The organism is Streptomyces sp. NPDC013187, from assembly GCF_042899705.1.
Classification (GTDB): Bacteria; Actinomycetota; Actinomycetes; order Streptomycetales; family Streptomycetaceae; genus Streptomyces; species Streptomyces hawaiiensis_A.
Map to the genome: position 1 here is coordinate 393,980 of NZ_JBIBAF010000002.1, position 110,674 is coordinate 504,653.

At 70.1% G+C, this 110,674-nt stretch carries 102 protein-coding genes, 4 tRNA genes and 3 pseudogenes (2 of these 109 cut by a window edge); 60 read left to right on the forward strand and 49 right to left on the reverse strand.

Annotated elements, in window-relative coordinates; all coding sequences use genetic code 11:
- The 10 genes from ACFY5B_RS04915 to ACFY5B_RS04960 form a co-directional block, all read left to right on the forward strand.
- Positions 1 to 1,336, forward strand: the 3' portion of a protein-coding gene (locus ACFY5B_RS04915; protein WP_389964579.1) for a biotin carboxylase N-terminal domain-containing protein. 581 nt of this gene lie to the left of the window's left edge; only the last 1,336 of its 1,917 coding nucleotides appear in the window; its start codon lies off the left edge, out of view; its stop codon occupies positions 1,334 to 1,336.
- Positions 1,333 to 2,283 carry a hydroxymethylglutaryl-CoA lyase gene (locus tag ACFY5B_RS04920; RefSeq protein ID WP_389964581.1) on the forward strand — a complete coding sequence of 317 codons (951 nt, stop codon included), beginning with the start codon at positions 1,333 to 1,335 and terminating at the stop codon, positions 2,281 to 2,283. The genes ACFY5B_RS04915 and ACFY5B_RS04920 overlap by 4 nt, the downstream gene beginning before the upstream one ends.
- A gap of 5 nt (positions 2,284 to 2,288) precedes the next feature.
- Positions 2,289 to 3,449, forward strand: a complete 1,161-nt coding sequence (locus tag ACFY5B_RS04925) for an acyl-CoA dehydrogenase family protein (protein ID WP_389964584.1) — start codon at positions 2,289 to 2,291, stop codon at positions 3,447 to 3,449.
- Positions 3,450 to 3,775: 326 nt separating this feature from the next.
- A complete protein-coding gene (locus ACFY5B_RS04930; RefSeq protein WP_389964587.1) occupies positions 3,776 to 4,819 on the forward strand; it encodes an ABC transporter substrate-binding protein in 1,044 nt (347 codons plus the stop codon).
- A 119-nt stretch (positions 4,820 to 4,938) separates the two neighbouring features.
- Complete coding sequence (locus ACFY5B_RS04935) at positions 4,939 to 5,793, forward strand: siderophore-interacting protein (protein WP_389964590.1); 855 nt, start codon at positions 4,939 to 4,941, stop codon at positions 5,791 to 5,793.
- 157 nt (positions 5,794 to 5,950) lie between these two features.
- Entirely contained in the window at positions 5,951 to 7,393 is a 1,443-nt protein-coding gene (desA, locus tag ACFY5B_RS04940) for a lysine decarboxylase DesA (protein ID WP_389964593.1), read from the forward strand.
- Positions 7,377 to 8,654, forward strand: coding sequence for a lysine N(6)-hydroxylase/L-ornithine N(5)-oxygenase family protein (locus ACFY5B_RS04945; RefSeq protein ID WP_389964596.1), 1,278 nt, complete (start codon positions 7,377 to 7,379; stop codon positions 8,652 to 8,654). The genes desA and ACFY5B_RS04945 overlap by 17 nt, the downstream gene beginning before the upstream one ends.
- Complete coding sequence (locus ACFY5B_RS04950) at positions 8,651 to 9,202, forward strand: GNAT family N-acetyltransferase (RefSeq protein WP_389964598.1); 552 nt, start codon at positions 8,651 to 8,653, stop codon at positions 9,200 to 9,202. Before ACFY5B_RS04945 ends, ACFY5B_RS04950 begins: the two co-directional genes overlap by 4 nt.
- Complete coding sequence (locus ACFY5B_RS04955; RefSeq protein ID WP_389964601.1) at positions 9,199 to 10,968, forward strand: IucA/IucC family protein; 1,770 nt, start codon at positions 9,199 to 9,201, stop codon at positions 10,966 to 10,968. The genes ACFY5B_RS04950 and ACFY5B_RS04955 overlap by 4 nt, the downstream gene beginning before the upstream one ends.
- 369 nt (positions 10,969 to 11,337) lie before the next feature.
- Complete coding sequence (locus ACFY5B_RS04960; RefSeq protein ID WP_389964604.1) at positions 11,338 to 12,219, forward strand: DUF4429 domain-containing protein; 882 nt, start codon at positions 11,338 to 11,340, stop codon at positions 12,217 to 12,219.
- A gap of 9 nt (positions 12,220 to 12,228) precedes the next feature.
- On the opposite strand, the gene ACFY5B_RS04965 is transcribed toward ACFY5B_RS04960, so the two are convergent.
- Positions 12,229 to 13,794, reverse strand: a complete 1,566-nt coding sequence (locus ACFY5B_RS04965; RefSeq protein ID WP_389964607.1) for a fibronectin type III domain-containing protein — start codon at positions 13,792 to 13,794, stop codon at positions 12,229 to 12,231.
- Positions 13,795 to 13,980: 186 nt separating this feature from the next.
- Between ACFY5B_RS04965 and ACFY5B_RS04970 the strand changes: the two genes are divergently transcribed.
- Positions 13,981 to 14,238 carry a hypothetical protein gene (locus ACFY5B_RS04970; protein ID WP_104779792.1) on the forward strand — a complete coding sequence of 86 codons (258 nt, stop codon included), beginning with the start codon at positions 13,981 to 13,983 and terminating at the stop codon, positions 14,236 to 14,238.
- A gap of 12 nt (positions 14,239 to 14,250) precedes the next feature.
- Positions 14,251 to 16,068: a glutamine--fructose-6-phosphate transaminase (isomerizing) gene (glmS, locus tag ACFY5B_RS04975; protein WP_389964609.1), complete on the forward strand. Its 1,818-nt coding sequence runs from the start codon at positions 14,251 to 14,253 to the stop codon at positions 16,066 to 16,068.
- Positions 16,069 to 16,246: 178 nt separating this feature from the next.
- Here glmS and ACFY5B_RS04980 read toward each other — a convergent pair whose 3' ends face one another.
- Both ACFY5B_RS04980 and ACFY5B_RS04985 read right to left on the reverse strand, forming a co-directional pair.
- Positions 16,247 to 16,807 carry a GPR1/FUN34/YaaH family transporter gene (locus ACFY5B_RS04980; protein ID WP_389964611.1) on the reverse strand — a complete coding sequence of 187 codons (561 nt, stop codon included), beginning with the start codon at positions 16,805 to 16,807 and terminating at the stop codon, positions 16,247 to 16,249.
- Between the two features lie 155 nt (positions 16,808 to 16,962).
- The gene (locus ACFY5B_RS04985) at positions 16,963 to 17,490 is read right to left on the reverse strand and encodes a universal stress protein (protein WP_104779789.1); all 528 of its coding nucleotides are present in this window, start codon (positions 17,488 to 17,490) and stop codon (positions 16,963 to 16,965) included.
- A 307-nt stretch (positions 17,491 to 17,797) separates the two neighbouring features.
- On the opposite strand from ACFY5B_RS04985, the gene ACFY5B_RS04990 reads away from it, so the two are divergent.
- The 5 genes from ACFY5B_RS04990 (at position 17,798) to ACFY5B_RS05010 (ending at position 21,937) form a co-directional block, all read left to right on the forward strand.
- Positions 17,798 to 18,130, forward strand: coding sequence for a hypothetical protein (locus ACFY5B_RS04990; RefSeq protein WP_389964614.1), 333 nt, complete (start codon positions 17,798 to 17,800; stop codon positions 18,128 to 18,130).
- Between the two features lie 377 nt (positions 18,131 to 18,507).
- Positions 18,508 to 19,752 carry a helix-turn-helix domain-containing protein gene (locus ACFY5B_RS04995; protein ID WP_389964617.1) on the forward strand — a complete coding sequence of 415 codons (1,245 nt, stop codon included), beginning with the start codon at positions 18,508 to 18,510 and terminating at the stop codon, positions 19,750 to 19,752.
- 104 nt (positions 19,753 to 19,856) lie between these two features.
- The gene (gene orn / locus ACFY5B_RS05000; RefSeq protein ID WP_389964620.1) at positions 19,857 to 20,459 is read left to right on the forward strand and encodes an oligoribonuclease; all 603 of its coding nucleotides are present in this window, start codon (positions 19,857 to 19,859) and stop codon (positions 20,457 to 20,459) included.
- A gap of 117 nt (positions 20,460 to 20,576) precedes the next feature.
- Positions 20,577 to 20,649 (forward strand) — tRNA-His (locus ACFY5B_RS05005).
- A 97-nt stretch (positions 20,650 to 20,746) separates the two neighbouring features.
- Complete coding sequence (locus ACFY5B_RS05010) at positions 20,747 to 21,937, forward strand: MFS transporter (RefSeq protein ID WP_389964623.1); 1,191 nt, start codon at positions 20,747 to 20,749, stop codon at positions 21,935 to 21,937.
- Positions 21,938 to 22,149: 212 nt separating this feature from the next.
- On the opposite strand, the gene ACFY5B_RS05015 is transcribed toward ACFY5B_RS05010, so the two are convergent.
- Both ACFY5B_RS05015 and ACFY5B_RS05020 read right to left on the reverse strand, forming a co-directional pair.
- Positions 22,150 to 23,049 (reverse strand): serine/threonine protein kinase, encoded by a 900-nt coding sequence (locus tag ACFY5B_RS05015; RefSeq protein ID WP_389964626.1) that lies wholly within the window; start codon positions 23,047 to 23,049, stop codon positions 22,150 to 22,152.
- Positions 23,046 to 24,101 carry a LacI family DNA-binding transcriptional regulator gene (locus tag ACFY5B_RS05020; protein ID WP_389964629.1) on the reverse strand — a complete coding sequence of 352 codons (1,056 nt, stop codon included), beginning with the start codon at positions 24,099 to 24,101 and terminating at the stop codon, positions 23,046 to 23,048. Before ACFY5B_RS05020 ends, ACFY5B_RS05015 begins: the two co-directional genes overlap by 4 nt.
- A gap of 409 nt (positions 24,102 to 24,510) precedes the next feature.
- Between ACFY5B_RS05020 and ACFY5B_RS05025 the strand changes: the two genes are divergently transcribed.
- The 4 genes from ACFY5B_RS05025 to ACFY5B_RS05040 all read left to right on the forward strand — a co-directional run bounded on the left by ACFY5B_RS05025 (position 24,511) and on the right by ACFY5B_RS05040 (position 29,296).
- Positions 24,511 to 25,833, forward strand: a complete 1,323-nt coding sequence (locus ACFY5B_RS05025; RefSeq protein WP_389964631.1) for an ABC transporter substrate-binding protein — start codon at positions 24,511 to 24,513, stop codon at positions 25,831 to 25,833.
- Between the two features lie 5 nt (positions 25,834 to 25,838).
- Positions 25,839 to 26,846 carry a carbohydrate ABC transporter permease gene (locus ACFY5B_RS05030; RefSeq protein WP_389964634.1) on the forward strand — a complete coding sequence of 336 codons (1,008 nt, stop codon included), beginning with the start codon at positions 25,839 to 25,841 and terminating at the stop codon, positions 26,844 to 26,846.
- Positions 26,847 to 26,858: 12 nt separating this feature from the next.
- A complete protein-coding gene (locus tag ACFY5B_RS05035) occupies positions 26,859 to 27,767 on the forward strand; it encodes a carbohydrate ABC transporter permease (RefSeq protein ID WP_389964637.1) in 909 nt (302 codons plus the stop codon).
- 92 nt (positions 27,768 to 27,859) lie between these two features.
- Positions 27,860 to 29,296: a GH1 family beta-glucosidase gene (locus ACFY5B_RS05040; protein WP_389964640.1), complete on the forward strand. Its 1,437-nt coding sequence runs from the start codon at positions 27,860 to 27,862 to the stop codon at positions 29,294 to 29,296.
- A gap of 106 nt (positions 29,297 to 29,402) precedes the next feature.
- Here the strand turns inward: ACFY5B_RS05040 and ACFY5B_RS05045 are convergent, their stop codons facing one another.
- The 5 genes from ACFY5B_RS05045 to ACFY5B_RS05065 all read right to left on the reverse strand — a co-directional run bounded on the left by ACFY5B_RS05045 (position 29,403) and on the right by ACFY5B_RS05065 (position 34,895).
- Positions 29,403 to 30,290 carry a carbohydrate ABC transporter permease gene (locus ACFY5B_RS05045; protein ID WP_389964643.1) on the reverse strand — a complete coding sequence of 296 codons (888 nt, stop codon included), beginning with the start codon at positions 30,288 to 30,290 and terminating at the stop codon, positions 29,403 to 29,405.
- Complete coding sequence (locus tag ACFY5B_RS05050) at positions 30,287 to 31,270, reverse strand: carbohydrate ABC transporter permease (protein WP_389964646.1); 984 nt, start codon at positions 31,268 to 31,270, stop codon at positions 30,287 to 30,289. Before ACFY5B_RS05050 ends, ACFY5B_RS05045 begins: the two co-directional genes overlap by 4 nt.
- Before the next feature lie 32 nt (positions 31,271 to 31,302).
- On the reverse strand, positions 31,303 to 32,616 hold the full coding sequence (locus ACFY5B_RS05055) for an ABC transporter substrate-binding protein (protein WP_389964649.1): 1,314 nt from the start codon (positions 32,614 to 32,616) through the stop codon (positions 31,303 to 31,305).
- Between the two features lie 186 nt (positions 32,617 to 32,802).
- Positions 32,803 to 34,200 (reverse strand): sensor histidine kinase, encoded by a 1,398-nt coding sequence (locus tag ACFY5B_RS05060; RefSeq protein WP_389964652.1) that lies wholly within the window; start codon positions 34,198 to 34,200, stop codon positions 32,803 to 32,805.
- Positions 34,197 to 34,895 carry a response regulator transcription factor gene (locus ACFY5B_RS05065; protein WP_104779775.1) on the reverse strand — a complete coding sequence of 233 codons (699 nt, stop codon included), beginning with the start codon at positions 34,893 to 34,895 and terminating at the stop codon, positions 34,197 to 34,199. Before ACFY5B_RS05065 ends, ACFY5B_RS05060 begins: the two co-directional genes overlap by 4 nt.
- A gap of 131 nt (positions 34,896 to 35,026) precedes the next feature.
- On the opposite strand from ACFY5B_RS05065, the gene ACFY5B_RS05070 reads away from it, so the two are divergent.
- Positions 35,027 to 35,563 (forward strand): hypothetical protein, encoded by a 537-nt coding sequence (locus tag ACFY5B_RS05070; protein WP_389964655.1) that lies wholly within the window; start codon positions 35,027 to 35,029, stop codon positions 35,561 to 35,563.
- Between the two features lie 102 nt (positions 35,564 to 35,665).
- Here ACFY5B_RS05070 and ACFY5B_RS05075 read toward each other — a convergent pair whose 3' ends face one another.
- Complete coding sequence (locus ACFY5B_RS05075; protein WP_389964658.1) at positions 35,666 to 36,535, reverse strand: spermidine synthase; 870 nt, start codon at positions 36,533 to 36,535, stop codon at positions 35,666 to 35,668.
- Between the two features lie 144 nt (positions 36,536 to 36,679).
- Positions 36,680 to 37,075, reverse strand: a complete 396-nt coding sequence (locus ACFY5B_RS05080; protein WP_389964661.1) for a hypothetical protein — start codon at positions 37,073 to 37,075, stop codon at positions 36,680 to 36,682.
- Between the two features lie 296 nt (positions 37,076 to 37,371).
- On the opposite strand from ACFY5B_RS05080, the pseudogene ACFY5B_RS05085 reads away from it, so the two are divergent.
- A pseudogene (locus tag ACFY5B_RS05085) lies at positions 37,372 to 38,823 on the forward strand (hypothetical protein).
- A gap of 188 nt (positions 38,824 to 39,011) precedes the next feature.
- On the opposite strand, the gene ACFY5B_RS05090 reads toward ACFY5B_RS05085, so the two are convergent.
- Positions 39,012 to 39,605: a histidine phosphatase family protein gene (locus ACFY5B_RS05090; protein WP_344453962.1), complete on the reverse strand. Its 594-nt coding sequence runs from the start codon at positions 39,603 to 39,605 to the stop codon at positions 39,012 to 39,014.
- Positions 39,606 to 39,792: 187 nt separating this feature from the next.
- Here ACFY5B_RS05090 and ACFY5B_RS05095 point away from each other — a divergent pair, with 187 nt between their 5' ends.
- The 7 genes from ACFY5B_RS05095 to ACFY5B_RS05125 all read left to right on the forward strand — a co-directional run bounded on the left by ACFY5B_RS05095 (position 39,793) and on the right by ACFY5B_RS05125 (position 46,346).
- Positions 39,793 to 40,794, forward strand: a complete 1,002-nt coding sequence (locus ACFY5B_RS05095) for a phosphatase PAP2 family protein (RefSeq protein WP_389964664.1) — start codon at positions 39,793 to 39,795, stop codon at positions 40,792 to 40,794.
- The gene (locus tag ACFY5B_RS05100) at positions 40,745 to 42,007 is read left to right on the forward strand and encodes a hypothetical protein (protein WP_389964667.1); all 1,263 of its coding nucleotides are present in this window, start codon (positions 40,745 to 40,747) and stop codon (positions 42,005 to 42,007) included. The genes ACFY5B_RS05095 and ACFY5B_RS05100 overlap by 50 nt, the downstream gene beginning before the upstream one ends.
- A complete protein-coding gene (locus ACFY5B_RS05105) occupies positions 41,998 to 43,590 on the forward strand; it encodes a hypothetical protein (RefSeq protein WP_389964670.1) in 1,593 nt (530 codons plus the stop codon). Before ACFY5B_RS05100 ends, ACFY5B_RS05105 begins: the two co-directional genes overlap by 10 nt.
- Positions 43,587 to 44,921: an AAA domain-containing protein gene (locus tag ACFY5B_RS05110; protein ID WP_389964673.1), complete on the forward strand. Its 1,335-nt coding sequence runs from the start codon at positions 43,587 to 43,589 to the stop codon at positions 44,919 to 44,921. Before ACFY5B_RS05105 ends, ACFY5B_RS05110 begins: the two co-directional genes overlap by 4 nt.
- Before the next feature lie 156 nt (positions 44,922 to 45,077).
- Positions 45,078 to 45,446, forward strand: coding sequence for a hypothetical protein (locus ACFY5B_RS05115; protein ID WP_389964676.1), 369 nt, complete (start codon positions 45,078 to 45,080; stop codon positions 45,444 to 45,446).
- Between the two features lie 134 nt (positions 45,447 to 45,580).
- Positions 45,581 to 46,279 carry a bifunctional DNA primase/polymerase gene (locus ACFY5B_RS05120; RefSeq protein WP_389964679.1) on the forward strand — a complete coding sequence of 233 codons (699 nt, stop codon included), beginning with the start codon at positions 45,581 to 45,583 and terminating at the stop codon, positions 46,277 to 46,279.
- Positions 46,270 to 46,346: transfer RNA gene (locus tag ACFY5B_RS05125), tRNA-Lys, on the forward strand. The genes ACFY5B_RS05120 and ACFY5B_RS05125 overlap by 10 nt, the downstream gene beginning before the upstream one ends.
- A gap of 55 nt (positions 46,347 to 46,401) precedes the next feature.
- Here ACFY5B_RS05125 and ACFY5B_RS05130 read toward each other — a convergent pair.
- The gene (locus ACFY5B_RS05130) at positions 46,402 to 47,697 is read right to left on the reverse strand and encodes a M6 family metalloprotease domain-containing protein (protein WP_389964682.1); all 1,296 of its coding nucleotides are present in this window, start codon (positions 47,695 to 47,697) and stop codon (positions 46,402 to 46,404) included.
- A gap of 277 nt (positions 47,698 to 47,974) precedes the next feature.
- Here ACFY5B_RS05130 and ACFY5B_RS05135 point away from each other — a divergent pair, with 277 nt between their 5' ends.
- Positions 47,975 to 49,840: a putative bifunctional diguanylate cyclase/phosphodiesterase gene (locus ACFY5B_RS05135; RefSeq protein WP_389964684.1), complete on the forward strand. Its 1,866-nt coding sequence runs from the start codon at positions 47,975 to 47,977 to the stop codon at positions 49,838 to 49,840.
- Here ACFY5B_RS05135 and ACFY5B_RS05140 read toward each other — a convergent pair.
- Both ACFY5B_RS05140 and ACFY5B_RS05145 read right to left on the reverse strand, forming a co-directional pair.
- Complete coding sequence (locus ACFY5B_RS05140) at positions 49,810 to 50,928, reverse strand: LLM class flavin-dependent oxidoreductase (protein WP_389964687.1); 1,119 nt, start codon at positions 50,926 to 50,928, stop codon at positions 49,810 to 49,812. The genes ACFY5B_RS05135 and ACFY5B_RS05140 overlap by 31 nt on opposite strands.
- 123 nt (positions 50,929 to 51,051) lie before the next feature.
- A complete protein-coding gene (locus ACFY5B_RS05145; RefSeq protein ID WP_389964690.1) occupies positions 51,052 to 51,321 on the reverse strand; it encodes a hypothetical protein in 270 nt (89 codons plus the stop codon).
- Between the two features lie 261 nt (positions 51,322 to 51,582).
- Here ACFY5B_RS05145 and ACFY5B_RS05150 point away from each other — a divergent pair, with 261 nt between their 5' ends.
- A complete protein-coding gene (locus ACFY5B_RS05150) occupies positions 51,583 to 51,804 on the forward strand; it encodes a hypothetical protein (protein WP_389964693.1) in 222 nt (73 codons plus the stop codon).
- A gap of 63 nt (positions 51,805 to 51,867) precedes the next feature.
- Here the strand turns inward: ACFY5B_RS05150 and ACFY5B_RS05155 are convergent, their stop codons facing one another.
- Positions 51,868 to 52,599, reverse strand: coding sequence for an aspartate/glutamate racemase family protein (locus ACFY5B_RS05155; protein WP_389964696.1), 732 nt, complete (start codon positions 52,597 to 52,599; stop codon positions 51,868 to 51,870).
- Positions 52,596 to 53,411, reverse strand: coding sequence for an aspartate/glutamate racemase family protein (locus ACFY5B_RS05160; protein ID WP_389964699.1), 816 nt, complete (start codon positions 53,409 to 53,411; stop codon positions 52,596 to 52,598). Before ACFY5B_RS05160 ends, ACFY5B_RS05155 begins: the two co-directional genes overlap by 4 nt.
- A gap of 197 nt (positions 53,412 to 53,608) precedes the next feature.
- On the opposite strand from ACFY5B_RS05160, the gene ACFY5B_RS05165 reads away from it, so the two are divergent.
- Both ACFY5B_RS05165 and ACFY5B_RS05170 read left to right on the forward strand, forming a co-directional pair.
- On the forward strand, positions 53,609 to 54,556 hold the full coding sequence (locus ACFY5B_RS05165; RefSeq protein ID WP_389964702.1) for a D-2-hydroxyacid dehydrogenase: 948 nt from the start codon (positions 53,609 to 53,611) through the stop codon (positions 54,554 to 54,556).
- Positions 54,557 to 54,573: 17 nt separating this feature from the next.
- A complete protein-coding gene (locus tag ACFY5B_RS05170) occupies positions 54,574 to 55,989 on the forward strand; it encodes an amidase (RefSeq protein ID WP_389964704.1) in 1,416 nt (471 codons plus the stop codon).
- Here the strand turns inward: ACFY5B_RS05170 and ACFY5B_RS05175 are convergent.
- Positions 55,970 to 56,464 carry a DUF3830 family protein gene (locus ACFY5B_RS05175; RefSeq protein ID WP_359627871.1) on the reverse strand — a complete coding sequence of 165 codons (495 nt, stop codon included), beginning with the start codon at positions 56,462 to 56,464 and terminating at the stop codon, positions 55,970 to 55,972. The two genes, ACFY5B_RS05170 and ACFY5B_RS05175, sit on opposite strands and share 20 nt — an antisense overlap.
- Before the next feature lie 108 nt (positions 56,465 to 56,572).
- Between ACFY5B_RS05175 and ehuB the strand changes: the two genes are divergently transcribed.
- From ehuB to ACFY5B_RS05205, 6 genes are all read left to right on the forward strand, one after another.
- Positions 56,573 to 57,502: an ectoine/hydroxyectoine ABC transporter substrate-binding protein EhuB gene (gene ehuB / locus ACFY5B_RS05180; RefSeq protein ID WP_389964707.1), complete on the forward strand. Its 930-nt coding sequence runs from the start codon at positions 56,573 to 56,575 to the stop codon at positions 57,500 to 57,502.
- Positions 57,499 to 58,215, forward strand: a complete 717-nt coding sequence (gene ehuC / locus ACFY5B_RS05185; RefSeq protein WP_389964710.1) for an ectoine/hydroxyectoine ABC transporter permease subunit EhuC — start codon at positions 57,499 to 57,501, stop codon at positions 58,213 to 58,215. Before ehuB ends, ehuC begins: the two co-directional genes overlap by 4 nt.
- Positions 58,212 to 58,862: an ectoine/hydroxyectoine ABC transporter permease subunit EhuD gene (gene ehuD, locus ACFY5B_RS05190; RefSeq protein ID WP_389964713.1), complete on the forward strand. Its 651-nt coding sequence runs from the start codon at positions 58,212 to 58,214 to the stop codon at positions 58,860 to 58,862. Before ehuC ends, ehuD begins: the two co-directional genes overlap by 4 nt.
- Positions 58,852 to 59,649 carry an ectoine/hydroxyectoine ABC transporter ATP-binding protein EhuA gene (gene ehuA / locus ACFY5B_RS05195; protein ID WP_389964716.1) on the forward strand — a complete coding sequence of 266 codons (798 nt, stop codon included), beginning with the start codon at positions 58,852 to 58,854 and terminating at the stop codon, positions 59,647 to 59,649. The genes ehuD and ehuA overlap by 11 nt, the downstream gene beginning before the upstream one ends.
- 208 nt (positions 59,650 to 59,857) lie before the next feature.
- The gene (locus tag ACFY5B_RS05200; protein WP_389964719.1) at positions 59,858 to 60,616 is read left to right on the forward strand and encodes an IclR family transcriptional regulator; all 759 of its coding nucleotides are present in this window, start codon (positions 59,858 to 59,860) and stop codon (positions 60,614 to 60,616) included.
- 95 nt (positions 60,617 to 60,711) lie between these two features.
- Positions 60,712 to 60,785: transfer RNA gene (locus ACFY5B_RS05205), tRNA-Lys, on the forward strand.
- On the opposite strand, the pseudogene ACFY5B_RS05210 reads toward ACFY5B_RS05205, so the two are convergent.
- Positions 60,751 to 60,990, reverse strand: a pseudogene (locus ACFY5B_RS05210) (acyl-CoA synthetase); the annotation flags it as partial. The gene ACFY5B_RS05205 and the pseudogene ACFY5B_RS05210 sit on opposite strands and share 35 nt — an antisense overlap.
- Before the next feature lie 190 nt (positions 60,991 to 61,180).
- Between ACFY5B_RS05210 and ACFY5B_RS05215 the strand changes: the two are divergent.
- Positions 61,181 to 61,264: pseudogene (locus ACFY5B_RS05215) on the forward strand (helix-turn-helix domain-containing protein); the annotation flags it as partial.
- 104 nt (positions 61,265 to 61,368) lie between these two features.
- Here the strand turns inward: ACFY5B_RS05215 and ACFY5B_RS05220 are convergent.
- From ACFY5B_RS05220 to ACFY5B_RS05235, 4 genes are all read right to left on the reverse strand, one after another.
- Positions 61,369 to 61,833, reverse strand: coding sequence for a DUF3592 domain-containing protein (locus ACFY5B_RS05220; protein ID WP_389964724.1), 465 nt, complete (start codon positions 61,831 to 61,833; stop codon positions 61,369 to 61,371).
- A 106-nt stretch (positions 61,834 to 61,939) separates the two neighbouring features.
- Entirely contained in the window at positions 61,940 to 62,545 is a 606-nt protein-coding gene (locus tag ACFY5B_RS05225; protein WP_389964727.1) for a lytic polysaccharide monooxygenase, read from the reverse strand.
- Positions 62,546 to 62,646: 101 nt separating this feature from the next.
- Entirely contained in the window at positions 62,647 to 63,768 is a 1,122-nt protein-coding gene (locus ACFY5B_RS05230) for an SPFH domain-containing protein (protein WP_389964730.1), read from the reverse strand.
- Positions 63,769 to 63,888: 120 nt separating this feature from the next.
- Entirely contained in the window at positions 63,889 to 65,202 is a 1,314-nt protein-coding gene (locus tag ACFY5B_RS05235) for a peptidoglycan-binding protein (RefSeq protein ID WP_389964733.1), read from the reverse strand.
- A 197-nt stretch (positions 65,203 to 65,399) separates the two neighbouring features.
- Between ACFY5B_RS05235 and ACFY5B_RS05240 the strand changes: the two genes are divergently transcribed.
- From ACFY5B_RS05240 to ACFY5B_RS05255, 4 genes are all read left to right on the forward strand, one after another.
- A tRNA-Lys gene (locus ACFY5B_RS05240) sits at positions 65,400 to 65,473 on the forward strand.
- Positions 65,474 to 65,652: 179 nt separating this feature from the next.
- The gene (locus tag ACFY5B_RS05245) at positions 65,653 to 66,366 is read left to right on the forward strand and encodes a FadR/GntR family transcriptional regulator (RefSeq protein ID WP_389964736.1); all 714 of its coding nucleotides are present in this window, start codon (positions 65,653 to 65,655) and stop codon (positions 66,364 to 66,366) included.
- A gap of 324 nt (positions 66,367 to 66,690) precedes the next feature.
- On the forward strand, positions 66,691 to 68,691 hold the full coding sequence (locus tag ACFY5B_RS05250) for a glycosyltransferase family 2 protein (protein WP_389964739.1): 2,001 nt from the start codon (positions 66,691 to 66,693) through the stop codon (positions 68,689 to 68,691).
- The gene (locus ACFY5B_RS05255; protein WP_389964742.1) at positions 68,688 to 70,628 is read left to right on the forward strand and encodes a galactose oxidase-like domain-containing protein; all 1,941 of its coding nucleotides are present in this window, start codon (positions 68,688 to 68,690) and stop codon (positions 70,626 to 70,628) included. Before ACFY5B_RS05250 ends, ACFY5B_RS05255 begins: the two co-directional genes overlap by 4 nt.
- Positions 70,629 to 70,714: 86 nt before the next feature.
- Here ACFY5B_RS05255 and ACFY5B_RS05260 read toward each other — a convergent pair whose 3' ends face one another.
- The 6 genes from ACFY5B_RS05260 to ACFY5B_RS05285 form a co-directional block, all read right to left on the reverse strand.
- Complete coding sequence (locus ACFY5B_RS05260; RefSeq protein WP_389964745.1) at positions 70,715 to 71,752, reverse strand: glycoside hydrolase family 6 protein; 1,038 nt, start codon at positions 71,750 to 71,752, stop codon at positions 70,715 to 70,717.
- A 281-nt stretch (positions 71,753 to 72,033) separates the two neighbouring features.
- A complete protein-coding gene (locus ACFY5B_RS05265) occupies positions 72,034 to 72,711 on the reverse strand; it encodes a class F sortase (RefSeq protein WP_389964748.1) in 678 nt (225 codons plus the stop codon).
- A gap of 6 nt (positions 72,712 to 72,717) precedes the next feature.
- Complete coding sequence (locus ACFY5B_RS05270; RefSeq protein ID WP_389964751.1) at positions 72,718 to 73,494, reverse strand: hypothetical protein; 777 nt, start codon at positions 73,492 to 73,494, stop codon at positions 72,718 to 72,720.
- A gap of 121 nt (positions 73,495 to 73,615) precedes the next feature.
- On the reverse strand, positions 73,616 to 74,395 hold the full coding sequence (locus tag ACFY5B_RS05275) for an HAD-IIA family hydrolase (protein ID WP_344454027.1): 780 nt from the start codon (positions 74,393 to 74,395) through the stop codon (positions 73,616 to 73,618).
- A 219-nt stretch (positions 74,396 to 74,614) separates the two neighbouring features.
- A complete protein-coding gene (locus ACFY5B_RS05280; protein WP_389964754.1) occupies positions 74,615 to 75,433 on the reverse strand; it encodes a hypothetical protein in 819 nt (272 codons plus the stop codon).
- A 282-nt stretch (positions 75,434 to 75,715) separates the two neighbouring features.
- Positions 75,716 to 77,038, reverse strand: coding sequence for an ROK family protein (locus ACFY5B_RS05285; RefSeq protein ID WP_389965150.1), 1,323 nt, complete (start codon positions 77,036 to 77,038; stop codon positions 75,716 to 75,718).
- A 95-nt stretch (positions 77,039 to 77,133) separates the two neighbouring features.
- On the opposite strand from ACFY5B_RS05285, the gene ACFY5B_RS05290 reads away from it, so the two are divergent.
- The 3 genes from ACFY5B_RS05290 to ACFY5B_RS05300 all read left to right on the forward strand — a co-directional run bounded on the left by ACFY5B_RS05290 (position 77,134) and on the right by ACFY5B_RS05300 (position 79,701).
- Positions 77,134 to 78,225: a Gfo/Idh/MocA family oxidoreductase gene (locus ACFY5B_RS05290; RefSeq protein WP_389964756.1), complete on the forward strand. Its 1,092-nt coding sequence runs from the start codon at positions 77,134 to 77,136 to the stop codon at positions 78,223 to 78,225.
- Positions 78,222 to 78,743, forward strand: coding sequence for a heme-degrading domain-containing protein (locus tag ACFY5B_RS05295; RefSeq protein WP_389964759.1), 522 nt, complete (start codon positions 78,222 to 78,224; stop codon positions 78,741 to 78,743). The genes ACFY5B_RS05290 and ACFY5B_RS05295 overlap by 4 nt, the downstream gene beginning before the upstream one ends.
- 91 nt (positions 78,744 to 78,834) lie before the next feature.
- Entirely contained in the window at positions 78,835 to 79,701 is an 867-nt protein-coding gene (locus tag ACFY5B_RS05300) for an LLM class F420-dependent oxidoreductase (RefSeq protein ID WP_389964762.1), read from the forward strand.
- Positions 79,702 to 79,780: 79 nt separating this feature from the next.
- On the opposite strand, the gene ACFY5B_RS05305 is transcribed toward ACFY5B_RS05300, so the two are convergent.
- The 3 genes from ACFY5B_RS05305 to ACFY5B_RS05315 form a co-directional block, all read right to left on the reverse strand.
- The gene (locus ACFY5B_RS05305) at positions 79,781 to 80,638 is read right to left on the reverse strand and encodes a fumarylacetoacetate hydrolase family protein (RefSeq protein WP_389964765.1); all 858 of its coding nucleotides are present in this window, start codon (positions 80,636 to 80,638) and stop codon (positions 79,781 to 79,783) included.
- Positions 80,639 to 80,782: 144 nt separating this feature from the next.
- On the reverse strand, positions 80,783 to 81,493 hold the full coding sequence (locus ACFY5B_RS05310; protein ID WP_389964768.1) for a YidC/Oxa1 family membrane protein insertase: 711 nt from the start codon (positions 81,491 to 81,493) through the stop codon (positions 80,783 to 80,785).
- A 70-nt stretch (positions 81,494 to 81,563) separates the two neighbouring features.
- Complete coding sequence (locus ACFY5B_RS05315; RefSeq protein ID WP_389964770.1) at positions 81,564 to 81,893, reverse strand: DUF6412 domain-containing protein; 330 nt, start codon at positions 81,891 to 81,893, stop codon at positions 81,564 to 81,566.
- Positions 81,894 to 82,116: 223 nt separating this feature from the next.
- Here ACFY5B_RS05315 and ACFY5B_RS05320 point away from each other — a divergent pair, with 223 nt between their 5' ends.
- The gene (locus ACFY5B_RS05320; protein ID WP_389964773.1) at positions 82,117 to 83,592 is read left to right on the forward strand and encodes a beta-1,6-galactanase; all 1,476 of its coding nucleotides are present in this window, start codon (positions 82,117 to 82,119) and stop codon (positions 83,590 to 83,592) included.
- A gap of 159 nt (positions 83,593 to 83,751) precedes the next feature.
- Positions 83,752 to 84,768, forward strand: coding sequence for an SEC-C metal-binding domain-containing protein (locus tag ACFY5B_RS05325; RefSeq protein WP_389964776.1), 1,017 nt, complete (start codon positions 83,752 to 83,754; stop codon positions 84,766 to 84,768).
- Between the two features lie 35 nt (positions 84,769 to 84,803).
- On the opposite strand, the gene ACFY5B_RS05330 is transcribed toward ACFY5B_RS05325, so the two are convergent.
- Both ACFY5B_RS05330 and ACFY5B_RS05335 read right to left on the reverse strand, forming a co-directional pair.
- Complete coding sequence (locus ACFY5B_RS05330) at positions 84,804 to 85,163, reverse strand: DUF6193 family natural product biosynthesis protein (RefSeq protein WP_389964779.1); 360 nt, start codon at positions 85,161 to 85,163, stop codon at positions 84,804 to 84,806.
- A 71-nt stretch (positions 85,164 to 85,234) separates the two neighbouring features.
- Positions 85,235 to 85,612, reverse strand: coding sequence for a VOC family protein (locus tag ACFY5B_RS05335; RefSeq protein WP_389964782.1), 378 nt, complete (start codon positions 85,610 to 85,612; stop codon positions 85,235 to 85,237).
- Between the two features lie 490 nt (positions 85,613 to 86,102).
- Between ACFY5B_RS05335 and ACFY5B_RS05340 the strand changes: the two genes are divergently transcribed.
- Both ACFY5B_RS05340 and ACFY5B_RS05345 read left to right on the forward strand, forming a co-directional pair.
- Positions 86,103 to 86,900: an HNH endonuclease gene (locus tag ACFY5B_RS05340; protein WP_389964785.1), complete on the forward strand. Its 798-nt coding sequence runs from the start codon at positions 86,103 to 86,105 to the stop codon at positions 86,898 to 86,900.
- Between the two features lie 20 nt (positions 86,901 to 86,920).
- A complete protein-coding gene (locus ACFY5B_RS05345; protein ID WP_389965153.1) occupies positions 86,921 to 87,775 on the forward strand; it encodes an NgoMIV family type II restriction endonuclease in 855 nt (284 codons plus the stop codon).
- Positions 87,776 to 87,801: 26 nt separating this feature from the next.
- Here ACFY5B_RS05345 and ACFY5B_RS05350 read toward each other — a convergent pair whose 3' ends face one another.
- On the reverse strand, positions 87,802 to 89,058 hold the full coding sequence (locus ACFY5B_RS05350; RefSeq protein ID WP_389964788.1) for a DNA cytosine methyltransferase: 1,257 nt from the start codon (positions 89,056 to 89,058) through the stop codon (positions 87,802 to 87,804).
- Between the two features lie 88 nt (positions 89,059 to 89,146).
- On the opposite strand from ACFY5B_RS05350, the gene ACFY5B_RS05355 reads away from it, so the two are divergent.
- Positions 89,147 to 89,611 carry a very short patch repair endonuclease gene (locus ACFY5B_RS05355; protein WP_389964789.1) on the forward strand — a complete coding sequence of 155 codons (465 nt, stop codon included), beginning with the start codon at positions 89,147 to 89,149 and terminating at the stop codon, positions 89,609 to 89,611.
- 142 nt (positions 89,612 to 89,753) lie between these two features.
- Here the strand turns inward: ACFY5B_RS05355 and ACFY5B_RS05360 are convergent, their stop codons facing one another.
- Positions 89,754 to 90,386, reverse strand: a complete 633-nt coding sequence (locus ACFY5B_RS05360) for an ATP-binding protein (protein ID WP_389964792.1) — start codon at positions 90,384 to 90,386, stop codon at positions 89,754 to 89,756.
- Positions 90,387 to 90,604: 218 nt separating this feature from the next.
- On the opposite strand from ACFY5B_RS05360, the gene ACFY5B_RS05365 reads away from it, so the two are divergent.
- The 3 genes from ACFY5B_RS05365 to ACFY5B_RS05375 all read left to right on the forward strand — a co-directional run bounded on the left by ACFY5B_RS05365 (position 90,605) and on the right by ACFY5B_RS05375 (position 92,840).
- Complete coding sequence (locus ACFY5B_RS05365; RefSeq protein WP_389964795.1) at positions 90,605 to 91,450, forward strand: helix-turn-helix domain-containing protein; 846 nt, start codon at positions 90,605 to 90,607, stop codon at positions 91,448 to 91,450.
- On the forward strand, positions 91,451 to 91,672 hold the full coding sequence (locus tag ACFY5B_RS05370; protein WP_389964798.1) for a DUF397 domain-containing protein: 222 nt from the start codon (positions 91,451 to 91,453) through the stop codon (positions 91,670 to 91,672).
- Between the two features lie 316 nt (positions 91,673 to 91,988).
- Positions 91,989 to 92,840 (forward strand): hypothetical protein, encoded by an 852-nt coding sequence (locus ACFY5B_RS05375; protein ID WP_389964801.1) that lies wholly within the window; start codon positions 91,989 to 91,991, stop codon positions 92,838 to 92,840.
- Here the strand turns inward: ACFY5B_RS05375 and ACFY5B_RS05380 are convergent.
- The 4 genes from ACFY5B_RS05380 to ACFY5B_RS05395 form a co-directional block, all read right to left on the reverse strand.
- Positions 92,828 to 93,685, reverse strand: a complete 858-nt coding sequence (locus ACFY5B_RS05380) for an aldo/keto reductase (protein ID WP_389964803.1) — start codon at positions 93,683 to 93,685, stop codon at positions 92,828 to 92,830. The two genes, ACFY5B_RS05375 and ACFY5B_RS05380, sit on opposite strands and share 13 nt — an antisense overlap.
- Positions 93,619 to 94,815, reverse strand: a complete 1,197-nt coding sequence (locus ACFY5B_RS05385) for a JmjC domain-containing protein (RefSeq protein WP_389964806.1) — start codon at positions 94,813 to 94,815, stop codon at positions 93,619 to 93,621. The genes ACFY5B_RS05380 and ACFY5B_RS05385 overlap by 67 nt, the downstream gene beginning before the upstream one ends.
- Positions 94,816 to 94,900: 85 nt before the next feature.
- A complete protein-coding gene (locus tag ACFY5B_RS05390; protein ID WP_389964809.1) occupies positions 94,901 to 95,068 on the reverse strand; it encodes a hypothetical protein in 168 nt (55 codons plus the stop codon).
- A 300-nt stretch (positions 95,069 to 95,368) separates the two neighbouring features.
- Positions 95,369 to 95,860, reverse strand: a complete 492-nt coding sequence (locus ACFY5B_RS05395) for an ATP-binding protein (RefSeq protein ID WP_389964812.1) — start codon at positions 95,858 to 95,860, stop codon at positions 95,369 to 95,371.
- A 252-nt stretch (positions 95,861 to 96,112) separates the two neighbouring features.
- On the opposite strand from ACFY5B_RS05395, the gene ACFY5B_RS05400 reads away from it, so the two are divergent.
- Positions 96,113 to 97,456, forward strand: coding sequence for a transcriptional regulator (locus ACFY5B_RS05400; RefSeq protein WP_389964815.1), 1,344 nt, complete (start codon positions 96,113 to 96,115; stop codon positions 97,454 to 97,456).
- A gap of 71 nt (positions 97,457 to 97,527) precedes the next feature.
- Positions 97,528 to 98,700 carry a serine hydrolase domain-containing protein gene (locus ACFY5B_RS05405; RefSeq protein ID WP_389964818.1) on the forward strand — a complete coding sequence of 391 codons (1,173 nt, stop codon included), beginning with the start codon at positions 97,528 to 97,530 and terminating at the stop codon, positions 98,698 to 98,700.
- A 336-nt stretch (positions 98,701 to 99,036) separates the two neighbouring features.
- On the opposite strand, the gene ACFY5B_RS05410 is transcribed toward ACFY5B_RS05405, so the two are convergent.
- The 7 genes from ACFY5B_RS05410 to ACFY5B_RS05440 all read right to left on the reverse strand — a co-directional run bounded on the left by ACFY5B_RS05410 (position 99,037) and on the right by ACFY5B_RS05440 (position 106,741).
- Positions 99,037 to 99,405 carry a hypothetical protein gene (locus ACFY5B_RS05410; protein WP_389964821.1) on the reverse strand — a complete coding sequence of 123 codons (369 nt, stop codon included), beginning with the start codon at positions 99,403 to 99,405 and terminating at the stop codon, positions 99,037 to 99,039.
- Between the two features lie 64 nt (positions 99,406 to 99,469).
- A complete protein-coding gene (locus tag ACFY5B_RS05415; protein WP_389964824.1) occupies positions 99,470 to 102,220 on the reverse strand; it encodes a beta-galactosidase in 2,751 nt (916 codons plus the stop codon).
- Positions 102,217 to 103,134, reverse strand: a complete 918-nt coding sequence (locus ACFY5B_RS05420) for a carbohydrate ABC transporter permease (protein WP_389964826.1) — start codon at positions 103,132 to 103,134, stop codon at positions 102,217 to 102,219. Before ACFY5B_RS05420 ends, ACFY5B_RS05415 begins: the two co-directional genes overlap by 4 nt.
- A complete protein-coding gene (locus ACFY5B_RS05425; protein ID WP_389964829.1) occupies positions 103,134 to 104,111 on the reverse strand; it encodes a carbohydrate ABC transporter permease in 978 nt (325 codons plus the stop codon). Before ACFY5B_RS05425 ends, ACFY5B_RS05420 begins: the two co-directional genes overlap by 1 nt.
- A 6-nt stretch (positions 104,112 to 104,117) precedes the next feature.
- Complete coding sequence (locus ACFY5B_RS05430) at positions 104,118 to 105,404, reverse strand: extracellular solute-binding protein (protein WP_389964832.1); 1,287 nt, start codon at positions 105,402 to 105,404, stop codon at positions 104,118 to 104,120.
- A gap of 337 nt (positions 105,405 to 105,741) precedes the next feature.
- Positions 105,742 to 106,203 carry a DUF2267 domain-containing protein gene (locus tag ACFY5B_RS05435; protein WP_389964835.1) on the reverse strand — a complete coding sequence of 154 codons (462 nt, stop codon included), beginning with the start codon at positions 106,201 to 106,203 and terminating at the stop codon, positions 105,742 to 105,744.
- A 112-nt stretch (positions 106,204 to 106,315) separates the two neighbouring features.
- The gene (locus ACFY5B_RS05440) at positions 106,316 to 106,741 is read right to left on the reverse strand and encodes an Hsp20/alpha crystallin family protein (RefSeq protein WP_344454081.1); all 426 of its coding nucleotides are present in this window, start codon (positions 106,739 to 106,741) and stop codon (positions 106,316 to 106,318) included.
- A 172-nt stretch (positions 106,742 to 106,913) separates the two neighbouring features.
- Between ACFY5B_RS05440 and ACFY5B_RS05445 the strand changes: the two genes are divergently transcribed.
- Positions 106,914 to 107,216 (forward strand): hypothetical protein, encoded by a 303-nt coding sequence (locus ACFY5B_RS05445; RefSeq protein WP_389964839.1) that lies wholly within the window; start codon positions 106,914 to 106,916, stop codon positions 107,214 to 107,216.
- A gap of 339 nt (positions 107,217 to 107,555) precedes the next feature.
- Complete coding sequence (locus ACFY5B_RS05450) at positions 107,556 to 109,055, forward strand: alginate lyase family protein (RefSeq protein WP_389965156.1); 1,500 nt, start codon at positions 107,556 to 107,558, stop codon at positions 109,053 to 109,055.
- A gap of 135 nt (positions 109,056 to 109,190) precedes the next feature.
- Here ACFY5B_RS05450 and ACFY5B_RS05455 read toward each other — a convergent pair whose 3' ends face one another.
- On the reverse strand, positions 109,191 to 110,674 hold the 3' portion of the coding sequence (locus ACFY5B_RS05455; protein WP_389964842.1) for an MFS transporter. It continues 37 nt past the right edge of the window; 1,484 of the gene's 1,521 nt are visible here — the last part of the coding sequence; the start codon falls outside the window, past its right edge; the stop codon is at positions 109,191 to 109,193.

Sequence of the window (110,674 nt, forward strand, 5' to 3'; positions counted from 1 at the left end):
CGAGCGCTGGATCGACCGCCCCCGCCACATCGAGATCCAGGTCCTGGCCGACGGCCACGGGAACGTGGTCCACCTCGGCGAGCGCGAGTGCTCCCTCCAGCGCCGCCACCAGAAGATCATCGAGGAGGCGCCGAGCGTGCTCCTCGACGAGGAGACGCGCGCCGCGATGGGTGAGGCGGCGGTCCAGGCGGCCCGCTCCTGCGGTTACCGGGGCGCGGGCACGGTGGAGTTCATCGTCCCCGGCAACGACCCCTCGTCGTACTACTTCATGGAGATGAACACCCGCCTCCAGGTGGAGCACCCGGTCACGGAGCTGATCACGGGCCTCGACCTGGTCGAGTGGCAGCTGCGCGTGGCGGCCGGCGAGCCCCTCGGCTTCACCCAGACGGACGTACGGCTGACCGGTCACGCCGTGGAGGCCCGCATCTGCGCCGAGGACCCGGCCCGCGGCTTCCTCCCCTCCGGCGGCACGGTGCTGAGGCTGCGCGAGCCGCAGGGCGACGGCGTCCGCACCGACTCGGGCCTCACCGAGGGCACGGAGGTCGGCAGCCTCTACGACCCGATGCTCTCCAAGGTCATCGCCTACGGCCCCGACCGTGCGACGGCCCTGCGCAAGCTCCGGGCGGCCCTGGCGGAGACGGTCACGCTCGGCGTGCAGACGAACGCCGGGTTCCTGCGCCGTCTGCTCGCCCACCCGTCGGTCGTCTCCGGCGACATGGACACGGGCCTGGTCGAGCGCGAGGTCGAGGGACTGGTCCCCACGGACGTACCGGAGGAGGTGTACGAGGCGGCGGCGGCCGTACGCCTGGAGGCCCTGAAGCCGGAGCAGGGCGGCTGGACGGACCCGTTCTCGGTGCCGAGCGGCTGGCGCCTGGGCGGTGAACCGAAGCCGGCCGCCTTCCACCTGCGGGTGCAGGAAGCCCTGGAGCACACCCCGCGCGGCACCGCCACCGTCACCGACGACCGGGTCGTCGTGACACTCGACGGCGTCCGCCACACTTTCCACCGCGCCGCCGACTGGCTCGGCCGCGACGGCGACGCCTGGCACGTGCGCGACCACGACCCGGTCGCCGCGTCCCTCACCCGCGCCGCCCACGGGGGCGCCGACTCGCTGACCGCGCCGATGCCCGGCACGGTGACGGTGGTGAAGGTCGCGGTCGGTGACGAGGTGAGCGCCGGTCAGAGCCTGCTGGTGGTGGAGGCGATGAAGATGGAGCACGTCATCTCCGCGCCGCACGCCGGAAAGGTCACCGAACTGGACGTGGCACCCGGCACCACGGTCGCCATGGACCAGGTGCTGGCGGTCATCGCACCGCACGAGGAGGCGGCGGAATGACAGTCCCAGGACTTCCGATGGTCGTCCCGAGCAGGGACCTGCCCACCCGGGTCCGCATCCACGAGGTCGGCGCCCGGGACGGCCTGCAGAACGAGAAGGCGACGGTCCCCACGGAGGTCAAGGCGCGGTTCATCCACCGCCTGGCCGACGCCGGCCTGACGACGATCGAGGCGACGAGCTTCGTCCATCCGAAATGGGTCCCCCAGCTGGCGGACGCGGAGCGGCTGTTCCCGCTGGTCGCCGACCTGCCCGTCGCGCTCCCGGTCCTCGTCCCGAACGAGCGCGGCCTGGACCGCGCACTGGCGCTGGGCGCCCGCCGGGTGGCCGTCTTCGCCAGCGCCACGGAGTCCTTCGCCAAGGCCAACCTCAACCGCACGGTGGACGAGGCGCTGGCGATGTTCGAGCCGGTGGTGGCCCGCGCGAAGGCCGATTCGGTCCACGTCCGCGGCTACCTCTCCATGTGCTTCGGCGACCCCTGGGAGGGCGGGGTCCCGGTCCCCCAGGTGGTGCGGGTCTGCCGCGCCCTGCTGGACATGGGCTGCGACGAGCTGAGCCTGGGCGACACGATCGGCGTGGCGACCCCCGGTCACGTCGTCGCGCTCCTCGCGGCCCTGGACGAGGCGGGCGTCGCCCCGTCCGCCCTCGGCGTCCACTTCCACGACACCTACGGCCAGGCCCTCGCCAACACCCTGGCGGCGCTCCAGCAGGGCGTCACGACGATCGACGCCTCCGCGGGCGGCCTGGGCGGCTGCCCGTACGCCAAGTCCGCGACCGGCAACCTCGCCACCGAAGACCTCGTGTGGATGCTGCGGGGCCTCGGCATCGACACCGGTATCGACCTCGGCCGCCTCGTCGCCACGAGCGCGTGGATGGCCGCCCACCTGGGCCGACCCAGCCCGTCCCGCACCGTCCGAGCCCTGTCCCACGAGGACACCGAGGAGCACTGATCACCATGGACTACCGTCTCTCCCCCGAGCTGGAGGAACTCCGCCGTACGGTCGAGGAGTTCGCGCACGAGGTGGTGGCGCCGAAGATCGGCGACTTCTACGAGCGGCACGAGTTCCCGTACGAGATCGTCCGCGAGATGGGCCGCATGGGCCTGTTCGGCCTGCCGTTCCCCGAGGAGTACGGCGGCATGGGCGGTGACTACCTGGCCCTCGGCGTGGCCCTGGAGGAACTGGCGCGGGTCGACTCCTCGATCGCCATCACCCTGGAGGCCGGCGTCTCGCTGGGCGCGATGCCGCTCCACCTCTACGGCACCGAGGCGCAGAAGCGGGAGTGGCTCCCCCGCCTGTGCTCGGGCGAAGTCCTGGGAGCGTTCGGCCTGACGGAGCCGGACGGCGGCAGCGACGCGGGCGCGACCCGCACGACGGCCCGCCTCGACTCCGCCACGAACGAGTGGGTGATCAACGGCACGAAGTGCTTCATCACCAACTCGGGCACGGACATCACGGGCCTGGTGACGGTCACGGCGGTCACGGGCCGCAAGCCCGACGGCAGGCCGCAGATCTCCTCGATCATCGTCCCCTCGGGCACCCCCGGCTTCACGGTCGCGGCCCCGTACTCCAAGGTCGGCTGGAACGCCTCGGACACCCGGGAGTTGTCCTTCACGGACGTCCGGGTCCCGGCGGAGAACCTCCTGGGCGAGGAGGGCCGCGGCTACGCCCAGTTCCTGCGCATCCTCGACGAGGGCAGGATCGCGATCGCGGCCCTGGCGACGGGCCTGGCACAGGGCTGCGTGGACGAGTCGGTCAAGTACGCCAAGGAACGCCACGCCTTCGGCAAGCCGATCGCCGCCAACCAGGCCATCCAGTTCAAGATCGCGGACATGGAGATGAAGGCCCACACGGCCCGCCTTGCCTGGCGCGACGCGGCGGCCCGCCTGGTGTCCGGCGCCTCCTTCAAGAAGGAGGCTGCCCTGGCGAAACTCCACTCGTCCACGGTCGCGGTCGACAACGCCCGAGAGGCCACCCAGATCCACGGCGGCTACGGCTTCATGAACGAATACCCGGTCGCCCGCATGTGGCGCGACTCCAAGATCCTCGAAATCGGCGAGGGCACGAGCGAGGTCCAGCGCATGCTGATCGCGCGGGAGTTGGGGCTGGTGGGCTGATACAGCACCGCCTACCGCTGAAGCCCCGCCGGCTGCACGCCGGTGGGGCTTTACAGCGCGGTCAAGCCATCTGACCTGACCGAGAAGACAGCTCTGGCCCGAGCCGTGACCGGCCGTTTCACGTCGCAGGAGACGCACCGGGCGGAACCGCGGCCCCCTGGTGACTCGGATCACTGCGCGCCTTCGCATCCTCGCCCCCACCCCCGGGCACACACCTCCCGACCCCTGGACAAGATCTCAGGTTAGGCTAACCTAAGGTCGATCTCAGCCACGGGGTTGTCGGCCATGCCCGCAGTGGCTCCGTACGCACGAAAGCAGACCCAGTCATGTCGAACGCCAGAACCGCCCGTTTCTCCCGCCGCGGCCTGCTCGCCGCCGGTGGTGCTCTCGGGCTCGGCGCCCTCGTGACCGCGTGTGGCAGTGAGGACTCCAAGGACGGCGACCAGGACGCGAAGGGCGCCGCCAAGTCCGGCCCCTGGTCCTTCAAGGACGACCGCGGCAAGACCGTGAGCCTTGACCACGTCCCCACGAAGATCGTCGCGTTCACCGGCGTCGCCGCCGCCCTGTACGACTACGGCATCGACGTCAAGGGCGTCTTCGGCCCGACCAAGACCAAGGACGGCAAGGCCGATGTCCAGGCCGGCGACATGGACGTCAGCAAGCTGACCGTCTTCGGCAACCAGTTCGACCAGTTCAACGTCGAGCAGTACGCGGCCTTCCAGCCCGAGGTGCTCATCACCACCACCTTCGACGACGCCGGCACCCTCTGGTACGTCCCGGAGGCGTCCAAGGACAAGATCGCCAAGCTCGCCCCGAGCGTGGCCGTCTCGGTCTTCGACCGGCAGATGCCGAAGCCGCTGCAGCGCATGGCCGAACTCGCCGAGTCGCTCGGCGCCGACCTGAAGTCCGCGAAGGTCGTCGAGGCGAAGAAGCGTTTCGAGGCCGCCTCCGAGCGACTGCGCAAGGCCGCCAAGTCCCGCCCCGAGATCAAGGTGCTGGCCGGCTCCGCCTCGGACGCCATCTTCTACGTCTCGGGCTCCAACTTCTCCATCGACCTGGAGTACTTCAAGGCCCTCGGCGTGAACCTCGTCGAGCCCCCGAAGAAGGCCATGGAGGCCAACGGCGGCTGGTTCGAGAACCTCAGCTGGGAGAACGTCGACAAGTACCCGGCCGACATCATCATGATGGACGACCGCGCCTCGACCATCCAGCCGGCCGACATCACCGAGGCGACCTGGAAGAAGCTCCCCGCGGTCAAGGCCGGCCAGGTCATCGCGCGTTCGCCCGAGCCGATCCTGTCGTACGACAAGTGCACGCCTCTGGTCGAGAACCTCGCCAAGGCGATCGAGAGTGCGAAGAAGGTCGCCTGACGCCTTCCGCGGGAGGCGCGTGAGCAGTAGTGGCGCGTGCGGGCCCGTTGTGACCGCGCGCGCCCTTCCCGCGCCCCTCAGGCCTCCACCCCCTGCCTGAAGACTCATCAGGAGCCCCCATGACCACCGCCGTAGCCGCCCCGTTCCGCTTCTTCTCCCTCCAGGTCCTGCGGACGAGACGGCTCGGGCCCTCCCTGGTCCGTGTCACCTTCGGGGGCCCCGATCTGCACGCCTTCCACTCCGACGGGCGTGACCAGTCCCTGTCGCTGTTCCTGCCGCACCCCGGGCAGCCCGAGCCGGTCGTCCCGCTCGAACTCGGGGACGGCTGGTGGCAGGGCTGGCGTGAACTCCCGGACGACGTACGGGCCGTGATGCGCTCCTACACCCTGCGCGACCTGCGCCGGGACCCGGACGAGATCGACATCGACTTCGCCCTGCACGGCATCGGGCCGGACGCCTCCGTCCAGGCCGGCCCGGCCTCCCGCTGGGCCGCCCGCGCCTGCGCCGGGGACCGGGTCCTGCTGCTCGGCCCGGCCATCGCCGACAACCGGGCGATCCGCTTCCGGCCGCCCGAGGACACCGACCTCGTCGTCGTCTGGGGCGACGAGACCGCCGTGCCGGCCGCCTCGGCCATCGTCGAGTCGCTGCCGGCCGGTACCCGTGCCCGGGTCTGGCTGGAGGTCCCGCACGCCGGCGACATCCAGGACCTGGCGACCGAGGCCGACGCCGAGATCACCTGGCTGGTCAGGGAGGAGGGGAGCGCCAAGGGGTCCCCCATGGCGCTCGACGCCCTCCGCGACGGTCGACTGCCGTCGGCCGAGCGGCCGTACGTCTGGATCGCCGGCGAGTCCGGGTGCGTGAAGGAGTTGCGCCGGCACTTCGTGCGCGAGCTCGGGATCGACCGCCGCAGGGTGACGTTCGTCGGCTACTGGCGCCGTGGTGTGAGCGAGGAGCAGCTGCGGGCGGAGGCGTAGCCGCAGCTCACCGGCACTGAAGTGACACGAGTGACCACGGTCACGGCAGGGCCCGCCGTCAGCTCGATCAAGTTAGGTTAGGCTTACCTAAGTTCTGGACGCCGGAGACCAGCCCATCCCGTCCCACACCGGACTGTCCCCACCGGAGGACCCCCACATGCGCTCGCACCTGCTCAACGACACCACCGCGGAGCAGTACCGCCGCTCCGTGACCGAAGGAGTCGAGCGGGTGGCCGCCAAACTCGCCGCCACCGACCGGCCGTTCACCGGCATCAGCGTCGACGCCCTCTCCCCCCGCATCGACGAGATCGACCTCGACCAGCCGCTGCACGACACCACCGCGGTGCTCGACGAACTGGAGGACGTCTACCTCCGGGACGCGATCTACTTCCACCACCCCCGCTACCTGGCACACCTCAACTGCCCGGTCGTCATCCCGGCCGTGCTCGGCGAGGCCGTCCTGTCCGCCGTGAACTCCTCCCTGGACACCTGGGACCAGTCGGCCGGCGGCACGCTCATCGAGCGGAAACTGATCGACTGGACGACCGAGCGGATCGGTCTCGGCCCGGCCGCCGACGGCGTGTTCACCTCCGGCGGTACCCAGTCCAACCTCCAGGCGCTGCTGCTGGCCCGCGAGGAGGCCAAGACCGACAGCCTCGCCAAACTGCGCATCTTCGCCTCCGAGGTCAGCCACTTCAGCGTGAAGAAGTCCGCGAAGCTGCTCGGCCTCGGCCAGGACGCCGTGGTCTCCATACCCGTCGACCACGACAAGCGCATGCAGACCGTCGCCCTGGCCCGCGAGCTGGAGCGCTGCACGGAGGCCGGCCTCGTCCCCATGGCCGTCGTCGCCACCGCCGGCACCACCGACTTCGGCTCCATCGACCCGCTGCCCGAGGTCGCCGAGCTGTGCGAGCAGTTCGGCACCTGGATGCACGTCGACGCCGCCTACGGCTGCGGCCTGCTGGCCTCCCTGAAGCACCGGGACCGCATCAGCGGCATCGAGCGCGCCGACTCGGTCACCGTCGACTACCACAAGTCCTTCTTCCAGCCGGTGAGTTCCTCGGCCGTGCTGGTGCGGGACGCCGCCACGCTGCGCCACGCCACCTACCACGCCGAGTACCTCAACCCGCGGCGCATGGTGGAGGAGCGCATCCCCAACCAGGTGGACAAGTCCCTGCAGACCACCCGTCGCTTCGACGCCCTGAAGCTGTGGATGACCCTGCGGACCATGGGCGCCGACGGCATCGGGCAGCTCTTCGACGAGGTGTGCGACCTGGCCCGGGAGGGCTGGAAGCTGATCGCCGCCGACCCGCGCTTCGACGTCGTCGTCGAGCCGAGCCTGTCGACGCTGGTCTTCCGCTACATCCCGGCGGCCGTCACCGACCCCGCCGAGATCGACCGCGCCAACCTCTACGCCCGCAAGGCCCTGTTCGCCTCCGGTGACGCCATCGTCGCGGGCACCAAGGTCGGCGGCCGTCACTACCTGAAGTTCACCCTGCTCAACCCCGAGACGCAGGCGTCCGACATCGCCGCCGTCCTCGATCTGATCGCCGGCCACGCCGAGCAGTACCTGGGAGAGTCCCTTGACCGCGCGTCCTGAAAACCCGACCAGAACCCATGACTTCGTGGGGATCGGGCTCGGCCCGTTCAACCTCGGCCTGGCCTGCCTCACCGAACCCATCGACGCGCTCGACGGTGTCTTCCTGGAGTCGAAGCCCGACTTCGAGTGGCACGCGGGCATGTTCCTGGACGGCGCCCACCTCCAGACCCCGTTCATGTCGGACCTGGTCACCCTCGCCGACCCCACGTCCCCGTACTCCTTCCTGAACTACCTGAAGGAGAAGGGCCGGCTCTACTCGTTCTACATCCGCGAGAACTTCTACCCGCTGCGCGTCGAGTACGACGACTACTGCCGCTGGGCCGCGAACAAACTGAGCAGCATCCGCTTCGGGACGACGGTGGCGGAGGTGACGTACGAGGACGAGCTCTACGTCGTGCGGACCACCGCCGGAGACATCTACCGGGCCCGTCACCTCGTCCTCGGCACCGGCACCCCGCCCCACATACCCGAGGCCTGCCGGGGCCTGGCCGGCGACTTCATCCACAACTCCCGCTACCTGGACAACAAGGCGGAGCTGCAGAAGAAGGACTCGATCACCCTGGTCGGCTCAGGCCAGTCGGCCGCCGAGATCTACCAGGACCTGCTCAGCGAGATCGACGTCCACGGCTACCGGCTGAACTGGGTCACCCGCTCCCCGCGCTTCTTCCCGCTGGAGTACACCAAGCTCACGCTGGAGATGACGTCCCCGGAGTACGTCGACTACTTCCGCGAGCTGCCCGAGGCGACCCGCTACCGCCTCACGGCCGAGCAGAAGGGCCTGTTCAAGGGCATCGACGGCGACCTCATCAACGAGATCTTCGACCTGCTCTACCAGAAGAACCTCGGCGGCCCGGTCCCCACCCGGCTGCTCACCAACTCCGCGCTGACCAGCGCCCGGTACGAGAGCGGCACCTACACCCTGGGCTTCCGCCAGGAGGAGCAGGGCAAGGACTTCGAGCTGGAGTCACAGGGCCTGGTCCTGGCCACCGGCTACAAGTACGCCGAGCCGGAGTTCCTGGCCCCCGTAAAGGACCGGCTGGTCTACGACTCGCAGGGCAACTTCGACGTCGCCCGCAACTACGCGATCGACGTCACCGGCCGGGGGATCTTCCTGCAGAACGCCGGGGTCCACACGCACAGCATCACCAGCCCCGACCTGGGGATGGGCCCGTACCGGAACGCGTACATCATCCGCGAGCTGCTCGGCAGCGAGTACTACCCGGTGGAGAAGACGATCGCGTTCCAGGAGTTCGCCGTATGAGCGCCGCCACCGGCATCGGAACGCTCACCGTCCGTCCGCTCGACCCGCTGAAGGACGCCGAGCTGCTGCACTCCTGGGTCACCCACCCCAAGGCGGCCTACTGGATGATGCAGGACGCCGCGCTCGAGGACGTCGAGCGCGAGTACATGCGGATCGCGGCGCACGAGCACCACGACGCCTACCTCGGACTGCACGAGGGCCGGCCCGCGTTCCTGATGGAGAAGTACGACCCCCGGTACGTCGAGCTGGTCGGGCTGTACGACCCGGAGCCCGGAGACGTCGGCATGCACTTCCTGGTCGCGCCGACCGACCGGCCGATCCACGGCTTCACCAGGGCCGTCATCACGACCGTGATGGACGAGCTGTTCGCCGACCCGCGCACCCGCAGGGTCGTGGTGGAGCCCGACGTGAGCAACAAGGCAGTCCACGCGCTCAACGAGGCCGTCGGCTTCGTGGCCGAGCGTGAGATCGACAAGCCGGAGAAGCGCGCGCTGCTGAGCTTCTGCACGCGCGCACAGTTCCTGGCCGCCCGAGGAGTAGCCGTATGACCCTGTCCGACGCCGTAGCGCATCTGTCCCCCCACCGCTGGGCGCGGGCCAACCGCCTCCTGATCCGCAAAGCGCTCGCCGAGTTCGCACACGAGCGGCTGATCAACCCCGAGCAGGACGGGGAGAGTTACGTCGTCCGCAGTGACGACGGCCTGACGAGCTACCGCTTCTCCGCGACCCGCCGCGCCCTGGACCACTGGCAGGTCGACGCCGACTCGATCACCCGCCACCGGGACGGCACCGAGGTCCCGCTCGCCGCACTGGACTTCTTCATCGAACTGCAGAAGTCCCTGGGCCTGAGCGACGACATCCTGCCGGTCTACCTGGAGGAGATCTCCTCCACGCTCTCCGGCACCTGCTACAAGCTCACCAAGCCGGACGTCACGGCGGCCGAGCTCGCCCGCGGTGACTTCCAGGCCATCGAGACCGGCATGACCGAGGGCCACCCCTGCTTCGTCGCCAACAACGGCCGGCTCGGCTTCGGCATCCACGAGTACCTGTCGTACGCGCCGGAGACGGCGAGCCCGGTCCGGCTGGTGTGGCTGGCCGCCCACCGCTCACGGGCGGCCTTCACGGCCGGGGTCGGCATCGAGTACGAGTCGTTCCTGCGCGAGGAACTCGGCGCGGAGACGGTCGAGCGCTTCCACGGCGTCCTGCGCGACCAGGACCTGGACCCCGACGACTACCTGCTGATCCCGGTCCACCCCTGGCAGTGGTGGAACAAGCTCAGCGTCACCTTCGCCGCCGAGGTGGCCCGCCGGCACCTGGTGTGCCTGGGAGAGGGCGACGACGAGTACCTGGCCCAGCAGTCCATCCGGACCTTCTTCAACCGGACCAGCCCCGAGAAGCACTACGTCAAAACCGCCCTGTCGGTCATCAACATGGGCTTCATGCGCGGCCTGTCGGCGGCGTACATGGAGGCCACCCCGGCCATCAACGACTGGCTGGCCCAGCTCATCGAGGGCGACCCGGTACTGCGGTCCACGGGCCTGTCGATCATCCGGGAGCGGGCGGCGGTCGGCTACCGGCACCTGGAGTACGAGCAGGCCACCGACCGCTACTCGCCCTACCGCAAGATGCTCGCCGCGCTGTGGCGGGAGAGCCCGGTGCCGTCCCTGAAGGACGGCGAGTCCCTGGCCACCATGGCGTCCCTGGTGCACGTCGACCACGAGGGCGCGTCCGTCGCGGGCGCGCTGATCGAGCAGTCGGGCCTCGCCCCGAAGGAGTGGCTGCGCCGCTACCTCCAGGCCTACTTCACACCCCTCCTGCACAGCTTCTACGCCTACGACCTGGTGTTCATGCCGCACGGCGAGAACGTCATCCTGGTGCTGAAGGACGGGGTCGTGCAGCGCGCGATCTACAAGGACATCGCCGAGGAGATCGCGGTCATGGACCCGGACGCGGTGCTCCCGCCGACGGTCGAGCGGCTCCGTGTGGAGGTTCCGGAGGACAAGAAACTCCTGTCGATCTTCACGGACGTCTTCGACTGCTTCTTCCGCTTCCTCGCGGCGAACCTCGCCTCGGAGGGGATCCTGGCGGAGGACGACTTCTGGCGCACGGTCGCGGAGGTCACCCGCGCCTACCAGGAGTCGACGCCCGGACTCGCCGACAAGTTCGAGCAGTACGACATGTTCGCCCCCGAGTTCGCCCTCTCCTGCCTCAACCGCCTCCAGCTCCGCAACAACGAGCAGATGGTCGACCTCTCGGACCCGTCCGGCGCCCTCCAGCTGGTCGGCAACCTGAAGAACCCGATCGCGGAGTTCTGACCAGCCCCCATACGGACGAGCACCCCGGAGTACGGTCCTCCGGGGTGCTCGTCGTCGTGCTGCACAACGCCGCTGCCGCTATGCCGACCGACTGCCACGGGGTGGGTCCACGGATCGAGGCCCTGGCACGGCGTTGCCGGGTGGCGAGGTCGGCGTCCGCAGCCGCCGACTCGGGAGATCCCCACGGTTCCTCCAGCGCGGCCCGAAGGGCGCTGACGGCATCCGCACCGATGCGCCCGGCGAGCGCGGCTTCGTCCAAGGTCACCACGCCCGCGGCGACGAGCTCATGGACCCGCTGGTGCGCAGTCGGCGAGCTGACGCCCAGGCGCCGGGCCCACCTCTTGTGAGTCGGGTGGAACAATCCATCCCATGGCGGAAATCATCCAGAAGGACGGCACGTGGGCCTTCGACGGGGACGCGCTGCGGCTGACTCCCGGACGGGACAAGAACGTCAGTGTGTTACGCAGGGAGTTGGGTGAACTGATCGTCCCCTCAAGGGCGTTGGCCGGCATCGCCCTGGAGCAGGGCAAGAAGTCGGGGCGGCTCAGGCTGCGGCTGCGCGACGGCGCCGATCCGCTGCTGCACGCCACGGGCGGCCGGCTCACCGAGCCCCACGACCCGTACCAGCTGATCGTGGAGTCCGACCGCTACGGCGTCGCCGAGTACTTCGTGGACGAGGTTCGCAACGCACTGCTCCTCGACCAGGTCCCCGCCGGGCCGGTCGACACGTATCTGCTGCCGGGCCCCTCCGTCCCGCTGTCGGTCTCCGCCGGGGACGGCACCGCCGGTTTCGACGGCGAGCGCATACGCCTGGAGTGGAACTGGAAGACGGAGGACGCCAAGGCCGCCGCCGGCGCCCGTACGCTCGCGCTCACCGACATCACGGGCGTGGAGTGGCATCCCGCGGCCGGTCTGGAGAACGGGCACCTGCGTTTCACCGTGCGGCACGCGCCCACCAAGACCCCGCCCAAGTACGACCCCAACGCCGTGGAGCTGTGGGGCTTCAAGAAGGACCCGCTGATGGCGTTGGTCGCGGCGGCGGTCCAGGCCAGGCTTCCGCACCCGGCCCGGGCCGCCGCGGACCCGGTGGACGCGCGTCCGGAGCCGCCTTCTGCTCCGGACGCGTCCGCCGAGGCCGACCACGACGCCCTGCTGCGCCGCCTGCGCGAGCTCGGCGAGCTGCACCGCACGGGCGTGCTGACGGACGAGGAGTTCACCCTGGCCAAGCAGGCGATCCTCAAGCGGATGTAGCGCCCGCGGCTACTTCGCCCGGCGCGCAACCGTGAAGTGGTCGACCTGGTCACCGCTCTCGGCGATGCCGCGCACCGTCAGCGTGGCCAGGCGCCCCTTCGGTGCGGGGGTGACGTCCACGCGCAGGAAGGAGTAGTCGAGGTAGCGCACCCGGGACCAGGCGACGGTCTCGTTCTGCTTGCCGCCCTTGACGTTGACGAACGAGGCCACGGAGTCCACGTCGTGCTCGTTGCCCTCGTACGACAGCGGGGCGCTGAACGCGTAGAGGCTGCGTCCGGCCGCACCGGCCGTCACGTAGACCACGCCGTCGGTCTCGGGATAGGCCGTGCCGCCGATCGGGAGCTTCTTGGCGACCTTGTCGCCCTTGATCACGTCGGTGCGCTCGTACTGGTGGTTGTGGCCGTTGATGACCAGGTCCACGGTGTACTTCTCGAAGAGCGGCACCCACTCCTGCCGGACCCCGCCCTCGGACGCGTGGGAGGTGGAGGTGCAGTAGGCGCAGTGGTGGAAGAACACGACGATGAAGTCGACGTCGTGGGAGGCCCGGTACTTCTTGAGCTGGGCCTCCAGCCACGTGGTCTGGGTGCCTCCGGAGATGCCGAGGTTGGCGGGGATCTCGAAGGAGATGTCGTTGGCGTCGAGGGAGATGACCGCGGTGTTGCCGTGGACGAAGGAGTAGACGCCCGGCAGGTTCTTCTTGTCGGGGCCGTTGTCCGGCAGCGTCCAGCGGGCCTCCTCGCCGCCGTAGCCGTTGGGCGAGTACCAGGCCTCCATGTCGTGGTTGCCGTAGGCGGGCATCCACGGGACGGACTTGGCGACGGATTCGGTCTGGGCGAGGAACTGGTCCCAGATCCGGGAGTCGAAGCCGGTGTCGGAGGTCTGGCCGGAGCCGGACGGGTCGGCGTAGGCGATGTCGCCGGCGTGCAGGTGGAAGGCCGGGTTCTGGCCGAGCAGCAGGCTGTTGTTGGCCAGGCCGTGGTAGCTGACGCCCTCGTCGCCGAAGGCCGTGAAGGTGAACGGCGCCTTGTGCGCGGGGGCGGTGGTGAAGGTGCCGAGGGTGCCCAGCAGGTGCGGTGCCGCCGGGTCGAAGCCCTGGTGGCCGACGCCGTAGTAGTAGGTACGGCCCGGCTTCAGACGGCTCAGCTTGGCGTGGACGTAGTACTGGGTGTGGTTGCCGCTCGCGCCGACTCCGGCGGGCGTGAAGAGGGTGCGGACCTCGGCGTCGATCTTGCGGGAGAGGTCCGTGGGGTGGGCGCCGATCCGGATGAAGGGCTTCTTGACGGCGACCGGGACCTGCCAGGAGACGGTCATCTCCGTGCGCGGGTCGGTGCCGTAGGCGAGGTGACGGCCGAAGGGGGCGACGAGAGCGCCGTCGACGGACGCGGTCGCCGGGGCTGTGCGGGCGGTCGGTACGGCGGCCTGTGCGGTGGCACCGGGCACGAACGCGCCACCCGCGACGGCGCCGAGCGTGACGGCGCCGCCTCTGATCATCGTGCGCCGGGAGAATTTGGCGTGCAGGTACTCGTGCTGCTCGGCCATGCTCATGTGCTCGGCGAGCCGCTCGGGTACGCCCATACGAGGAGTGTCCATGGCGTCCAAAAATCGACGCCTCGGGCAACGGGATCCCTGACGTCCGGTGGACGGATCACGAACAGGCACTCATGACACGTTCAACGTTCCCCCAAAGGCTCCCCACAGAGGTCTGCCCGAAATCGGGCAGAATTCTTGCGAAAGCGTCGCCGGTGCCCCAAGATCTAGCGAGTGCACGACGAACTGGTTGATCATCTGACGCGGTCCACCGCCCTCGGCCGGGGCGAGGCACTGCGCGTGATCCAGGACGTGCTCGCCTACTTCGACGAGACGACCGAGGAATACGTCCGTCGCCGCCACCGCGAGCTCCAGGCCCAGGGCCTGGTCAACGCGGAGATCTTCGAACGGATCGAGGCGGACCTCAAATACCGCGCGGTGGCCCCGCCGGAGCTCTCGCTCCGGCAGCTGCGGCGCATCGTCTACGGCTAGGAATACGTATACATGTGCGGAATCGTCGGTTACATCGGGAAGCGTGACGTCGCGCCCCTCCTCCTGGAGGGCCTCCAGCGCCTTGAGTACCGCGGCTACGACTCCGCGGGCATCGTCGTCACCTCCCCGAAGACGTCCGGCCTGAAGATGGTCAAGGCCAAGGGCCGCGTCCGCGACCTGGAGGCGAAGGTCCCGGCCCGCTTCAAGGGCACGACCGGCATCGCCCACACCCGGTGGGCCACCCACGGCGCCCCGTCCGACGTCAACGCCCACCCGCACCTGGACGCCGAGGGCAAGGTCGCCGTCGTCCACAACGGCATCATCGACAACGCCTCCGACCTGCGCCGCAAGCTGGAGGCGGACGGCGTCGAGTTCCTCTCCGAGACCGACACCGAGGTCCTGGTCCACCTCATCGCCCGCTCGCAGGCGACCAAGCTGGAGGACAAGGTCCGCGAGACCCTCCGGCTCATCGAGGGCACGTACGGCATCGCCGTCATGCACGCCGACTTCCCCGACCGGATCGTCGTCGCCCGCAACGGCTCCCCGGTCGTCCTCGGCATCGGCGAGAAGGAGATGTTCGTCGCCTCGGACATCGCCGCGCTGGTCTCGCACACCCGCCAGATCGTCACCCTCGACGACGGCGAGATGGCCACCCTCAAGGCCGACGACTTCCGCACCTACACCACCGAGGGCACCCGCACCACGGCGGAGCCCACCACCGTGGAGTGGGAGGCCGCCTCCTACGACATGGGCGGCCACGACACGTACATGCACAAGGAGATCCACGAGCAGGCCGACGCCGTGGACCGCGTGCTGCGCGGCCGCATCGACGACCGCTTCTCCACCGTGCACCTGGGCGGCCTCAACCTGGACGCCCGCGAGGCCCGACGCATCCGCCGCGTGAAGATCCTCGGCTGCGGCACCTCGTACCACGCGGGCATGATCGGCGCCCAGATGATCGAGCAGCTGGCCCGCATCCCCGCCGACGCCGAGCCGGCCTCGGAGTTCCGCTACCGCAACGCGGTCGTCGACCCCGACACCCTCTACGTCGCCGTCTCCCAGTCCGGCGAGACCTACGACGTGCTGGCCGCCGTGCAGGAGCTCAAGCGCAAGGGCGCGCGCGTCCTGGGCGTGGTGAACGTGGTCGGCTCGGCCATCGCCCGTGAGGCGGACGGCGGCATCTACGTGCACGCCGGCCCCGAGGTCTGCGTCGTCTCCACCAAGTGCTTCACCAACACCACGGTGGCCTTCGCCCTCCTCGCCCTCCACCTCGGCCGCACCCGTGACCTGTCGGTCCGGGACGGCAAGCGGATCATCGAGGGCCTGCGCAAGCTGCCCGCGCAGATCGCCGAGATCATGGAGCGCGAGGAGGACGTCAAGAAGCTGGCCCTGCAGTTCGCCGACGCCCGCTCGATGCTCTTCATCGGCCGTGTCCGGGGCTACCCCGTGGCCCGCGAGGCCTCCCTGAAGCTCAAGGAGATCTCCTACATCCACGCCGAGGCCTACCCCGCCTCGGAGCTCAAGCACGGCCCGCTGGCCCTGATCGAGCCGGCCCTGCCGACGGTCGCGATCGTCCCCGACGACGACCTCCTGGAGAAGAACCGCGCCGCCATGGAGGAGATCAAGGCCCGCAGCGGCAAGATCCTCGCCGTGGCCCACCAGCCCCAGGAGAAGGCCGACGAGACGATCGTCGTCCCCAAGAACGAGGACGAGCTGGACCCGATCCTCATGGGCATCCCGCTCCAGCTCCTGGCGTACCACACCGCTTTGGTTCTCGGCCGTGACATCGACAAGCCGCGCAACCTCGCCAAGTCGGTGACGGTTGAGTAAGTGACCCTCTTTTAGGGGGCGCGGGGCTGTATCGATGTGCGGCTCCGCCGCGTGGGCGCGAGCAACCACAACGCACCCGCACAGGCCGACGAACGAAAACGGACCCCCACGTGCTGCCACCATGCACGGGGGGCCCGTTTCATCGCCGGGAAGCCGCCCAACTCCCCGGCCGGCGCAGCTAACCGGTGGCCGTCACGCCCCGGCCCGCAGCGCGTCGCGGAAGAACAGTCGGCCAGTGTGCCAGCGCCGCCGTCGCCGCATACCAGGCCACCGCCCCCGCGGCCACGGCGAACCACCCGCCCACCTTGGTGAGCCCGTCGCTGCCGGCGAACTCGGCGACCGCCATGAGCAACAGGGCGACGAAGAACAGCCCGTACACGCCCTGACCGAGCTGATCCCCGCCCGCGAGCGTCAGGGACAGCGCGACAAGTGCGAACAACAGCAGGAACAGCCCTGCCCCGTTGCCGGAGGCACTGTCGGACACGGCCCACGTGAACCACAGCGCCCCGAGCAACGAGAACGCCGTACCACCGGCGGCGTCACCCTCCCGCAGGGCCACGAGCCCCGCGACGAAGAGCGCAATGCCGCCCACGTACTGGGCGATTGACGCGGCGTCAGCGGCTGACACGCCGTCGATCACAGCGGTATGCCCCAGCCCGAAGGCCAGCAGAGTGATCCCCAGGGCGAGTCGACCGGCCACGGTCGTGATTCCGCTTCCCGCGGAGACGTCTTTGTCCACGGCGGGCTCCCTTCGTGCATGTGCAGTTGTGCGGTGTTCCGTATATGCCCTTCACAAAGGCACAAACACCTCTGCGCGCGAGTGGATTCGCGCGTTGCACAAAGGGAGTCACACAGAGGAGTCACACAGCGGAGTCACACAGAGGGAGTTGAAGCTCAGGGAATGACGATGACGGGCCGCTGCGCCCGCTTGGCGAGCCGCCCGGCGACGGAGCCGAAGATGCGCCCCACAAGACCGTGGGTGGAGCCGACGACGATCGCGTCGGCCTCGTACTCCCGGCCGACCTCTTCGAGTTCGTGGCAGATGTCACCGCCGCGCTCGACCAGGATCCAGGGCACCTCGGCGAGGTAGTCCGCACAGGCCAGCTCGAGTCCGAGCACCTCGGTGCGGTGGTCCGGCACGTCCACGAACACCGGCGGCTCGCAACCGGCCCACACCGTGGTCGGCAGCCGGTTGGCGACATGGACGATGATCAGGCCCGACCCGGAACGATGGGCCATGCCGATGGCGTAGGCCAGGGCGCGCTCGCTGGACGTGGAGCCGTCGAAGCCGACGACGACCCCGTGCTTGAAGGCGGGATCGCAGGAATGGCGTGGCTCTTTCGCCGCCAGGGGCTCGGCCGCCGTGGGATCGGCGACGGGCCGCTTGCGGTCCGCTGGTTCGAAGAATTCGTGACCGGCCATGGCTGTCTCGGCGTTGTGATCCTTGTATGGGAGGGACAACAGTGTGCGGCGGAGCTGTGTCCGGGAATGGTCTTCCCAACCCCATACCCCCAAGGGTACGGCGCCACGCCTCCTTAGCCCAGATCCCGCTCACGGTGCGTGCGGGTTCCAGGGAGCATGCACGAGGCACCGCCCGTAACGCAATGGTTGCTGCGCTGTACAGGCGGTTTGCACGGGATTCGCTGACCCGTGGAGGCGATCCGGGCAGCCAGTGACCGACGCCCCGGCCGCGCGTTGAACCCCGTGAGTCACGCCACAGGGAGCACGCATGTCCGCACCACGCCCCGCCGCCGAGGCGGACCGCGCGACCCCGCCGCCGCGGGACACCGCGACGGATGTGGTTCGCTGGGCTGCCTTCAGTTGCCTGCTCGTCCCGCTGGTACTCCTCGGCTACGGCACCTCTCTCGCCGGCGCCGCCGGCACGGCCCTCGGGCTCGCGGCCGTCACGGGCGCCTGCCGGGTCCTGCTGCGCCAGTCCGAGCGGGGCGCGGCCCGGCTCGCGGCCGAGGACCGGGCACCCCACCGGGGCCGGCGGCACCGCACCGGAACGGGGTCGCACCGTGGCGGACGGCACACCGGGGGAGAGACACCGGTCAGCTGACCGGTTTCCGCGCACACACACGGCGCTTTTCAGCCAACTTCTCGTACCTGCGCATCACCCCGCCCAACCGCCCCCCAACCCCCGTTCGACCTGCATGGAAAGGGCCTCAGGGGGTCCGCGCACCCTACGTGGATTGGCCACTGCGACGAGGCGCACTTCCCTGCACGCCCCACGAGTGCAACGCTTCGTGATCGAATGCTTCACGCCAAGTTGCCAAGTCGACAATGTGCCGAGTGGTGAACCGGCCACTTCGGCACGACGGCACACAGTAGATTCGATCTTGACTGTCTACGGCGGGGGACTCGTGCAGGACCGAGGGGAAACGTGCAGGAGCGACACAACCGAGGAGCCGCGACCACCGAGGGGGGCTTAGCAGTATGAGCCACGACTCCACTGCCGCGCCGGAAGCCGCGGCCCGGAAGCTTTCCGGGCGACGCCGCAAGGAGATCGTCGCGGTGCTGCTGTTCAGCGGCGGCCCCATCTTCGAGAGTTCCATACCACTGTCGGTGTTCGGGGTTGACCGCCAGGACGCCGGCGTACCGCGCTACCGACTACTGGTGTGCGGAGGCGAGGAAGGCCCGCTGCGGACCACAGGGGGCCTCGAACTCACCGCACCACACGGCCTGGAAGCGATCTCACGCGCGGGCACGGTCGTCGTACCGGCCTGGCGTTCGATCACCTCACCGCCACCGGAGGAGGCGCTCGACGCGCTGCGCCGCGCCCACGAGGAGGGCGCCCGCATCGTCGGGCTGTGCACCGGCGCCTTCGTGCTCGCGGCGGCCGGCCTGCTGGACGGCCGGCCGGCGACGACACACTGGATGTACGCACCGACGCTGGCCAAGCGCTATCCGTCGGTGCACGTGGACCCGCGTGAGCTGTTCGTCGACGACGGCGACGTGCTGACGTCGGCGGGCACCGCGGCGGGCATCGACCTGTGCCTGCACATCGTGCGCACGGACCACGGGAACGAGGCGGCCGGGGCCCTGGCCAGGCGGCTCGTCGTGCCGCCGCGCCGCAGTGGCGGGCAGGAGCGCTACCTCGACAGGTCTTTACCCGAGGAGATCGGCGCCGACCCGCTCGCCGAGGTCGTCGCCTGGGCGCTGGAGCACCTCCACGAGCAGTTCGACGTGGAGACACTGGCGGCACGCGCATACATGAGCCGTCGTACGTTCGACCGCCGCTTCCGCTCGCTGACCGGGAGCGCTCCGCTGCAGTGGCTGATCACACAGCGGGTCCTGCAGGCGCAGCGCCTGCTGGAGACGTCGGACTACTCGGTGGACGAGGTGGCGGGACGCTGCGGCTTCCGGTCGCCGGTCGCCCTGCGCGGGCACTTCCGCCGCCAGCTGGGTTCGTCCCCGGCCGCGTACCGGGCGGCGTACCGCGCCCGGCGCCCGCAGGGCGAGCGGCCCCAGGAGACCGAGAGCGCCCCGGGCGGCCCCGGGTCCGGCATGCCGGGCCAGCCGAACCACGCGGGGCACCCGGGCCAGCCCGGCCAGGCGCCGAACCCGCTCCACCCGGAGCACCCGGTGCCGCTGCAGTCCCGCCGTACGGCGGCGGCGAGCGCGGTCGGCCAGTCGCCGGCCCTGTCGGGGAGCCTGCCCGGGCAGCGCAGCGCGCCGTGAACCGATGGCCGCAGGGCCCGCGAGGAGCACGCCTCCCCGCGGGCCCTGCGGCTTTCGCGGTACGGGCGGCTCAGGCGAGAGCGGCGGGCCGTAAGGTTAGACACATGAACGATCGCATGGTGTGGATCGACTGCGAGATGACCGGCCTCTCGCTGTCGGACGACGCGCTCATCGAGGTGGCCGCCCTCGTGACCGACTCCGAGCTGAACGTGCTCGGGGAAGGCGTGGACATCGTCATCCGGCCGCCGGACCAGGCGCTGGAGACGATGCCGGACGTGGTGCGTCAGATGCACACCGCCTCCGGGCTGCTCGAGGAGCTCGCCGCCGGGACCACCCTGAAGGACGCCGAGGACCAGGTCCTGACGTACGTGAGGGAGTTCGTGAAGGAGCCGGGCAAGGCGCCGCTGTGCGGGAACTCCGTCGGCACGGACCGCGGTTTCCTGCTGCGCGACATGCCGACGCTGGAGAACTACCTCCACTACCGGATCGTCGACGTGTCGTCGGTCAAGGAGCTGGCGCGTCGCTGGTACCCGCGGGCGTACTTCAACAGCCCGCAGAAGAACGGCAACCACCGTGCGCTCGCCGACATCCGCGAGTCGATCGCGGAGCTGCGGTACTACCGCGAGGCCGTGTTCGTCCCGCAGCCCGGGCCCGACTCGGACACCGCGAAGAAGATCGCGGCGAAGCACGTCCTGCCCGCTCAGTAGGCGGGGCGGGGACCCGTCGGGGGCGGCGCGGCGAAAGCCGGGCGCGAGCACCCCTTCGGACCCTGTACACTTTTTCTCGGCCGGTCAGGGAAGTCACTGACCTCCAAGCCGGTCATGGTGGGTGTAGCTCAGCTGGTAGAGCACCTGGTTGTGGTCCAGGATGCCGCGGGTTCAAGTCCCGTCACTCACCCTGAGTAATCAGCCGGTGGCTTCGCGAAGAAGCCACCGGCTGAAGCTTTTTGCGCGCCTCTCCGGGGCGGCGCGGCAGGCTGGCTACCGTCGGCGGCATGGACGGTCGACGCCCGGGATGGCGCGCGTGTGTGCTCAGCGGGGCGGTGTTCGCGGTCTGTATGGCCGGCACCACGCTGCCGACTCCCCTCTATCCCCTCTACCAGGACAAGTTCGGCTTCTCCGAGCTGACGGTCACGGTGGTGTACGCCCTGTACGCCTTCGCGGTGATCGCCGTGCTGCTGCTGGTCGGCAACGCCTCGGACGCCGTGGGCAGGCGCCCGGTGCTGCTGTGCGGCCTGGGGTTCGCGGCGTTGAGCGCCGTCTGCTTCCTGAGTGCCGGCGGTCTCGGCTGGCTCTACGCGGGGCGGCTGCTGTCGGGGCTGTCCGCCGGCCTGTTCACCGGGGCCGCCACGGCGTACGTGATGGAGCTGGCACCCGGGGGCGGTGCCTCCCGGGCCACGTTCGTGGCGACCGCGGCCAACATGGGCGGGCTGGGCTGCGGTCCCCTGCTCTCCGGGCTTCTCGCCGAGTACGCACCCTGGCCGCTGTACCTGCCGTTCGTCACCCACCTCGCCATGGTGGCCGCCTCGGCCGCCGCGCTGTGGTGGCTCGCGGAGACGGTACGGGATCGGCAGCCGCTGCGCGCCGTACGCCCGCAGCGGCCCGCGCTGCCCCCGCAGGTGCGGGCGGTGTTCGGCCCCGCCGCCACCGCCTCCTTCGTCGGATTCGCCCTGTTCGGGGTGTTCACCTCGGTCAGCCCGGCCTTCCTCGTGGAGTCCCTGGACGTGGACGACCACGCCGTGAGCGGGCTGATCGTCGCGCTGGCCTTCTTCTCGTCGACGGCCGGGCAACTGGCGGTCGGCCGGGTCGGCGTACGGCGCTCCCTGCCGCTGGGGTGCGCCGGGCTCCTCGGCGGGCTGGCGCTGCTCGCCGGTGCGTTGCGGTGGGACCAGATGACCCTGCTGATCGCGAGCGCGCTCATCGGCGGGATCGGCCAGGGCCTGGCGTTCCGCGGTGCCCTGGCCGACGTGGCCGAGGCCTCTCCCGCCCACCGGCGCGCGGCGGTGATCTCGACCCTGTTCGTGGTGGCCTACGCGGGCATCTCCCTCCCGGTGATCGGCGTCGGCCTGCTCACCGGTCCGATCGGCCTCGAGGGGGCGGGGCTGGTGTTCATCGCGTGCATGGCGGTGCTGGTCGTGACCGCGGCGGTGTACCTCGTACGTCGGTCGGCACCGGCCCGGGCGTGAGCACGTGCGATCGCGAGGGCCCATGGGTGAGCTGGTGGAACGGGTCGACGAGCAGGACCGGTCGTCGGGGTGGTCGACCGGGACGGGGCGATCCGCCACGGCCGGCTGCACCGGGTCGCGACGACGGTCTGCCGGGACGCTCGGGGTGCACGAGGCCGTCGTCCCGGAGCGCCTCGCCCCCGGCCCGTCCGGGATCGCCTGGCACGGCTGGTTCAGTGAGGCGCGGTTCCGGGAGGTGATCCGGGAGCGGCTGTTCGGGTCCGACGGTCTGGATGCCCTGCGGCGCCGGCCCGGCCTCGGCTCACCGACCGCCACGCCGCCACCAACTCCGCCACGCCGGTGAACCGTTCACGCGGGTCGGCCCGAACGGCCCGTGTGGCGACCGCCAGTTGCTCGGGCGTGCCGCGCCAGGCGCGTTCCTCGTCGCCCGCGTCCAGCAGGAGGCGGATGGCGCGGCCCAGGGCGTGGACCGTCGTGCGGGTGTCGATGCGGGAGCCGCGCCGCCATTCCTCCGGGGCCATGAAACGCCGCGAGCCCGGCAGCCGGTCGGCCCGCAGGGTGAACGGGCCCGGGCGGTACTCGTCGAGGTCGATCAGCCGTAATGCGCCGGTCTCGAAGTCGTGGAGAAACGCCCCGTCGTAGAGGTCCACGGCGACGAAGCCCGCGTCCTCCACCGCCAGGTGGGCGTCCAAGAGGCGGTCGACGGCGTGCAGGACCGCCGCGACGGGCTGGGCCCGGAAGCGGGCCAGGGGATGGTCCGGGTGGGCGCGGCCGCCGTGGTGGCGGAGGGTGGGGTGGTAGAGGACCTCGCCGGAGTGCCAGGGCATCACCACGGCGGGGCCCCCGGAGCCGACCCGGAAGCGGTGCAGCTGGGGGACGATCGCCGGGTGGCGTACCGCGCGGTGGAAGACCCGGGCCCGGTCGAGTGAGTGCCGGGCCGCGGCCGTCGTCGCCTCCTTCACGAACCAGCGCTCGCCGTCCGCCAGCCGGACCCCGTACGACACGCAGCCCGAGTCCTGGTCGCGGAAGGCGCGGAACACCTCCCCCACCGTCCGCAGGTACGGCTCGGTGCGGGCGACCTCGGTGACATCCAGGAGCGGATGGCCGGTCACGACGACGACCGGGACACCAGCTCCGTGGCCAGGACCATCTGCCGGCGCTCCAGGCCCCGGGACGCGAGCGGGCGGCGGTCGGCGACCTCGGTGAGCAGGAGGTCTATCATCCGGCGGCCCATCTCCTCGATGGGCTGGCGGACGCTGGTCAGGGGCGGCTCCATGTGGCGGGCGATGGCGGAGTCGTCGTAGCCGACGAGCGCCACGTCCTCCGGGATGCGGCGGCCCGCGTCGCGCAGCGCCCGGCGGGCGCCGGCCGCGGTGACGTCGGAGGCGGCGAAGACCGCGTCGATGTCGGGGTGGCGCTCCAGCAGCACCGCCATGGCCCGGTGCCCGCCCTCCTCCGTGAAGTCCCCCGCCTCGATCAGCCCCTCGACCACCCCGAGGCCGGCGTCGCTCATGGCCTCGCGGTAGCCGTCGACACGGCGCTGGGCACCGTAGACGTCGAGACGGCCGGTGATGTGGGCCACCCTGCTGCGGCCCCGGGACAACAGGTGCTCGACGGCCTGGCGGGCACCGCCGTAGTTGTCCGAGTCGACCGAGGGCAGGGTCTCCGCGGCCGAGCGCGGGCCGCTGATCACCGCCGGGATCTCCAGCTGGGCGAGCAGGTCGGGCAGGGGATCGTCGGCGTGCACCGAGACCAGCAGGACGCCGTCGACGCGGTGGGCCGCCAGGTACTGGGCGAGCCGGGCGCGTTCGCGGTCGCTGCCCGCGAAGATCAGCAGCAGCTGCATCTCCGTGTCGGACAGCGCCGCCCCGACGCCCTTCAGCATGTCCGAGAAGTACGGCTCCGCGAAGAACCGGGTCTCCGGCTCGGGTACGACCAGCGCGATCGCGTCCGTACGGTTGGCGGCCAGGGCGCGTGCCGCGGTGTTGGGGACGTAACCGAGCTCCGCGACCGCCGCCTCGACGGCGGCGCGGGTCGCGTCGCTGACCCGGGGTGAGCCGTTGATCACCCGCGAGACGGTGCCGCGACCGACACCGGCGCGCGCCGCCACCTCTTCGAGGGTGGGCCGGCCACCACTTCGGCCCCGCGCTCCGTGGGTTGCCATGGGCTCCGCCTTCCCGTTCACACCCGCACTCTGCGACTGGCCTGGAATTTAACAGGCCCGTCCGCCGTGACGACCTTCGCCGAGGGCTCGCCGCCCCGGCCTTCCGTTTCGGCCGGACGAGCCGGTGCGACCGGTGGTCCGACTGGCTCGATTCAACCGGCCCGGGACCCAACCGGGGCGGGTCCGGGTCCAGTTAACAGCCAGATAACTGAACGCATCTCTCCCTGTCCGGTCCCTTGACACCCCCGCCGCTACCGGGGACTCTTCAACACATCACTGGTGGGAGCGCTCCCACGGTACCTGACACATACACAACCCGCACGTTCCCCGCCCGAGCCTTAAGCGCGCAAAACGGTCCGACAGAGCAGTTGGCCGGGGGGTCGACACGTCAGGGCAACAGGAGGACGACATGCGAGCACGCATCCGAACCGCCCGCAAGGCGATGGTCGTCGCGGCCGTCGCGTCGCTGGGCGCCGGGCTGCTGGCCGGCTGTGCCGACGACGGCGGAAACGACGGCTCCTCGTCGGGCGGCAGCGGCGGCAGCGGCGGCAAGACCAAGATCACCCTGGGACTCTTCGGCACCTTCGGGTTCGAGGAGGCCGGCCTCTACAAGGAGTACGAGAAGCTCCACCCGGACATCGACATCCAGCAGACGGTCGTCGAGCGGAACGAGAACTACTACCCGACGCTGGTCAACCACCTGACCACCAACAGCGGCCTCCAGGACATCCAGGGCGTCGAGGTCGGCAACATCGCCGAGATCGTCAAGACGCAGTCCGCGAAGCTGCTGGACCTCTCCAAGTACGGCAAGAAGAGCGACTACCTGGAGTGGAAGTGGCAGCAGGGCACCACCGAGGACGGTCAGACCGTCGGCCTGGGCACGGACGTCGGCCCGATGGCCATCTGCTACCGCAAGGACCTCTTCGAGAAGGCCGGTCTGCCCACCGACCGCGAGGAGGTCGCCAAGCTGTGGGCCGGTGACTGGAAGAAGCTGGTCGAGGTCGGCGAGGACTACAAGAAGAAGGCGCCGAAGGGCACCACCTTCCTGGACTCCCCCGGCGGTCTGCTCCAGGCGATCCTCAGCAGTGAGAAGGACCGCTTCTACGACTCCTCCGGCAAGGTCATCTACAAGTCGAACCCGGCCGTGAAGGCCGCCTTCGACCTCACCGCCAAGGCGGCCGAGGACGGACTGATCGGCAACCAGACACAGTTCCAGCCCGCCTGGGACACCACGATCGCCAACAGCAAGTTCGCCGCGATGTCCTGCCCGCCGTGGATGCTCGGCTACATCAAGGGCAAGTCGAAGCCGGAGGCCAAGGGCAAGTGGGACGTGGCCGCGTCGCCGAAGTCCGGTAACTGGGGCGGTTCCTTCCTGGCGGTTCCCAAGTCCGGCAAGAACGCCGAGGAGGCCGCGAAGCTCGCCGCCTGGCTGACCGCGCCCGAGCAGCAGGCCAAGCTGTTCGCCGTGCAGGGAAGCTTCCCGAGCACCCCGGCCGCCTACGAGTCGGAAGCCGTGAAGAACGCCAAGAACGACATGACCGGTGACGCGCCGATCGGCACCATCTTCGCCGCGGCGGCCAAGAGCAGCCCGGTGCAGACCATCGGTCCGAAGGACCAGATCATCCAGCAGGGCCTGACGGACAACGGCGTCATCCTCGTCACCCAGGGCAAGTCGCCCAAGGAGGCGTGGGACACGGCCGTCAAGACCATCGACAACAACCTGGACCAGTGACCGGAATGGCGACCAGGCACGACACCGCCGCGCCCCCCGTGAAGGAGGGGGGCGCGGCCCCGGGCCGCCCGCCGGCCGACGTCGAGGCGGCGAACAAGAAGCGCGCCCGGCTCTCCCGCCGCTGGCAGCGCGACATGCGGTGGAGCCCGTACGCGTTCGTCTCGCCGTTCTTCCTGCTCTTCCTCGCGTTCGGCTTGTTCCCGCTGCTGTACACCGGCTGGGCCTCGCTGCACCAGGTGGAGCTGACGGCGCCCACGGACATGTCCTGGGTGGGCCTGCGCAACTACACCCGTATCTTCGACGACGACTTCTTCTGGAACGCGGCGAAGAACACCCTGACCATCGGCATCATCTCCACGGTTCCGCAGCTGCTGATGGCCATGGGCCTGGCGCACATCCTCAACTACAAGCTGCGCGGCTCCACCTTCTACCGCGTGGTGATGCTCGCCCCCTACGCCACCTCGATCGCCGCCGCCTCGCTGGTCTTCGTGCTGCTCTTCGGCCGCGACTACGGCATGATCAACTGGGTGCTGAACGCCGTGGGCTTCGACCACGTCGACTGGCAGAACGACAAGTGGCCGTCCCAGATCGCCGTGTCCAGCATCATCATCTGGCGCTGGACGGGCTACAACGCGCTGATCTACCTGGCCGCGATGCAGGCGATCCCGCAGGACCTGTACGAGTCGGCGGCACTGGACGGAGCCAGCCGCTGGCGGCAGTTCCTCCACGTCACGCTGCCCTCGCTGCGTCCGACGATCCTGTTCACGGTCGTGGTGTCGACCATCGGCGCCTCACAGGTGTTCGGTGAACCGCTGCTGTTCGACGCGAACAAGGGCGCCTCCGGCGGATCCCAGCACCAGTTCCAGACACTCGGCCTCTACCTGTACGAGCAGGGCTGGATCAACCAGCACCTGGGCCGCGCCTCCGCCATCGCCTGGACGATGTTCCTGATCCTCATCGTGATCGGGGTCGTCAACTACGTCATCTCGCGCCGGCTGCGCGCCAGTAGCTAAGGAGAACCGGCCGTGACGACGACCCTGACGAAACCCCCGGCCGACGCGGTCCCCGAGCCGCCGAAGCGGTCACGTGGCATGAAGGCGGCACGCGCGGGCGGGCAGTTGCACGCCGGCCCGGTGGCCTACGTCATCCTCGCCCTGTTCACCGTGATCTCGCTGTTCCCGCTGGTGTGGACGGCGATCGCCGCCTCGCGCGACAACCAGCGTCTGGCGCAGACTCCGCCGCCGTTCTGGTTCGGCTCCGGCCTCTTCGACAAACTCGAAGTGGCCTGGACGGACGCCAATCTGGGCGAGGCGTTCCTCAACACCACGCTGGTGGCCGGCATCTCGTCGCTCACCATCGTGTTCCTGTCGACGATCGCCGGATTCGCCTTCGCCAAGCTGCGCTTCAAGGGCCGCGGCGCGGCGATGCTGATCGTGATCGGCACGATGATGGTGCCGCCGCAGCTCAGCATCATCCCGCTGTACATGATGGTCGCCAAGCTCGACTGGACGGACCAACTCCAGGCCGTGATCTTCCCGTCCCTGGTGAGTGCGTTCGGCGTGTTCTTCATGCGGCAGTACCTGATCCAGGCGCTGCCGGACGAGATCATCGAAGCCGCCCGCGTCGACGGGGCGAGCAGCTGGCGTGTGGTCTGGCATGTGGTGTTCCCCACCGCGCGGCCCGCGATGGCCGTGCTGGGAATGCTGATGTTCGTGCAGACCTGGAACGACTTCCTCTGGCCGTTCCTGGTGCTGACGCAGACCGGCAACCCGACCGTGCAGGTCGCCGTCGCGGGTCTGGGCCGCGGTTACACCCCCGACCAGTCCCTGATCATGGCGGGCGCGCTGCTGGGCACGCTGCCGTTGCTGCTGGTCTTCGCGATCTTCGGCAAGCAGATCGTGGGCGGCATCATGCAGGGCGCCGTCAAGGGCTGAGTCCTGCTTCCCGGGGGCCGAGCCATTGCCGCCTCGGCCCCTTTCCCCCCATCCGCTCGTCGGTCCACACGACCCCTTTTGGGAGCGCTTCCATGCCTGACTCCGAGAACCCGGCCACTCCGGTGACCTTCCCGCCCGCCTTCCTGTGGGGCGCGGCGACGTCCGCGTACCAGATCGAGGGTGCTGTGCGGGAGGACGGCCGGACGCCGTCGATCTGGGACACCTTCAGCCACACGCCGGGCAAGACCGCCGGCGGCGACCACGGTGACATCGCTGTCGACCACTACCACCGCTACCGCGACGACGTGGCGCTGATGGCGGAGCTGGGCCTGGGCGCCTACCGCTTCTCCATGTCGTGGTCGCGGGTGCAGCCGACCGGCCGGGGCCCTGCCGTGCAGAAGGGGCTGGACTTCTACCGGCGGCTGGTGGACGAGCTGCTGGCCAAGGACATCAAGCCGGCCATCACGCTGTACCACTGGGACCTGCCGCAGGATCTGGAGGACGCGGGCGGCTGGCCGGAGCGCGACACGGCGTACCGGTTCGCGGAGTACGCGCAGATCGCCGGCGAGGCCCTGGGTGACCGGGTGGAGCAGTGGATCACGGTCAACGAGCCGTGGTGCAGCGCGTTCCTGGGCTACGCCTCCGGGGTGCACGCCCCGGGCCGTACGGACCCGGCGGCCTCGCTGCGTGCCGCGCACCACCTGAATCTGGCACACGGGCTGGGCGCGTCCGCGCTGCGCTCGGTGATGCCGGCCCGCAACACGGTCGCGGTGAGCCTCAACTCCTCGGTGATCAGGCCGCTGTCGCAGGACCCGGCGGATCTGGACGCGGTCCGCAGGATCGACGATCTGGCCAACGGCGTGTTCCACGGGCCGATGCTGCACGGCGCCTACCCGGAGTCGCTGTACGTGGCGACGGCGGGCCTGACGGACTGGGACTACGTCCTGGACGGCGACCTGGAGCTGATCAACCAGCCGCTGGACGCGCTGGGCCTCAACTACTACACGCCCGCACTGGTCTCGGCGGCGGACGTGTCGGCGAAGGCACCGCGCGCCGACGGTCACGGGGCGAGCGACCACTCGCCGTGGCCGGCCGCCGACGACGTCGCGTTCCACCAGACGCCCGGCGACCGCACGGAGATGGGCTGGACGATCGACCCGACCGGCCTGCACGAGCTGATCATGCGCTACACCCGGGAGGCGCCGGGCCTGCCGCTGTACATCACGGAGAACGGCGCGGCCTACGACGACAAGATCGACTCCGACGGCCGGGTGCACGACCCGGAGCGGGTCGCCTACCTGCACGGCCATCTCTCGGCGGTCCGCCGCGCGATCGCCGACGGCGCGGACGTCCGGGGCTACTACCTGTGGTCCCTGATGGACAACTTCGAGTGGGCGTACGGCTACGGCAAGCGCTTCGGCGCGGTGTACGTGGACTACGCGACGCTGGAACGCACGCCGAAGACGAGTGCCCGGTGGTACGGGCAGGCGGCACGGACGGGAACGCTGCCGGAGGTCGAGGCGGTCTGACCGACGGGGGACGGGGGGCGGGGCGCGGCACGATTAGGGGAGTGCCGCGCCCCGGCCGGGCCTCAGCAGTGGGCGCGCGTCCGCGTTCCCCCGCCGGGCGGGGCCGTCAGCCCTTGTTGGCGCCCAGGGTGAGGCCGCTGACGAACTGGCGCTGGAGCGCGAAGTAGACGATCAGGGTCGGGATCGCGGTGAGCAGGGCGCCGGCGGCGACCAGGTTGGGGTCGGTGAAGTACTGGCCGGAGAGGTTGTTCAGCGCCGAGGTGATCGGCATGTTCTCGCCGGTGGAGATCAGGACGATGGCCCAGAAGAAGTCGTTGTAGATCCAGATGGAGAGCAGGGTGGCCAGGGCGGCCATCGCGGGCTTGCACAGGGGCAGCACGATCTGCCAGTACAGCCGCCAGACGGAGGCGCCGTCGACCAGGGCGGCCTCGGTGAGTTCGTGCGGCAGGGAGCGCATGTAGTTGCTCAGCACGAACGCGCAGAAGCCGGACTGGAACGCCACGTGGATCAGCACCAGGCCGAGTGCGGAGTCGTAGAGCTTGCCGCTCATGGTGATGCCGGGCAGGTCGATCAGCAGGTACAGGCGGTACAGCGGGGTGATGATGACCTGCTGGGGCAGCAGGTTGCCGGCCGTGAACACCAGCAGCAGGAACAGGTTGAGCCGGAAGTCGAAGCGGCTGACGTAGAAGGCGACCATCGACGACAGCAGCAGCGTCAGCAGCACGGCCGGGACCGCGATCAGCAGCGTGTTGCCGAAGTAGTGCAGCATGTCCGACTGCTGGAAGGCGTTGGTGAAGTTGTCGAACGTGAGCTTGTCGGGCCAGGAGACATAGCCCTTGTTGCTGGTCTCCGCGTACGGGCGCATCGCCGCGAGCAGGGCCCACAGCAGGGGCGCGAGCCAGGCCAGCGCCGTGACGACGAGGAAGGTGTGCAGCAGGACCCGGGCGGGGCGGATCGGGGTGCGCTGCTTGACCGGTGCGCTCAGGGTGGTCATGCGCGCCGCTCCTTCCGGAAGGTGGCGATCAGGTAGGGGATGATCACCGCGAGCGAGATGACCAGCAGGACGACGGCGATCGCGGAGCCGTATCCGATGCGGCTGGACTCGCCGATGATGTTGTTGGTCACCAGGATCGACAGCAGTTCGGTGCCCTGGGCGCCCTTGTTGAAGACGAAGACCAGGTCGAAGGCGCGCAGCGCCTCGATGATCGTGACGACCAGCACGACGGTGTTGGTCGGGCGAAGGGTCGGGAAGACGACGTTCTTGAACGTCTGCCACTCGTTCGCCCCGTCCAGGGCGGAGGCCTCGCGCAGGGCCGGGTCGACGCTCTTCAGGCCGGCCAGGTAGAGGATCATCATGTAGCCGGCGTGCCGCCAGGACGCGGCGATGAGTACGGCCCACAGGTTGAGGTCCGGGTCGCCGATCCAGTCGATGTAGTGGCCGGGCTTGTTGGCTCCGATGATGCTGTTGATCAGGCCGGTGTCGGGGTTGTAGATCAGCTGCCAGACGAAGCCGATGACCGCCAGCGACATCACCACCGGCAGGAAGAACGCGGTCTGGTAGACGCGGCTGAAGCGGATCTTCTTGTCCAGCTGCACGGCCAGGAACAGCCCGAAGGGCGTGGGCAGCAGGATGAGCACCACGAACCAGATGATGTTGTGCTCGACGGCGGGCCAGAACTGCGGGTTGCTGGTGAACAGCTCCTTGAAGTTCTGCAGTCCGACCCACTTGATGGAGTCGAAGCCGATGCCGTCCCAGGTGGTGAAGGCCAGCGCGATCGAGGCGAGAGCCGTGAGCCAGACGAGCAGGACGTGCAGGATCGTCGGCACCCCGGCCATCAGGCCGAGCGTGAGGCGGTCGCGGCGGGTGAGCAGACGCCGGTGTCCATGGGGCGTCTTGGCGGGCGGGGACGTGGGGGCGGGCCCCGAAGCCGGCGGGGCGGCCGGCTCCGGAGCCTTCGCGGGGGTGGCAGTCATGTCTTGATCCGAGTCGTCGAGTCTCCGTTCGGTCAGGAGGAGGCGAAGATCGTCTTCTTCTGGCGTTCGATCGACGAGAGGATGCTGTCGACGTTCTTCGGGTTGCGGATGAAGTTCTGCAGCGCGGGCTGCATCACCGTGGACGTGAAGTCCGGGCGGGAGTCGCGGTCCATGAACTGGGTGAGGCTCTTCGCGCCGGAGATCATCTCGAAGCTCTTCTTCTGCAGCGCGGTGTAGCTGGAGGTGTCGGCCTTGGTGGAGGCGGCCACCACGCTGGAGTCGGCCTTGAGGTAGATCTGCTCGGCCTCGGGCGTGCCCAGGTACTCCAGGAGCTTGATCGCGCCGTCGCGGTTCTTCGGGGCCTTGGAGAGCATGAAGCCGTCGGTGGGTGCCTCGACGGTGTCCTGCCCGAACTGCGGGTCGATCTCCGGGAAGGCGAAGAAGTCAAGGTCGTCGAGGTCGGCCTTGTTGGTGAACTGCTGGCCGACGAACGTGCCCAGCAGGTACATGCCGGCCTTCTTGGCCACCAGCGTCTGGGCCGCGTCCTGCCAGGTGCGGCCCACCGCGCCCTCCTGGTGGTACGGCAGGAGCTCCGTCCAGTGGTCGAAGACCTTGCGCACCTTGGCGTCGGTCCAGGAGGCCTTGCCGGCCATCAGCTCGACGTGGAAGTCGTAGCCGTTGGTGCGGAAGTTGATCTGGTCGAAGGTGCCCATCGCGGGCCAGGCGTCCTTGTCGCCGAAGGCGATCGGGACGAGGCCGTCCTTCTTCATCCGCTTGCACAGGGCGACGAAGTCGTCCCAGGTGGTGGGCACCTTGTAGCCGTGCTGCGCGAAGACGCTCTTGCGGTAGAAGACCGCCCACGGGTACGTGTACAGCGGCACGAAGTAGTACTTGCCGTCCTCGCCCTTGCTGAGCTTCTGCATCGCCTCGGGGAAGTTGCCGCCGATCTTCTGCCACACGTCGTCGATCGGGGAGGCCAGCTTCTTCGACGCGAAGAACTGCATGCGGTAGCCGGCGAACCAGGTGAACACGTCGTCGGGCGTGCCCTGCAGGTAGGAGTTGATCTGCTCCTGGAACGTGTTGTGGTCCTTGGTGTTCACGTCGACCTTGATGCCGGACTTCTTGGTGAAGGCGGCGTAGATCTCTGCGAACGCCTTCTTCGGCACGGCGTCGGACGAGTTGGAGCCGAGACTGACCGTCTTCGGGTCGGCGGACGAGCCGCTGCCGCCGCAGGCGCTCAGCAGGGGTATTCCGGCGCCGAGCAGGGCCGCGCCGCCCACTCCGCGCAGCAGGGTGCGGCGGCTGGGCGCGGGGAGGGAGAGACCGGAGGGAGAGAGGTCGTGCATGAACTGCTCCTGAAGGCAGGGTCCGGCCATGAGGGTGTGGCGTGAAATCCAGTCGCAATCGACCAGAAACCAACTTGACCGAACACGGTGGCGCAATGACAGCCGTATGTCCGGCCATGCGTCAAGAGCTGTTGCCTCCATTTGTCGAAACGTGACCGTCCCGTGAAGACGCGAGGTCGGGAGCGCTCAGCGGGACCGAGAGCGGTTGTACACGGCAGTGAACCTGCCGGGGCGGCGCCGCCGCATCTGCCGGTGCCCGCTGCCGGCCGGGGCGCGGCCGTCCAGCTGGATCCAGATCCGCACCTCGGTCCCGCCGAGCACCGAGGAGCCGATCCGTACGTCCCCGCCGGTGGACTCCGCGAGTCGGCGCACGATGTCCAGGCCCAGCCCCGTCGAGCCGTCGCTCCCGGAGCCGCGGCCCCGCGCCATCGCCGTCTCGGGGTCGGGTATGCCCGGGCCGGCGTCGGAGACGAGGACGATCACCGCGTCCTCGCCGTTGTGCACGTCGACCGCGAAGGCGGTGCCCTCCGCGGTGTGCCGGAAGACGTTCCCGAGCAGCGCGTCGAGCGCGGCGGCCAGGTCGGCGCGGGCCACGGGTATGCGCACCGGCCGGTCGGCCCCGGCCACCCGCCACTTACGGCCCTCGTCCTCCGCGAGCGCCGACCAGAAGGCCATCCGCTCCCGGACCACCTCGGCCGCGTCGCATCCCGCGCCCGGACCGGCCGCGGCCGTCTGCGGCTTGGCCTCCCGGGCCGTACGGATGATGGTGTCGACCTCGCGCTCCAGCTGCTCGACCGCGGTCCGGGTCTGGTCGGCGGCCGGTCCCTCGCCGAGCGAGGCGGTGTTGAGCCGCAGCACGGTCAGGGGTGTGCGCAGCCGGTGGGACAGGTCGGCCGCCAGCTCCCGCTCGTTCGCCAGGAGCTGGACGACCTGGTCGGCCATCGAGTTGAACGCGACCGCCGCGAGCCGCAGCTCGCTCGGGCCCTCCTCGGGCACGCGTGCGCCGAGCCGCCCCTCTCCCAGGTCGTGCGCCCCCTCGACCAGGCGCTGCGCGGGCCGGACCATGCGGACGCCCAGCCGGTCGGCCACCGCGACCGAGCCGAGGATCAGCGCCACCCCGACCGCGGCGAGCACGGCCCAGGCCGTGCCCACGCCGTTGGTGACGTCGGGCTCCGGCACGTACACCTCGACGACCGCGATCTTGCCGGTGCTGAGCGCGACCGGCTGGAGCAGCGTCGAGCCGCCCGGGACGCCGGTGGTGGAGGCGCGGCCCAGCTTGCGCACGGCCGTGATGTCCTCGTCGGCGGCGCGCCGCCGCCCCAGTTCGAGGGCCTCCTGGCCGTCGCCCGCGGGGAGGTGCACGGCCATTCCGGCGTCGGAACCGGCGGCGGCGACGACCCGTTCGAGCTGGTCGCGGTCGGTGGTGATGGACAGGGCCGGGGCCACGGCGGCGGCCTCCCGCTCGGCATTGGAGAAGGCGCGGTCGCGGGCCATCTCGCGGATGACGAGTCCGAGCGGCACCGCGAAGGCGACCACGACCATGGTGGTCACCGCCAGCGACACCTTGACCAGGGCCCACCTCATCGCGGCGCCCCCGGTGGTTCGAGCTTCACGCCGACGCCCCGAAGGGTGTGCAGGTAGCGCGGGTTGGCCGCCGTCTCGCCCAACTTCCTGCGCAGCCACGACAGATGGACGTCGATGGTCTGGTCGTCGCCGTAGGACTGCTGCCACACCTCGGCGAGCAGTTCCCTGCGGGGGACGACGACGCCGGGCCGGCGGGCCAGGAAGGCGAGCAGGTCGAACTCGCGGCGGGTGAGGTCGAGTCGCGCGCCGTCCAGCTCGGCCTGGCGGCGCAGCGGGTCGACGGTCAGCCCGCCGACCCGGATCGCGGGGGACGGCTCCCCTTCCGCGGCGCCGGAGCGGGCCCGGCGCAGTACGGCCGCCATGCGGGCCGAGAGGTGCTCCACCGAGAAGGGCTTGGTCAGGTAGTCGTCCGCCCCGGCGTTGAGCAGCCGGACGATCTCCGTCTCGTCGTCCCGGGCGGTGGCGACGATCACCGGCACGTCCGTGATCCCGCGCAGCATCTTCAGGGCCTCGGACCCGTCGAGATCGGGCAGTCCGAGGTCAAGGATCACCACGTCGAAGCGGACGTGGGCGACCTCGCGCAGCGCCTCCAGCGCCGTCCCGACGCTGCGCACGGTGTGCGAGGCGTCGGTCAGGTGGCGGATCAGCGCCGAGCGTACGAACTGGTCGTCCTCGACCACGAGCACACTTGCCATGCGCCGCACCGTACGCCATCTCGAACAGCCGGGTGCGGGGCTGTGGACAACTCCCCGGCTGGGGACAACCGACCCCCGCAGCACGCCGTTTGCGGGCCACGCGTGGGGCGTGTGAGGCAGTATGGCCCGCGATGCGCAGAGGACTCGTACACGTACTGGCCTGGCTGCTCGCCACGGGCGCGGCGGTCACGCTGTCGTGGTGGGGTGTCCACACGGTGATGGCGGGCACGGCCTACGACCCGCCGCGCGCCCTGCCCATCAAGGCCGCCGACGCATCGCCCACGCGGGAGCCGAAGGCATCGCCCACGCGGGAGCCGAAGGCGTCGGCCACGCCGCCGGGACGGACGCCCGCGCCGAAGCGGCGACAGCCGAGCACGCCTCCGGCGGCCGGCAGCCCCAGCCCCTCCCCCACGCCGTCGGCCGACACCACCGCCCCCGCCGCTTCCGGCCGGGTCAGAAGCTACGACACCGACGGCGGCCGGGCGGTCTTCGACCTCGGGAAGACGTCCGCCTCGCTGGTCTCGGCGACGCCCGGGGCGGGCTGGTCGATGCAGGTGTGGAAGACGGAGTCGTGGATCCGCGTGGAGTTCTCCTCGGGCGCGGACCGGGTGTCGGTGTTCTGCACCTGGCACGACGGGCCGCCGCGGGTGGAGATCGGGACCTACTGAGTGCCGTGGGGGGGCCGTCGGCACCCGTCGAGCGTCGTGGCCGGTCAGCGCGTCTGCTGAGCGCCGTAGCCGGTCAGCGCGTCTGCTGAGCGCCGCAGCCGGTCATCTGAACACCGATGCGGGTGGCGCCGGTGACGCCACCGCCGCGAGGTCCGTGACGGGCGCGGCCCCGCCGGTGAAGTCGGTGAGGGTCCTGCCGTGTTCGACCCGGGCGGGGTGCGGGTCGGAGGCGGCCAGGCGGGTCAGCTCGGCGACGGGCAGCGGGTGGTCGGAGGCGACCAGGACGGCGTTTCCGAAGCGCTTGCCGCGCAGCACCGCCGGATCCGCGACCAGCGCGAGCTGCTCGAAGCGGGCGGCGGCGGTGGCGATCTGGCCGCGCAGATGGGCGAGCGGCGGTCCGTCCGCGAGGTTGGCGGCGTAGACACCGCCGGGCCTGAGCGCCCTGCGCACGTCGTCGAGGAACTCGGTCGAGGTCAGGTGGGCCGGTGTCCGGGCCCCGCTGAACACGTCGGTGATGACGAGGTCGGCCCAGCCGTCCGGCACTTTGGCGAGGCCCTCGCGGGCGTCGGTGGAGCGCACCCGTATGCGCGCGTTCGGATCCAAGGGCAGTTCGCGGCGGACCAGTTGGACGAGGGGGCCGTCCCGTTCGACGACCTGCTGGGTGGAACGGGGCCGGGTGGCGGCGACGTAGCGGGCGAGGGTGAGGGCGCCGCCGCCGAGGTGCACGGCGTGCAGGGGCCGTCCGGGCGGGGCGACGAGGTCGATCACATGGCCGAGGCGGCGCTGGTACTCGAAGGACAGGTAGGCCGGGTCGTCCAGGTCGACGTGCGACTGCGGGGCCCCGTCGATCACCAGGGTCCAGGCCCGGGCCCGCTCGCGGTCGGGGATGAGCTCGGCGAGCCCGCCATCCACGCTCTGGACGACGGCCTCCGCACCGGCCTGCCTGCGCCGGCCGCCCTTGGACTTTCCCATGGGGTCATTATCGGGGTGGGCCGTTGAGCGGGGAGTACGCTCCGGCGGGGGCTGAGCCAGGGCGTTCCAGCGGGGCTGAGCGAGGACGGTCCGGCGGGGTTACCGAGCGGGGCGTACGCTCCGGTCGCCGGGGGCGAGGGGGCATCAGCGGCAGCTGTCCGCCGCCCTGATCATCCGGGCGGCCTCCCCCAGGGCTTCGCGCAGCACCGCGGGGTCGGTCGCGAGGTCCGCCTCGCCGGGCGGCAGCAGCCAGTCCGAGCCGTCGACGGGAGGCTCGGGCGCCAGGTCCGGTCCACGTCCGTCGGTCCTGGTGCAGGTGCTCCCCGGCACGTCCCACGCGGCGGCCGTCCCCGGCGGCACGAGGAAGCCCAGGGTGTCGCCGCCGTCGTCGTGCAGGACGGGGCCCACCGCGTCCGCCGGCCCCCGGCGCAGGATGTCGACCGCCTCCAGCCCCTGCCGGGCCGGCACCGTCACCACATCACAGCCGGCCGCCGGTGCGCCCGGCGGCGTACGAGGATCGCTGATCCGGCTGGTCTCCATCCGGCCTCCACCACGAAAACCCCTGCTTGGACGAGCGGTCGGGAGTCGGGGGCCTCCCGGTCCGCGAGGTTCAACGCGGCGAGGCGTCAACGGCTACGGCGGAAGTCAGCCGCAAAGGATGGCACTTCATGGCAGATCACGGATGAGATATCCGGTTTGTAGCCAAACCCAGCGTGGCGACTCCATCACAGCAGGTACGTTCTTGCTCGCCGGACACGGGGCGGATCATGCGGACAACCCACCACAAGTCACCCGCGTCCGGCATGGTTCGACGGTTCGCACGGGAGGACCCGGCCATGGCGTCGTCAACGGTGACCTCGTCTCAACCCAACCGGCCGCCACGGCCGAATCTCGCCTTCCGGCGGCTGCGCGGACAGCGCTCGCCGGCCGAGTTCGCCGCGGCGATCCGCCGGGCCGGGCTCGAGATCGGCGAGCAGGTCAGCTGTGACGCGCGATACATCGGCCGGGTCGAAGCGGGCGAGATCCGCTGCCCCAACTACGCGTACGAACGGGTGTTCCTGCACATGTTCCCAGGCCGCACACTCACGGACCTCGGGTTCGCGCCCCGCTCGTCGGTACGCGGGCGCCGGGCGCGCGACACCGAGGACGCGCCCCTGCCGCGCACCGCGAACCGGGCGAACGCCACGAGTGAGACCGACAGGGCGTGCGAGCCGTATGAAACGCGGAACCCGTACGACCCGCACCACCCGCACGACACCTACGAGGAGAGCGACGTGCTACGTCGCGCGTTCATGACCGGCGGAGGCGCCACGGTGGCCGCCGCCTCACTGGGGCCCGTGGGCCTCGCCCGCGGCGCCGCGGCGGCACAGCGCCCCGTGCGCCGCGCCGGGGCGAGCGACGCGGGTGCCCTGGAAGAAGCCGTCCGCCGTATCCGGCTGCTCGACGACCGGCACGGGGCCGACGGCCTCTACCGCCGCGCCGCCGCCCCGCTGCGTGCCGCATACGCCCTGCTGGACGCCGGCGCGACCCGGCAGACCACGGCTGACCGGCTCTACTCGGGCGCCGGTGAACTGGCCATCTCTGTGGGCTGGCTGGCCCACGACTCGGGGCGCTTCGACGACGCCCGCTCGCACTACGCGGAGGCCCTGGCGACCGCCCGGATGACCGGGGATCCCGGACTGGAGGCGCACGCCTTCTGCAACACGGCGTTCCTCGCGCGCGACGCGGGCCGGCCACGCGAGGCGGTCCGGGCGGCCCAGGCCGCGCAGCGCGTCGCCCGGCCCGTGGGTTCGGCCCGGCTGATGTCGCTGCTCGCGCTGCGCGAGGCGGGCGGCTGGGCCGGACTCGCCGACCGCGTCGGGTGCGAGCAGGCACTGGTCCGGGCGCAGGCCTTCTTCGAACGGGGCCCCTCGGACGCCGACCCCGAGTGAATGAGCTTCTACGGGGAGGCCGAACTGGAGGGCCTGGAGGCGCAGTGCTGGTCCACGCTGGGCGACTGGCCCCGGGCGGCCCGGCACGCGCGCAGGGCGGCCGAGCTGCAGGATCCCCACTTCACCCGGAACATCGCCCTGTACACGGCGGAGCTGGCCGACGACCTCGCGCGCGGTGGCCGTCCGGACGAGGCGGCGGTGGCGGGGATGCGGGTGCTGGATCTGCTGGAGGAGGTCCAGTCGTCCCGGGTCCAGACCATGCTGGCGGCGACGGCCCGGGTACTTCGGCCGCATCGCCGGGCCACCGGGGTGACGGCGTTCCTGGAACGGCATGCCTCGGCGCCACGCATGGCCTGAGAGCCGGTCGCGCATGGCAGGGGAGCCGACCGGGCGAGGTCTGGGAACCGGCCGCGCATGTCTTGGGCCCGGCCGCGCGAGGCCTGAGTCCGGCGGTCGCGCGTGGCCTTGGTGCCGACGGCCGCGCGAGGCCTGAGTCCGGCGGTCGCGCGTGGCCTTGGTGCCGACGGCCGCGCGAGGCCTGAGAACTACGCGAGGTGTCCCACGTCGTTCCAGCTCTCGATCGCCGGCTCCCCGTAGGCCCAGCCCAGCACCGACAGCGACGTCGGGTTCAGCCGTATCCGGGCCGCGAAGTCGATCGGGAGGCCGAGCCAACGCGCCCCGATGGAGCGCAGGATGTGCCCGTGGGCGAAGACCAGGACGTCGCGGTCCTCGGAGCGGGCCCAGGAGACCACCTCGTCGGCCCGGGCCGTGACCTCGGTGAGCGACTCCCCGCCCGGCACGCCGTCGCGCCAGATCAGCCATCCGGGCCGGACGGCCTGGATGTCCGCGGGGGTCATGCCCTCGTACGTCCCGTAGTCCCACTCCAGCAATGTGTCCCAGGTACGCGCGCGGTCACCGAAGCCGGCCAGCTCGCAGGTCTCACGCGCGCGTGCCAGCGGGCTGGTGCGTACCTCGACACCGTCCAGGCCCTCGTACGGCGCCCGGTGCAGGCGCTCGCCGAGCAGCTTGGCGCCGCGGCGGCCCTCCTCCAGAAGCGGCACGTCGGTCCTGCCCGTGTGCTTGCCGGACAGGGACCACTCGGTCTGTCCGTGGCGGGCCAGCAGGATGCGCGCGGCCATGAGGCACCTTTCCGGAAGAACAACGCAAGGGGAACTCCTCCATCATCGCGCACGTCCTCCGGGGGCAACCCGGGGGGCGATCTCTGCGTCTTCGAAGGCCGGAGGCGCACCCCGGGTCGTGCGCCCACGCCGTACAGTGGCACGGCCGAACGGGTTACGCGTGATGACGAAGGGGGAGGACGATCGGATGCCGCACACCGAGACACCGGGCACCGAGGCGGCCCCCGCGCCCAGGCTGCGCTGGTGGACCGAGCTGCCGCTGATCCTTCTGGTGTACGCGTGCTACTCGGCCGGCCGGCTCCTCGCCCGCGGCGACGTCTCCGGCGCCGTCGACAACGGTCTGACGATCCTGCGGTTCGAGAAGGGGCTGTACCTCAACTTCGAGCACCCGCTCAACCGTCTCTTCACGCGCGAGGCGTGGATCGGGATACCCGCCGACTTCTGGTACGCGTCGCTGCACTACCTGGTCACACCGGCCGTCCTGGTGTGGCTCTTCCGCTCCCGGGCCGTGCGCTACCGCGCCGCACGCACCTGGCTGATGACCTCCACCCTCATCGGTCTGATCGGCTTCACGCTGCTGCCGACCTGCCCGCCCCGGCTCCTCGACGCGAGCCACGGCTTCGTGGACACGATGGCCCAGTACAGCTCCTACGGCTGGTGGGGAGGCGCGGCCAGCGCACCACGCGGCATGGGGAACATGACCAACCAGTACGCGGCGATGCCGAGTCTGCACGTGGGCTGGGCCCTGTGGTGCGGAGTGATGCTGTGGCGCTACGGCGGCACGCGCGCGACGAAGGCGGCCGCTGTCGCCTACCCGCTGATCACGACGATCGTGGTCATGGGCACCGCCAACCACTACTTCCTCGACGCGGTCGCGGGCGCGGCCGTCATGGGCGCCGGGCTGCTGCTGGCACCCCTGGTGATGCGCACCTCGGACCGGGTCAAGGCGCGGTTCGTGCGGCCGGTGGCACCGGTCGCGGCGGCCTCTCCGACGGACTCCCCCGCCGCGTCTCCCGCCGGATCCCCCGCTGTCTCTCCCACCGCAGGTTCCTCGATTGTCAGTGGCGGATGCCAGACTTCCGCGGGTGAGCGAATTCCACGGCAGCGCGAGTCGCGGCTCGGAGCGGGAGCCGAGCCGGGTGCCTCCCCCAAGGACGCGGGGGACGGCGCTCCGGCACCGGCTCGCTGAGCTGCGCGGCCCCGACGTACCCGCGAAGGCACTGGACGCGCGCGCTCTGGCGGCGCTGGCCGCCAACCCCGGTTGTGAGCGGCGCGCGATCCTCGACGGCGCCGGGGTGAACAAGGCGGCGCTGGCGAGCGCGCTGGGCTCGCCGTCGGCCTTCGGGCAGTCGCAGTTCGCGCTCACCAGAGGCAACGCGTTCGAGGCGAAGGTCAAGGCCGACGGCGGCGCGGAGCTGCTGCGGCTGGTGCACGAGAAGCTCGACCGGTCCGCCGAGCCGCCCGTGGACGCGCGCGTGCCCGACCTGACGGCGACCGGCCCCCGGGGGCGTACGGCCCGTACGGAGCTGGAGCTGCGGGAGGCCACCGCGCACCCCGGCGCCTGGACGCTGCTCGACCATCCGATGCTCGCGCTGGACGTGGCGGGCTCCCCGGCGTTCCTGGAGCCGGACGCGGTGGTGGTGCACCCGGACGGCAGCTGGACGGTCGTGGAGATCAAGTCCTTTCCGCTGCTGGACGGTTCGGCGGACCCGGCGAAGGTCGGGGCGGCGGCCCGCCAGGCGGCGGTGTACGTGCTGGCGCTGGAGGAGCTCGCCGCACGGCTCGGCACGGAGCCGGAAGGGAGCGCCGCCCGGCTCGGCACGGAGCCGGAAGGGAGCGCCGCGCGCCTCGGCACGGAGCCGGAAGGGAGCGCCGCACGGCTCGGCACGGAGCCGGAGGGAGGCGCCGGTGCCGAGGGGGCGGCCGTGCCCGTGCCGCGGGTGCGGCACCGGGTCCTGCTGGTCTGTCCCCGGGACTTCTCCAATCTGCCGGCCGCCTCCGCCGTCGACATCCGCAAGCAGCGGGCGGTGACGGCCCGCCAGCTGGCCCGGCTGACCCGCATCGAGGACATCGCCGACGCACTGCCCGAGGGCACCTGCTTCTCGCCCGAGCTGCCCGCCGAGGCGCTGACGGCGGCCGTGGAGTCGGTCCCGGCGACGTACGCGCCCGAGTGTCTGTCCGCGTGCGAGCTGGCCTTCCACTGCCGGACCCGCTCCCGCCAGGAGGGCGCGGTGACCTCGCTCGGGCGGCCGGTACGGGCGGAGCTGGGCGGCCTCACCACCGTCGAGGACGTCCTCGCTGCCGCGCGCGGCGAGGCGGGCGATCCCGACGACCCGGCGGTGGCGGCCCTGCGGCGCGCGGCCGCCCTGCGTGCCGAGGCTCTGGAGGCGGCGTGTCGCTGATCTCCACCCTGGCCCGCCTCGAGGCCGTCAGCACGGGCCGTGCCCAGCCCGCCGCCACCGTCCGGCACCGGCATCTCGGCGACCGCCCGCTGGTGTTCGTGCCGCTGACCACCGCCGGTGAGGCCGGTGCCCCGCTCGGCGCGCTGGTCGGCACCGACCGGGACGCGCCGCGTCTGCTGGCCGTCCCGCAGCCCCGGGACCGCGACCTGAGGTTCGCGTTCCTGGCCGAACTGGCCGACGTCGTGCTGCCGTACGTCGACTCATACGCCGACGCCGTGGAGGCCGCCGAGCGCACCGAGACCGACCCGGAGACCGGCAAGCGCGTCAAGGTCGAGGTCGACCTGTGCGCGGACGCGCCCCAGCTGATCGTGCCGAGCCGGGCGGGCATCGACCTGGTGCGGCTGCTCGGGCGCTCGATGCGGTTCCGGCGGACCGCGGAGCAGGACCCGGACGCTCCCTATCCGGCGCCGCCGCGCGTGCCGCTGCTGGGGCGGTGGCTGACGCACTTCGGGGAGCGGGCCCGGGTGCCCGGCTCCTCGCTGCTGCTGGCGATGACCGACGTCCTGGGCCGGCACTGGGTGACCGGCCAGTCCACCCTGGAGGACCAGCATCTGGGGGCGCTGCTCGCCTGGATCGACCCGCCGGAGGGCGGCACCGGCGCGGAGGCCGCGCTGCGGGCCGAGCTGGAGCGGGACGCGCAGGGACAGCTGACCTGCCCGCCGGCCGGTCCGGCCACCGACCCGGCGTTCGACAACAAGCTGCTCGCCCCGGCCATCGAGCGTTACGACCGGGCCCGCACCGCCCTCGCCGCGGCCGAGGACGGTCTGGAGGCCGACGACCGGCTCGGGGCGCTGACCGCCGCCGAGCGGGCGGTCCGCGACCTGGTGCTCAGCCGCACCCGGCCCACCTGGGACGCGGTCTGGCGGGGCCTCGACCTGCTGCGGGAGCTGCCCGAGGGGGCGCGCGTCGAGGAGCGGTGGACCCGGGACCGCTGGTCGTTCACCGGCCACCGCGACCGTGTTCTGGCCGGTGAGCCCCCGCAGCCGCGCCGCGACGACGCGGTCACCGCGGCCAACAAGCTCGCCACGCGCGAGCGTGAACAGGCCCGGCTGGAGGCACAGGAGGCCCTCGACGATCCGCTGGTGATGGCGGGTCGGCGGCTGTCCGGGGAGGCGTTCGCCGGTGAGGTCACCGACGTCGTGATGGCGTACAGCGAGGGCAAGCGGCCGAGCCCCCGCCCCCTGGTCACGGTGCGCACGGACGACCGGCCGTACCTCGGCGAGCGTACGAAGGTGTACCGGTCGCTCGGCGGGAAGCCGCAGTCGGCGGAGTTCGTGGCGGCCGAGGAGGACGGCGCGTATGTCGTCCTGCGGATCCTCGACAAGATGGGCCGCGGCAAGGACCCCGAGCCGGGGTCGGTGCCGGAGAAGGGCGACCGGGTCTGCTTCACGCTCTTCGAGCACGAGCAGCGGGGCGGCGCGAAGCTGCCCGACCCGGAGGAGACGCCGTGGACGCACGGCGGGCCGCCGGGTGAGCCGGCCCTGGAGGCCGCGGATCCGGTGACCGAGGAGGATGTGCTGTGACCACGGTGTTCGACCCGTCGGCCGCCGCTGCGCAGGCCACCGACGCGATCCTGCACGACACGCTGCACGGGACCGCGCGCGGTGTCGTCGTGGACTCCCCGCCGGGCGCGGGCAAGTCCACGCTGGTGGTCCGCGCGGCCCTGGAGCTCGCGGAGGCGGGCCACTCCCTGATGGTGGTCGCGCAGACCAACGCCCAGGTCGACGACCTCGTCCTGCGGCTCGCCGAGAAGAGCCCCGAGCTGCCGGTGGGGCGGTTGCACAGCAGCGACTCCGACCCGTACGACAAGGCGCTCGACGACCTGCCGAACGTACGCACGTCGGCCAAGGCGGCCGACCTCGCCGGGCTGGCGGTGGTGCTCTCGACGGCGGCGAAGTGGGCGCACGTCAAGGTCGACGAGCCGTGGCGGCACGCGATCGTCGACGAGGCGTACCAGATGCGCTCGGACGCGCTGCTCGCCGTGGCCGGGTTGTTCGAGCGGGCGCTGTTCGTGGGCGACCCGGGGCAGCTGGATCCGTTCGCGATCGTGGGCGGCGAGCAGTGGGCGGGCCTGGCGTACGACCCGTCGGCCTCGGCGGTGACGACCCTGCTCGCGCACAACCCGGACCTGCCCCAGCACCGCCTGCCGGTGTCCTGGCGGCTCCCGGCCTCCGCGGCGCCCCTGGTCTCGGACGCGTTCTACCCGTACACGCCGTTCCGCAGCGGCACCGGCCCCGGCGACCGGACCCTGGCCTTCGGTGTGCCGTCGGACGGCTCGGGTCCCGACCGGGTGATCGACGAGGCGGCCGAGTCGGGCTGGGGCCTGCTGGAGCTGCCCGCCCGGCACACGCCGCGCACGGACCCGGAGGCGGTCCGGGCGGTGGCCACGGTCGTTCGGCGCCTGCTGGACCGGGCGGGTGCGGCGACCTCGGAACGCTCTTCCGGTCCCTCGCCCCTCACGGCGGACCGGATCGCCGTCGGCACGGCCCATCGGGACCAGGCGGCCGCGATCCGCGCGGCCCTGGCGGATCTGGGCGTCACCGAGGTGGTCGTGGACACGGCGAACCGGCTGCAGGGCCGCGAGTACGACGTCACGGTGGTCCTCCACCCCCTCTCCGGCCGCCCCGACGCGACGGCCTTCCACCTGGAGACGGGCCGCCTCTGCGTCCTGGCCTCCCGCCACCGCCACGCCTGCATCGTGGTCTGCCGGGCGGGCGTGACCGGCCTCCTGGACGACTACCCGTCGACGGAGCCGGTCCAGCTCGGGACGGTGGTGAAGTTCCCTGACGGGTGGGAGGCGAACCATGCGGTGCTGGCGCACCTGGCGGAACACCGAGTCGGGTGGCGACCGTGATCTGGCCGGAAAGCGCCGCGCCCCCGAGGTTCTGACGAACACCGGGGGGTGTGGCGGCCGTACCACTACCGCGATGCCCACTTGCGCGCCCGCGAGACAATGGACGGTGGCCCACTCCACCGAGAGGGTCAGCGCGACGTACGAGGAGGAGAAGACATGGCGGAGCCCACGCCGCGTCGGAACGAACCGCGGCTACGCCCCGCGCCCCTGCTCTTCGAGCCCGCGGAGGCGGCCTCCGACCCTGAGCACTTCTTCGACCTCGAGTCGATCGACGACCCCCGGGCGCTGCTGTCCCGGGCGACGGAGCTGACGCTGGCGTTCCGCGCCGCGGCGGACCGGGCGGTGGAGTTCCAGGCGATGGCGGCGGCGCAGCTGGCCGATCCGCGCAGGTTCGACCGGCTGACGACGGCGGACATCGCCGAGCGGGCCGAGTGGACCGAGGACTACGCCAAGAAGATGGTCGAGTTCGGGCGGGATCTGATGCGGGGCGGCGTCGAGGGCCGGGGGCCCGGCGGCACCGCCTGACACGCCCCTGCAGCCACCCTTCCCGATCACGTGGCATATGCCAGGCGGGCAAGATACTCCCTCCCACCCCCTCCTGTCCCGATTTCCGGCAACCCTCGGGAGCCGCACGCTCACGGCCGGTAGACATGGTCGCCATGAGCAGCGCATGGAACGCCTCCGATGTCACCCCGGACGGGGCCGCCTGGCTCGCCTCGGCAGGAACGTATCCGCGAAGCACGCTCGCCCTCTGGGAGGAGCGGCCGGACGCGCCGGTCGTGCTGCCCTGCGGCTCGGTCTTCGACGTGGTCAGCGCCCCCGCGATGTTCGGCCGGCGCATGCTCGACCGGCTCTGGGACGACGGCCCCGGCTCGGGGCCGGTCGCGGAGTTCCGGGGCCGGATGCTGCTGTTCGCCGCCCCGGGGACGGCGCAGCGACTCCCCGTACTGCTGGAGTGGGAGGAGTGGGGCACCCGCGACCAGGGCCGGGACACCCGGGAGGCCTGCCGTACGAACGCCGTACCACCACTGCTCTGCCACGGCACCGGCGACGCGGTGACCGTCCCGCCCCCGTCGAAGGGCACCTCCCCCGCCGGCCCGGCACCGTCCGAGAGCACCTCCCCCGCCGGCCCGGCACCGTCCGGCCCGGCGCCCACCGGACCCACCGCCCCCGCCCGGTCCGCAACCCGCTCCGCCACCCGCTGGCTCGTCGCACCCGACACCCGTCAGCCCTGGCTGCCCGGCCCCGAGGTACTGCTCTGGGCGGCCGTCCGAGCGGCCCGCTCGGCGGTGCGGATTTCGATTTTTCCTCCCGCCGACCAGGGTGCTAAGGTCTACGACGTCAGCAGGCGCCGCTAGCTCAGTTGGTTAGAGCAGCTGACTCTTAATCAGCGGGTCCGGGGTTCGAGTCCCTGGCGGCGCACCAGACGGTAAGAGGCCCCTCGCGAGAGCGAGGGGCCTCTTGCGTGTCCCGGAACACCTCAGCGCCCCACCGCGATCTTCACCGTCCACGCCCCCGAAGCCGTGCGCCCCTCCACCTTCACCCGCACTCCCTCCCCCGGCACCGTGAAGCTCTCCCCGATACCGATCGGGGCGTCCGCGAGGGGTGGGTAGACGGAGTCCTCCCAGCAGGCGTCGGTGCGCGGATGGGCGTCGATCACCTGGATGGGCCCGCCACCGGACTGCGCCCCGCCCCGCACCCGGTACACGAGTACCCCCTGCCGGCACGCGGCCGCGTCGTTGCCCACCGACCCCCGCACCTCGAAGGCGAGCACGCTGTCGATCCCCGTCCGCACGACGGCGAGCTTGGCGCCCCGCCCGAGCCCGAAGGCCTGCGCCCCCGCGGCCCCCGCCTCCGGCGCCACCGGCCCCGCCGTCAGCGGCTCCAGGGTCAGCCGGGCGGGCCCGGCGTCCCGCACGCACCGCACCTGCCGTGAGTCCAGCCAGCCCAGCTTCCACTTGTGCCAGGCGAAGAGGTCGGGCGCGAGTCCGAACTGGCTGCCCATCAGGTCCCAGTCGCCGACATGCGTGTCCCAGTCGCCCTTGCCGTCCGCCGGACGGTGGTACAGGTCGGGAAGGTCGAACACGTGCCCGGTCTCGTGGGCGAGGACGAGCCGGTCCGGCGGATGCTGCTCGAACACCGTGACGATCCGGCGCAGGTCGGTGCCGTCGGCTCGCAGCGGGCTCGTCAGATTCACCACCTTGGTCGCGTCCGAGTCCACGCCGGGCGCGTCCGGGTCGGCGACGAAGTACACGACGTCGTAGCGCGAGAAGTCGACCCGGGGGTCGGCCACGGAGAGGGCGTCGCGCAGGTAGGCGGCCCGGTGCGCGGGGCTCCAGTCCCGCTTTATGTCGTACGCGGCGGACGGCTTCGGCATCTGGAGCCAGTGCCGCAGCGCGTGCGGGCGCAGGGTGAAGCGGCCGTAGGAAGCCCGTTCGAAGAAGCGGGTGGTGGCCGGGAAGTGGTCGGCGGTCAGCTCCTGCGGGGTGGTCAGCGGGTGGGAGTCCGGGAAGGACAGGAAGACCATGACCGCGTCCAGGGACCGGGCCGGGCGCGGATAGGCGGCGTTCCAGGTGTCCAGGCCCTCCGAGTGATGGGCGTCGGTCCGGGTCAGGGCGCAGGGCGCGGCCGAGTCGGGCTCGGCGGCCGAGGGACCGGCGCCGAGGGAGGTGGCGGCGAGTGCCGACATGGTGGTGAACACGGCCGCGGTGCTGCGCAGTCGGGCGCGCGGAAACGGACGCGGCACGGGGACCTCCGGGTACGGTTCGCGGGACACCGCACCCAGCCTGTGATGATTTGTCGTACCGCGTCCTGTTTGCCTGCACCGGTCGGGTGAAGGGGCCGAAAAATCACGGAAGCCGACACCCCCGAAGCACTCACAGAACGTCACAACTGGTCGGGGGCCTGAAGAAGCCGTCCAGGTGCGTGCAGAAACGATCTGGCAGAAGGGCCGGCTGGCCGGGAAGACCGGCCACCGGCTGGAAGGCCCTGGGGACAGCCTCTATGATCGGCACACTTTCCTGACCTTTCCTGCACGGACAGAGATCGAATACATGCGGGAGCGAGCGGTGAGCGGAACCTCCGAAGGGCCGGCGCCCGCGGCAGACCTGGACCGGCCGGTCGTCACAGAGAGTGAGATCGACACGTCTCCCCGTACCGAGCCGCCATCCCGGCAGCCCTACCGCTCGGTTTTCACGGCCGCCCCGCTCGCCATGGCGGTCGTGGACCGCGAGGGCACGGTCGTCAGCGCCAACGACGCGCTCACCGTGCTGCTCGGCACCGGCCCCGACGGGCCGGTCGGATCCGTCGCCGCCGACCTGGTCGACCTCACCTCGGACGCCCGCACCTGGCACGCCTACCGCGAGGTGCTGCGCGGCCGGCAGTCCCGGTTGCGCTGCACGCGCCGGCTCAAGCACCCCGACGGGCACTCGCTGTGGGTGCAGGTGACGGTCACCCCGCTGCCCGCCGAGGACAGCGGCGTACTGCTGTCCGTCGCCGACATCAGCGCCCGCCGGGAACTCCAGGCCCGGCTGCGCCACTTGCAGATGCACGACCCGGTGACCCGGCTGCCCAACCGCACGCTGTTCTTCGAACGCCTGTCGGCCGCGCTGGAGGCGGAGTCCTACGAGCAGAGCGGCACGGGCCGGATCGGGCTGTGCTACCTGGACCTGGACGGCTTCAAGGCCATCAACGACACCCTCGGGCACCGCGTCGGCGACCGGCTGCTGGCCGCCGTCGCCGAGCGCCTCATGCGCTGCGCTGACGAGGCGGGGCACTCACGGACCAGCATCCCGCTGGTGGCCCGGCTCGGCGGTGACGAGTTCGCGCTGCTCGTCGAGGACTCCACGGGCACCGAACAACTGGCCGAACTGGCCGAGTCGGCGCTGCGCGCGGTCCAGGACCCGTTCGACATCTCCGGGCAGCGGCTGTCGGTCTCGGCGTCGATCGGGGTCGTGGAGCGGCACGCCGCGGGCACCACTCCCACCGCGCTGATGCAGGCGGCCGACACCACGCTCTACTGGGCGAAGGCGGACGGCAAGGCCCGCTGGACGTTGTTCGACCCGGAGCGCAACGCCCACCGCATGACCCGCCAGGCCCTGGCCTCCACGCTCCGGCCGGCCATCGACCGGGGCGAGTTCCGGCTGGAGTACCAGCCGCTGGTGGGCATGGAGGACGACCGGCTGCACGGGGTCGAGGCGCTCATCCGCTGGAATCATCCTCAGTTCGGCATACTGACGCCGAATCGGTTCATCGGACTCGCGGAAGAGGACGGTTCGATCGTCCCGCTGGGCCGCTGGGTGCTGCGTACGGCCTGCGGGCAAGCCCGGCGGTGGCAGCTGGACCACCCGGACGAGCCGCCGATCTTCGTCAGCGTGAACGTGGCGGTGCGGCAGGTCTGGGACTCGGACCTGGTGGCCGACGTGGCGGAGACGCTGGCCGAGACGGGGCTCGCGCCGCACCTGCTGCAGCTGGAGCTGACGGAGTCGGCGGTGATGGGCTCGGCGGGACGCCCGCTGCAGACCCTGAAGGCGCTCAGCGACATGGGGGTGCGGATCGCCATCGACGACTTCGGCACCGGCTACTCGAACCTCGCGTATCTGAGCCGGCTGCCGGTGTCGGTGCTGAAGCTGGACGGCTCGTTCGTGCGCGGCTTCCAGTACGACGACCGGGAGGCGGCCGCCCGCGCGAACCCGGCCGACGCGGTCGTCGTCGAGGCGATGATCCAGCTCGCGCACCGGCTCGGGCTGACCGTCACGGCCGAGTGCGTGGAGACCTCGGCGCAGGCGACCCGGCTGCGCAGCATCGGCTGCGACACCGGACAGGGCTGGCTCTACTCCCGTCCGGTGCCGCCGGACCGTATCTCCGAGCTGCTGGGCACGCCGGACGTTCAGGCGGAGGCGGGCGTCGGCAAGCCGTAGGCGTCGGCGATGAGTTCGTAGGAGCGTACGCGGACGTCGCCGCCGTGCGCGTTGGCCGTGATCATCAGCTCGTCGGCGCCGGTGCGCTTGGCGAGGTCGTCGAGGCCGGAGCGGACCTCGTCCGGGGTGCCGTGGATGACGTTGGCGTTCCAGGAGTCGACGAATTCGCGCTCCATGGGGCTGAACTCGTAGGCCTCCGCCTCCTCCGGCGTGGGCACGAGGCCGGGGCGGCCGGTGCGCAGCCGGACCATGCTGAGGGCGGCGGACAGCACCTGCCGGCGGGCCTCCCGCTCCTCGTCGGCGGCGAGCGCGGAGACGCCGATGAGGGCGTACGGCTCGTCGAGCACGGCGGACGGCTGGAAGGACTCCCGGTACAGGTCCAGGGCCGGGATCGTGTTCTGCGCCGAGAAGTGGTGCGCGAAGGCGAAGGGCAGACCGAGGGCACCGGCCAGACGGGCGCTGAAGCCGGAGGAGCCGAGCAGCCAGAGCGGCGGGCGGTGCGGGGACTGGACGCCGCCGGGGGACGTGGCCTGGACCGGGCCGGGGACCGCGTGGATACGGCGGTACGGATGGCCGTCCGGGAAGTCGTCGTCGAGGAAGCGGGTCAGCTCGGCGAGCTGCTGCGGGAAGTCGTCGGCGCCCTCGTTCAGCCGTTCCGTGCGGCGCAGGGCGGCGGCGGTGGCCCCGTCCGTGCCGGGGGCGCGGCCGAGGCCGAGGTCGATCCGGCCCGGGGCCATGGCCTCCAGCGTCCCGAACTGCTCGGCGATGACGAGCGGGGCGTGGTTGGGCAGCATCACGCCGCCCGAGCCGAGCCGGATGCGGTCGGTGTGGGCGGCGAGGTGGGCCAGGATCACGGCCGGGGAGGAGGAGGCCACGCCCGGCATGGAGTGGTGCTCGGCGACCCAGTAGCGGTGGAAGCCGCGGTGCTCCGCGAGGCGGACCAGGTCGACGCTGGTGCGCAGGGCGTCGGAGGCGGTGCGGCCGGCCCCCACGGTGACCAGGTCCAGTACGGAGAGGGGGACGGGGGCGCCGCCCTGTGCCGCGCCGCGTATCTCGTCTGCCGCGCCGCGTGTCTCGTCTGCCGCCACGGTGGGGTGCCTCCTGCTGTGGGCCGTGTTGCTGTCGTTCCGGCCCTAACAGGGGACTGTCTCCGGTTATTCCCCGGCGGGCCGGGGCGCCGCTGATCCCGCTGCTCGATCCGCGACCGGGTGTCAGGCGGCCCGCTCCCAATCGCTGCGCACGCTGTCGTGCGGAGGTGGACGGTCGGCCTTCTCGCGGGCCCGCAGGACGGTCCACGCGAGGGCTGACACGCAGACGAGCCACCAGGGCAACGGCCACACGGCCCCCCACCAGCGGACCCGGGGGTCGAGGAAGGCGTCCACGGCGGCGGAGACCATGGCCGCGGCCAGGCTCCAGCACAGCAGGCGCCCGGCCAGCTGGACAGCGCTTGCAGAGAATCTGAACGGGCCCCGTTCGGCCATCGGGAGTCCTTCACGGCACGACTGGCTGCGGACGTGGTCAGTGTGCACGGAATGGACGAAGGAGGGGGAACGCGCTTTCGGTCAATCCAAGTTTCGTGTGATGTGGCGGAGTTGAGCATTCCTCAGCATCGGATGGGGTGTTGGAGCGCTTATACCCCGATGTGCACCGAAGAAGGGGTGGGACCGATTCCGGCCCCCATGAGGGACGCGTTCGAGGGCACGGCAGCCTTTCCCCGGCCGCCCCGGGGCACTCGGGGCTCCATGGAGATCGACGCGTACCGGGTGGCGCGAGCGGCCGGCTGCCTCAAGGCCGCGTTCGCGGTGGCCGTCGGCATGAATCTCGCCGAGGCCGTCTGGGAGCCGAGCGGCACCGTCTGGAGGGTTGCCCGGTCGTCGGCGAGCATCGCCTTCACTCTCGCCCTCGCCGCCTACGTCGTGCTGCGCGTGCTCCGGTGGCGTCGAGCGAGGGGCGAACGTCCGTGAGAACCGCATTCTCCTCGCCGCCCGCGGCGGATGCCGCGGGCGGCGAGGGGCAGGCCTCGCGGCTCACGCCTGGACGATCGGTTCCCTGGTGAAGAGCGCCCCCAGTTCCGGCGCGTTCACCCGTCGGTCCGCCAGGCGCAGGCCCTCCCAGACCGTGACCTGGTTGGCGGTGAGGACCGGCTTGCCGAGTTCCTTCTCCAGGGCCGGGATGTGGGCCGCCGTGTGCAGGGCCGTGTCGGGGAGGAGGAGCGCCTCGGCCTCGGGGTGGTCGGAGTTCCGGGCCAGGGCGAGGAGTTCGGCCTCGCCCCAGGTGCCGACCTCGGCGGCCGTGATGATGCCGGAGCTGTTGACCGACACGACCTCCACACCGGCCGCGCGCAGGAACTCGGCGAAGAGCCGCGCCACGTCCTCCGGGTACGTCGCTCCGATCGCGACCCTGCGCGCCCCCAGCTCCCGCACGGCGTGCGCGAACGCGAAGGAGGTGGACGAGGCGGGCATGCCGGCCGTCTGGGCCAGGGCGCGGACCTGCTCCTGCGCGCCGTCCCAGCCGTAGACGAAGCTGCCGCTCGTGCAGGCCCACACCACGGCGTCCGCACCGGCGTGCCGCAGTTCCTGGACACCCGCCGCGAGTCGCCCGGCGGAGCCCATCTCGAGCAGCGCGTCCACCCGGTGCGCGTCCTCACCGATGTCGGTGTGCACCAGGTCCACCCGGATGTCGCTGCCCAGCAACTGCTCGATGCGCGGATAGTCGTCCTCGGCGGAGTGGCCCGGGTAGAGAAATCCCAGTGCTGTCATGTCCAGCCTTCCTGCTGCTGCTCTTCTTCCGGCAGTACGGGACCGGGGCCCGCCCCCGGCGCTGCGGGGCCGGAACGCGCCGCCGGATTGATCAGCGCTTGGTACGGCCCCACCGCACGGGTACCCAGTCGGCGCAGCGCCGCCCACATCGTCACTTGGTTGGCCGAGATCACCGGGATGCGCAGCTCGGCCTCCAGCTGGGGGATCACGTCGTACGTGGGCAGGTTGGTGCAGCTGATGAACAGCGCGTCGGCGTCGCCCCGGACGGCTTGCCGCGCCATGTCCACCACCTCTCGGTAGGGGACCTTCCAGATGTGCCGGGTCAGCCCCATGAAGGCGCAGCCGGAGATCGCGACACCGGCCTGGGCGACGTAGGCCTCCAGCGACTGCGTCACCGAGACCGTGTACGGCGTCACCAGTGCCACCCGGCGTACGTCCAGCTCGACCAGGGCCTCCAGCAGTGCGCCGGAGGTGGTGATCGCCGGTACGGCACCGGCGCGGCTCATCGCCTCGCACATCGCCCGCTCGCCCATCATGCCGCCGACGAAGCTGCCCGACGTGCAGGCGTAGGCCACGACCTCCGGGGCGATGGCGTTGAGCGTGCGGACCGCCTCGCTCAGCGTCTCGTGCTCGCTGACCAGCCGGGCCAGGTCGAGACTGACCTCGACCGGCACGTAGGGCGTTCGTGTCATGTGCAGGGAGACCTCGTCCGGCACCCAGCGCCACAGTTCGCGGTCGAGTGCGAAGTCGAAGGGGGCGACGACGCCGACCCCGCGCTGCGGGCCGGGCCCGCCGAGAAATGAGACGTCCATGGCAGGCACCGGCCTCACGCTGGGCAACGAGTGTGCAACGGATCGTGGGAACGCCCGTGTTGACGACGGTAGGTTCGGGTGCGAGCGTGGTCAATCCGCCCGGATCACTCCTTGGTCAACACCGGGTTAACTCGTCGTCACCGACCGGCGCCCCGGGGCCGGCCGGACCCGCCGCACGGCTGGAGAAACGGCTGCTCATGCCCACCCCCACGCTCCTCGTCCTGGACGCCGAACCCCTCCCCCGCCTCGGCCGCCTCACCGGCCGCGCCCGTGTCGAACACACCGACGCGGCGCATCTGGCCGAGCGCCTCCCGCGTGCGGATGTACTCCTGGTGTGGGACTTCACCTCGCGCGCCGTGCGGGACGCGTGGCCGGGCGAGGGTCCGCGGCCCCGCTGGGTGCACACGGCGAGCGCCGGTGTGGACCATCTGATGTGTCCGGAACTCGCCGCCTCGGACACCGTGGTGACGAACGCACGCGGCATCTTCGACCAGCCGATCGCCGAGTACGTCGCCGCGCTGGTGCTGGCGATGGCCAAGGATCTGCCGCGCACGCTGGAGCTGCAGCGGGAGCGGACCTGGCGACACCGCGAGTCGCACAAGATCGCCGGAACCCGGGCCGTCGTGGTCGGGTCCGGACCGATCGGACGGGCGATCGCGCACACGCTGGGGGCGCTGGGCATCACGACCGCGCTCGTGGGCCGTGCCGCGCGCTCCGGCGTGCACGGCCCTGAGGATCTGGACCGGCTGCTGGCCCGCGCCGACTGGGTGATCGCCGCGGCACCGCTCACGGACGAGACGCGGGGGATGTTCGACGCCCGCCGCTTCGGCCTGATGCAGCCGTCCGCCCGGTTCGTCAACATCGGCCGCGGCCAGCTGGTCGTCGAGGACGCGCTCGCCGAGGCCCTGGCCAAGCGCTGGATCGCGGGCGCCGCCCTGGACGTCTTCGAGGCCGAACCCCTGCCCCCCGACAGCCCGTTGTGGCAGGCCCCGGACCTGATCGTGTCCCCGCACATGAGCGGCGACGTCGTCGGCTGGCGCGACGAACTCGGCGCCCAGTTCGTGGAGCTGTACGAACAGTGGGCGTCCGGGGAGCCGTTGAAGAACGTGGTCGACAAGCAGCGTGGGTATGTACCCGGACACTGACGTTCCCGGGAGGGTGGATGACCGAGCTCACCGAGCTGACCGCCGTACGGCTTCTCGACGGGTACCGCAAGGGCGAGTGGAGCCCTGTGGAGGTGACGCGGGCGGCGCTGGAGCGGGCCGAGGCGATCCAGCCGGAGGTGAACGCCTTCGTCCGGCTGACCGCCGAGGACGCGCTGGAGCGGGCCGCGGAGTCGGAGGGGCGATGGCGGCGCGGTGAGCCACGCGGGCTGCTGGACGGGGTGCCGGTCACCGTCAAGGACATCCTGTTGCAGCGCGGGGCGCCGACCCTGCGCGGGTCGAGGGCCGTGGATCCGGCGGGGCGGTGGGACGAGGACGCGCCGTCCGTCGCCCGGCTGCGCGAGCACGGGGCGGTCTTCCTCGGCAAGACGACGACGCCCGAGTTCGGCTGGAAGGGTGTGACGGACTCGCCGCTCAGCGGTGTGACGCGCAACCCGTGCGACCCCTCGCGCACCGCGGGCGGGTCGAGCGGCGGCAGCGCCGCGGCCGTGGCGCTGGGCGCGGGGCCACTGTCGCTGGGCACGGACGGCGGCGGCAGTGTGCGCATCCCGGCGTCGTTCTGCGGCATCTTCGCGCTGAAGCCGACGTACGGGCGGGTGCCGCTCTACCCGGCGAGCGCGTTCGGCACGCTGGCGCACGTCGGGCCGATGACCCGGGACGCGGCGGACGCCGCGCTCCTGATGGACGTCATCGGCCACCCGGACTCGCGCGACTGGTCGGCGCTCGCGGCCCCGGCCGGCCCGTACACGGACGGCCTGGCGGGCGGGGCCGGGGTACGCGGGCTGCGGGTGGCGTACTCGCCGTCGCTGGGCGGGCAGGTCGCGGTGCAGCCCGCGGTCGCGAGGGCGGTGCGGCGGGCGGTGGAGCGGCTGGCGGAGCTCGGCGCGTACGTCACGGAGACCGACCCGGACCTGACCGACCCGGTGGAGGCCTTCCACACCCTGTGGTTCAGCGGGGCGGCCCGGGTGACCCAGCACCTGGGCCCGCACCAGCGGGAGTTGCTGGACCCGGGCCTGCGGGAGATCTGCGCGCGGGGCGCCCGGTACTCGGCGCTGGACTATCTGGCCGCGGTGGACGTCCGGATGGACCTGGGCCGTCGGATGGGCCGCTTCCACGACACCTACGACCTGCTCGTCACGCCGACCATGCCGCTCACGGCGTTCGAGGCGGGCGCCGAGGTACCGAAAGGATCCGGCCACCGGCGCTGGACGGGCTGGACCCCGTTCACCTACCCGTTCAACATGACGCAACAGCCCGCGGCGAGCGTGCCGGTCGGCTCGGACGCGGACGGTCTGCCGATCGGTCTGCAGCTCGTGGCCGCCCGGCACCGGGACGATCTGGTGCTGCGGGCGGCCCACGCGCTGTACGAGGCGGGGGTGGCCTCGGCCGGCCGGCCTACGCCCGCCGGAAGCTGAGCGACTCCCCCGCCGCTCCCGACCTCCACAGGTCGTTGCACGCCTCGGCCATGGTCTCCAGGCCGTCGACGACCTGGCCCCAGACGATGCCCGGGACCCAGCCGACATCGCCGTTCAGCAGCAGGTTGTTGCGCTCGTAGAACAGGGCCAGGTCGACAAGCGTGGTCCCGGCGCGAACCTCACGGTCGTAGCCGTACGCCTTGGTGCCCAACTCCGCCCCGGCGAAGGTGAAATAGCACAGATCGCCGGGGATCGGAGTGATGGTCGGGTTTTCCAGAGGTGGTTCGGTTTCGGCGAAGGGTGGGAAAAGGGCGTAGATCTCATTGCGTGCGTACTTCGCGTGGTAGACGTCGCCGGCCAGTGGAAGGGAATCCCAGACGGCCGCGCAGGTGATCGGCGCGCGGTCGTCCAGCAGCCTGGCCGTGCAGGTCACGTCGCGCTTGACCAGCGAGACTTCGATGTAGCGATCAGCCATGCCCTCCATGGGAGTGCCCGCAGCCGCTGCGGTCAAGGGCGCACGGGGGTGAGTGCGGGGCTTGAAAAGATCGGCATAACTAGGAGGCGGTCGGGTAGCCGCGCGCCCATGGCTCCACCACAGAGAAGCCCATTCAGAGGTCCCGAACCCATACCCCGGCCCGTCTCCGGGCCCGCCCGCCGGTCGCTGCTCGCGGGGGTGGCGGCGCTCGGCGCGTTGGGCGCCGCCGGATGCAGCAGGGTCGCCACGGCGTCGGACGCCAAAGGCGGTGATCTGCTCGGCCGGCTCCGGGCGGCGGGTGTCGTCCGTCTCGGCATCGCCGGCGAGATCCCGTTCGGTTTCATCGACACGAACGGCGAACTGACCGGTGAGGCACCGGAACTGGCCAAGGTGATCTTCAAGCGGCTCGGCGTCGACCGGGTACAGCCCGTGCCGACCGAGTTCGGCTCGCTCATCCCGGGCCTGAACTCCCAGCAGTTCGACGTCGTGGCCGCCGGGATGTACGTGAACCCCGAGCGCTGCGAGCAGGTCATCTTCGCCGACCCCGACTACCAGATGCTCGACGCGTTCATCGTGCGCAAGGGCAACCCGAAGGGGCTGCACAGCTACAAGGACGTCGTCGGGAAGAAGGCGAAGTTCGCCACCGGCACCGGGTACGCCGAGATCCAGTACGCCGTGGACGCCGGGTACAAGGAGAGCGACATCCTCATCGTCCCGGACCAGGTGGCGGGGCTGAACGCGGTCGAGGCGGGGCGCGTGGACGTGTTCGCCGGTACGGCGCTCACCGTGCGCGAGGTGGTGAAGAAGTCCGCCAAGGCGGAGGCCACCGAGCCGTTCAAGCCGATCGTCGGCGGCAAGCCGCACGTCGACGGAGGCGCCTTCGCGTTCCGTCCGACCGAGACGAAGCTGCGCGACGCCTTCAACGTGGAGCTGCGCAAGCTCAAGAAGAGCGGCGAACTGCTCCGCATCCTCAAGCCGTTCGGTTTCACCGAGGCCGAGATGACGGAGCTGACCGCGAAGGAGCTCTGCGGCGGATGACCCCGGGACTCTGGGAACTCGTACTCAAGGGCGTCTGGGTCACGATCCAGCTGCTCGTCTGCAGTGCCCTGCTGGGCGCCGCGGTGTCCTTCGTCGTCGGCGTGGCGCGCACCCACCGGCTGTGGATCGTCCGTTTCCTGGCGGGCGTCTACACCGAGGTGTTCCGCGGCACGTCGGCGCTGGTGATGATCTTCTGGGTGTACTTCGTGCTGCCCATCGCCTTCGGCTGGCAGCTGGTGCCGCTGTGGGCGGGCACCCTCGCGCTCGGCCTGACCTACGGGGCGTACGGCTCCGAGATCGTGCGCGGCGCGCTGAACGCGGTCGACCCGGCGCAGAAGGAGGGCGGGATCGCCCTCAGCTTCACGCCCTGGCAGCGGCTGCGGCTGATCCTGCTGCCGCAGGCGGTGCCGGAGATGATCCCGCCGTTCTCCAACCTGCTGGTCGAACTGCTCAAGGGCACCGCCCTGGTGTCCGTCATGGGCATGGGTGACCTGGCGTTCAGCGGCAACCTGGTGCGGCTGGCGCTCCAGGAGAGCGCGGAGATCTACACGATCGTGCTGCTGATCTACTTCGTGATCGCCTTCGTGCTGACCCGCGGCATGCGCGGACTGGAGCGCAAGCTCAAGACCGGCACCGGCAAGCCGGTCGGGAGCACGCCCGACCAGGAGCTGGACCGTCCGCAGACGACCGGGGTCGGAGGTGCAGTCGCATGAAGTGGGACTGGAGCGCAGTCAGCGGCTTCATGCCGCACCTCTGGGACGGTCTGCTGGTCACCCTGCAGATCCTGGCCCTCGGTTCCCTGATCTCGTTCGCGCTGGGCCTGGTGTGGGCGCTGCTGATGCGGGTGCCCTCGCGCTGGGTGACCTGGCCGGTCGGCGTGGTCACGGAGTTCGTCCGCAACACCCCGCTGCTGGTGCAGCTGTTCTTCCTCTTCTACGTGCTGCCCGAGTGGGGCGTGACCTTCTCGGCGCTGACCACCGGCGTCTTCGCGATCGGGCTGCACTACTCGACGTACACGATGCAGGTCTACCGGGCCGGCATCGAGGCCGTGCCGGTCGGCCAGTGGGAGGCGGCGACGGCACTGAACCTGCCGCTGCACCGGACGTGGACCGCGGTGATCCTGCCGCAGGCCGTGCGCCGGGTCGTCCCGGCCCTCGGCAACTACGTCATCTCCATGCTCAAGGACACGCCGATGGTCATGGCGATCACCGTGCTGGAGATGCTCGGCCAGGCGCGCCTGTACTCGCAGGAGCACTTCCAGTTCACCGAGCCGCTGACGGTGATCGGCGTGGCCTTCATCGTCATTTCCTACCTGGCCTCCCTTGCCCTGCGAGCCCTGGAGCGACGCCTTGCCCACTGACACTCTCCCCAATTCCGGGACCGACCCCGAGAAGAACCCCGCCCGGAGCACCGGCGAGCTGATCCGGCTGGAGCAGGTCACCAAGCGGTTCGGGAGCAACACCGTCCTGGACCACCTGGACTTCTCGGTCGACGCCGGCAAGCACGTCACTCTGATCGGGCCGTCCGGATCGGGCAAGACCACGATCCTGCGGCTGCTGATGACCCTGCTCAAACCCGACGAGGGCACGATCACGGTCGACGGGCAGCAGCTGTTCCCGGCCTCCGACAAGCAGGTCCGCGAGGTCCGCAAGAAGATCGGGATGGTGTTCCAGCAGTTCAACCTGTTCCCGAACATGACGGTGCTGCGGAACATCACCGAGGCTCCCGTCACCGTCCTCGGCCTGTCGAAGGACGAGGCGGTGGAGCGGGCCAAGGGCCTGCTGGACATGGTGGGCCTGGCCGACAAGTGCGACGCGCACCCGGCCCAGCTCTCCGGCGGCCAGCAGCAGCGGGTGGCCATCGCCCGGGCCCTGGCGATGCGTCCGCAGGTGCTGCTGCTGGACGAGGTGACCTCCGCGCTCGACCCCGAGCTGGTCGCCGGAGTCCTCGACGTCCTCAGGGACATCGCCCGCTCCACGGACATCACGATGCTCTGTGTGACCCACGAGATGAATTTCGCCCGGGACATCTCCGACCAGGTACTGATGTTCGACCACGGCCGCATCATCGAGTCCGGCACACCGGAAAAGATCTTCAGCGACCCGGAGCTGGACCGGACACGGGAGTTCCTCAGCGCAGTGCTGTGACTACAGCCCGTGAACAGGCAGAACACCCCGCCCGGTAACCGGGACGTGACTGGGGCATGCTTCTGGCACATGCCAGAGTGCCATTGCCCCAGTCCGGGGCCCCGGGAATCTTGTCAACCCCCGCTCCCCGCAAGCCCATTGCCGGTTAACCTGGAAAAGGTTCACTGACCGGATTACGGCCCTACAGCAAGCGCAGGGGGAGACCACCGTGGCGCTGAAGCACGAGCCGACCACCCCGTACCACTCGGCCCAGGAAGCCCTGCGCGTCCTGGAGACGGTGGCGCGCGGTACCAGCGGTGTCACCGACGCCGAGATAGCCCTGCACACCCGCATCGCGCCGGAGCGGCTGACCGCGCTCCTGCGCATGCTGCGCCGCGAGGGGTACGTCGAGCAGATCGCCGACGGCGCCTACGTCACGGGCGAGACCCTGGCCCGTCTCGGCTCCGCCCACCACCGCGAGCAGGCCCTGCACGACAAGCTCCAGCGCACCCTGGACCGGCTGCGGGACTCGGTCGGCGCCGCCGTCTACATGAGCCGGTACGTCGACGGCGAGATCAGCATCACCCAGTACGCCGACAGCCCGTCGGCTCCCGCGGTCAACGAGTGGGTCGACTTCCGCTCCTCGGCCCACGCCACCGCCATCGGCAAGAGCCTGCTCACCCAGCTCGACCACGCCGGCCGCCGCGACCACCTCGCCCGGCACAAGATGGCCCGCCTCACCTCGCGCACCATCACCAGCGACCGGCTCCTGCTCTCCCGCCTGGAGGCGCAGCCACCCACCGTCCCCGTCCTGGACCTGCAGGAGTACGCGATCGGCACGGTCTGCGCGGCCGTCCCGATCACCGCGGGCTCCTCCGTCGGCTGCCTGGCCCTGTCCCTCCCGATCGAGCACGCCCACCGCCTGCGCCAGGCCGCGGACACCCTCAACCGCCACGCCGCACCGGTGCTGCTGTCCATGGCGATCTAGCCCCTGCCGGGTGGTCCGGAGCACCCACCGGCATTGGGTATTATTTTTCCCGTCGCCCGCCGCGGAACACGATTCCGGTGGCAGGCGAGGGTCATGCGCCGCTAGCTCAGTTGGTTAGAGCAGCTGACTCTTAATCAGCGGGTCCGGGGTTCGAGTCCCTGGCGGCGCACGGATGAGGGGCCTCTCGTGGGAGCGAGGGGCCCCTCAGCGTTTTCGTGCTCCCCGTCGGCCATCCTGCGGTAGGTGCACTCCCCCGGCTCCCTAAGGACAGCGGGTCGAATGTGTCCGCGAGCGTGGCCATGACCTGGTCGCCGGGTGACCGGGTCCGGTACGGCGTACACGCACACCGCCTCCGCACCCTCGTAGCGGGCGATCAGATGCGGAGCGCTACCGAGCTTCATTCGCAGTGCATCGGGCTTCAGCCCGGTGGTGAAGCGAATCTCGTGACGGCGGCGCGGAGCGTCGCGGTGTCATTCCGGCGGAGCCGGACACTGCGTCATGGGGTGAGGCGGGGAACGGGTGTTCCCGGCGACATCGTGTGGTGTGTGTTCGTACGATCACCGAATGCAGCTTCGGTACGCCTTCCGCCTGTACCCGGAGCCCGGTCAACGCACCGCGTTGGCCAGGGCGTTCGGGTGTGCACGGGTGGAGAAACAGGAAGCCATGGAACCCCCACCCGAACCTGTGCCGCGTAGCGGCACAGGTTCGGGTGGGGACGGCCAGAATCCTCGGACTTCAGCCCCAGGAGCATGTCAAGGCTGCAGGAAGTCGCCCGCGACGGAGAACATCGCGTGGGTCACCACCATGAAGCCGATGGCGAAGAGGATGAACGTGCCGAGGAAGGCGAGCAGACATCCCGTGCCCGCGACGAGCTTCCCCTGCGCCGGGGGCCTGGCCGTGGCGTGCTCCGGGCGGTCCGCCGGGTAGTGCACGGTGACGATGTCGCCCTCGAGGGTCGTCCCCGGCCCGCCGTGCTCCTCGAAGCGGACGCCGCGGCCGTCGCGCGTGGTGAACTCGTACACGTGGTGCAGAGTGGTGCGCACCGAGCTGTCGCCGCCCCCACTCGTCGTGGTGTACGTCCGCAGACAGCGGGCCTCGGCGGTCAGGCCGCTGTTCCATGCGCGGCCGACCCGCACGGAGCGGCGGATCACCACGACCACGGCACAGGAAGCGACCGCGATCATGAGCGTGGGCACGAGGTAGAACAAGGTTTCCATGAACTCCCCCGAGGCCCTGGGCGGCCTTGGAGCGGCCGGTGTGGCATGAACCTACCCACACCGGCCGCGGCGGTGACTCAAGAGAAGCTCAGAGGTTCGGAAGGGCTCAGAAGGTCACGTCCGAGCAGGCGTAGAACGCGTTGGCCGTGTCGGCGATCGTCCACACGGCCACGATGACGTGCCGGCCGCTGAGCCCGGTCGGCAGCCTGCCGCTGTGGGACAGCGTGGACGGCGGGCGCTGCCCGTTGTACGGCGCCGTGAGGAACGGGGTGAGGTCGAGGTCGGACCGGGCCAGGTTGTGGTTCTGGTTCCAGCCCGGCTTGGTGACGTAGTACTTGAAGTCGGTCGTGGCGTGCATGGCCGTGAACTGCCAGCGGAACGTGTAGTTCTGGCCGCCTGTCACCTTCGTGGCGGGCCAGGCGCCGCCGGACGGTGTGCGCGGTGCGCTGAGCTGGCCGAAGTGGCCGAGCCCCGCGTTGCAGATCTGCCCGTCGGCGGGGCCTGAGGCCGGGAAGCCCTTCGGGCCCTCGACGCTCTGCGGCTCCCACTGGATCGAGCCGCAGTTGGTCACGGTGCCGTTCTGGCAGAGCTTCTGCCGGCTGATGGGGAGGTCGGTGTAGCCGTGGCCGCTGGCGCCGCCGGAGGAGAGTACGAGGGCTCCGGTCGTGGCCAGTCCCACCGCGGCTGCGGACAACTTGGTCCTTGTGCGCATGCTGCCGCTCCTGGAGAACGTGGGGGAGGTTCAGTGAGCCGTGCATGTAGGTCTAGACCAAGTTCGAGATTATGGGCGCTGGTTGAACATGTCCATACCAATCACGGGGCTGTTTCTCCCCGGCCGGCGCAGAACGCCACCGTCAGGTCCTTCACCAGTACCTTCCGCTCGTAGTCGTCGAGTTCGACCAGCCCCCGCATGGTCAGCCGGGTCACCGTGTCCTCCACCGAGTCCACGACCGAGGTGAGCACGCTCGCCCGGTGCCGGGCGTCCAGCTGCGCGATCCGGCGGCGGTGCATCGCGGCGGCGATCTCGGGGGCGTACTCCACGCGGACCGGCTGCACGGAGAACACCTCCAGGCCGACCGGGGCCGCGTCCGCCGCCACCAGCCGGGTCAGCGCATCGGCCGCCGCGTCCCCCGCGCCCCGCGGCCCGCCCGGCATCTCGACCGGCACCCGGGCCAGCGCCGCCTCGACGCACTCGCGCAGATACGTCTCGTGGTCCTCGACGCCCAGCATGGCCCGGGCGGTGTCCCGCACCCGCCACACCACCAGCACCACCACCCGCAGCGCGACCCCGCCCCCGTCGGCGGCGGGCACGGGCTCGCTGCGCCAGTGCCTCAGCCGTACGTCCACCCGGCGGCGCAGCAGCAGCGGGTTGACCCACAGCAGGCCGGAGCGCCGGACGGTCCCCCGGTAGCGGCCGAACAGGTCCAGCACCCAGGCGCGCCCGGTGCGGCCCCGGGCCAGCCCGCCGAGCCCGAACAGCCCGAGCGCCCCGGCCCCGGCGTACGCGGCCCACTGAGCGGGGCCGAGCCCTGCCCCGGCGTACGCGGGCAGCCGCAGCGCCTCCAGCGCGAGCGACGGCAGCACCCCGGCCCACCAGGAGGTGGCCACGCACCCGGCCGCGCCACAGGCCCCGGCCAGTACGCCCGCCGCGCCGGGCAGCACCCGCGCCGGTCGCTCCACCAGGCCCGGTTCGACCTCCGGCACCGGGCGCTTCGGGACGTCCGCCGGGCGTCTGAGGCGCGGCTGCTCCCCCGTCCCCTGCCTGCGGCCGACGACCGCCGGCTTCACAGGCACCGGCGCGGGGTCGGGGTCGTCGCGGAACAACAGATGGACGGGGATCTCGGTGGTGGCCTCGTTCTGGATGAGCCGTGCGGGCCGGGCCGGTCCGCCGGGCGGCCCGTCGGACTCGGACGTATGGGAAGTGGTCGTACTCATGCGTGCCTCCAGCCTCCGCGCCAGATGCGTCACAACGGTGGTCCCGGATGCGGGCCCCTCGAGGGCCCGACCGGGGTTCGGGGCCCACCCGGAGGGGGCCTGGGGACCTTGAGGTCCGTCCTACGAGAAGAGGCGCCGCCAGGTTTCCGGGCCCGGGTAGCCGTCGGCCGCGCCGCCCCGCCAGCCCTGGGTGCGCTGGAAGGCCTCGACGCCGCGCCGGTCCGCCTCGCTCCAGCGCGGCCCCGGCCCGGCCCGGTAGAACCTGCCGAACCCCTTGCGTACGAGCTGCTCGCCCAGCCGCGTGACGTAGGTGTTGTTCGCTCCGGGGCGGAACAACGCCCGCCCCGGGTAGCCGGGGACCCCGTGGGAGGCGGGCGGCGGGCCGACCGCCCCGTCCGTCACGTCCTCGCCCTGGGCCGTGACCAGCAGCTCCCAGGTGCGCGGGTCGGGCAGCCCGTCGGCTTCCGCACCGGTCCAGCCCTGGGCCAGCTGGAACGCCCGGGTCGCCCGCCGGTCGGCATCGGTCCAGCGCGGCCCCGGGCCCGACGCGTACGCACCGCCGGCCCCGCGCGCGATGAGCATGCGGCCGAGCTGGGTGACGTACTCGTTGTTCGCGCCGGGGCCGAAATACACCGCTCCCGGGTACGGCGTGACGGCCGGGGCGCCCGGCTGGCCGCCGTCCTTCCCGGGGACCGGCTCCTGCGCGGTGACGCCCTTGTAGCGGTAGGGCACGTACCGGTCGGAGTTGGTCCGATAGGCGTACGGGGTGGACTGCCGGCGGGTGTGCGGGTGGGTCTGCTCGTAGGCGGTGTAGGTGGTGTGTGTGCTGTCCGTCCAGCCGCCGAAAATGGTGACATGCGAACCCTTCTCGGGGTCGGACGCATTGTGGAACAGCAGAATGTCACCCGGCTGGAGTTCCTCCTTGGAAATCTTCTCCCCGTATGCCGCGAGGCTGCCCGTCCATTCGTTCCGGGGCAGCCTCCATGCCATGGAGACATAACCCGAGCAGTCCTGCCGGTAACCGTCGGACCAATAGGCGCTCATGCTGTACGGCACCTTCGCGGCCACCCAGGTCCTGGCCCTGTTGATGATCTCCGTGCGAGTGATGGCGGCGGCCTCGGGGGCGGCGGAGGACTCCGTCTGACGGCCTTCGGGGCCGTGCAGCGGGGACGTGGCGCCCTGAGGGGTATCGGGCTCGTCACCTGCGGGAACACCCGGGCGGTGCGGGGCGTGCGACACCGCTGCGGCCGGTACGGTGTGGCCCGCGCCGAGCGCGGCGGAAGCCGCGGCGGCCAGGGCGAGAGCCCGGTGCGCCGCCGGGTGGGCGCCGGCGCGGCCGGTCCAGGAATGCGGGAGGGCGCGGCGCCAGTGGACGCAGCCCGGGCAGTCGCAGTCGCTCGCGGGGTCGATTTCCTCGAATACCGGCGACTCCATGCGATTCCCCTCACACTTCCGGCGGAAAAATGCGGCGCCCGGGCACCGGAGGGCGCGCGTGGCCAGTTTCGCAACTGTCTTCCCCACGCGCATGCTGACGGTCCGAATGATGTACGCGGCCGCCTTGCCGGGGGCCCGCGCCCCGGCCGGTGGTCAGGAGCACCTCTCGACGTCCTGTAGGATTACGACGTCAGCAGGCGCCGCTAGCTCAGTTGGTTAGAGCAGCTGACTCTTAATCAGCGGGTCCGGGGTTCGAGTCCCTGGCGGCGCACGTTGTCGATGGCGGTTTGTGTTCGCGGAAAGCGCGAACACAAACCGCCATCGTCGTTTCTGCGCGGCTTCGCCGCGCGCGGTGGGGGCTCCGCCACCCGCACCCCTCCACCGGCATCACGGTGAGCGGGTGTCTCCTCGAGAGGTCCCCGTCCGGGTCTGGCCGGATACCCTCTGGCCATGGCAGCGCGTGACCTTCAGGAGCGGATCAAGAAGCTCATCATCGACCGCCGGCTGGCCTCCGGGGCCCCGCTGCCGACCGAGCCCGAGCTGATGGAGCACCTCGGCGCGAGCCGGAACTCGGTGCGGGAGGCCCTGAAGGCGCTCCAGGCGATGGGCATCGTGGAGATCCGGCACGGCTTCGGCACCTACGTCGGCCCGATGTCCCTGGCCCCGATGATCGAAGGTCTCGCCTTCCGCACGGTCGCCGGGCACTACCGGGGCGAGGACTCCCTGCTCCAGCTGCTGGAGCTGCGGGAGGCGGTGGAGACGGGGCTCGTGTCGCGGCTCGCCGGGAGGATGCCGGAAGCGGACCTCGTTGAACTGGACGCGCTCGTCGCCCGTATGGAAGAGCAGGCCGCGCGCGGAGCCGGCCTCGCCGAGACCGACCGGGCCTTTCACGCCACCCTCTACCGGGGGCTGGACAACGTGCTGCTGTGCGAGGTCCTCGAGGCGTTCTGGGACGCCTTCCACCGGGTCCGCACGGACCTGGGGGGCGAGCCGCAGGACCCGAAGGTGACCTGCCGGCAGCACCGGGAGATCCTCGACGCGGTGCGGTCCGGCGACTCGATGCGGGCGGAGGAGGCCATAAGGGAGCACTTCGGCAACATCCGCGCCCGCCTGTCGACAACGTCCCCACAGGGCCCCCACACCCGTCACAATGAACGCGTATGACCGGTACCACCGTGTTTCGCATCTTGCGATCATGATGAGCGCCGTAGAACCTTGGTTTTCTAATTTTTCAGGATGCCGCGTTTGCGCGGCAGTTGGGGGGATTCGGAGCCGGTTGCGGGCTGGGCGGGGATAGGGGCCCCGTTCATGAACCGATGCCGTGGGGGGCATCATGCAACCGGAAGGTCGCGTTGCCGTGTCTATAGGGTGTGGATGACGTGGTGACTGCGACCCACCACTGATACGTCTGTGAAGGTCGAGGGGGACCAGCAGCAGGCGGTAAGAAGCTACGAAACACGCGGCTGTCCGCGTGTGGGGGGATGACTCATGACGTCGAGGCCCACGGGTGCCCGGCAGGAAAACGACCCGTCCCAGACCACCCAGCTCAGGGTGCCGGCGCACCGGATGAGCACGACGGGGACGTTCCGGCGGATCAAGAAGACGCTGCCGAGATACGACTACGAGCACTACAGCCGGCTCGCCGGTCCCCTCACCCAGCCGGATCCGAACAAGCCGTACAAGGTGCAGTACCGCTCGCTCATCTCGCAGGAGCCGCACCGCATCCGCGTCGCCCTGATGCTGGCCGCGGCCCCGGTGCTGTCCCTGGTGCTGCTGTTCTGGCTGCTCCAGCCCGAGCACTGGACCGAGCGCGACTACCCGGCCTTCGACTGGCTGCCCGCACTCGACATGGTCATGCTCGTCTCGATCGGTCTGATCGAGTTCTTCCGCTGCATGAACGTGCTGTCCAACGCGCACGCCACGCTGGTGGCCCGCGACCCGATCCCGGTGGTGCCGGAGACCGGCACCAGAGTGGCCTTCCTCACCTCCTTCGTGCCCGGCAAGGAGCCGCTGGAGATGGTGACGAAGACCCTGGAGGCGGCCGTCAGGATCCGCCACCGGGGTCTGATGCACGTGTGGCTGCTCGACGAGGGCGACGACCCCGATGTGAAGGCGGCCTGCGAGCGCCTCGGCGTGCACCACTTCTCCCGCAAGGGCGTCGCGAAGTGGAACCAGGCCAAGGGCCCGCACCGCGCCAAGACCAAGCACGGCAACTACAACGCCTGGCTGGAAGCGCACGGCGACGACTACGACTTCTTCGCCTCGGTCGACACCGACCACGTGCCGCTGCCCAACTACCTGGAGCGGATGCTCGGCTTCTTCCGCGACCCGGACGTCGGCTTCGTCATCGGGCCGCAGGTCTACGGCAACTACGACAACCCCATCACCAAGGCCGCCGAGTCGCAGCAGTTCCTCTTCCACGCGCTGATCCAGCGCGCCGGCAACCGCTACGGCTCCCCGATGTTCGTCGGCACGTCCAACGCGGTACGCATCAAGGCCCTGAAGCAGATCGGCGGCCTGTACGACTCGATCACCGAGGACATGGCGACCGGCTTCGAGATGCACCGCCACAAGAACCCGGCGACGGGGAAGAAGTGGCGCTCGGTGTACACGCCGGACGTGCTCGCGGTGGGTGAGGGCCCGAGCGCCTGGACGGACTTCTTCACCCAGCAGATGCGCTGGTCGCGAGGGACGTACGAGACGATCATCGGGCAGTACTGGAAGGGCTGGTACTCGCTGCCGCCGAGCAAGCTCTTCAACTACACGATGATGATCATCTTCTACCCGATGTCGGCCCTCAACTGGATCCTCGCGGCGCTGAGCTGCTGCCTGTTCCTGGGCCTGGGCGCCTCGGGTGTGAACATCGACCCGGCCGTGTGGCTGATGCTCTACGGCAACGCCTCCGCCCTGCAGATCGGCCTGTACGTCTGGAACCGCCGGCACAACGTCTCGCCGCACGAGCCGGAGGGCTCCGGCGGTGTGGCCGGCATGGTGATGTCCGCGCTGTCGGCGCCGCTGTACGCGAAGGCACTGATCGACTCCGTGCTGCGGCGCAAGAGCAAGTTCGTGGTGACGCCCAAGGGCGACTCGGCGAGCCCGGACCGCTGGTTCGGCACGTTCCGCTACCACTGGTACTTCGTCGCGATCTTCGGTGGGTCGATCACGGCCGGATTCGTCTTCGGCCACTCCCACCCCGCGATGATCATCTGGGCGACGTTCGCGCTGCTGATCACCGCCTCGCCGGTGTTCGCCTGGCGCTGGCAGCTGCGGCAGGACGCGAAGAAGCCCGCCGCCCCTGCCGCGGAAGAGCCGCAGGATTCTGCGGGGCCGCACCGGACGCAGCCGCTGCCCATCCCGCAGCAGCCGACGGGGCACACCCCGCAGCACAAGCCCTCGTGGGCCGCCACCCCGGGCGCACACGGGGAGGTCGGGGGATCCGACCAGACCATGCAGATCGCCCTTGGTGGACTTGGGGGACGTAAGGAATGAACGACCGTGCAGGCCGCCGCCGGGCCCGTCGACTCGCGATCGGCACGGCGGTGGTACTCGCGCTGGCCGGGATGAACGGGCCGTGGCTCTACCGCTTCAGCACCGAGAAATACCACCAGTACACAATCAACAAGCCGGAGTACAAGGCCGCCAACGGCAAGTGGGAGATAGTCGATTTCCCCGAGGAGTACCGGCAGAACACCATTCACGCGGCGCTGCTGCGCACCGGCAAGGTGCTGCTCGTCGCGGGGTCGGGCAACGACCAGGACAACTTCGACGCGAAGAAGTTCGACACCCGGATCTGGGACCCGCTCAAGGGCACCGTCAAGAAGGTCCCCACTCCGGCCGACCTGTTCTGCACCGGCCACACCCAGCTCGCCAACGGCAATCTGCTGATCGCGGGCGGCACCAAGCGCTACGAGAAGCTCCAGGGCGACGTCACCAAGGCCGGCGGCCTCATGATCGTCCACAACGAGAACCCGGACGCGCCGATCACCCTGCCCGCGGGCACCACGTTCACCGGCAAGAAGAACGGCAAGACCTTCGTCTCCAAGGACCCGGTGCTCGTACCGCGAGCCAAGAAGGTCTTCGACAAGGCGACCGGCAGGTTCCTGCGCAACGACCCCGGCCTCGGCCGGATCTACGTCGAGGCGCAGAAGCGGGGCAAGAAGTACGAGACGGGCACGCAGGACAACTACCGCGTGCACGGCCTGAAGGGCGCCGACGCCAAGAACACCTACGGCATCGCACAGAAACTCGCCCTCGACAAGAAGGACTTCCAGGGCATCCGGGACGCCTTCGAGTTCGATCCGGTGGCCGAGAAGTACATCAAGGTCGACCCGATGAAGGAGGCCCGCTGGTACCCGACGCTCACCACCCTGAGCGACGGGAAGATCCTCAGCGTCTCCGGCCTCGACGACATCGGCCAGCTCGTCCCGGGCAAGAACGAGGTCTTCGACCCGAAGACCAAGAAGTGGGCCTACACCGGCGAGGTGCGGCAGTTCCCGACCTACCCGGCGCTGTTCCTCATGCAGAACGGCAAGATCTTCTACTCGGGGTCCAACGCGGGCTACGGGCCGGACAACGTGGGCCGTGAGCCGGGCGTCTGGAACGTCGACACCAACAAGTTCTCCAAGATCCCCGGCCTGAGCGACCCCACCCTGATGGAGACGTCCGGCACGGTGCTGCTGCCGCCGGCGCAGGACGAGAAGTACATGGTGGTCGGCGGCGGCGGCGTCGGCGAGTCCGAGAGGTCCAGCGAGAAGACCCGGATCGTCGACCTGAAGAAGCCGGACCCGCGCTTCGTGGACGGCCCGTCCCTGGACAAGGGCACCCGCTACCCGAACGCCTCGATCCTGCCCGACGACAGCGTGCTGATCTCCGGCGGCTCGGAGGACTACCGCGGCCGCGGCGACTCCAACATCTTCGAGGCGCGGCTGTACGACACGGAGAAGAACGAGCTCAGGCGGGTCGCCGACCCGCTCGTGGGACGCAACTACCACTCCGGGTCGATCCTGCTGCCCGACGGACGCGTGATGTTCTTCGGCTCCGACTCGCTCTACGCCGACAAGGCCAACACCAAGCCGGGCGAGTTCGAGCAGCGCATCGAGATCTACACGCCGCCGTACCTGTACGGCGACGGGGACCGGCCCTCGCTGTCGGGTGGTCCGCAGACCATCGAGCGCGGCTCCACGGGGACGTTCACCTCGTCGGACGCGGCGAGGGTCAAGAAGGTCCGGCTGATCCGGCCGAGCGCCGCCACGCACGTCACGGACGTCGACCAGCGGTCGATCGCCCTGGACTTCAAGGCGTCCGGAAACAAGCTGACGGTGACCGTGCCGGAGAACCGGAACCTGGTTCAGGCGGGCTGGTACATGCTGTTCGTGACGGACGCGGACGGCACCCCGAGCAAGGCGCAGTGGGTCAAGGTGCCGTAGCAGCAGACGACAAGGGGCGCTCTCCGCGAGGAGAGCGCCCCTTTCGTATCGGCCGGTGCGTCAGGCGCTCGAGCCGGTCGCGTCCGTCAGCCGGTGGCCTTCGCCAGCTTCAGCGCGTAGTCCGCCCACCACTGGCCCGCCTTCGGGCCGCCCTTGCACTCGCCGTCCGACTCGCCGGGCCGCTTCACCCACAGGTAGGCGTCGACCAGCGGGTCCGCCGTCTTCGTCGTCGGGGTCTCGCCCAGGGAGCGGCCCGGCGGGTTGCACCAGCGCTCGTCGGGCTTGCCGTCGTTGTAAGGGCCCTTGCCGTTGCGGCTGGTGTCGATGACGAAGTGCTTGCCGCCGACCTTGGCGGAGAGCTTCTTGCCGTAGGCGATGGAGTCCTCGGTGGAGTAGAAGTTGGAGACGTTGACCGAGAAGCCGTCGGCCTGGGCGATGCCCGCGCGGTTCAGGGACTCGAAGATCTGGTCGGGGTCCTGCCAGCCGGCGTTGCCCGCGTCCAGGTAGACCTTCGTGTTCTTCAGCGACTTCAGCTTGGCGACGGCGCCCTTGAGGAGGTCGTAGCGCTCCTCGTGGAACTGCTCCGGGGTGCAGCCGTCGACCAGGTGCAGCAGGGCGTCCGGTTCCAGGACGACCGTGGCGGGCCGGTCGCCTATGCCCGCGGCGACGCCGTCGAGCCACTCGCGGTAGGCGTTGCCGTCGGCGGCGCCGCCCTGCGAGTACTGGCCGCAGTCGCGGTGCGGGATGTTGTACAGGACGAGCAGCGCCGTGCGGCCGGCCTTGTCGGCGGCCTCGGTGAAGCCCCGGGTCTGCCCCTGCGGGTCGTCCGGACCGACCCACTCCGCGACCGGCTGCTCGGCGATCTTGCGGATCTGCTCGGCGTCCTGCTTCTTGCCGGACTTCTCCAGGGCGGCGACCTGCCGGGCCGCCGTCCCGTCCGGATTGACCCAGAAGGGGGCCTTTTCCTTGGGCTGTTGGGTGATCCCGGCGCCCGCGTCGCCGCGCTCGTCCGTTCCGTCTCCTCCGTCGGAGGAGGAACACCCCGTCACCAGCAGTGCCGCCCCCAGCACCACTGCGGACATCCGCCTCTTGGCGAACGCCCCGGCCCCCCTGCTGCCGTACATCCAACTCCCCCTTGGGTGCACCGTTCCAAGTCTCAATCCTGACATACGTCCCGGGACGTCCACGAAGCGAACCCCGCCGGCGCGATGACGCAGCGCCACCGTATCGAGACTTGGTGTTATCCGGCTTCTGGACCGGGGCGGCCCCCTGGTTCCGAAGTCTTCACAGCACATGCCCGGCCTTCGGCCAGAGATTCACCCACCGTGGCCCCCGTGGCCTCCAGCGCGGCTCGCCGGTCACTCCCGCAGCCCGTGCGCGCGGTCGAGGACCGGCCCGGTCAGCTCTAGCGGCCGGTTCCCGTCAGGTACGCCGAGACGACCACGTTCGCCGTGTAGCTGCGGGTCGTACGGTCGAAGCTGCCGCCGCAGGTGACCAGCCGCAGTTCGGCCCGGCCCGACTCGCGGGGCCCGTAGGCCTGGTGGGCGTCGAAGCGGTCGCGGGTGAGGACCTGGACGGACTCGACGGTGAACTCGGCGATCTTGGCGTCGGCCCGGACCACCCGGATCGTCGAGCCCGGCCGCATGGCGCTGACCTTGTAGAAGACGGCCGGCCGGGACTCGGTGTCGACATGACCGACCATCAGCGCGGTGCCGGGCGCCCCGGGCGCGACCCCGCCGGCGTACCAGCCGACCACGCCCGGCTGGTCGTACGGCGGCGGATCGAGCGCCCCGCGTGCGTCGAGACCGCGTGCCACCACGGGGGCCTGGACGCCGAGCCCGGGGATGTCGACGCGCTGCGGCAGCGCGTCGCCCAGCGGGCGGTGCTCCGGCGGCAGCTTGATGTCAGGGGGCCGTCCGGCCGCCGCCATGTCACCCGTGGTGGGCGCCGAGATGCCGTGCCGCATCTCGGTGACCTCGCGGCCCCACAACCACAGCCCGAGCAGCAGCACCACCCAGGCCATGCCGGTCAGCAGGCGGCCGGTGCCCGAGAAGCGCCTGTGGACGTGATCGTGATCGTGCATGGTCGGTCAGTCCGTTCCGCGGCCCCGGCGGACCCCGCGCAGCGCGACGACCACCGTCGCGGCCGCCCCCGCGAGCACGAGTCCGGTCACCCCCTGCGCCGTACCGGGACCGGCGCCGCCCTCCTCGGCGGCGAGGGAGCCGGCGGCACCGCCACCACCCGCCCGGACGGGGGCGACCGGCGAGGCGGGTGCGCCGGGCCTGCGGGAGGGGAACGCCTCCTCGTCGACGCCGGGTGCGGACGACTGTCCGCCCTCCTCGGGCCCGGGCGGCTCTCCGCCCTTGCCGGGCACGGGCGGCTGCCCGCCCGTGCCGGGGGCGGGCGGCCGGCCACCGGCCCCGGGCACAGCAGCCGGCGGAGGCTCTGGCACAGCAGCGGGCGGAGCCCCTGGCACGGCAGCCCGCGGAGCCCCGGACCGTCCGGCCCCATGTCGCTCCCCAGGTCCCGACTCGCCGTCCTGGACGGTGAATGTGCCGGTACGCCGCGTGGCACCGCAAGTGACCCGCACGGCGTACGAACCCGCCTCGAGCGTGGAGCGGACGCGGCTGTCACCGACGAGCTCGTCGGCGCCGGCGACGGTGAGCCGCGCGTCCGCGACGAACGCCGCCGAGGCGGCCACAGCCGTTCGCTGGGCACAGCCGGTCACGCGGAGCGTGATGTCACTGCCGGGGGCGGGGCGCGCCGGGGTCACCGAGACGCTCCCCGCATCCACCGCGTAGGCCGCCGGTGCGAGGGCGACGACGGCCAGGGCGCTCGTACAGGCAGTGACCTTCAGGGAACCCATCGTGAACCTCCAGACGTCTGGAGCCTCCCCCGCCCGGTGGGCCACCGCATCCTCAGGGACGCGGCGGCTGCTCCGAACGGGTGACCGAGGGTTTGAGCCCTGCGTCCCCCGGGCCCGGGGCTCAGACCCGGTCGACGAGGTCCGCGATCGAGTCCACGACCTGCGAGGGCCGGTACGGGAAGTCCTCGACCTGTTCGGGCCGGGTCAGGCCGGTGAGCACCAGGAACGTCTGCATCCCGGCCTCCATGCCGGCCAGCACGTCGGTGTCCATCCGGTCGCCGATCATCGCGCTGGTCTCGGAATGCGCCCCGATGGCGTTCAGCCCGGTCCGCATCATCAGCGGGTTGGGCTTGCCCGCGAAGTACGGCTTCTTGCCGGTCGCCTGGGTGATCAGCGCGGCCACGGCGCCGGTCGCGGGCAGCGGGCCCTCGGTGGAGGGACCGGTCTCGTCGGGGTTGGTGCAGATGAACCGGGCACCGCCGAGGATGAGCCGCACCGCCTTCGTCATGGCCTCGAAGGAGTACGTACGGGTCTCGCCGAGGACGACGTAGTCCGGCTCGTGGTCGGTCAGGATGTAGCCGATGTCGTGCAGCGCGGTGGTCAGTCCGGCCTCTCCGATGACGTACGCCGACCCGCCCGGCCGCTGGTCGTCCAGGAACTGGGCGGTGGCCAGGGCCGAGGTCCAGATGGACTCGATCGGCACTTCGAGGCCCATACGGCGCAACCGGGCGTGCAGGTCGCGCGGGGTGTACATCGAGTTGTTGGTGAGGACCAGGAAGGGCTTCCCGGACTCGCGCAGCTTCTTCAGGAAGGCGTCGGCGCCGGGGATCGGAACGCCCTCGTGGATCAGCACACCGTCCATGTCGGTGAGCCACGATTCGATGGGCTTGCGGTCTGCCATGTGCGGGATCTCCTGCCGTACGCGGTCCAGCCTGCGACCCAGCCTAGACAGTGGCGGGATCTTGCGGAACGGTCGGCGTACGGCGTCCCGACTGGCGGGACGGCCCGCCGGGCGCACTCGGCGGCCGGCCACCCCGTCACCCGTCACCCGCCACCCGTCACCCGTCACCCGTCACCCGTCACCCGTCACCCGCGTGAACAACGCTGCGGGTCGATACGCCTAGGGCCCTTCCGAGGAACCTCCGCGGCGGCGGCGGGCGACAAGCAGTGCCGCGCCGCCGGCGAGCAGCAGGACCGCGGTGGCCGCGGCGACCCGGGTGCCGGTGCCGGTCCGGGCCAGTTCCTCCGCGAACGGGAACCGGTCCTCGCGGGGCGGGACGGAGGCCTCCGAGTCGGGGCGGGATTCCGTCCCCGTGTCGGGGTCGGTCCCGGTGTCGGTGTCGGTGTCGGTGCCGGTCCCGGACTCGCCGTCGTCGATGCGGAACCGGTAGTCGTTCGACTGCCCGACCCAGTCGCCGTCGTCGTCGTGCCGCTGCACGACCGCGGCGTTGGCCGTGACCTCGTTGGGCACGGCGTCCGAGGTGAGCGTGAGCCGCACCTTCACGGTGACGGTTTCGCCCGGTCCGACGGTGAACCCGGCGAAGTCGTTCCCCTCGTCGGCGAACGCCCCGACGAGTTCGTCCTCGCCGGTCTTCTCGAACCGCACGGGGTGGGCGTGCCCTCCCTCGAAGAATTCGAGGCGGGGCTGGGACGGCTCCAGGGCCCGTTTGCCGTCGACGAGCACGACGACGGGGTGGATTCCGGCGCAGGTCCGGTCGGTCGTGTTGGTCAGGTCGACGGAGAAGGTCCCGAACCCGCCACCGGCCGTGTAGGAGTCGGGGCCGCCGTGGATGCGGGTGGTGAGCGGGAAGGTGTGGTCGTCGGGCGCGGCACAGGCGGGCACCGGGGCGTCCGCGTGTGCCGGACGTGCGCCGGGGAGCAGGACGGCGGCCGCCGCTGCCGCCGCCAGGCAGAAGTGAGCGGGCGTGCAGAGTCGCATGATGATGTGACATTCCGAGCGGAGAGGCTCACGAGACGACGACGACGCGAACCGGCCCCGAACGGCGGCGCGGATCCGCCCGGTCGGCGGACAGTCCTGTTCTCAGTCCTCGACCGCAGCGCTTTCGCAGTCCTCGACCGCAGCGCTTTCTCAGTCCTCGACCGCAGCGGTATTGATCTCGAAGGCAGGACGCCCCTGCGCGGGTTGCTGCAAGCGCTGCCGGACGAGTCCCTGCCGTTCTAGGACGCCGCTCTACGGACGACGCGCCTTCCCGCCCCCGTCTCAGCCTCCTCCGTGCCCGAACACCGGCCCCAGCACCAGCTGAGCCGCCCCCACCGCCACGGCCCCGTCTCCCCCGGCCGTGACGCGTACCGGTACGGCGTCCTGGCCCGTTCGCCGGGCCCGGGCCTCCAGCACCGCGCCGACCCCACCCACGAAGGCCTCCGGCGCCGCCGCCACCGTACGACCGCCGAGCAGGACGACGTCGATGTCGAGCAGCCCGACGAGGTTCGCCGCACCGGCGCCCAGCACCCGCGCCGCCTCGTCCAGATCGCCGCGCGCCACCGCACCGAGGCACAGGGCCTCGACGCAGCCCCGGTCCCCGCAGGTGCAGGGCGGGCCGTCTAGCTGGATCACCTGGTGGCCGAACTCCCCGGCCCCGGTCCTGGCCCCCCGGTGCACGCTGCCGCCGATGACCAGCCCGGCCCCCAGCCCCGTGCCGAGGTGCAGGTACGCGAAGGAGCCGCGCTCACCTCCGGCGGCGAGGCCCAGCGCCGCCGCGTTGGTGTCCTTGTCGACCACGACCGGAACCCCGAGCCGCCCGGCCAGCGCCGCACGCAGCGGGAAGCCGTCCCACTCGGGAAACCCGGTCACCCGGTGCAGAACCCCCCGGCCATGATCGAGCGGCCCCGGCAACGCGACCCCGACCCCGAGCAGGGATGGATCGAACTCGGAGAGTCCGTGGCGGGAGAGCCGGCCGAACTCGGAGAGCCCGTGCCGGGAGACCGGGTCGAGCCCGGAGAGCCCGTGCCGGGAGAGCGCGTCGAGCCCGGCCGGTCCCTGCAGGGCGGCCCGGCCCCTTCCGGTCGCCCCCTGACCGGAGACTCCGTCACCCCCTGCCGATCCCTGCCGGGCTTCCCCCTCGCCCAAGACCGGCAACACCCCCGCCACCGCCTCCCGCACCGCAGCCAGTACGGCTTCCGCCCCCGCCCCCAGATCCAGCGCGGCCCGCCGCTCCCCCACCACGGTCCCCCGCAGGTCGACGCGCACGACCCGCACCTCGTCCCGGTCCAGATGGACCCCGACCGCGTGCCCGGCCTCCGGCACCAGCCGCAGCACCGTGCGCGGCTTGCCCCCGGTCGACGCCCGGCGTCCGGCCTCCGCCGCGAGCCCGTCCTCCCGCAGCCGGGCCGTGATCTTGCTGACGGCCTGCGGGGTGAGCCCGGTCCGCTCGGCGAGTTCGAGGCGGCTGATGCCCTCGTCCCCGGCGGTCCGCAGCAGGTCGAGCACCAGCGCGGCGTTGTGGCTGCGCAGGGAGAGCAGGTTCACCCCGCCCCCACCGCCCCCGGCCGTACCGGCTGCTCCCGCAGCTCCCGCCCCGCGCATGCCGCCCACTCCGCCCGTACGGTCGTCCGCCCTGTCCACGTGCCCATTGTCCCCGGCGCTTGCACTTTGGCAACAGCGTTGCGAAAGTGTGTGCCATGACTGGCACACCCCTCGGCACAGCCCCCGGCTCGCCTCTCCGCGTCGGCCTCGTCGGCTACGGCCTCGCCGGCTCCGTCTTCCACGCCCCGCTGATCGCCGCCACGGAGGGCCTCGCCCTCGACACGGTGGTCACCTCGAACCCGGAACGGCGGCAGCAGGCTCGTGCCGAGTTCCCGGACGTCCGCCTCGCGGCCACACCGGACGAGCTGTTCGACCGGGCCGCCGAGCTGGACCTGGTCGTCATCGCGTCCCCGAACAAGACGCACGTGCCGCTCGCGAGGACCGCGCTGGAGGCAGGCCTGCCGGTCGTGGTCGACAAGCCCGTCGCGGGCACGGCGGCCGAGGCCCGTGAACTCGCCACCTTCGCCGAGGAGCGCGGACTGCTCCTCTCCGTCTTCCAGAACCGCCGCTGGGACAACGACTTCCTCACCCTGCGCAAGCTGCTGTCCGAGGGCACGTTGGGCGACGTGTGGCGGTTCGAGTCCCGCTTCGAGCGCTGGCGCCCGAAGCCGAAGGGCGGCTGGCGGGAGTCCGGCGACCCCGCAGAGATCGGAGGTCTGCTCTACGACCTCGGCAGCCACGTCGTCGACCAGGCCCTGGTCCTGTTCGGCCCGGCGGCCTCCGTGTACGCGGAGACGGACATCCGCCGCCCGGGCGCCGAGACCGACGACGACACCTTCATCGCGATCACGCACGCCGGCGGCGTCCGCTCCCACCTCCACGTCTCCGCGACGACCGCCCAACTCGGCCCCCGCTTTCGCGTCCTGGGCTCCACCGCCGGTTACGTCAAGTACGGCCTCGACCCCCAGGAGGCGGCGCTCCGGGACGGCCTGCGCCCCGGCCCCGACTGGGGTGTGGAGCCCGAGTCGCTGTGCGGCCGCGTCGGTTCCGGCGAGTCCCCGGTGACCGGCGGCGGACGCGCCGAACCCACTGTCCCGGGCGACTACCCGGCTTACTATGCGGCCGTGGCGAAGGCCCTGCTGGAGGGCGCCCCGAACCCGGTGACCGCGTGGGAGGCGGCCGCCGCCCTGGACGTCCTGGAGGCCGCTCGTCGGTCGGCCCTCGAGAAGGTGACGGTGCCCCTGTGACCCACAAGAGCAACCCCTCGCACAGCCAGGGGCTCACCCCGAAGTTCCACCCGGAGCTCACCCCGAGCCTGGAAGAGCTGGAGAAGCAGGAACGCGTGCTGGTGTTCCGCCAGTTCACGTACGACGACGCCTGGGCGCTCGGCTCACTCCTCGTCGAGCTGGCCCGGGAGCGGCAGGCCCCGGTCGCGATCGACATCCACCGCTCCGGCCAGCAGCTCTTCCACGCGGCACTGCCCGGCTCCACGCCGGACAACGACGCCTGGATCGCCCGCAAGCGCCGGGTGGTCGAGCGCTACGGCTCCGCCTCCTACCTGGTCGGCGCCCGCTTCCGCGCCAAGGGCAGCACGTTCGAGGAGTCCTCGCGCCTCGACCCCGACACCTACGCGGCGCACGGCGGCTCCTTCCCGATCACCGTCGAGGGCGTGGGCGTGATCGGTGCGGTGACGGTCTCCGGACTGCCCCAACTCGACGATCACCGCATGGTGGTGGAGGCGCTGGAGCGGTTCCTGGACCTCTGAGTCCCCTCGTGGAATGAGCGGAGACTCTCTCCGGTTGGCACCCGTGTACGCGTGATCAAGCACGGCGCCCCAACCGGAGGGACCCCCACCGATGACCACCCCCCTGAAGGAGACGCTCGGCCGCTACGGCATCTGGAGCGTAGGCCTGCGCTCCGAGGACCCGGACCGCCGCGGCGAACTCGCCGAGGCCGCCGCCGAACTGGAGGAACTCGGCTACGGCGCCCTCTGGCTGGGCGGCAACAGCTCCGCCGCCAACGCCGCCCCGCTCATCGAGGCGACCTCGAAGGTCAAGGTCGGCACCAGCATCCAGAGCATCTGGCAGCACGAGCCGGACGCCTCCGCTACGGCCTTCGCGGACCTGGAGTCGTCGCACCCCGAGCGTTTCCTGCTGGGCCTCGGAGTGAGCCACGCCAAGCGTGTGGAGCAGTACGCCCGCCCCTACTCGGCTTTGGTCTCCCACCTCGACGGCCTGGACGCCGCCGGCGTGCCGGAGGACCGCCGGCTGCTGGCCGCCCTGGGCCCGAAGTCGCTGCGGCTGGCCCGTGACCGGGCGGCGGGCTCGATCCCGTACCTGGTCACCCCGGAGCACACGGCGCACGCCCGCGAGATCCTGGGCGAGGCCCCGCTGCTGGCTCCGGAGCTGGGCGTCGTCCCGGAGACGGACCCGGCCCGTGCCCGCGCCCTGGCCCGCGAGTTCCTGGAGATCTACCTCCCCCTGCCGAACTACACCAACAACTTCCTCCGGCACGGCTTCACCGAGGACGACCTGTTGGACGGCGGCAGCGACCGCCTGGTCGACGCCCTGTTCGCCTGGGGCGACGACACGGCGATCCGCACGAAGATCGACGTCTTCTTCGAGGCGGGCGCGGACCACGTCGCCCTCCAGGTCCTGGACGGCGAACCGCGAGACAGCCTCCCGCGGAAGGCGTGGCGCGAGCTGGCCACCCTGCTGGACTGACGTCCTCAGGGGCGCGGGGAACTGCGCGAACGACCACGAACGAACCCGCGGTCGCCGACGATGCGCAGCTCCCCGCCCCTCAGGCGTCCTTGAACTGCTGCCGCTGCCGCCCGAGTCCCTCGATCTCCAGCTCCACGACATCCCCGGCGCGCAGGAACGGTTTCGGGTCGGGTGCCCCCAGCGCCACCCCCGCCGGCGTCCCGGTGTTGATCACATCGCCCGGATACAGGGTCATGAACTGGCTGAGGTACCGCACGACCTCCCCGACCGAGAAGATCTGCTCGGCCGTGGTGCCGTCCTGCTTCAGCTCCCCGTTGACCCACAGCTTCAGGGACAGATCCTGCGGGTCCGGCACCTCGTCCGCGGTCACCAGCCACGGCCCCAGGGGGTTGAACGTCTCGCAGTTCTTCCCCTTGTCCCAGGTCCCGCCCCGCTCGATCTGGAACTCCCGCTCGGACACGTCGTGCGCCACGGCGTACCCGGCGACATGCGCGAGCGCCTCCTCCACGGACTCCAGATACCTGGCCGTACGCCCGACGACGACGGCCAGCTCGACCTCCCAGTCGGTCTTGAGGGCCCGGCGCGGCACGAGCACGGTGTCGTACGGCCCGACCACGGTGTCCGGCGCCTTCATGAAGACGACCGGCTCGGCGGGCGGCTCCGCGCCGGTCTCGCGCGCGTGGTCGTGGTAGTTCAGCCCGATGCAGACGATCTTGCCGATCCGCCCCAGCGGCGGCCCGACCCGCAGCCCCGTGGCGTCCAGTACGGGCAGGTCACCGGCGTCGGCGGCGGCCCGGACCCGGCCGAGCGCGTCCTCGTCGGCGAGCAGCGCGCCGTCGATGTCCGCGACGACGCCCGACAGGTCCCGCAGGACCCCCTCGGCATCGAGCAGCGCGGGCCGCTCCGCCCCGGCCGTACCGACTCGCATCAGCTTCATGATCAGTCTCCCTCGATCGCGGGCGCCCGACCGATGCGCGCGACCCGGATGCGGCGGGGCAAGCCATCGGAGGACTGGTCGATCCTCTAAGCCCGCGGTGCACTCCGCAATACCCCGTTCACGTACTGGACCCGCCCGGCCTCGTCACCGGTACAGGACGGCCCGCTCGACGGCACTCCACGTCGTGCTGGTGACGACGTACAGGGCGGCGGCCAGCGGTACGACGGCCACCGTGACCAGCGTGAAGAACGACATGAACGGCATCACCCTGCTCACCGCCCCCAGCCCGGGCAGCTGCTCCCCGTCACCGGCCGGGGCGGCCGGGTTCGCGGCCATCATGCGCTTGCTGAGCCGGTAGCTGAACGCGGCGACGCACCCGACGACCACGAACAGCACGGCGTAGACCAGCCCCGCACCACTGAGGAGGCCCCCGTCGAGCGCGTCCGTCCACCGCTCCCCGAGCGGCGCCGCGAACAGCTGGTGGCCGAGCAGCCCGTTGGCCTCGCCGCCGATCGTGTCGCTGGAGAACAGGTGGTAGAGCAGGAAGAACGCGGGGATCTGGAGCATCCCCGGCAGGCAGCCGGCCAGCGGCGACACCTTCTCCTCGGCGTGCAGCTCCAGCACGGCCTTCTGGAGCTTCTCGGGGTTCTTGCCGTGCTTCTTCCGCAGCTCGGCGATCTTCGGCTGGAGCGCGGTCCGGGCCTTCTGGCCGCGTGCGGCGGCCCGGGACAGGGGGTGGACGAGGAGGCGTACGAGCGCGGTGAACAGGACGATCGCCGCGGCGGCGGCCGAGGCGCCGAACAGCGGCTGGAGCAGGTCGGCGAGGTGCTCGACCAGGGTGGCGAAGACGGACATGGGTGAGCCCTCCGGGGGTCTCGTCGTGCCGGAACAGGTCAGGCGGCATGACGACCCGCGCGGGGTCACTTCAGGTGGGAAGGTGCCCCTGCGCGACGGTCGCCCGGAGGGCGTGACCGGGTGCCCGGGGCCGGGTGCGTCCCCGGGCGTCGGGATCGCGTTGCGGCAGGAACGCCGTACGCCGGTCCCGGTCGCGAATGGCCGTACGCACCCGTGTGCGCGGCACGGCGGGCGCGCAGCGCGAGGCGACGACGGCGCAGAGCGCGAGGGCGGCCGAGGCCGCGGCGGTGGCGGCCAGGGCGACGGTGGCGGAGAGGCTGCCGGTGTCGAGCAGCGCCACCTCGACGAGCAGGAAGAGCAGCGCGAGGGCGGGACGCAGCGTCGCCCAGCTCCGGTTCATCGGCCGCCCCTCCTCCCGTACGCGTGCATGTCCTGTCGTTCGTTATACAGGATCACCCTCCGGAGCGGACCGGCGACTTCGTAAACGGGTTTGAAGAAGGTTCGTCAGAACTCTCGACAACCCACACGCCACGCCCGATGCTTCTCGTCACCAACCACGGGGACATCCCTGTGACGCCGGGCCGGGGACCGGCGTCCGCCCCCATCTCCCTTACGGAGGAGCCGTGATCCGACGCAGAAGTCTGCTGGCCGCAGCAGGCGGAACGTTCCTCGGCAGCGCCCTGGCGACGGGCACCGCGCACGCGGACGCCACGATCGCCGTCAACCCGTCGACGACGTACGGCACCTGGGAGGGCTGGGGCACCTCCCTCGCCTGGTGGGCCAACGTCTTCGGCGCCCGGGACGACTTCGCCGACCTGTTCTTCACCACCAAGTCCGTCACGTACAACGGCCGTTCCCTCCCCGGCCTCGGCCTCAACATCGCGCGCTACAACCTCGGCGCGTGCAGCTGGAACAGCGTCGGCGGCGAGACGATGGTGAAGTCGCCCAACATCCCCTCCTTCAAGCAGATCGAGGGCTTCTGGCAGGACTGGAACAACGAGGACCCCACTTCCTCGGCGTGGAAGTGGACGGCGGACGCCAACCAGCGCGCGATGCTGGTGAAGGCGACCCAGCGCGGCGCGATCACCGAACTCTTCGCCAACTCCCCGATGTGGTGGATGTGCAGCAACCACAACCCCTCGGGCGCGTCGGGCGGCGGCAACAACCTCCAGACCTGGAACTACCGACAGCACGCGAGCCACCTGGCGGCGACGGCCCTGTACGCGAAGAACAACTGGGGCGTGAACTTCGCGACGGTCGACCCCTTCAACGAGCCGGCCTCCACCTGGTGGACCGCGACCGGCACCCAGGAGGGCTGCCACATGGACCCGGCGGTCCAGGCCGCGGTCCTCCCCTACATGCGCAGCGAGTTGGACAAACGCGGCCTCACGGGCCTGCGCATCGCCGCCTCGGACGAGACGAACTACGACACGGCCCGCTCCACGTGGTCGTCCTTCAACTCGACGACGAAGGGCCTGGTCTCCCAGGTCAACGTGCACGGCTACCAGGGCTCGGGCGGCCGCCGCGACCTCCTCTACACGGACGTGGTGACCACCTCCCGCAAGAAGCTGTGGAACTCCGAGACGGGCGACAGCGACGGCACCGGCCTGACGATGGCCTCCAACCTCTGTCTCGACTTCCGCTGGCTGCACCCGACGGCCTGGTGCTACTGGCAGGTCATGGACCCGTCGTCGGGCTGGGCGATGATCGCCTACGACGCGAACACCCTCCAGCCGACCACCGTCCAGACCAAGCACTACGTGATGGCCCAGTTCAGCCGCCACATCCGCCCCGGCATGACGATCCTGAACACGGGCGTGGACTACGCGGTGGCGGCGTACGACGCGACGGCCCGCCGCCTGGTGATCGTCGCGGTGAACACCTCCACCTCCGCCCAGACCCTCACCTTCGACCTCTCCCGCTTCTCGACGGTGACGGGCGGCACCGGGGGCCTGGTACCGCGCTGGAACACGGTCACGACGGGCGGCGGCGACCTCTACACGGCGCGCTCCGACATCCGCCTGAACGGCAAAGCGGTAAGCGTCCCCTTCTCGGCAAAGGCGGTCCAAACCCTGCAAATCGACAACGTGACGCTGTAGTCCTGACGTGGTCCGGCCGCAGTCCCGGCCGCAGTCCGGCGGCGGCGGTTCGGGACGAAGCGTGAAGCCCGGGTGGCGAGCGAGGGAGAGTCGGGAGGCCGAGTGGTCTGGCCTGCGCATCTCTCACGCTCGTCACCTCCCGGCAGTACGGTGTCCCTCATGCGCCCCGACACGCCTGCCGAAAACGTCGACCACACCGCCGAGGCGGCACGCCTGGAGCGGACCGCCGGCCTGTATCCCGAGGACGCCGAGGCCCTGCTGCTGCGGGCGGCGGCCCACCTGGAGCTCTCCGGCGACCGCCCCACCGCGACCACCCTCTACGACCGCCTGCTGTCCTCCCCCGACGGCCTGGAGAACCCCCACCTGGTACGGGCGCTCAAGGCCTCGAACCTCTGGGAGTACGGCCACGAGGCCGAGGCCCGCGCGATCATCGAGGGTGTCAGGGCAGCGTCCCCCAAGGACCCGGCCCCGTGGGTGATCGTCGCGGAGTCCCTGGAATCCCACGACGAACTGGAGGCGGCCCACGAGACGTTCACGGAGGCCGTGCACCGCCTCCTGACGGACGTCGAGGAGCCCCCCTACGCCACCCACCCCCTCCTCTTCGGCCGCCACCGCGTACGGCGCATGCTCGGCAGGTCCCACGACGAGTGGGACGCCCTGGCGGACTCGGTCCACTCCCTCCCGATCACCCTGGACGAACTCCACGACCCCAAGCGCGTGTGGTCCCTGGGCTCGGAGAACCCGGCGGAACTGGAGGCGGAGATCCTCCGCCTCCGAGCGGAACTGGGCGCGTACCGGGAGGCCCTCTCCCGACCCTTCCCGGTGGCGATCCTGCACTGGCCGGCGGACGAGCTCACGGAACTCCTGGAGGCGTATCCGTCACTGTCGACGGAGTACCCGACCCACGAAGAACACCTCTCGACCATAGAGACGGCCCTGCGCGAACTCTCCTCCTCCGGCACCCCGAACCTGGGCATCGTCACGGGCACGGTCCCGTCGTACGAGGCCTTCGCGGCCTCGGAACTCTCCTCCCCGACGGACGCGACGCTGCTCCCCCAGTACGCGACGACACTGGCGGCGAGGGGGCGGGCGGTGGCTTGGCCGCCGCAGCAGGGGGCGGCTTGCTGGTGCGGGTCGGGCGAGACGTACGGCCGGTGCCACGGCTCGGCGGCGTAACCGGCAGGCCGGAGCGTCACGGGCGGCTCGCCGCATCACTCGCCGCTCTCCGTGACCACCTGCTCCGGCAGGTGTGCCACCGCGAGGGCGGCGGCTTCCGCCGGCGTAGCCGCCTCGCCCAGCAGTTCGGCGTAGCCCGACGAGTAGACCTTGTACGGGGGCCCGCCGTACAAGATGAAGGGGAGGCCGTCGTGGCCCGGTTCATTCCAGGGCGGGGCGCCGCGTAGGAAGTGCAGCGTCCCGTGCGTCGGGAACGGGTAGAGGCTGCGCAGGCGCGGCTCGGCATACGCGGCTTCGACGACGACAGTCAGGGCGTCATGCGCAGCTCCTCGAGTACCCGGCTTGCGTTCCAAGAGCCAGCGCCAGGCTGTCGCAATATCGGGGGCTTCAGACATGCGCCCCATCTTCGACACCGCCGGGTCTGCTCACAACCGGCTCGGCAGCCCGCCCCTCGCGGTGTCTCCCGTCAGTGCCGGACGAGGCAGAACGGGTGTCCTGCGGGGCCCGCGAAGATGCGCCAACCCCTCTTCGCCTCAGCATCGTCGAGCAGTGTGGCGCCCAGATCGAGGACGTCTGCCTGAGCTTGATCCGGGTCCCTGACCTCCAGGTCGAGGTGGAACCGCTGACGCAGGACGAGATCCCGCCCACGAGGTGGCTGATAGTCCCCCACCCGCTGGAAAGCCAGCACGGAGCCACCCTCGGTGTGGAGCGTCGCCCAGCCGTCGTCGAGCGACCACCGCGGATCCGGCTGATCCACCTCGCCACCGAGAAGCCACCGGTAGAACCGGGACAATCCAATGACATCGGCGCAATCCAGCACCACACACCGCAGCTTGGCGATCATGCAGGGCACCGTAGGGCAGCGCCGGACACCGGCTTCAAACGCACTTGATCACAGCTGGCCCTGGTGACACCCGGGCGCACGCCGCCAAGCCAACCCGCCGTGCGCGGTACCGCTGACGCGCCCGCCACCGCCGAGCACCCAGTCAGTCACCCTTGCGCTCGCCCCCTGTCCCCCACTTCCCCGGGCCGCCCGCTCGCTTCTCTCCCGTGCCGGAGCGGCCCGGGTCAAGGGTGGCCCGCAGGGCCATCGGCGCAGCCGACGCGGAACGCAGCGCAGCGGAGTGGGAGCGCCCTTGAGGCGGGGCGTGGAGGCACGACACTGACCAGGAAGCGGGCGACCCTCGAGCCCACTAACACCGTTGTGAGAAAGTCCCGTTCTCACTAAGGTGCAAGGGCTTAGAACTACTGTCGCTCCGGCAACGGCAGTCGATCCTCGACATTGCCAGCTAGCTCCTAGGTGGTGATCCGCTCAGCCGGCCATACTCAAGCGCATGGACGCCAGCGCAAACGACGGGCCGATAGCCCCAGACGGGACGCCATGGTGGGAGCTCACGGTTCAACCAGGCACCCGCAACAAGACGTTTGGCCAGGAACGGCGCCTAGCAGCGTGGCTCTGGTTCAATAAGGAAATAGGCGACATCTTCACGATGAATGAACTCCGCGACGCGCTGGGCTCAGACATCGTCGGAAAGTCCGAGCATCTCAATCGCCGTCTTCGTACCTTGCGCTCGGTGGGATGGATCATCCCGTCGTATAAGGACGATGGCTCATTGAGTTCGGACGAATACCGGCTCCAGGAGAAGGGGGCCCGGTACTGGCTTGACGAGGATCGCCAGGCTCACAAGCGGTTCGCTCCATCTGCTCGCGTGCGGCGCGATGTCATAGAGCGCGACGGCGGGCGCTGCGTTGTCTGTGGGACTGCGGCCCGGGAGCCCTACCCAGGTGAACCTGACAGCAGAGCCCGGCTCACCATTGGGCATCGGGTACCGCAGGAACGCCTGAGGAGCCGTGGGGCAGCCGACGACATCGACAACTGGCGGACCGAGTGCGCACGGTGCAATGAGCCCGTCAGAGACGAGGTCCCCGACCCCCAGCAGTACGACGAAGTACTAGCACAGGTCAGGCGCCTGAACCGCATGAACAAGCAAACGCTACTCAGCTGGCTACAGCGAGCGGAACGCACTCGCTCGGAGCTGGATCGCGTCTACGATCTAGCTCGGATCCTCACGCACAAGGAGCAAGAGGATCTCATAAGCTACTTGAAAACGAGTACAGGTGGCTCTAGTTAGGAGCGCTCCCCGTGACGGCGATGCTTACGGCAGCCCGGAGGAACTTCCACAATGACCTTATCGAGAAGCATACGCTTGCCTTGTCACCCGAGGGCATTGCCTCCAATGCCGACAAGAGCCAAAGGACCAGCGTAGGCGCCGCTCTGAGTATCGCGAAAGAGCTCTCCGCCGAAACCATCCCCAAGAAACTTGACGGACAAAAAGCGGGGAAACAGTTCGAGGAGGCAGTTGAAGGGTTCCTCTCCGAGACCTTTCCGCTCTTTCAGTCTCTCCGCCCGGGTGACTGGAGCATCGAGAACGTTGGCGGGTCTCGCGCCGAGTACCAAATTTCCAGGTACGAGCCCTACAGGCATCTGGCTGACCTCGCGAGCGCAATCGCAAGTGATCGGAACCTTGCCTCTGTACTGGGGAACTCGTACGAGATCAGCCCTGACATTCTAATCCTCCGAAAGCCCGAGCCAGACAGCATCATCAACCGCGACTATGACCTGGTGGATTCGGAGTCAGGCCGATATGCCATCATCAGGATGGCCAATCAGGAGCGGCCCGTTGTCCATGCGATAGTTTCATGCAAGTGGACCCTTCGCAGCGACCGCGCCCAGAATGCACGTTCCGAGGCTCTCAACGTGATCCGAAACCGGAAGGGACGCACTCCACACATCGCGGTTGTAACCGGCGAACCGTCACCGTCTCGACTTGCCTCCCTGGCTCTAGGTACCGGCGATATCGACACCGTGTATCACTTCGCTCTTCCGGAGCTAATCAGCGGAGTAGAAGGGACAGAGAACGACGAAGCAATCGGTATGCTCAATACCTTGGTTAGCGGTAAACGCCTCCGCGACATCAGCGACCTGCCGCTCGACCTAGCGATCTAACGGCAGGACGCTGCCGCTATGATCAGCTAGCTGATCCGGGATCGCAGCTCAGCGAAACGTGCGTGCCGCTCGTGGTCTTGTTGGCCCGTGAACCCCTTGAAGCCCGCGAGGCGGTACGCACGACCGCCCAACTGATCATCCTCGTCAATCACAAAATCCCGCGCAAGGGTGGCCATCCGGCGCTCAAAGGCCAGCGAGTCCATCTTCTCACCGGCGAGCTTCACCAGCTCTTTTTCCGTCAGCGCGGTTGAAGCGCTTTTCAAGGCCAGGTAGAGCGCGTCGTGCATGGCTTCATTCTCTACTTCAGCCAGTTCCTTAGGTTCACCCTTGCGATTCAGTGCATTGGCGATCGCGTTACCGATCGCCCTTGCGACCGGGGGTGGAAATGCATTGCCGATTTGCCGGTACTTCGTCGTCTTGCGTCCGGTGAACTTCCACTCATATTCAGACTCCTTCCCCCACCCTTGGATACGCGCCACCATCTCGGTCGTCAGTTTCGGCACGAAGTCCACAGGAGTCTGTGAATCCGGCGGCGCATCAGCCACCCCCATTGCATCTACGCTGAGGTTACGCCAGGCCGCTTTCGCGCGAGTTGGCCCAAGGTCCGCGCCGCCGTGCTTTTTGGAGCCACCAACAATAGTAGGAGCGATATCATTGGCCTTCTTGACCCAGGCCTCGACGCCCAGCCAGCCGCCGTCCGCCATCAAGTCCTGCAGCGCTGTTCCCACGGTGTCCGTTGTGGGTTTTTCTTCGGGCCACTCGAACCATTGCGCATCTTCATGACGCATGGCAACGAGGACAAATCGAGGCCGCAACTGCGGAACGCCGTAGTCGTTTGCATGCAGAAGTTTCCAGTCGGACCAGTATCCGAGGTCCCTCAGTCGGTCTTTCACATGCTGCCGGTAGGCCGAGAAGCGAGGCATTGAGAGGCCCCGCACATTCTCAAGAAGGAGAGCCCGGGGCTTCATCTTGCCAGCCAGTTCGACGGCCCAGGCAAAGAGGTCACGCTCGTCGGTTGCACCGAGTTGCTTGCCGGCGATCGAGAACGGAGGACACGGCACCCCCCCGGCAAGAAGGTCGATACCGGCATAATTGCCCGGTTTCCAGAGGTCCTCATCAGCGACGTCACCGTGCACCACATTCCAGTCACGGTTCTCGCGAAGGGTGTTGACGGCGTTCTCATCGAGCTCGACGGCGACGGCGTGGTCGAAACCTGCCAGCTCAAGGCCGAGCGACTGGCCCCCAGCGCCCGCGCAGATCTCCACCGCGGACAGATCAGCCACGCTCCTACCTCCATGTCTGTCTTGCACAGGTCTACCATCCTGACCCATCAAACACTGTGGGTCTGACAGTAGGGCTACGGTGTAGGCGATGACCTCCAGCACAGACCCCGCAACGCCGACACCGCCTACGCCCGGCCGTTCGCGGAACATGGCTGCGATCAAGCGGCGGGACACGAAGCCTGAGCGGACCATCCGGTCGCTGCTCCATGCCGCGGGGAAGCGGTACCGCGTTGATCTTCGTCTGCAACTTGAGGGTGCGCGCCCAAGGCCGGACATCGTTTTTACCCGTGCGCGTGTAGCTGTCTTCGTAGATGGCTGTTTCTGGCACTGCTGCCCCGAGCACGGACGACAGCCTGGCGTCAATGGCGGGTACTGGGGGCCGAAGCTCGAGCGCAATGTTGCGCGAGACCGGGCCGCCGATGCAGCACTTGCAGCCGCAGGGTGGACAGTCGTCCGTGTCTGGGAGCACGAGGCACCGGACGAGGCCGCAGCGCGCATCATCGCTACTCTCGAAGCCACTCCCCCCGTCGATCAAGCTACACGCGCTGAATGACGGATTTGCCTCACGCCTGCGGCGAAGGGACACATCCACACTCCGCGCTCTTGCCTCAGCGGCAGTTGCAGACCTGCGCATCCAGGAGCTGCTTGAGCATCCCAGTTCCGAGGAAGTGCAATGCCTCCGGGGAATAAGCCCGTCAAGCAGCCTCCGAATCAGCCTCGTAGTGCATCTGAGCACGATCGAGAATGTCGTCCGGGTCGTTACCGCGAGCAGCGGTCCAGTGAAGCAGATCAGCGATCAGTTCCACCGCAGACTCAACAAGGAGCACATCACCGATTCGACCTCGCTGACCGGGCTCCCGCCCGGCTCTCTTGTACTTCTCGAGTGCCTCCACCGCTCGCTCGACCCGTCGGCAGCTACGCCCGTCAGTCAGCGCAAGCTCGCACCAAACTGCCTTACCCGCTGCCGTAAGAACGGTGCCCCAGTCCAACGCCATCGCCGCGAGCAAATGCAGGCCACGGCCGCATTCCTCACCGCATTCCGCTGCCCTGATGGTGGGCACGACGGGGCTCATGTCGTGGACTTCGAGGCGTAGCCGCTCCCCCTTCCTCTCAAGGATCAGGGTCGCTAACGCACCTTCGCCCACGTGCTTGACGACGTTGGTGGCCAGCTCCGTAACGAGCAGCTCGGCCTCGTCAGAAGCGGTCAGTACGCCCCACCGGTCGAGCTGCTGCGCGGCTGCTCTTCGCAGCAGAGGCACCTCCATCGGCACCGCTTCGAAGGGCAGAACACAACGGAGCCGGGACTCCGTGACTTCCTGGCCAGCCATGACCACTCCTCCTTCCCAGGTCACCCAACACGCCAGCCTGGTCGTATCCGTACGACTGCGTTGCGTAGCGACCGAGAACGAGCATGGCACAGAGAAATCTCACTGTGTAACTTCTCATGGGAATCGATCAGGTGAATCCGGTAGTGGGCCTGGTTCACAGCTACCTAGCCTGATGGGCGTCCCGCGGGCCGAGGCCCGGCACATGGTGAAGGAGCCGCATGCCCGAACGGAGTACGACACGACGCCGCCAACTGGGCGCCAGCATGCGCAAATTGCGCTCCCGCACAGGACTGACACTCGAGGAGGCCGGGCGTCTCGTTGGCGTATCGAAGGCGACGGTCAGCCGGTACGAGACCACAGCCGGCCCGGTCAAGTGGCTCGTCGTCGACGCACTCTGCCGCGAGTACGGCGCAACAGACGCCGAGCGGCGAGCCGTCGTCAACCTCGCTAAGAACGCCAAAGAGCAGGGCTGGTGGAACTCCTTCGCCGACTCCATCCCGGAGAGCATGAACCTGCTGCTCACCCTTGAGGACGAAGCCGTTCGTGAGAACCACTTCTGCTGCGTCTACGTTCCGGGGCTCCTGCAGACACGCGCCTACAGCACGGCGCTCCAGGAGGCCAACGAAGTGCCGCTGGAGTCAGCGGAGATCGAACGGCTGGTCGACATCCGCATGAAGCGGCAGGACCTCCTGTCCCGCCCGAAGCCCTTGCATCTATGGGCGATCCTCGATGAGTCAGTGGTCCGCCGGGTCGTCGGGTCGCCGACTGTGATGAAAGAACAGCTCGACCGGCTTCTCGAAGCCAACGAGTCCCCTCACGTCACGCTCCAGGTGCTGCCATTCTCCAAGGGAGCGCACGCCGCAGCACTCGGGAGCTTCGTCATCATCGGCGGCCCTGAATCGGCCCTCGACGTGGTGTACGTCGACTTCCACACAGGTTCGCTCTTCCTGGAGAAGGAAGAGGAACTGGAGCGATACAGACTTGCGTTCGAGTACCTGCGCGCACAAGCGTTGGACATGGAGGCTTCCTCCGCCCTGATCCATCGCGCCCGCAAGGAGCTCTGAATGTCTCTTGGACCGCAGATCGCACCCGACCTCAGGTGGTTCAAGTCGTCTTACAGCGGCGGCAACGCGACCGAGTGCGTGGAGTGTGCCTACGTCGCTCAAGGCGCTCTCATACGCGACTCGAAGGTCTCAAGGGGGCCATTCGTTCCCGTTAGCGGTGAGGCATGGCGTTGCTTTGTGAAGGCTGTGAGCACTGCAACGGTTCGTGAGGCTGGTCAGTAACGCAAGCCCCAGCCTCGCCCCGCAGTGCCGACGCGGCGGCTGCCCAACGCCTGTTTTACGCGTCAGGTCCAGACGTGGTCTAAGAGGCCGGCTGATCACCTCCACCCCGGCCAAAGGGCAAGCATGGAACGAACCCGGAGACCTGCCAACCAGCATGGTTCACGCCGTCCCACAGAAACGGCGCCGAATGGGCATGCGCGGGGTACGCCCTCGCGGGCCGTGGCATGCCTGGCCGCAGCCGAAAGGCCGGGACGCCCGCGGCGAGATCCCGGCCGCATGCCACGGCCTCTATCAGCGCGCTGCTACGGTCGCGAGTATGGCGCTCTCGGTCTCCGCCCGTCAGACCTTTGACCTACGCGTACAACCGGTTGACGACATTCTTGATCGCGTCGGACGGTCGCTGCAGGCGCGCCTGCTCCCGAGCACGGTGGTGCGCAAGCGTCGCACTGTGGGCGCTAGAACGGACCGCGACACCTGGGTGCGGATCGAGCGGCGCTTGATCGACAAGATCCCCTCCCACGGGTGGAACGGAGCTGAAGCCGCCGCGCGCCTGGAAGGCATCGCTCAACCCGAATGGCGTGGCTGTGTGGTCTGGACGGACGGCCCAGCCGTATGGCGGGCCGACGAGACCGAGCTCCTGCCTGCTGCGCCCGTCGGCGCTGCCGTGTTGAGCGCAGCCCCGGAAGTACCGGACGAGTGGTGGGAAGCACTGAATGCCTCGTTGGACGCACTAGCCCGTCAAGACACGTTGCGGATCGCCACACCGGACACAGTCACCATCACCCAGGCCTTCGTCACGCAATCCATTCACAGTGTCTTCCCGAAAGACTTTGATACCTCTGTTCAACAGTGGGTGCCAGCGCACGCCGACCTGAACTGGGCGAACGTGACCGCCCCGGTGTTCAGCCTCTTCGACTGGGAGGACTGGGGTAGCGCGCCACTGGGGCTGGATTCATCCTCTCTGTGGGCGAGTTCCCTTGCGGTCCCGGCTCTGGCCGACCGCGTAAGGCGCGAGCGCCGGTCGGACTTCGAGAGCCGAGACGGCAAGTTGATGACGTTGTTCGCCTGTTCGAAGATCCTCGGGCCGTACGCGCACCCGGAGGACCCGCGGCTGGAACCCGCCCGGCGCATGGCTGAGCAGGTCATCGAGGAGCTTCAAGCCGAATGAGCGCGCGAGCCGCCACGGAGGAGACTCCGGTATTCCGCGACAGTCCGCTCGTCGACCCCGCCCGCCAGCGCTTCAACGAGTTCGCTGAGGTGGGCGGGCTCATCGGTGCCTACGGCAACGCAGCCGACCCGCGGAAGGTGATAGGCGGTTCGGAACGCCGCCTGTAGGCGTGAGAGTCGGCTGCCGTCCCGTAGGAAGACGCGTGGGTCGATCTTGTCCCACACCCGAGTGCTGGTACTGCCTCCGAAAGGGCTCATCCCCCACAACTTGGCATCCTCCAGTCCCCATACCTTGGTGAGGGCATCCGCAGCGTCTAGCGTCCTGGCTCCGACCATCAAACCAGCGCGGACCATAAGGACCGCCGGCCTCGGCCCGGTCGGGTCGATCACGCTCAGCAGCGGTAAAGGGTTCCAGGACGCGACACCCCAGGCTGCACAGAGTCCCTTCGCCACGGCCGCCTCCAGAGTTGCGCACGCCTGTACCAGCGCGTCCTGGTTGCGAGGGGCGGCTTCGCGGAGCGAGTGCTCCGGGTTGTGCAGGAATACCAGGTCCGGCTCCCGTCCGAGGTCCTCAGCTGCCTTTTCCACGGCCGTGCGCAGACGCACGGGGTCCAGGGAATGCTCCGCCCCGTCCGGCCCCGCGAAATATCCGACCTTGGTGGAGACCGTGAACCTCGGCAGCAGGTCACCGGCTGTCCGTGCCAGGACCTGATGCGAGCGGAAGCCGAGGTAGTTGCTGCTGGTGTCGAGTGCAGTGACACCGAGGTCCAACGCTCCGGTTAGGAGACGGCGTTCGTGACGAGACCGGTGTAGCCCGAGGACAACTCGGGGGTCAGCACCGCGCACAGCTCCTCCTCCACCAGGATCTCGGCGACCTCGGTCACTTCGGCTCCGACTACGGCCGCGGCTCGCTCCAGCGCAACCGGCTGGCCGCTGAGCAGCAGACGCAGCGCGGGCAGGGTCTTGGCCGTGAGGGTGAGCTTCTTCCCGGAGGCCACGATGTCGACGGTCCCTTCGTGTTCCTGGACGCGGGGAGGAAAGTGGGTGGTGCACACCACAGCATCGAGTGACCCAAGTACGTCGAGGAACGGCACGTGCCGAGGCAGCGCCGTCTCGTGTTCGTATGCGGCCAGGAAGTCCGCCGGGGAGCGTTCGCCGACGAGCTGGGCGGCGGCCGCGGCCAGCGCCTCGCCGTCCGTTCCCTGCCACCGGTCGAGGTCGTGACGGAAGATCTCGCGCTCGCGGCACCAGTCGGCCAGCCATGCGAGCCAGCTCGCTCCCGTGCGCTTGGTGATGCCGAAGGTGACGTGCAGGCTCTTACCGGAACCGCTGCCGGTCCGTGTCGCCTGGTGCCAGTGGCCCCGGGGGATGTGCATGACGTCACCGGTCCGCATGAGACCGGACCAGATGATCTCGCCGCTCGGAGTGGTGTTGGGGTCGGCGTCCCGGTACATCGGGACATTGCGGGAGGTCGCGCGAACCTCCCACTCCTTCTCCCCGGCAAGCTGGACGATGATGACATCGTGGTCGTCCCAGTGCAGGGGGAAGCCGGAGGCGTCGTTCGTCGTTAGGTATGCGTTGACCTGGACTCGCTCGCGGGACCACCACTGCAGGGCCCGGCAGGCGACCTCCATCGTCGGATCGAAGACGTTGGCCTGGTCCATGATCACCGTCGCGCCTTCCCGCAGGAGCCTGCCCAGACTGCGCATGTTGACCATGGAGATGCTCTGGCCCCGGGGACTGACGCTGTCGGTGTAGTAGATGGCGGGGTGGACCTCCTCGCCCTTCTGGAAGCACCGGAACTGCGGGCGGTTCAGACTCCTGCGCATCGCAATGTCGAGCAGGCAGTTCGGGGTCATGATGCGGGAGACGAATGCGGGGTCGTCGATGCGCCCGCGTACGAAGCCCTTGCCCAGTTCCTCGGCCCCGCTCCATCCGAGCGCCGTCTCGACGGCGTTGATCAATTGGTGTTCCATCGTTGTGTCCTCCATGGGTTCGACCACGTGATTCGAACGCAGTGGGGCCGGCATGACTGACCGCGCCGGCCCCACCGCTTCGTGCCTACTCGCTGTCGTGCAGGTTGCCGTCGCCGCCCGGCCACGGCGCGTCGCCGGAACTTCCCTGGTTGTCCGACCGGAGGCTGTCGTACCGCTCATGGACGGCGGTCAGCTCTTCCACCGCCACCAGGAGGCCACTCCGGGCCGGAGGCGGTGCCATGGGTTCTGCCATCTCGTGCTCCTTCCTCTTCGGTTCTCCCGCCAGGTCTCCGACGGGAGATCAGTGGCCGCCCCACGGCCGTGGGAGACGGGGATTGCCGTGGGGCGGCGGTCATTGGGGGCGCGAAAAACTCGGTCCTGCCCCGACGAACGGGCAGGTCCGCGACTCATCGGCAGGCACTCGCCACGCGCCTTCCACTCGTGGCGGTCCCGCAGCGCGTACTGGGTGGCTCCCTGGTACGGGATTAATGTCGCGACGGGAAAACGGCATCAGGATCAGGCGGCGGAGCCGTCCGTGATGCGTGCCGTCCCATCACGCGACCGTCAGGGTGAGCGCTTTAGGCTCGGCAGCGCCCCCGTGCCTCGGTCGCAGCGCGAATAGCCGGCGTAGAACGGCGGCTCGGATGGCGGGTGCCACCGTGGGAAGCGCGATCTCCGCCCATACGCGCTTCCCGTAGCCAGCAGGCTCCCAGGCACACCTCGAAGCGAGATGCTCCACCAGTGCCAGGCCGCGCCCACTCACCTGGTCGGCTTGGGCGCAACTCGTTTGCGGGGCAGCGGGATTGCCGTCAACGACGTCAATCACGAGACGGCCGGGGCGGTGGTGCAGCGTGACGGTGACAGGCCCTTCCCCATGGACCACGGCGTTGGTAATGAGCTCGGAGGCGACAAGGCGGATGGCGTCAGCCGTCTCATCCGTCAGCGGCACACCCCACGCACGCACCTTGTCGACGACCTTGCGCCGGGCGAGGGAAACTTCCTTTTCCTGACCCGCGAGGACGAACCGATGGACGAGCGTGGGCATGACTGACGCCTCCGAGGAGTTGGAGAGCGGCTCCTTCCCAGACAGGAAACTAGGGCAAAGCCGCCGACCTGAGATCCGTTCCGCGAGTCGAGACCCTGCGCGAGTTCGTGGACGGCTGATGTTCAGTCAACCGATCTGGCCAGCAGGGCGGAATGTTTCTAGGGGGTTCCTCATGGGGGGACGCCCTCCCCGTACGCGCCCACGCGAAGTAGCCTCCCCACTACGCCGTGCGGGGATGACGGGAGTGATGACATGCCTGGTGAGCCGTTGGCGGTCCACCCGCTGAGCTTTCTCCGCCAGACACGCGGATGGGGGAAGGCCGAGTTTGCTCGACTCATGCAGGCGCACGGGAGGTCACTCGGAATTCCGCTCGCGACCAACCGGACCACCGTATGGAAATGGGAGCAGGGGCAGGAACCGGACGCCGACGCCCAGCACGTACTCGCTGACCTCCTGTGCGTCCCGTACGAGCATGCGCGCAAGGAAGGTTGGCCTCGATGGCTTCCGGTCTGGGGGGTCACGGGACTCACCGCCCCGTGGACCGAGGCCGGTACCGTTGAGGCGTTGTCCGAACTCGTCGGGAGTGGCCGCATGGATCGCCGGGGCTTTCTCACCATCACCGGCGCCGCCCTGACGGGCCTCGCAGCGAGCTGGGTGGACGCGCCGTCCGCCTTCGCCTCGGCCCTGGGCGGGGATCAGGTAACGGACACCATGGTGTCGACGATCGAGCAGCGCATCAGCACGCTCCGCACTCTCGACGACCAACTCGGCGGCGCCCCACTGCTTGAGCAGGCACGTGGCGATCTCGCCCTCGTCACCGGCCTCCTCAGCACCGCCCGGTACACGGAGAGCATCCGAATCCGCCTCTACGCCCTGGCAGCCCGAGTGTCGCACCTGACCGGCTGGATGGCATACGACGCGGGGCTGCGGTCCGCCGGCCAGCGCTATTACGTCGGAGCACTGCGTAGCGCCCGTACTGCTGGAGACGATGCGTTCGGCGCCTTCATCCTCGCGGAGATGGGCGTTCACGTCTCCGAGGCTGGACGAACCTCCGAGCGGGTCGACCTGATCTCGACAGCCATCGACAACGCCCCTCGAACATTGTCGCCGCACACCCAGTCCTTCCTCTACTTACACAAAGCCGAGGCGCTGTCCCGCGACGGCGACCACGCAAAGGCCGGAACAGCACTCAACCGCGCCGTGTCCCACTGGGAGCGCCACACCAAGGAGGAAAACCCGGACTGGCTGAACTGGTTCGGCGAGGCTCAGCTGAAGTCGACCGAGGGCAAGGTCCTATTGCGATCCGGGCAGGTGGAACGCGCGACGGACTCCCTGGAGACCTCCGTGAAGAGCGCGGCGCCTCGGGACAAAGCCGTACGCTCCAGCCGCCTGGCCGAGGCCCGGCTAGCAGGCGGTGACCTGGAAGGGGCGCTGGACGCAGCGAACTACGGCGCTGGCCTGCTGGAGAGCAACATCAGCTCCGTTCGGGCAGTGGGCCGCTTGAAAGAGTTCTCCGTACGACTCGAAGCCCACAAGTCTGTCCCCGCCGTTCGCGAGTTTCGCGCGCGTCTCCAGGCTCTGCCCGCCGCATCCTGACAGCCGCCACCGGAAATCCCAGACGAGTGCGCCCCCAGGGAGCCGGCACTCGCAATGCCAGGATGGACTGCATGACGACGATCGAGGGTGAGGTCGCGGCTGGGTTCGAACCGGTGCGTGAGGCGTTCGCAGCGAACTTCTCCGCGCACGGTGACATTGGCGCGGCGGTATGCGTGTACCAGTACGGCCGCCCGGTGGTGGACCTGTGGGGTGGCATTGCCGACTCTGAGACTGGTCGGCCGTGGACGCGGGACACGCTGCAGCTCGTCTACTCTGCGACCAAAGGGGCGACCGCGACCGCGGCGCACATGCTGGTCGAGCGCGGTGCACTGGATTTGGATGCGCCGGTGGCGGAGTACTGGCCGGAGTTCGCCGCGAATGGCAAGGCGGACATCCCGGTGCGCTGGCTTCTATCCCACCAGGCCGGCTTGATCACACTGGACCAACCTGTCCCACTGAACGAAGCGTTGGCCTGGCACCCGATGGTGGCCGCACTTGCCGCTCAGCGTCCCCAGTGGACTCCAGGCACGGCGCACGGCTACCACGGCCGCACCTGGGGTTGGCTCGTCGGCGAAGTGATCCGACGAGTGTCCGGCCGGACGCCGGGCAGCTTCTTCGCCGACGAGATCGCCGCCCCCCTGGGGCTTGACTTCTTCATCGGCCTGCCGGCGGATCAACGCGACCGGGTCAGCCGCATGGTGTACTGGCGACCAGCCGTTGATCTCACCACCGTACCCACCGAATCAGTTCTCAAGGAGCTCCGCGAACTGGTCGCTGCCTGGCGCGATCCGAACTCGTTCAGCAACAGGGCGTTTGCGGTGACCTATCCATCCGAGATCGACTTCAACATGCCCGAAGTGCAGGCTGCGGAACTACCAGCCTCCAACGGAGTTGGCACCGCACGCGCACTAGCCCGTATGTACGCCTCGCTGATCGGCGAAGTGGACGGCGTTCGCCTGCTGGCTCCGGGAACGCTGTCGTCTGCGACTGAAGAGCAGGTCAGTGGGGTTGATCAGGTGATGATCACGCCGAGCCGCTTCAGCTCGGGCTACATGTTGCCCACCGTAGCGAACACCATGGCCGGTCCCCACTCGTTCGGTCACACCGGTCGGGGCGGCTCGCTCGGTTTCGCCGACTCTGAGCACGGCGTCGCCTTCGGCTACGTGATGAATCACATCATTGGCGGTCCCGACGACGTCCGGGCGACGTCTTTGGTGGAGGCACTCCGGAAGTCGCTGTCGTAACCGACCGGACCTGTGGCCACTCCGTCGGCCAGGAGGTGCTCACGGCCGCCCGGTTCTCACGAGGTTGGCGGTTCCGGGGCGAGTGTCAAGAGCGCCCTTCGGGCGTCGGCTGGCGCCGATTGCGCTTCGCTTCACTCTTGACACCCGCCCCTCCACCGCGGGGATTTTGCCGACCGTGTGGCCCGGAAGTGGGGCGGCGGGGCCGGTGGGTGGGGGTGCGGACCCGTGGCCGGGTGGCGGGTAGCGGGGATCGGCCAGCAGGAAATCGCGACATCGGTCGGGTGCGGGTTTGCGATAGGGAGCAGCGGCTTGGGCACCCGAAAGTTGCCCTGCCCTCTACTGCTCGTTGTCGTCCCGCTCTGAGCGCAGCCCTCTCTCGATCCGGTACTGCTCCACCAGTTCCTCCCAGTCCTCGGCATCGCCCGCGCTCACGGCGACGGGGTGCTTCTCGCCCACCAGGGTGCGGACCCACTCTGCTACCTGCATGGCCCTGCCCTCGGACGTATACACGCCCAGGACCAGAGCCGTGGAGTCGGCTTCCCCACCGGAGAGCGTGAAGCTCCACGGGACCTCGCACGGCGGGGCGTGGTCGGGGTCCGGGCACAGGAGGCGTTCGATCGGGGTCTGGAGTGCGAGGGCCTCCTTCGGGCTCGGGTATCCGTGGATCCGGATCTCGTACACGCCTGGCTCGACTTCCGGTGACACACACCCTCCTGGTGCAGCTCGACGGGTACTGACGGTAGGAGGCCACTCGTACTTGTGCACCCGGTTATTGCGGGCCTTCCGAGTCGGACGATTCCAGCCGCAGCATGCGAAGCTCCGGAGCCTTCGGTCCTGCGGCGCCTCGCACCAGCAGGGTCAGCCCCGACCAGCCCGGCGGAACCCAGAGGACATTCGCGTCGCCGCCCGAGAAGTCCGGCCGGTCGCCGGCCCAGACGCGGCCCACGCACTCCCCGCCCGCCCAGCCGGTCACCCGGATCTGTGTGCCGTCCGGGCGCAGGAGGAGGCCGTCGTGGGACGGCGGCAGGTCGACGTCGAGCCATGCCTCCTCCCCCGGTGCGAGGACCAGCGGCAGTTGGACCTCCTGCCCGGGTGCGGATGCGGTGGCGAAAGCGGTCAGCAGGTCGTCGTCCTGCGCGGAGCACGTCCAGTCCGTCACCGGGTCCAGGGTGAGCAGTTCGGCGCGGAGGCCGCCGCCGCTGGGATGGTGTGGCAGCGTGACCGAGACCCTGTGGGTGCCCGCGGGCAGCGGGATCCAGGGGTCCTCAGCGTGGACGGTGTGGACCGTGTCGATGCCGAGCGGCTCGTGGGCCATGTCGACGCCGAGCGGCTCGTGGGCCGTGTCGACGCCGAGCGGCTCGTGGACCATGCCGGCCGTATGCGGCTCGCCGTCGGCCACAGTGACCCGCACCGGCTCGACCACCCCCTTGAGGTGAAGAGCCGCAGCAGTGGCCGTTCGGATCTCGCGGGTGTAGGTGACGGGGAGGCCGACGCGGGTGCTGCTCCAGCCTCCGAGCTCGCGCAGGGGTGCCGGGCGGCCCGCCCAGTGGCCGTGTACCTCCCACAGGGCCGACACGTCCGTCGTCTCCCGGACCGTCCAGAGCGTGCCGAGCCCGCGCAGCGCGCCGAGGCGGAGGGCCGGCAGGCGTGCGTCGTCGAAGTTCGCATGGCCCCAGATCTCCACGACGGCCTCGACCTCGACGGCACCGGTCGCCTCGCGGACGTCGATCCGGCGGGTGGCGCCGAAGTCGGCGATCGTCGGGCGCGCCCGGTCGGCGACGGACAGGTCGACGATGTCCGCCGCCCCGACGAGCAGCAGCTCGTCGATGTCCGTGAGATCGGTCGTGGTCCGGTAGGTGCCGCGTCCCCGGTACACCGCGAGCGACTCCAGCGTCGGCGGCAGCTCGTGTCGGCCGGCCGCCCGCTCGGGTGCGGTGTCCGCTCGGCGCCGCGCGTGCCGTACCGCGACGGGTTCCGATGCGGCGGGCCGTGCGGGCGACGGTGTGTCGAGACGTATGGTGCCGTCGCGGTCCGTGCCGTGCAGGCGTACGGCGTCTGCCGGGGACAGCGCTACGAGGGTCAGCCCTGCTGCCGTCGCCCGCTGCGGCGCTCCGGCCGTCGGCGCCGGTATCTCGACGCGGGTGTCCCCGACGACGACGGTGACCGGCACTTCGGAGGAGAACACGAGCACGCCCTCCCCCGCCGCCACCAGATCCGCGGACGCCAGCGTGAGTGTCCCGTCGTGACCCCAGGGTCCCAGGGGCACGTCCATCAGCATCAACGGGCACGAGTCCGCCGCCACCGCGACCGGCACCCCGTTCACGACCGCTGTTCCCGGCGCGGCCGCCGTGCCCGTCCGAGTTCCGAGGTGCGGTACGGCGAGGAGCCGGCCGCCTCCGTCGAGTCGCAGGGCCGACGGTGACGAGCTGGTCGGGAAGTCGGTGGTGACCGGCGTGTGCGGGGTGGTCGGGGTGGCGAGCGCCAGGCGCGGGCCCAGGGTGTCGATGACACGGGCGAGGATCTGGGCCTCGGCGTACTCGGGGCGTTCGGTGCCGGTGGAGGAGACGTAGCCACCGAAGTCGTAGCCGTGGCTCATGAGGTTGCCCGGCCTGCCCCAGTTCCCCGCGGAGGGGGTGTAGCCGAAGTTCCAGCCAGAGGACTGGAGGTAGGGGGCGATCAGTGAGGCGCCGCTGGCCAGGAGCCGGCGCAGGGTGCGGTGGAGGCGGTTGGTCTCGGTGATCAGCAGGGGGAGGTCGCGCTCCGCCAGCAGCTCGGCGTAGCGCCGCACTTCGGGTTCGATGTGCGGGGAGTCGTCGTCCGGGTAGAAGTTGCACGCCGGTACGACACCGGGGACGTCGCCGGTGGCGCCCTGGAGGTCGCCCTGTCCGGAGCAGGCGATCAGCGGCACGGTGATGCCGTGACGGACGGCCTGGTCGCGCAGGGCGGTGAGGTAGCCGGTCCGGTCCTCGCAGTCGAAGAAGTCCAGCTCGTTCTCCAACTGCACCATGATGACGGGGCCGTCGGCCGGGTACTGGCGTTCGGCGAGGAGCGGCAGCGCCTGGTCGAACCAGGCGGTGACCCGGTCGAGGAAGCGCGGCTCGTGCTGGCGGACCCTCAGCTGGGGGTCCAGGCCCAGCCAGGCCGGCAGTGCGCCACCGTCCCACTCGGAGCAGATGTAGGGGCCGGGCCGCGCGATGACGTACAGGCCCTCCTCCTGCGCGAGGTCGAGGAAGGCGGCGACGTCCCGCCGTCCCTCGAAGGACCAGCGGCCGGGGGCCGTCTCGTGGAAGTTCCACGGCAGGTAGACGTCCACGCAGGTGTAGCCGGAGGCCCGGACCTGGGCGAGCCGGGCGCGCCATTGTTCCCGCGGCAGGCGGAAGTAGAACAGGGACGCGCACAGCACGAGTTGCGGACCGCCCTCGAAGCGGATGCCGCGGGCGTCGAGCGCGATGCCGTGGCCGAGTGTGGCGGAGCGGTCGAATGCGGTGCTCTGGCCGAGTGTGGTGGTGGGGTGGCTCACTTGACTCCCGCGCTTCCGCCGCTGATGTCCATTTCGTACAGGTATTTCTGGCCGAGGTAGTAGACGAGGATCATCGGCAGGGCGAGCAGGATCGAGCCGACCATCACGAGGTTCCAGGGCGGCGCCTGGCCCGCCTGCGAGGTGGCGGTGATGTACTGCACGCCCAGGGCGAGTGGCATCTTCGACTCGTCGTTGAGGTAGATCAGGGGGCCCATGAAGTCGCCCCAGGTGTGGGTCAGGGTGAAGATGCCGATGGCGATCAGGACGGGCCTGAGCATCGGGAACATGATCCGCCGGTAGACGCCGAAGAAGCCCAGGCCGTCCATCATGGCGGCCTCGTCGAGCTCGCTGGGCAGCCGGGAGACGAACTGCCTCACCAGGAAGACGTTGAAGGCGTTGGAGAAGAAGTTCGGAACGATCAGCGGCAGGAAGGTGTTCACCCAGCCCAGGTCCCGGAACAGGATGAACTGGGGGATCATCGTGATCTGCGTCGGGATCATCATGGTGGCGATGACGACGAGGAACATCGTGTTCTTGCCGGGCGCCCGCAGCCGGGCGAAGGCGTAGCCGACCAGGCCGCTGGAGAGGACCTGTCCCACCACCGAGAACAGCGAGATGAGCACCGAGTTGAGCAGGAAGGTGCCCACCGGCAGTTCGGTGCCGAACACCCGGGAGAAATTGTCCCAGTGGAACTCTCGCGGGATGATCGTGAAGCCGCCGTTGTTCACGGTGGCGTCGCCGGCCAGGGCGATCGAACCGACGAAGACCAGCGGGGTGGTCAGGATCGCCGCGACGATCAGCAGGGTGCCGTAGGTGAACGGGGTCGCGCGGAACGCCCGCACGGCGGGGGCCTGTTCCTTCGCGGGCCGGTCCTCGTGCCCGCGCTTGCGCACCGGGGTCGCCAGGGTCGCCATCACTTCACCTCGGTCTCGTAGAACACCCAGCGCCGGGTGGTGCGGAAGGCGATCACCGTGAACACCATGATCACCAGGAACAGCAGCCAGGAGATCGCCGAGGCGTAGCCCATGCGGTAGTAGCTGAACGCCTGGTCGAAGAGGAGCGGCACCATGGTCTGGGCCGCGTCGTAGCCGGCGGGGTTCTTGCCCTTGGGGATGAGGATGTAGACCTGCGAGAAGATCTGGAACGCGTTGATCAGGCCCATGATCAGGTTGAAGAAGATGATGGGCGTCAGATGCGGCAGCGTGATGCTCCAGAACTGCCGCGTCGCGCTGGCGCCGTCGACCTCGGCCGCCTCGTACAGCTCACGCGGGATGCCCTTCATCGCGGCGAGCAGCAGCACGGTCGCGGCACCCGCGCCCCACGCCGACATCAGGATCAGGGCGGGCTTGACCCAGGGGCCGTCGAGCAGCCAGTTGGGGCCCGAGAGTCCGAACAGGCCGAGGAAGTCGTTGATCGGCCCGTTCGGCGCGAGCACCATCCGGAAGATCATCGCGGTGGCGACCAGCGGGATCAGCGTCGGCAGATAGATCAGGGTGCGGAACAACTTGCGGGCCCTGACCTGCTTGTTGAGCAGGTTCGCCAGCCAGAGCCCGAGCACCAGACCCAGCGGGACCGAGATCGCCGCGTAGTAGAAGGTGTTCCACAGCGCCTTCCAGAACGCCGGATCGTCGGTGAGGATCTTGACGTAGTTCTGGAAGCCGACCCACTTCGGCGGGGTGAAAGAGTCCCAGTCGGTCAGGGAGTAGTAGATCGACGCGATCATCGGCCCGAGCAGGAAGACCAGGAAGCCGATCACCCATGGGGAGATGAACAGGTAGAAGGAGAGCGCCTCACGGCGTCGGCGCTTGGAGAGCTTCGGCTTCATCGGTGACGCGGGCTTCTTCGCGGCCGCCGAGGACGTCTCGGGGGTGGGGGCCGTCGTGGTCGCCATCGCCGGTCATCCCGCGGACTTGATGAGGGACTCGAGGTCCTTCTGTACGGCGGTCAGCGCCTTCTTGGCGCTGCGCTCCTTGCCGAGCCAGAAGTCGGCGAGGCCGTTGGAGATCGTGTCGATCATCTCGTTCCACTCGGGGATGAACGGCGCCCGGAAGACGAACTCGCTCGACTCGGCGAACACGCCCATGTCGACGTCCGTCTTCATCCACGACGGCTTGAGGAAGGCCTGGCTCTTCTGCACCTCCAGGTTGGCCGGCACGTCCTGACCGGAGGCGATGATCTCCTTTTGCGCCTCGACGTCGGTGAGGAAGTCGATCGCCTTGAAGGCGTTGTCGCGCTGCTTGGAGGTGCGGGAGATCGCGAGTCCGCTGCCGAACGCCGACACGGCCTGCTTCTTGCCGCGCCACATGGGCGCGATGTCCCAGCCGAACTTCACCTTCGTCAGGCCGGACATGACCCAGAAGCCGTTGGCGTGGGTGGCGACCTTCTGGTTGGGGAACGCCTGGTCGCCGCCGATGTCGGGGCCCATGTCGGCGTAGTCCGCCTTGCTCGGCACGACCTTGTGCTTGAAGACCAGGTCGCCCGCCCACTGGAGCGCCTCGACGACCTCGTCGCTGTCGACCGCGGGGCGGCCCTGGGGGTCGATGATGGTGCCGCCATTCTGGTAGGCGAGACTCCACCACTGCGGGAACCATTCGGCACCGCTGTATCCCCACACCTTGCCGGGGACCGTCAGCTCCTTGAACGCGTCGAGGGCGTCGTCCCAGGTCCAGTCCGCGGTGGGGGCCTTGATGCCCTTCTTGTCGAACATGTCCTTGTTGTAGAACACGGTGACGGCGCCGGAGCGGTCCGGGATCGCGTAGAGCTTGTCCTGGTACGTGTAGAGCGAGCCGACCGGACCGAACCGCTGCTCGGGGTCGAGCTTCGCCTTCTTGGCGAGGTCGTCGAGGGGCAGCAGCTGGTTCTTGCTGGAGTACGTGTTGACACTCTCTGCGACCTGCATGATGTCCGGCCCGGTGCCGCCGGCGATCATGGTCTGCACCTTCTGCGGGTAGGCGTCGCCCGGGATCAGCTGCAGCTTGACCTTCAGGTCCGGGTGCTTCTTGACCAGCAGGTCGATGCGGGCCTGATACGTCTTGCGGTCGGGGTCGCCGCCCCACACCGTCATCACCAGCGGGGCGTCAGCCGCACCGGCGCCGGACCCGCACGCCGTGAGCGTGATGACTCCCGCCGCGATTCCCAGCCCCAGAAAACCCCGACGAGAAAACCGCGCACTGTCAAGCGTCATGGCACTGCCCTTCCTTGAGACATGCACACGCTTTGAGGTCGCCCGGATGATCACGCCGGACTTCGAATGGCGGTTAAAATAACCATCGTTTTAAGTGAGCGACAAGACCTTGTTTCGTTTGGGTTCAGTTGTGACCCGGAGCTCGAGGCAGCACAAAAGCGGGCATCGGCGGGGTTGTCGCAGGTGGACCGGCGGAGCGCGGAACGGCCGGTTCCTCGGCGGTGGTTCCTCCGGATGGTTCCTCCGGGTGGGGTGCCATACGCGTCGACGGCCACCCCTTGCGTGACAAAGGGCGGCCGTCGGGCGCGTCGCTTCCGGAGCCTACGACGTCAGGCTCCTATGACACCGGCGTCAGCTCCGCTCGGCCGAACAAGAGGGCGTAGCCGGTGGGGAGTTGGGCCAGGATGCGGGTGACCAGGTCGTCGCCGATGAGGGGCGGCAGTGCGCTCAGGACCGAGCTGACGTCCCAGCGGGCCGTGGCGGGCGTCGCCCCGGGGGTGCGTGAGGCGACCTGGTCGACGAATCGTGCGGCCGTGAGGCGGTGTGTGGCCGGGATCTGGAAGGCGATCAGCCGGGCGGCCTCCGCGGGCAGGGCGCGGGCCAGGTCGACTCGTTCGTCGCCGGTGACGTGCGTGCCGAGGGCGGCCAGGACGGTACGGGTGACCTGTTCCGCCTTCGCCCGGGTGGGGTAGAGGCCCGACTCGCGGACCGCGTCGACCAGCCGGGGCCAGCCGTCGTCGGCGTCGGCGGCGTGAGGGGCGCGTCTAGTCGTCACACGGGGCACCGTCGTCGTGCTCATGTGTGGGGTTTTCCTCCGAGTGTGTACGGGGTGCGCGTGGATGCGTGCGTGGGGGTGTCGCGCCGCCGGGGGATCGGGCCGGCGGCGCGACCTGCCTGGGCGTGCGGTGAGGTCAGCCGCTGAGCTGCCTGCGCGTGTCGCCGCCCGAGATCTGGATGCGACGCGGCTTGGCCTGCTCGGCCACCGGGATGCGCAGGGTCAGGACGCCGGCCTCGTAGGAGGCGTCGATGCGCTCCGTGTCGAGTGTGTCGCCGAGGAACAGCTGGCGCGTGAACGTGCCGGTGGGGCGCTCGGCGACGAGCGGTTCCGCGCCCTCGGGGGCGGGGGACCTGCGCTCGGCTCGGACGTTCAGGACGTTGCGCTCGACGTCCAGCTCGATCGTCTCGGGGTCGATGCCGGGGAGGTCGAAGTGGACGAAGAAGTCGTCCCCGGAGCGGTAGGCGTCCATCGCCATCGCCGTGGGACGGGCGGCGGCGGGGCCGAAGACCTGCTGGGTGAGTCGGTCGAGTTCACGGAAGGGGTCCGTGCGCATGAGCATCACTGGTCACTCCTCTCTTCGGATGCAGTGGGTGCGATGCCCTACGTGCTCTGCGTTCTTCTTATATAGCTCGGAGGAGGAAACTTGACAAGCCCAGGCTCAGGTTCGGGTTTCCGAAGCCTGCGGGCTAGCCTCAAGATCCCGAGCAGGGCGTACGACGCAGGAGGCAGGTATGGCGAAGGTTCCCAGTGCGGTGGTCGCCGCGAGCGGGCTCGTGGGCGGGTACGGCGTGGCCCGCTGGACCCGGCAGCGGCCGCTCGGCGGGGTCGTGCTCGCCGCGGCCGGTGTGGCGGCGGCGCGGCAGTGGCGCCGGCAGGCCGGCGGGGTGGCCGCGGGGGCGTTGTCGGCCGCGTATGTCGCCGCCTTCGCCGGGTCTCATCCGCTGGCGAAGAAGGTGGGTGCCTGGCCTGCCGTGTTCGGTGTGGCGGGGGCGGTGGGGCTGGCGTCGTGGGCGGTCGCGGACCGGCGCGGCTGACCTGCCGAGCACGGCGATCCGACGCGGCGGTGCGATGCGGCGGTGCGACGCGGCGCTTCGGCACAGCAAAGAACCCGGCCCTGAATCCCAGGGCCGGGTTCTTGTCGGAGCGCCGGGCAGGCCTTGCACCTGCATTTCCCCACAGGAAGTGGGGCGTCTTTCCTTGGACCACCAACGCATCGTCCGGCTGCCGGAGTTCCGGCGACTGGACGCAGATCAACTATAGCGCAGTTTCTGTTATCCCCTTCACCGTCCGGCGTCTCCTCACCGTCCCCCGCAGGTACGCGACTTGAGACGCCGAGGTACGACGACGTGACACGACAGATCAGCCGCCGCAGCATGCTGAAGGCAACGGGCATCGGTGTGGGCACCGGGATCGGCCTCGGTACCGGCGCGACCGCGCTCGCCACCCCGGCCGGTGCCGCCGGCGCCCCTCTCGTTCACCCCGGGCTGCTCCACACCCGCGCCGATCTGGACCGTATGGCGGCCAAGGTGAGGGCTGGGGCCAGACCGTACACCGCCGGGTTCGCCAAGCTCACCGCCAACCGGCACGCGCAGAGCGGTTGGCGGGCGAATCCGCAGGCCGTCGTGTACCGGGGGTCGGGCACTCCGGAGAACTACAGGATCCTCTACAACGACATCCACGCCGCCTACCAGAACGCCCTGCGCTTCCACGTCAGCGGCGAGGAGGAGTACGCCGACACCGCCGTGGCGATCCTCAACGCCTGGTCGGGGAAGCTGACCCGGCTGGAGGGCAGTGCCGACCGGTTCCTGGCGGCCGGGCTGTACGGCTACCAGTTCGCGAACGCCGCCGAACTGGTCCGGGACCACGAGGACTTCGACCTGGGGCGGGCCCGTGAGCTGCTGCTGAACGTCTTCCATCCGCTCAGCGACGACTTCCTGAGCCGTCACAACAGCGCCGTCGTCACCAACTACTGGCCCAACTGGGACCTGACGGCCATCGCGTGCGTCCTCGCTACCGGGATCTTCTGCGACGAACGGGCCGTGGTGGAGCGGGCCGTGGAGTACTTCAAGCACGGGGACGGCATGGGGTCGGTCAGGCACGCGATCCCCGTCGTCCATGCGGACGGGCTCGGCGAGTGGGTCGAGGCCGGGCGGGACCAGGGGCACGCGCTGCTCGGGGTCGGGCTGATGGGCACGGTGTGCGAGATGGCGTGGAACCAGGGGATCGATCTGTACGGGTACGACGACAGCCGGTTCCTCAAGGGCGCGCAGTACGTGGCCAAGTGGACCCTGGGCGGGGATGTGCCGTACACGGCGAACACGCGGAAGAAGGGGGCGATCGGGGGCTGGTCGGGAGTCGAGACCGCGTCCGGTGTCGCGCGGGTGGATCCGGGGATGACCCGGCCCATCTGGGCGATGATCGCCAACCACTACACCAAGCGGCGGGGGTTGCCGGCGTCGTACCTCACACGGGCGGCCGCCAAGGCAGCGCCCGAGGGCGGGGGTGGGGATTACGGGCCCAACAGTGGGGGCTTCGATCAGCTGGGGTTCGGGACGCTCGCGTTCACCCGGGACCGGGTGGAGAGGGCAGGCGGAAGCCCCACGCCGGGACCGGGAGCCGACGGAAGCCCCACGCCGGGACCGGGAGCCGGCGGGAGCCCCACGCCGGGACCGGGGCCGTCCGGTGGGTCGCGGGGTGCCGCCGAGGGGGTCCGGCCGCAGGCTTCGGCGTCTCCGGTGGGTGGGGAGGACCTTGCCGCGACCGGTTCCGGGGATGCGGCGGGATGGGCCGCCGCGGCGGGGATCGGCGCGGTGGCGGGCGGGTTGCTGTTGCTGCGCAGGCGTGACCGGGTGCGGCGGGAGGCGGGCGAGTGACGAAAAACCCGTCTCCCGGTCGTCGCCCGGGCGAGTGACGAAGACCCCGGTCGTCGTGGCAGGCGAGTAGCGAAAACCCGCCCCCGGTCATCGGGCCGGGCGGGTAAAACGAACACCCGTCCGGCCATCGGGTCCTCAGGCCGTCGCCGTTCGGCTTCCCTTCGCCCCGGGGGCGTCCGTGGCGTCGTCGTCCGTCCCGCCGCTGTCCGCAGCCGTCAGCGGCTGGGCGATGTCCTCCAGGGAGCGGCGTTCCGCCTTCACCGCGAGGAGGGCTGCCACCAGGCCGGCCAGGCACATCAGCGTCGCGCCGATCGAGAAGGCGAGGACCGTGTCGCCGACGACACCGGATTCCGTGAGCTTGGCGAACAGGAGCGGGCCGCTGATGCCGCCGGCCGCGGTGCCGATGGCGTAGAAGAACGCGATCGACATCGCGCGGGTCTCCATGGGGAAGACCTCGGAGACGGTCAGGTAGGCGCTGGACGCGCCGGCCGAGGCGAAGAACAGGACCGCGCACCAGCAGGCCGTCATCGTGGTCGCGCTCAGGGAGCCCCGGTCGAAGAGCCAGGCCGTGCCGAAGAGGAGCAGGCCGGACAGGATGTACGTGCCGGAGATCATGATGCGGCGGCCGACCGTGTCGAAGAGCTTGCCGAGGAACAGCGGGCCGAAGAAGTTGCCGATGGCGATGACGGCGAAGTAGTAGCCGGTGTTGCCGCTCGGGACGTCGAAGAACGTCGTCAGGATCGCGCCGAAGCCGAAGGTGATCGCGTTGTAGAGGAACGCCTGGCCGATGAAGAGGGAGAAGCCGAGGACGGCCCGCTTGCGGTAGGCGGAGAAGACCGTGCGGCCGATCTCCAGGAAGGAGACGCTGCGGCGCTGGTGGATGGTGATCTCGCTCTCGGCACGGGGCAGCGGCTCGCCCCTCTCCTCCTCGATCTTGCGTTCGATGGAGGAGACGATGCGTTCCGCTTCGTCGTCGCGGCCGTGGATCAGCAGCCAGCGCGGGCTTTCGGGGACGTGCCGGCGGACGAGGAGGATCACCAGGGCGAGGACCGCGCCGAGTGCGAAGGTGAGGCGCCAGCCGACGTTCGCCGCGAAGATGTCCGTGTCCAGCGCGACGATCGACAGCAGCGAGCCGAAGACCGCGCCCAGCCAGAAGCTTCCGTTGATCATCAGGTCGGTGCGTCCCCGGTACTCCTTGGGGATCAGCTCGTCGATCGCGGAGTTGATCGCCGCGTACTCGCCGCCGATGCCGAAGCCGGTGAGGAACCGGAAGAGGAAGAACCACCAGGTGTCGAAGGAGATCGCGGTGAGGGCCGTGGCGGCCAGGTAGACCGCCAGGGTGATCATGAAGAGTTTTTTACGCCCCCATTTGTCGGTCAGACGACCCCAGAACAGCGCGCCCAGGCAGGCGCCCGCCACGTACAGGGCGGCTGCCATGCCGGTGACCTCGCCGGAGGTGATGGGCAGACCGCTGCCCGGTTCCGACAGGCGGCTGGCGATGTTGCCGACGACGGTGACTTCGAGTCCGTCGAGGATCCACACGGTGCCGAGACCGATGACGATCGTCCAGTGCCAGCGCGACCACGGGAGGCGGTCGAGACGGGCTGGGATGTCGGTGG

Excerpts from the sequence above, each read along its gene's own strand:
- ACFY5B_RS04920 (WP_389964581.1), top strand. The coding sequence starts at position 1,333 with ATGACAGTCCCAGGACTTCCGATGGTCGTCCCGAGCAGGGACCTGCCC.
- ACFY5B_RS04925 (WP_389964584.1), top strand. The coding sequence starts at position 2,289 with ATGGACTACCGTCTCTCCCCCGAGCTGGAGGAACTCCGCCGTACGGTC.
- ACFY5B_RS04930 (WP_389964587.1), top strand. The coding sequence starts at position 3,776 with ATGTCGAACGCCAGAACCGCCCGTTTCTCCCGCCGCGGCCTGCTCGCC.
- ACFY5B_RS04935 (WP_389964590.1), top strand. The coding sequence starts at position 4,939 with ATGACCACCGCCGTAGCCGCCCCGTTCCGCTTCTTCTCCCTCCAGGTC.
- desA (WP_389964593.1), top strand. The coding sequence starts at position 5,951 with ATGCGCTCGCACCTGCTCAACGACACCACCGCGGAGCAGTACCGCCGC.
- ACFY5B_RS04950 (WP_389964598.1), top strand. The coding sequence starts at position 8,651 with ATGAGCGCCGCCACCGGCATCGGAACGCTCACCGTCCGTCCGCTCGAC.
- ACFY5B_RS04955 (WP_389964601.1), top strand. The coding sequence starts at position 9,199 with ATGACCCTGTCCGACGCCGTAGCGCATCTGTCCCCCCACCGCTGGGCG.
- ACFY5B_RS04960 (WP_389964604.1), top strand. The coding sequence starts at position 11,338 with ATGGCGGAAATCATCCAGAAGGACGGCACGTGGGCCTTCGACGGGGAC.
- ACFY5B_RS04965 (WP_389964607.1), bottom strand. The coding sequence starts at position 13,794 with ATGGGCGTACCCGAGCGGCTCGCCGAGCACATGAGCATGGCCGAGCAG.
- glmS (WP_389964609.1), top strand. The coding sequence starts at position 14,251 with ATGTGCGGAATCGTCGGTTACATCGGGAAGCGTGACGTCGCGCCCCTC.
- ACFY5B_RS04985 (WP_104779789.1), bottom strand. The coding sequence starts at position 17,490 with ATGGCCGGTCACGAATTCTTCGAACCAGCGGACCGCAAGCGGCCCGTC.
- ACFY5B_RS04990 (WP_389964614.1), top strand. The coding sequence starts at position 17,798 with ATGTCCGCACCACGCCCCGCCGCCGAGGCGGACCGCGCGACCCCGCCG.
- ACFY5B_RS04995 (WP_389964617.1), top strand. The coding sequence starts at position 18,508 with ATGAGCCACGACTCCACTGCCGCGCCGGAAGCCGCGGCCCGGAAGCTT.
- orn (WP_389964620.1), top strand. The coding sequence starts at position 19,857 with ATGAACGATCGCATGGTGTGGATCGACTGCGAGATGACCGGCCTCTCG.
- ACFY5B_RS05010 (WP_389964623.1), top strand. The coding sequence starts at position 20,747 with ATGGACGGTCGACGCCCGGGATGGCGCGCGTGTGTGCTCAGCGGGGCG.
- ACFY5B_RS05020 (WP_389964629.1), bottom strand. The coding sequence starts at position 24,101 with ATGGCAACCCACGGAGCGCGGGGCCGAAGTGGTGGCCGGCCCACCCTC.
- ACFY5B_RS05025 (WP_389964631.1), top strand. The coding sequence starts at position 24,511 with ATGCGAGCACGCATCCGAACCGCCCGCAAGGCGATGGTCGTCGCGGCC.
- ACFY5B_RS05030 (WP_389964634.1), top strand. The coding sequence starts at position 25,839 with ATGGCGACCAGGCACGACACCGCCGCGCCCCCCGTGAAGGAGGGGGGC.
- ACFY5B_RS05040 (WP_389964640.1), top strand. The coding sequence starts at position 27,860 with ATGCCTGACTCCGAGAACCCGGCCACTCCGGTGACCTTCCCGCCCGCC.
- ACFY5B_RS05045 (WP_389964643.1), bottom strand. The coding sequence starts at position 30,290 with ATGACCACCCTGAGCGCACCGGTCAAGCAGCGCACCCCGATCCGCCCC.
- ACFY5B_RS05050 (WP_389964646.1), bottom strand. The coding sequence starts at position 31,270 with ATGACTGCCACCCCCGCGAAGGCTCCGGAGCCGGCCGCCCCGCCGGCT.
- ACFY5B_RS05055 (WP_389964649.1), bottom strand. The coding sequence starts at position 32,616 with ATGCACGACCTCTCTCCCTCCGGTCTCTCCCTCCCCGCGCCCAGCCGC.
- ACFY5B_RS05060 (WP_389964652.1), bottom strand. The coding sequence starts at position 34,200 with ATGAGGTGGGCCCTGGTCAAGGTGTCGCTGGCGGTGACCACCATGGTC.
- ACFY5B_RS05065 (WP_104779775.1), bottom strand. The coding sequence starts at position 34,895 with ATGGCAAGTGTGCTCGTGGTCGAGGACGACCAGTTCGTACGCTCGGCG.
- ACFY5B_RS05070 (WP_389964655.1), top strand. The coding sequence starts at position 35,027 with ATGCGCAGAGGACTCGTACACGTACTGGCCTGGCTGCTCGCCACGGGC.
- ACFY5B_RS05075 (WP_389964658.1), bottom strand. The coding sequence starts at position 36,535 with ATGGGAAAGTCCAAGGGCGGCCGGCGCAGGCAGGCCGGTGCGGAGGCC.
- ACFY5B_RS05080 (WP_389964661.1), bottom strand. The coding sequence starts at position 37,075 with ATGGAGACCAGCCGGATCAGCGATCCTCGTACGCCGCCGGGCGCACCG.
- ACFY5B_RS05090 (WP_344453962.1), bottom strand. The coding sequence starts at position 39,605 with ATGGCCGCGCGCATCCTGCTGGCCCGCCACGGACAGACCGAGTGGTCC.
- ACFY5B_RS05095 (WP_389964664.1), top strand. The coding sequence starts at position 39,793 with ATGCCGCACACCGAGACACCGGGCACCGAGGCGGCCCCCGCGCCCAGG.
- ACFY5B_RS05115 (WP_389964676.1), top strand. The coding sequence starts at position 45,078 with ATGGCGGAGCCCACGCCGCGTCGGAACGAACCGCGGCTACGCCCCGCG.
- ACFY5B_RS05120 (WP_389964679.1), top strand. The coding sequence starts at position 45,581 with ATGAGCAGCGCATGGAACGCCTCCGATGTCACCCCGGACGGGGCCGCC.
- ACFY5B_RS05135 (WP_389964684.1), top strand. The coding sequence starts at position 47,975 with ATGCGGGAGCGAGCGGTGAGCGGAACCTCCGAAGGGCCGGCGCCCGCG.
- ACFY5B_RS05145 (WP_389964690.1), bottom strand. The coding sequence starts at position 51,321 with ATGGCCGAACGGGGCCCGTTCAGATTCTCTGCAAGCGCTGTCCAGCTG.
- ACFY5B_RS05150 (WP_389964693.1), top strand. The coding sequence starts at position 51,583 with ATGGAGATCGACGCGTACCGGGTGGCGCGAGCGGCCGGCTGCCTCAAG.
- ACFY5B_RS05155 (WP_389964696.1), bottom strand. The coding sequence starts at position 52,599 with ATGACAGCACTGGGATTTCTCTACCCGGGCCACTCCGCCGAGGACGAC.
- ACFY5B_RS05160 (WP_389964699.1), bottom strand. The coding sequence starts at position 53,411 with ATGGACGTCTCATTTCTCGGCGGGCCCGGCCCGCAGCGCGGGGTCGGC.
- ACFY5B_RS05165 (WP_389964702.1), top strand. The coding sequence starts at position 53,609 with ATGCCCACCCCCACGCTCCTCGTCCTGGACGCCGAACCCCTCCCCCGC.
- ACFY5B_RS05170 (WP_389964704.1), top strand. The coding sequence starts at position 54,574 with ATGACCGAGCTCACCGAGCTGACCGCCGTACGGCTTCTCGACGGGTAC.
- ACFY5B_RS05175 (WP_359627871.1), bottom strand. The coding sequence starts at position 56,464 with ATGGCTGATCGCTACATCGAAGTCTCGCTGGTCAAGCGCGACGTGACC.
- ehuB (WP_389964707.1), top strand. The coding sequence starts at position 56,573 with ATGGCTCCACCACAGAGAAGCCCATTCAGAGGTCCCGAACCCATACCC.
- ehuC (WP_389964710.1), top strand. The coding sequence starts at position 57,499 with ATGACCCCGGGACTCTGGGAACTCGTACTCAAGGGCGTCTGGGTCACG.
- ehuD (WP_389964713.1), top strand. The coding sequence starts at position 58,212 with ATGAAGTGGGACTGGAGCGCAGTCAGCGGCTTCATGCCGCACCTCTGG.
- ACFY5B_RS05220 (WP_389964724.1), bottom strand. The coding sequence starts at position 61,833 with ATGGAAACCTTGTTCTACCTCGTGCCCACGCTCATGATCGCGGTCGCT.
- ACFY5B_RS05225 (WP_389964727.1), bottom strand. The coding sequence starts at position 62,545 with ATGCGCACAAGGACCAAGTTGTCCGCAGCCGCGGTGGGACTGGCCACG.
- ACFY5B_RS05230 (WP_389964730.1), bottom strand. The coding sequence starts at position 63,768 with ATGAGTACGACCACTTCCCATACGTCCGAGTCCGACGGGCCGCCCGGC.
- ACFY5B_RS05235 (WP_389964733.1), bottom strand. The coding sequence starts at position 65,202 with ATGGAGTCGCCGGTATTCGAGGAAATCGACCCCGCGAGCGACTGCGAC.
- ACFY5B_RS05245 (WP_389964736.1), top strand. The coding sequence starts at position 65,653 with ATGGCAGCGCGTGACCTTCAGGAGCGGATCAAGAAGCTCATCATCGAC.
- ACFY5B_RS05250 (WP_389964739.1), top strand. The coding sequence starts at position 66,691 with ATGACGTCGAGGCCCACGGGTGCCCGGCAGGAAAACGACCCGTCCCAG.
- ACFY5B_RS05255 (WP_389964742.1), top strand. The coding sequence starts at position 68,688 with ATGAACGACCGTGCAGGCCGCCGCCGGGCCCGTCGACTCGCGATCGGC.
- ACFY5B_RS05260 (WP_389964745.1), bottom strand. The coding sequence starts at position 71,752 with ATGTACGGCAGCAGGGGGGCCGGGGCGTTCGCCAAGAGGCGGATGTCC.
- ACFY5B_RS05265 (WP_389964748.1), bottom strand. The coding sequence starts at position 72,711 with ATGCACGATCACGATCACGTCCACAGGCGCTTCTCGGGCACCGGCCGC.
- ACFY5B_RS05270 (WP_389964751.1), bottom strand. The coding sequence starts at position 73,494 with ATGGGTTCCCTGAAGGTCACTGCCTGTACGAGCGCCCTGGCCGTCGTC.
- ACFY5B_RS05275 (WP_344454027.1), bottom strand. The coding sequence starts at position 74,395 with ATGGCAGACCGCAAGCCCATCGAATCGTGGCTCACCGACATGGACGGT.
- ACFY5B_RS05280 (WP_389964754.1), bottom strand. The coding sequence starts at position 75,433 with ATGCGACTCTGCACGCCCGCTCACTTCTGCCTGGCGGCGGCAGCGGCG.
- ACFY5B_RS05285 (WP_389965150.1), bottom strand. The coding sequence starts at position 77,038 with ATGCGCGGGGCGGGAGCTGCGGGAGCAGCCGGTACGGCCGGGGGCGGT.
- ACFY5B_RS05290 (WP_389964756.1), top strand. The coding sequence starts at position 77,134 with ATGACTGGCACACCCCTCGGCACAGCCCCCGGCTCGCCTCTCCGCGTC.
- ACFY5B_RS05300 (WP_389964762.1), top strand. The coding sequence starts at position 78,835 with ATGACCACCCCCCTGAAGGAGACGCTCGGCCGCTACGGCATCTGGAGC.
- ACFY5B_RS05305 (WP_389964765.1), bottom strand. The coding sequence starts at position 80,638 with ATGAAGCTGATGCGAGTCGGTACGGCCGGGGCGGAGCGGCCCGCGCTG.
- ACFY5B_RS05310 (WP_389964768.1), bottom strand. The coding sequence starts at position 81,493 with ATGTCCGTCTTCGCCACCCTGGTCGAGCACCTCGCCGACCTGCTCCAG.
- ACFY5B_RS05315 (WP_389964770.1), bottom strand. The coding sequence starts at position 81,893 with ATGAACCGGAGCTGGGCGACGCTGCGTCCCGCCCTCGCGCTGCTCTTC.
- ACFY5B_RS05325 (WP_389964776.1), top strand. The coding sequence starts at position 83,752 with ATGCGCCCCGACACGCCTGCCGAAAACGTCGACCACACCGCCGAGGCG.
- ACFY5B_RS05330 (WP_389964779.1), bottom strand. The coding sequence starts at position 85,163 with ATGTCTGAAGCCCCCGATATTGCGACAGCCTGGCGCTGGCTCTTGGAA.
- ACFY5B_RS05335 (WP_389964782.1), bottom strand. The coding sequence starts at position 85,612 with ATGATCGCCAAGCTGCGGTGTGTGGTGCTGGATTGCGCCGATGTCATT.
- ACFY5B_RS05340 (WP_389964785.1), top strand. The coding sequence starts at position 86,103 with ATGGACGCCAGCGCAAACGACGGGCCGATAGCCCCAGACGGGACGCCA.
- ACFY5B_RS05345 (WP_389965153.1), top strand. The coding sequence starts at position 86,921 with ATGCTTACGGCAGCCCGGAGGAACTTCCACAATGACCTTATCGAGAAG.
- ACFY5B_RS05355 (WP_389964789.1), top strand. The coding sequence starts at position 89,147 with ATGACCTCCAGCACAGACCCCGCAACGCCGACACCGCCTACGCCCGGC.
- ACFY5B_RS05360 (WP_389964792.1), bottom strand. The coding sequence starts at position 90,386 with ATGGCTGGCCAGGAAGTCACGGAGTCCCGGCTCCGTTGTGTTCTGCCC.
- ACFY5B_RS05365 (WP_389964795.1), top strand. The coding sequence starts at position 90,605 with ATGCCCGAACGGAGTACGACACGACGCCGCCAACTGGGCGCCAGCATG.
- ACFY5B_RS05370 (WP_389964798.1), top strand. The coding sequence starts at position 91,451 with ATGTCTCTTGGACCGCAGATCGCACCCGACCTCAGGTGGTTCAAGTCG.
- ACFY5B_RS05375 (WP_389964801.1), top strand. The coding sequence starts at position 91,989 with ATGGCGCTCTCGGTCTCCGCCCGTCAGACCTTTGACCTACGCGTACAA.
- ACFY5B_RS05385 (WP_389964806.1), bottom strand. The coding sequence starts at position 94,815 with ATGGAACACCAATTGATCAACGCCGTCGAGACGGCGCTCGGATGGAGC.
- ACFY5B_RS05390 (WP_389964809.1), bottom strand. The coding sequence starts at position 95,068 with ATGGCAGAACCCATGGCACCGCCTCCGGCCCGGAGTGGCCTCCTGGTG.
- ACFY5B_RS05395 (WP_389964812.1), bottom strand. The coding sequence starts at position 95,860 with ATGCCCACGCTCGTCCATCGGTTCGTCCTCGCGGGTCAGGAAAAGGAA.
- ACFY5B_RS05400 (WP_389964815.1), top strand. The coding sequence starts at position 96,113 with ATGCCTGGTGAGCCGTTGGCGGTCCACCCGCTGAGCTTTCTCCGCCAG.
- ACFY5B_RS05405 (WP_389964818.1), top strand. The coding sequence starts at position 97,528 with ATGACGACGATCGAGGGTGAGGTCGCGGCTGGGTTCGAACCGGTGCGT.
- ACFY5B_RS05420 (WP_389964826.1), bottom strand. The coding sequence starts at position 103,134 with ATGGCGACCCTGGCGACCCCGGTGCGCAAGCGCGGGCACGAGGACCGG.
- ACFY5B_RS05425 (WP_389964829.1), bottom strand. The coding sequence starts at position 104,111 with ATGGCGACCACGACGGCCCCCACCCCCGAGACGTCCTCGGCGGCCGCG.
- ACFY5B_RS05430 (WP_389964832.1), bottom strand. The coding sequence starts at position 105,404 with ATGACGCTTGACAGTGCGCGGTTTTCTCGTCGGGGTTTTCTGGGGCTG.
- ACFY5B_RS05435 (WP_389964835.1), bottom strand. The coding sequence starts at position 106,203 with ATGAGCACGACGACGGTGCCCCGTGTGACGACTAGACGCGCCCCTCAC.
- ACFY5B_RS05440 (WP_344454081.1), bottom strand. The coding sequence starts at position 106,741 with ATGCTCATGCGCACGGACCCCTTCCGTGAACTCGACCGACTCACCCAG.
- ACFY5B_RS05445 (WP_389964839.1), top strand. The coding sequence starts at position 106,914 with ATGGCGAAGGTTCCCAGTGCGGTGGTCGCCGCGAGCGGGCTCGTGGGC.
- ACFY5B_RS05450 (WP_389965156.1), top strand. The coding sequence starts at position 107,556 with ATGCTGAAGGCAACGGGCATCGGTGTGGGCACCGGGATCGGCCTCGGT.